Origin of the sequence: Microbacterium nanhaiense (assembly GCF_014646015.1) — a bacterium.
GTDB classification, from domain to species: domain Bacteria; phylum Actinomycetota; class Actinomycetes; order Actinomycetales; family Microbacteriaceae; genus Microbacterium; species Microbacterium nanhaiense.
The window spans coordinates 444,453-559,795 of the sequence record NZ_BMMQ01000001.1; the positions used below are offsets into that span (position 1 = coordinate 444,453).

General features: G+C 68.8%; 99 protein-coding genes, 5 tRNA genes and 1 pseudogene (2 of these 105 cut by a window edge). 66 read left to right on the forward strand and 39 right to left on the reverse strand.

The features are described 5' to 3' along the window. A protein-coding gene (locus tag IEX05_RS02240) for an aconitate hydratase (RefSeq protein WP_188699754.1) crosses the window boundary here: on the forward strand, positions 1-1,870 show its 3' portion. The gene continues 947 nt to the left of window position 1, outside the view; the window shows 1,870 of its 2,817 coding nt (coding positions 948-2,817); the start codon falls outside the window, past its left edge; the stop codon is at positions 1,868-1,870. A 97-nt stretch (positions 1,871-1,967) separates the two neighbouring features. After that, positions 1,968-3,923 carry a 1-deoxy-D-xylulose-5-phosphate synthase gene (gene dxs / locus IEX05_RS02245; protein ID WP_188699755.1) on the forward strand — a complete coding sequence of 652 codons (1,956 nt, stop codon included), beginning with the start codon at positions 1,968-1,970 and terminating at the stop codon, positions 3,921-3,923. Positions 3,924-3,933: 10 nt separating this feature from the next. On the opposite strand, the gene IEX05_RS02250 is transcribed toward dxs, so the two are convergent. The 9 genes from IEX05_RS02250 to IEX05_RS02290 all read right to left on the reverse strand — a co-directional run bounded on the left by IEX05_RS02250 (position 3,934) and on the right by IEX05_RS02290 (position 15,772). Then, positions 3,934-5,184, reverse strand: a complete 1,251-nt coding sequence (locus IEX05_RS02250) for an acyl-CoA dehydrogenase family protein (RefSeq protein ID WP_229661072.1) — start codon at positions 5,182-5,184, stop codon at positions 3,934-3,936. Positions 5,185-5,193: 9 nt separating this feature from the next. Then, positions 5,194-6,849: a dipeptide ABC transporter ATP-binding protein gene (locus IEX05_RS02255; RefSeq protein ID WP_188699756.1), complete on the reverse strand. Its 1,656-nt coding sequence runs from the start codon at positions 6,847-6,849 to the stop codon at positions 5,194-5,196. After that, entirely contained in the window at positions 6,846-7,733 is an 888-nt protein-coding gene (locus IEX05_RS02260) for an ABC transporter permease (RefSeq protein ID WP_188699757.1), read from the reverse strand. Before IEX05_RS02260 ends, IEX05_RS02255 begins: the two co-directional genes overlap by 4 nt. Further along, positions 7,730-8,662: an ABC transporter permease gene (locus IEX05_RS02265; protein ID WP_188699758.1), complete on the reverse strand. Its 933-nt coding sequence runs from the start codon at positions 8,660-8,662 to the stop codon at positions 7,730-7,732. Before IEX05_RS02265 ends, IEX05_RS02260 begins: the two co-directional genes overlap by 4 nt. A 1-nt stretch (position 8,663) precedes the next feature. Then, complete coding sequence (locus IEX05_RS02270; RefSeq protein ID WP_188699759.1) at positions 8,664-10,310, reverse strand: ABC transporter substrate-binding protein; 1,647 nt, start codon at positions 10,308-10,310, stop codon at positions 8,664-8,666. Positions 10,311-10,533: 223 nt separating this feature from the next. After that, a complete protein-coding gene (locus IEX05_RS02275; RefSeq protein ID WP_188699760.1) occupies positions 10,534-12,669 on the reverse strand; it encodes a 3-hydroxyacyl-CoA dehydrogenase NAD-binding domain-containing protein in 2,136 nt (711 codons plus the stop codon). A gap of 5 nt (positions 12,670-12,674) precedes the next feature. Further along, positions 12,675-13,877, reverse strand: a complete 1,203-nt coding sequence (locus IEX05_RS02280) for a thiolase family protein (protein WP_188699761.1) — start codon at positions 13,875-13,877, stop codon at positions 12,675-12,677. A 79-nt stretch (positions 13,878-13,956) separates the two neighbouring features. Next, positions 13,957-15,189, reverse strand: a complete 1,233-nt coding sequence (locus IEX05_RS02285; RefSeq protein WP_188699762.1) for an HRDC domain-containing protein — start codon at positions 15,187-15,189, stop codon at positions 13,957-13,959. A 4-nt stretch (positions 15,190-15,193) separates the two neighbouring features. Continuing rightward, positions 15,194-15,772 carry a DUF3000 domain-containing protein gene (locus IEX05_RS02290; RefSeq protein ID WP_188699763.1) on the reverse strand — a complete coding sequence of 193 codons (579 nt, stop codon included), beginning with the start codon at positions 15,770-15,772 and terminating at the stop codon, positions 15,194-15,196. A gap of 46 nt (positions 15,773-15,818) precedes the next feature. On the opposite strand from IEX05_RS02290, the gene IEX05_RS02295 reads away from it, so the two are divergent. From IEX05_RS02295 to IEX05_RS02310, 4 genes are all read left to right on the forward strand, one after another. Then, positions 15,819-17,003 carry an alpha/beta hydrolase family protein gene (locus tag IEX05_RS02295; protein WP_229661073.1) on the forward strand — a complete coding sequence of 395 codons (1,185 nt, stop codon included), beginning with the start codon at positions 15,819-15,821 and terminating at the stop codon, positions 17,001-17,003. 6 nt (positions 17,004-17,009) lie between these two features. Beyond that, complete coding sequence (gene zapE / locus IEX05_RS02300) at positions 17,010-18,047, forward strand: cell division protein ZapE (RefSeq protein ID WP_188699765.1); 1,038 nt, start codon at positions 17,010-17,012, stop codon at positions 18,045-18,047. A gap of 121 nt (positions 18,048-18,168) precedes the next feature. Further along, a complete protein-coding gene (locus IEX05_RS02305) occupies positions 18,169-19,425 on the forward strand; it encodes an ammonium transporter (protein WP_188699766.1) in 1,257 nt (418 codons plus the stop codon). Between the two features lie 114 nt (positions 19,426-19,539). Next, positions 19,540-20,517, forward strand: coding sequence for an aldo/keto reductase (locus IEX05_RS02310; protein WP_188699767.1), 978 nt, complete (start codon positions 19,540-19,542; stop codon positions 20,515-20,517). Positions 20,518-20,534: 17 nt separating this feature from the next. On the opposite strand, the gene IEX05_RS02315 is transcribed toward IEX05_RS02310, so the two are convergent. Beyond that, complete coding sequence (locus IEX05_RS02315) at positions 20,535-21,545, reverse strand: YdcF family protein (RefSeq protein WP_188699768.1); 1,011 nt, start codon at positions 21,543-21,545, stop codon at positions 20,535-20,537. A gap of 118 nt (positions 21,546-21,663) precedes the next feature. Here IEX05_RS02315 and IEX05_RS02320 point away from each other — a divergent pair. The 8 genes from IEX05_RS02320 to IEX05_RS02355 all read left to right on the forward strand — a co-directional run bounded on the left by IEX05_RS02320 (position 21,664) and on the right by IEX05_RS02355 (position 25,653). Next, a tRNA-Val gene (locus IEX05_RS02320) sits at positions 21,664-21,737 on the forward strand. A gap of 150 nt (positions 21,738-21,887) precedes the next feature. Then, positions 21,888-21,960 (forward strand) — tRNA-Gly (locus IEX05_RS02325). A gap of 53 nt (positions 21,961-22,013) precedes the next feature. Next, a tRNA-Cys gene (locus IEX05_RS02330) sits at positions 22,014-22,087 on the forward strand. Positions 22,088-22,108: 21 nt separating this feature from the next. After that, a tRNA-Val gene (locus IEX05_RS02335) sits at positions 22,109-22,180 on the forward strand. 23 nt (positions 22,181-22,203) lie between these two features. Continuing rightward, a tRNA-Gly gene (locus IEX05_RS02340) sits at positions 22,204-22,276 on the forward strand. A gap of 116 nt (positions 22,277-22,392) precedes the next feature. Then, positions 22,393-23,058 (forward strand): DedA family protein, encoded by a 666-nt coding sequence (locus IEX05_RS02345; protein ID WP_373286275.1) that lies wholly within the window; start codon positions 22,393-22,395, stop codon positions 23,056-23,058. 97 nt (positions 23,059-23,155) lie between these two features. After that, positions 23,156-25,099 (forward strand): threonine--tRNA ligase, encoded by a 1,944-nt coding sequence (gene thrS, locus IEX05_RS02350; protein WP_229661092.1) that lies wholly within the window; start codon positions 23,156-23,158, stop codon positions 25,097-25,099. Next, positions 25,096-25,653, forward strand: coding sequence for an HIT family protein (locus tag IEX05_RS02355; RefSeq protein WP_229661074.1), 558 nt, complete (start codon positions 25,096-25,098; stop codon positions 25,651-25,653). Before thrS ends, IEX05_RS02355 begins: the two co-directional genes overlap by 4 nt. A gap of 21 nt (positions 25,654-25,674) precedes the next feature. Here the strand turns inward: IEX05_RS02355 and IEX05_RS02360 are convergent, their stop codons facing one another. Genes IEX05_RS02360 through IEX05_RS02370 form a run of 3 tightly spaced genes read right to left on the reverse strand, consistent with a single transcriptional unit; the run spans position 25,675 to position 29,505 of the window. Further along, positions 25,675-26,850, reverse strand: coding sequence for an acyl-CoA dehydrogenase family protein (locus IEX05_RS02360; RefSeq protein ID WP_188699770.1), 1,176 nt, complete (start codon positions 26,848-26,850; stop codon positions 25,675-25,677). A 13-nt stretch (positions 26,851-26,863) separates the two neighbouring features. Beyond that, entirely contained in the window at positions 26,864-28,045 is a 1,182-nt protein-coding gene (locus IEX05_RS02365; RefSeq protein ID WP_188699771.1) for an acyl-CoA dehydrogenase family protein, read from the reverse strand. Next, positions 28,042-29,505 carry an LLM class flavin-dependent oxidoreductase gene (locus IEX05_RS02370; RefSeq protein ID WP_188699772.1) on the reverse strand — a complete coding sequence of 488 codons (1,464 nt, stop codon included), beginning with the start codon at positions 29,503-29,505 and terminating at the stop codon, positions 28,042-28,044. Before IEX05_RS02370 ends, IEX05_RS02365 begins: the two co-directional genes overlap by 4 nt. Positions 29,506-29,715: 210 nt before the next feature. Here IEX05_RS02370 and IEX05_RS02375 point away from each other — a divergent pair, with 210 nt between their 5' ends. From IEX05_RS02375 to IEX05_RS02385, 3 genes are read left to right on the forward strand one after another with little or no spacing between them, the layout of a single operon-like run. After that, positions 29,716-31,038 (forward strand): ABC transporter substrate-binding protein, encoded by a 1,323-nt coding sequence (locus tag IEX05_RS02375; protein ID WP_188699773.1) that lies wholly within the window; start codon positions 29,716-29,718, stop codon positions 31,036-31,038. After that, positions 31,031-31,927, forward strand: a complete 897-nt coding sequence (locus IEX05_RS02380) for a carbohydrate ABC transporter permease (protein ID WP_188699774.1) — start codon at positions 31,031-31,033, stop codon at positions 31,925-31,927. Before IEX05_RS02375 ends, IEX05_RS02380 begins: the two co-directional genes overlap by 8 nt. Continuing rightward, complete coding sequence (locus tag IEX05_RS02385) at positions 31,920-32,750, forward strand: carbohydrate ABC transporter permease (protein WP_188699775.1); 831 nt, start codon at positions 31,920-31,922, stop codon at positions 32,748-32,750. The genes IEX05_RS02380 and IEX05_RS02385 overlap by 8 nt, the downstream gene beginning before the upstream one ends. Before the next feature lie 137 nt (positions 32,751-32,887). Here the strand turns inward: IEX05_RS02385 and IEX05_RS02390 are convergent, their stop codons facing one another. Next, positions 32,888-34,222: an aminotransferase class I/II-fold pyridoxal phosphate-dependent enzyme gene (locus IEX05_RS02390; RefSeq protein ID WP_188699876.1), complete on the reverse strand. Its 1,335-nt coding sequence runs from the start codon at positions 34,220-34,222 to the stop codon at positions 32,888-32,890. A gap of 76 nt (positions 34,223-34,298) precedes the next feature. Here IEX05_RS02390 and pdxS point away from each other — a divergent pair, with 76 nt between their 5' ends. Both pdxS and pdxT read left to right on the forward strand, forming a co-directional pair. After that, entirely contained in the window at positions 34,299-35,189 is an 891-nt protein-coding gene (gene pdxS, locus IEX05_RS02395) for a pyridoxal 5'-phosphate synthase lyase subunit PdxS (RefSeq protein WP_188699776.1), read from the forward strand. Beyond that, positions 35,189-35,767, forward strand: a complete 579-nt coding sequence (gene pdxT, locus IEX05_RS02400) for a pyridoxal 5'-phosphate synthase glutaminase subunit PdxT (protein ID WP_188699777.1) — start codon at positions 35,189-35,191, stop codon at positions 35,765-35,767. Before pdxS ends, pdxT begins: the two co-directional genes overlap by 1 nt. Before the next feature lie 67 nt (positions 35,768-35,834). Here pdxT and pdxY read toward each other — a convergent pair whose 3' ends face one another. Further along, entirely contained in the window at positions 35,835-36,686 is an 852-nt protein-coding gene (gene pdxY / locus IEX05_RS02405) for a pyridoxal kinase PdxY (RefSeq protein ID WP_188699778.1), read from the reverse strand. A gap of 26 nt (positions 36,687-36,712) precedes the next feature. Here pdxY and IEX05_RS02410 point away from each other — a divergent pair, with 26 nt between their 5' ends. From IEX05_RS02410 to IEX05_RS02450, 9 genes are all read left to right on the forward strand, one after another. Further along, a complete protein-coding gene (locus tag IEX05_RS02410; RefSeq protein WP_188699779.1) occupies positions 36,713-37,615 on the forward strand; it encodes a L,D-transpeptidase in 903 nt (300 codons plus the stop codon). A gap of 44 nt (positions 37,616-37,659) precedes the next feature. Continuing rightward, on the forward strand, positions 37,660-38,418 hold the full coding sequence (locus IEX05_RS02415; RefSeq protein ID WP_188699780.1) for a YebC/PmpR family DNA-binding transcriptional regulator: 759 nt from the start codon (positions 37,660-37,662) through the stop codon (positions 38,416-38,418). A gap of 66 nt (positions 38,419-38,484) precedes the next feature. Then, positions 38,485-39,072, forward strand: coding sequence for a crossover junction endodeoxyribonuclease RuvC (ruvC, locus tag IEX05_RS02420; protein ID WP_188699781.1), 588 nt, complete (start codon positions 38,485-38,487; stop codon positions 39,070-39,072). A gap of 9 nt (positions 39,073-39,081) precedes the next feature. Beyond that, positions 39,082-39,696: a Holliday junction branch migration protein RuvA gene (ruvA, locus tag IEX05_RS02425; protein WP_188699782.1), complete on the forward strand. Its 615-nt coding sequence runs from the start codon at positions 39,082-39,084 to the stop codon at positions 39,694-39,696. Then, complete coding sequence (ruvB, locus tag IEX05_RS02430; protein WP_188699783.1) at positions 39,689-40,687, forward strand: Holliday junction branch migration DNA helicase RuvB; 999 nt, start codon at positions 39,689-39,691, stop codon at positions 40,685-40,687. Before ruvA ends, ruvB begins: the two co-directional genes overlap by 8 nt. Positions 40,688-40,807: 120 nt before the next feature. Next, positions 40,808-41,284: a preprotein translocase subunit YajC gene (locus IEX05_RS02435; RefSeq protein WP_188699784.1), complete on the forward strand. Its 477-nt coding sequence runs from the start codon at positions 40,808-40,810 to the stop codon at positions 41,282-41,284. A 63-nt stretch (positions 41,285-41,347) separates the two neighbouring features. Continuing rightward, positions 41,348-43,084: a protein translocase subunit SecD gene (gene secD / locus IEX05_RS02440; RefSeq protein ID WP_188699785.1), complete on the forward strand. Its 1,737-nt coding sequence runs from the start codon at positions 41,348-41,350 to the stop codon at positions 43,082-43,084. After that, positions 43,084-44,058: a protein translocase subunit SecF gene (secF, locus tag IEX05_RS02445; RefSeq protein ID WP_188699786.1), complete on the forward strand. Its 975-nt coding sequence runs from the start codon at positions 43,084-43,086 to the stop codon at positions 44,056-44,058. The genes secD and secF overlap by 1 nt, the downstream gene beginning before the upstream one ends. Positions 44,059-44,113: 55 nt before the next feature. Then, positions 44,114-46,360, forward strand: a complete 2,247-nt coding sequence (locus IEX05_RS02450; protein WP_188699787.1) for a RelA/SpoT family protein — start codon at positions 44,114-44,116, stop codon at positions 46,358-46,360. Here IEX05_RS02450 and IEX05_RS02455 read toward each other — a convergent pair. Together IEX05_RS02455 and IEX05_RS02460 are read right to left on the reverse strand one after the other, a co-directional pair. Continuing rightward, positions 46,330-46,887 (reverse strand): hypothetical protein, encoded by a 558-nt coding sequence (locus IEX05_RS02455; protein WP_188699788.1) that lies wholly within the window; start codon positions 46,885-46,887, stop codon positions 46,330-46,332. The genes IEX05_RS02450 and IEX05_RS02455 overlap by 31 nt on opposite strands. A 51-nt stretch (positions 46,888-46,938) precedes the next feature. Next, positions 46,939-48,330, reverse strand: a complete 1,392-nt coding sequence (locus IEX05_RS02460; protein ID WP_373286276.1) for a DUF349 domain-containing protein — start codon at positions 48,328-48,330, stop codon at positions 46,939-46,941. 104 nt (positions 48,331-48,434) lie between these two features. Between IEX05_RS02460 and IEX05_RS02465 the strand changes: the two genes are divergently transcribed. Next, positions 48,435-49,763 (forward strand): replication-associated recombination protein A, encoded by a 1,329-nt coding sequence (locus IEX05_RS02465; RefSeq protein ID WP_188699789.1) that lies wholly within the window; start codon positions 48,435-48,437, stop codon positions 49,761-49,763. A gap of 155 nt (positions 49,764-49,918) precedes the next feature. Further along, the gene (gene rpsD / locus IEX05_RS02470; RefSeq protein ID WP_188699790.1) at positions 49,919-50,548 is read left to right on the forward strand and encodes a 30S ribosomal protein S4; all 630 of its coding nucleotides are present in this window, start codon (positions 49,919-49,921) and stop codon (positions 50,546-50,548) included. Between the two features lie 388 nt (positions 50,549-50,936). On the opposite strand, the gene IEX05_RS02475 is transcribed toward rpsD, so the two are convergent. Next, the gene (locus IEX05_RS02475; protein WP_188699791.1) at positions 50,937-51,533 is read right to left on the reverse strand and encodes a type II toxin-antitoxin system PemK/MazF family toxin; all 597 of its coding nucleotides are present in this window, start codon (positions 51,531-51,533) and stop codon (positions 50,937-50,939) included. Between the two features lie 43 nt (positions 51,534-51,576). Continuing rightward, positions 51,577-52,194, reverse strand: coding sequence for a GNAT family N-acetyltransferase (locus IEX05_RS02480; RefSeq protein ID WP_188699792.1), 618 nt, complete (start codon positions 52,192-52,194; stop codon positions 51,577-51,579). Between the two features lie 113 nt (positions 52,195-52,307). On the opposite strand from IEX05_RS02480, the gene IEX05_RS02485 reads away from it, so the two are divergent. The 6 genes from IEX05_RS02485 to IEX05_RS02510 are packed head-to-tail and all read left to right on the forward strand — an operon-like array spanning position 52,308 to position 58,524. After that, positions 52,308-52,841 (forward strand): hypothetical protein, encoded by a 534-nt coding sequence (locus IEX05_RS02485; protein ID WP_188699793.1) that lies wholly within the window; start codon positions 52,308-52,310, stop codon positions 52,839-52,841. A gap of 37 nt (positions 52,842-52,878) precedes the next feature. Next, a complete protein-coding gene (locus IEX05_RS02490; protein ID WP_188699794.1) occupies positions 52,879-53,058 on the forward strand; it encodes a hypothetical protein in 180 nt (59 codons plus the stop codon). Between the two features lie 31 nt (positions 53,059-53,089). After that, positions 53,090-55,750 (forward strand): alanine--tRNA ligase, encoded by a 2,661-nt coding sequence (gene alaS, locus IEX05_RS02495; RefSeq protein ID WP_188699795.1) that lies wholly within the window; start codon positions 53,090-53,092, stop codon positions 55,748-55,750. After that, a complete protein-coding gene (gene ruvX / locus IEX05_RS02500; RefSeq protein WP_188699796.1) occupies positions 55,747-56,211 on the forward strand; it encodes a Holliday junction resolvase RuvX in 465 nt (154 codons plus the stop codon). The genes alaS and ruvX overlap by 4 nt, the downstream gene beginning before the upstream one ends. A gap of 10 nt (positions 56,212-56,221) precedes the next feature. Further along, a complete protein-coding gene (mltG, locus tag IEX05_RS02505) occupies positions 56,222-57,724 on the forward strand; it encodes an endolytic transglycosylase MltG (protein WP_188699797.1) in 1,503 nt (500 codons plus the stop codon). Continuing rightward, positions 57,721-58,524 (forward strand): shikimate dehydrogenase family protein, encoded by an 804-nt coding sequence (locus IEX05_RS02510; protein WP_188699798.1) that lies wholly within the window; start codon positions 57,721-57,723, stop codon positions 58,522-58,524. Before mltG ends, IEX05_RS02510 begins: the two co-directional genes overlap by 4 nt. Here IEX05_RS02510 and IEX05_RS02515 read toward each other — a convergent pair whose 3' ends face one another. After that, positions 58,525-59,571: an FUSC family protein gene (locus IEX05_RS02515; RefSeq protein WP_188699799.1), complete on the reverse strand. Its 1,047-nt coding sequence runs from the start codon at positions 59,569-59,571 to the stop codon at positions 58,525-58,527. It lies immediately after the preceding gene. 140 nt (positions 59,572-59,711) lie between these two features. On the opposite strand from IEX05_RS02515, the gene IEX05_RS15175 reads away from it, so the two are divergent. Genes IEX05_RS15175 through IEX05_RS02530 form a run of 4 tightly spaced genes read left to right on the forward strand, consistent with a single transcriptional unit; the run spans position 59,712 to position 63,844 of the window. Next, positions 59,712-60,620 carry a hypothetical protein gene (locus IEX05_RS15175; protein WP_229661075.1) on the forward strand — a complete coding sequence of 303 codons (909 nt, stop codon included), beginning with the start codon at positions 59,712-59,714 and terminating at the stop codon, positions 60,618-60,620. Then, positions 60,617-61,795, forward strand: coding sequence for an acylneuraminate cytidylyltransferase (locus IEX05_RS02520; protein WP_229661076.1), 1,179 nt, complete (start codon positions 60,617-60,619; stop codon positions 61,793-61,795). The genes IEX05_RS15175 and IEX05_RS02520 overlap by 4 nt, the downstream gene beginning before the upstream one ends. Beyond that, positions 61,792-62,664 carry an N-acetylneuraminate synthase family protein gene (locus IEX05_RS02525; protein ID WP_188699801.1) on the forward strand — a complete coding sequence of 291 codons (873 nt, stop codon included), beginning with the start codon at positions 61,792-61,794 and terminating at the stop codon, positions 62,662-62,664. The genes IEX05_RS02520 and IEX05_RS02525 overlap by 4 nt, the downstream gene beginning before the upstream one ends. Before the next feature lie 10 nt (positions 62,665-62,674). Beyond that, positions 62,675-63,844: a DUF6716 putative glycosyltransferase gene (locus IEX05_RS02530; RefSeq protein WP_188699802.1), complete on the forward strand. Its 1,170-nt coding sequence runs from the start codon at positions 62,675-62,677 to the stop codon at positions 63,842-63,844. On the opposite strand, the gene IEX05_RS02535 is transcribed toward IEX05_RS02530, so the two are convergent. From IEX05_RS02535 to imuA', 8 genes are read right to left on the reverse strand one after another with little or no spacing between them, the layout of a single operon-like run. Further along, positions 63,841-64,488 carry an NUDIX hydrolase gene (locus IEX05_RS02535; RefSeq protein WP_188699878.1) on the reverse strand — a complete coding sequence of 216 codons (648 nt, stop codon included), beginning with the start codon at positions 64,486-64,488 and terminating at the stop codon, positions 63,841-63,843. The two genes, IEX05_RS02530 and IEX05_RS02535, sit on opposite strands and share 4 nt — an antisense overlap. Positions 64,489-64,536: 48 nt before the next feature. Next, positions 64,537-66,459 carry an N-acetylglucosamine-specific PTS transporter subunit IIBC gene (gene nagE / locus IEX05_RS02540; protein WP_188699803.1) on the reverse strand — a complete coding sequence of 641 codons (1,923 nt, stop codon included), beginning with the start codon at positions 66,457-66,459 and terminating at the stop codon, positions 64,537-64,539. A gap of 42 nt (positions 66,460-66,501) precedes the next feature. Then, the gene (locus tag IEX05_RS02545; protein ID WP_188699879.1) at positions 66,502-67,392 is read right to left on the reverse strand and encodes a 3-methyladenine DNA glycosylase; all 891 of its coding nucleotides are present in this window, start codon (positions 67,390-67,392) and stop codon (positions 66,502-66,504) included. Then, a complete protein-coding gene (locus tag IEX05_RS02550) occupies positions 67,392-68,669 on the reverse strand; it encodes a M18 family aminopeptidase (RefSeq protein ID WP_188699880.1) in 1,278 nt (425 codons plus the stop codon). Before IEX05_RS02550 ends, IEX05_RS02545 begins: the two co-directional genes overlap by 1 nt. A gap of 18 nt (positions 68,670-68,687) precedes the next feature. Next, positions 68,688-69,377 carry an SOS response-associated peptidase gene (locus IEX05_RS02555; RefSeq protein ID WP_188699804.1) on the reverse strand — a complete coding sequence of 230 codons (690 nt, stop codon included), beginning with the start codon at positions 69,375-69,377 and terminating at the stop codon, positions 68,688-68,690. A 49-nt stretch (positions 69,378-69,426) separates the two neighbouring features. Next, positions 69,427-72,840 carry an error-prone DNA polymerase gene (locus tag IEX05_RS02560; protein WP_188699805.1) on the reverse strand — a complete coding sequence of 1,138 codons (3,414 nt, stop codon included), beginning with the start codon at positions 72,838-72,840 and terminating at the stop codon, positions 69,427-69,429. Next, the gene (locus IEX05_RS02565) at positions 72,840-74,387 is read right to left on the reverse strand and encodes a DNA polymerase Y family protein (RefSeq protein ID WP_188699806.1); all 1,548 of its coding nucleotides are present in this window, start codon (positions 74,385-74,387) and stop codon (positions 72,840-72,842) included. Before IEX05_RS02565 ends, IEX05_RS02560 begins: the two co-directional genes overlap by 1 nt. Continuing rightward, positions 74,384-75,076 carry a DnaE2-dependent mutagenesis accessory factor ImuA' gene (imuA', locus tag IEX05_RS02570; RefSeq protein WP_188699807.1) on the reverse strand — a complete coding sequence of 231 codons (693 nt, stop codon included), beginning with the start codon at positions 75,074-75,076 and terminating at the stop codon, positions 74,384-74,386. Before imuA' ends, IEX05_RS02565 begins: the two co-directional genes overlap by 4 nt. Positions 75,077-75,226: 150 nt before the next feature. Between imuA' and IEX05_RS02575 the strand changes: the two genes are divergently transcribed. Further along, entirely contained in the window at positions 75,227-76,684 is a 1,458-nt protein-coding gene (locus tag IEX05_RS02575) for a DHA2 family efflux MFS transporter permease subunit (protein ID WP_188699808.1), read from the forward strand. On the opposite strand, the gene IEX05_RS02580 is transcribed toward IEX05_RS02575, so the two are convergent. Both IEX05_RS02580 and IEX05_RS02585 read right to left on the reverse strand, forming a co-directional pair. Continuing rightward, the gene (locus tag IEX05_RS02580; RefSeq protein ID WP_188699809.1) at positions 76,681-77,715 is read right to left on the reverse strand and encodes an App1 family protein phosphatidate phosphatase; all 1,035 of its coding nucleotides are present in this window, start codon (positions 77,713-77,715) and stop codon (positions 76,681-76,683) included. The genes IEX05_RS02575 and IEX05_RS02580 overlap by 4 nt on opposite strands. A gap of 5 nt (positions 77,716-77,720) precedes the next feature. Beyond that, positions 77,721-78,362, reverse strand: a complete 642-nt coding sequence (locus tag IEX05_RS02585) for a DedA family protein (protein WP_229661078.1) — start codon at positions 78,360-78,362, stop codon at positions 77,721-77,723. 109 nt (positions 78,363-78,471) lie between these two features. Here IEX05_RS02585 and IEX05_RS02590 point away from each other — a divergent pair, with 109 nt between their 5' ends. The 6 genes from IEX05_RS02590 to IEX05_RS15585 are packed head-to-tail and all read left to right on the forward strand — an operon-like array spanning position 78,472 to position 84,247. Then, the gene (locus tag IEX05_RS02590; protein ID WP_188699810.1) at positions 78,472-79,815 is read left to right on the forward strand and encodes an APC family permease; all 1,344 of its coding nucleotides are present in this window, start codon (positions 78,472-78,474) and stop codon (positions 79,813-79,815) included. Next, positions 79,815-80,294 (forward strand): type 2 periplasmic-binding domain-containing protein, encoded by a 480-nt coding sequence (locus IEX05_RS02595; protein WP_188699811.1) that lies wholly within the window; start codon positions 79,815-79,817, stop codon positions 80,292-80,294. Before IEX05_RS02590 ends, IEX05_RS02595 begins: the two co-directional genes overlap by 1 nt. Beyond that, positions 80,291-81,283, forward strand: a complete 993-nt coding sequence (locus IEX05_RS02600; RefSeq protein WP_188699812.1) for a cation diffusion facilitator family transporter — start codon at positions 80,291-80,293, stop codon at positions 81,281-81,283. Before IEX05_RS02595 ends, IEX05_RS02600 begins: the two co-directional genes overlap by 4 nt. Continuing rightward, positions 81,280-82,266 (forward strand): acyl-CoA dehydrogenase family protein, encoded by a 987-nt coding sequence (locus tag IEX05_RS02605; protein WP_188699813.1) that lies wholly within the window; start codon positions 81,280-81,282, stop codon positions 82,264-82,266. Before IEX05_RS02600 ends, IEX05_RS02605 begins: the two co-directional genes overlap by 4 nt. Then, positions 82,260-83,552, forward strand: coding sequence for a bifunctional PIG-L family deacetylase/class I SAM-dependent methyltransferase (locus IEX05_RS02610; protein ID WP_188699814.1), 1,293 nt, complete (start codon positions 82,260-82,262; stop codon positions 83,550-83,552). The genes IEX05_RS02605 and IEX05_RS02610 overlap by 7 nt, the downstream gene beginning before the upstream one ends. Next, positions 83,549-84,247, forward strand: coding sequence for a glycosyltransferase family 2 protein (locus IEX05_RS15585; protein WP_229661079.1), 699 nt, complete (start codon positions 83,549-83,551; stop codon positions 84,245-84,247). Before IEX05_RS02610 ends, IEX05_RS15585 begins: the two co-directional genes overlap by 4 nt. Positions 84,248-84,431: 184 nt before the next feature. Here IEX05_RS15585 and IEX05_RS15180 read toward each other — a convergent pair. The 3 genes and pseudogenes from IEX05_RS15180 to leuS form a co-directional block, all read right to left on the reverse strand. After that, positions 84,432-86,567: pseudogene (locus tag IEX05_RS15180) on the reverse strand (ComEC/Rec2 family competence protein); the annotation flags it as partial. Beyond that, complete coding sequence (locus tag IEX05_RS02625) at positions 86,462-87,061, reverse strand: ComEA family DNA-binding protein (protein ID WP_188699815.1); 600 nt, start codon at positions 87,059-87,061, stop codon at positions 86,462-86,464. The pseudogene IEX05_RS15180 and the gene IEX05_RS02625, both read right to left, overlap by 106 nt. Before the next feature lie 144 nt (positions 87,062-87,205). Further along, the gene (leuS, locus tag IEX05_RS02630) at positions 87,206-89,716 is read right to left on the reverse strand and encodes a leucine--tRNA ligase (protein WP_229661080.1); all 2,511 of its coding nucleotides are present in this window, start codon (positions 89,714-89,716) and stop codon (positions 87,206-87,208) included. 111 nt (positions 89,717-89,827) lie between these two features. Between leuS and holA the strand changes: the two genes are divergently transcribed. Continuing rightward, on the forward strand, positions 89,828-90,862 hold the full coding sequence (holA, locus tag IEX05_RS02635) for a DNA polymerase III subunit delta (protein ID WP_188699816.1): 1,035 nt from the start codon (positions 89,828-89,830) through the stop codon (positions 90,860-90,862). A 174-nt stretch (positions 90,863-91,036) separates the two neighbouring features. Here holA and rpsT read toward each other — a convergent pair whose 3' ends face one another. The 5 genes from rpsT to IEX05_RS02660 form a co-directional block, all read right to left on the reverse strand. Continuing rightward, positions 91,037-91,297 (reverse strand): 30S ribosomal protein S20, encoded by a 261-nt coding sequence (gene rpsT, locus IEX05_RS02640; RefSeq protein WP_188699817.1) that lies wholly within the window; start codon positions 91,295-91,297, stop codon positions 91,037-91,039. Between the two features lie 203 nt (positions 91,298-91,500). After that, a complete protein-coding gene (locus tag IEX05_RS02645) occupies positions 91,501-93,231 on the reverse strand; it encodes an ABC transporter family substrate-binding protein (protein ID WP_188699818.1) in 1,731 nt (576 codons plus the stop codon). Positions 93,232-93,281: 50 nt separating this feature from the next. Then, positions 93,282-95,336 (reverse strand): ABC transporter ATP-binding protein, encoded by a 2,055-nt coding sequence (locus tag IEX05_RS02650; protein WP_188699819.1) that lies wholly within the window; start codon positions 95,334-95,336, stop codon positions 93,282-93,284. Next, the gene (locus IEX05_RS02655) at positions 95,333-96,226 is read right to left on the reverse strand and encodes an ABC transporter permease (protein ID WP_188699820.1); all 894 of its coding nucleotides are present in this window, start codon (positions 96,224-96,226) and stop codon (positions 95,333-95,335) included. The genes IEX05_RS02650 and IEX05_RS02655 overlap by 4 nt, the downstream gene beginning before the upstream one ends. A 1-nt stretch (position 96,227) precedes the next feature. Then, positions 96,228-97,211 carry an ABC transporter permease gene (locus tag IEX05_RS02660; RefSeq protein ID WP_188699821.1) on the reverse strand — a complete coding sequence of 328 codons (984 nt, stop codon included), beginning with the start codon at positions 97,209-97,211 and terminating at the stop codon, positions 96,228-96,230. A gap of 314 nt (positions 97,212-97,525) precedes the next feature. On the opposite strand from IEX05_RS02660, the gene lepA reads away from it, so the two are divergent. The 9 genes from lepA to IEX05_RS02705 all read left to right on the forward strand — a co-directional run bounded on the left by lepA (position 97,526) and on the right by IEX05_RS02705 (position 107,284). Next, positions 97,526-99,376 (forward strand): translation elongation factor 4, encoded by a 1,851-nt coding sequence (gene lepA, locus IEX05_RS02665; RefSeq protein WP_188699822.1) that lies wholly within the window; start codon positions 97,526-97,528, stop codon positions 99,374-99,376. A gap of 24 nt (positions 99,377-99,400) precedes the next feature. Next, positions 99,401-100,042, forward strand: a complete 642-nt coding sequence (locus tag IEX05_RS02670; RefSeq protein ID WP_188699823.1) for a DUF1990 domain-containing protein — start codon at positions 99,401-99,403, stop codon at positions 100,040-100,042. Continuing rightward, on the forward strand, positions 100,042-101,256 hold the full coding sequence (gene hemW / locus IEX05_RS02675) for a radical SAM family heme chaperone HemW (protein ID WP_188699824.1): 1,215 nt from the start codon (positions 100,042-100,044) through the stop codon (positions 101,254-101,256). The genes IEX05_RS02670 and hemW overlap by 1 nt, the downstream gene beginning before the upstream one ends. A 71-nt stretch (positions 101,257-101,327) precedes the next feature. Then, entirely contained in the window at positions 101,328-102,353 is a 1,026-nt protein-coding gene (gene hrcA / locus IEX05_RS02680) for a heat-inducible transcriptional repressor HrcA (RefSeq protein ID WP_188699825.1), read from the forward strand. Positions 102,354-102,400: 47 nt separating this feature from the next. Further along, positions 102,401-103,516: a molecular chaperone DnaJ gene (gene dnaJ, locus IEX05_RS02685; protein WP_188699826.1), complete on the forward strand. Its 1,116-nt coding sequence runs from the start codon at positions 102,401-102,403 to the stop codon at positions 103,514-103,516. A gap of 2 nt (positions 103,517-103,518) precedes the next feature. Then, complete coding sequence (locus IEX05_RS02690; protein WP_188699827.1) at positions 103,519-104,238, forward strand: 16S rRNA (uracil(1498)-N(3))-methyltransferase; 720 nt, start codon at positions 103,519-103,521, stop codon at positions 104,236-104,238. 66 nt (positions 104,239-104,304) lie between these two features. Then, the gene (locus IEX05_RS02695; RefSeq protein ID WP_188699828.1) at positions 104,305-105,258 is read left to right on the forward strand and encodes a LysR family transcriptional regulator; all 954 of its coding nucleotides are present in this window, start codon (positions 104,305-104,307) and stop codon (positions 105,256-105,258) included. Positions 105,259-105,329: 71 nt separating this feature from the next. Next, a complete protein-coding gene (locus IEX05_RS02700; protein ID WP_188699829.1) occupies positions 105,330-106,259 on the forward strand; it encodes a putative oxygenase MesX in 930 nt (309 codons plus the stop codon). Next, entirely contained in the window at positions 106,256-107,284 is a 1,029-nt protein-coding gene (locus IEX05_RS02705; protein WP_188699830.1) for a methionine synthase, read from the forward strand. Before IEX05_RS02700 ends, IEX05_RS02705 begins: the two co-directional genes overlap by 4 nt. Positions 107,285-107,371: 87 nt before the next feature. Here IEX05_RS02705 and IEX05_RS02710 read toward each other — a convergent pair whose 3' ends face one another. Continuing rightward, positions 107,372-108,037, reverse strand: coding sequence for a nucleoside/nucleotide kinase family protein (locus tag IEX05_RS02710; RefSeq protein WP_188699831.1), 666 nt, complete (start codon positions 108,035-108,037; stop codon positions 107,372-107,374). Between IEX05_RS02710 and IEX05_RS15405 the strand changes: the two genes are divergently transcribed. The 9 genes from IEX05_RS15405 to recO form a co-directional block, all read left to right on the forward strand. Further along, on the forward strand, positions 108,028-108,234 hold the full coding sequence (locus tag IEX05_RS15405; protein ID WP_268237854.1) for a DNA/RNA helicase domain-containing protein: 207 nt from the start codon (positions 108,028-108,030) through the stop codon (positions 108,232-108,234). The genes IEX05_RS02710 and IEX05_RS15405 overlap by 10 nt on opposite strands. Before the next feature lie 50 nt (positions 108,235-108,284). Continuing rightward, positions 108,285-108,632: an HIT domain-containing protein gene (locus IEX05_RS02715; protein WP_188699832.1), complete on the forward strand. Its 348-nt coding sequence runs from the start codon at positions 108,285-108,287 to the stop codon at positions 108,630-108,632. A gap of 46 nt (positions 108,633-108,678) precedes the next feature. Further along, entirely contained in the window at positions 108,679-109,680 is a 1,002-nt protein-coding gene (locus IEX05_RS02720) for a PhoH family protein (RefSeq protein ID WP_188699884.1), read from the forward strand. After that, positions 109,677-110,144: an rRNA maturation RNase YbeY gene (gene ybeY, locus IEX05_RS02725; RefSeq protein WP_188699833.1), complete on the forward strand. Its 468-nt coding sequence runs from the start codon at positions 109,677-109,679 to the stop codon at positions 110,142-110,144. Before IEX05_RS02720 ends, ybeY begins: the two co-directional genes overlap by 4 nt. Further along, entirely contained in the window at positions 110,141-111,511 is a 1,371-nt protein-coding gene (locus IEX05_RS02730) for a hemolysin family protein (RefSeq protein ID WP_188699834.1), read from the forward strand. The genes ybeY and IEX05_RS02730 overlap by 4 nt, the downstream gene beginning before the upstream one ends. Beyond that, positions 111,504-112,403: a GTPase Era gene (gene era / locus IEX05_RS02735; RefSeq protein WP_188699835.1), complete on the forward strand. Its 900-nt coding sequence runs from the start codon at positions 111,504-111,506 to the stop codon at positions 112,401-112,403. Before IEX05_RS02730 ends, era begins: the two co-directional genes overlap by 8 nt. Positions 112,404-112,587: 184 nt before the next feature. Continuing rightward, positions 112,588-114,327 carry a 2-isopropylmalate synthase gene (gene leuA, locus IEX05_RS02740; protein WP_188699836.1) on the forward strand — a complete coding sequence of 580 codons (1,740 nt, stop codon included), beginning with the start codon at positions 112,588-112,590 and terminating at the stop codon, positions 114,325-114,327. A gap of 62 nt (positions 114,328-114,389) precedes the next feature. Next, complete coding sequence (locus IEX05_RS02745) at positions 114,390-114,782, forward strand: DoxX family protein (RefSeq protein ID WP_188699837.1); 393 nt, start codon at positions 114,390-114,392, stop codon at positions 114,780-114,782. Positions 114,783-114,966: 184 nt separating this feature from the next. Continuing rightward, a protein-coding gene (gene recO / locus IEX05_RS02750; RefSeq protein WP_188699838.1) for a DNA repair protein RecO crosses the window boundary here: on the forward strand, positions 114,967-115,343 show its 5' portion. 361 nt of this gene lie beyond the right edge of the window; only the first 377 of its 738 coding nucleotides appear in the window; its start codon is at positions 114,967-114,969; its stop codon lies off the right edge, out of view.

Below are 115,343 nucleotides of genomic sequence, written 5' to 3' on the forward strand. Positions count from 1 at the left end.
CGACGTCACGCTCGACTACCTGCGCCTGACGGGCCGCGACGAGCAGGCCGTTGCCCTCGTCGAGGCGTACGCCAAGGAGCAGCACCTGTGGCACGACCCGTCGGTCGAGCCCGTGTTCAGCGAGTACCTCGAGCTCGACCTGTCGACGGTCGTTCCGTCGATCGCCGGTCCGAAGCGTCCCCAGGACCGCATCCTCCTCTCGGAGGCGAAGTCGCAGTTCGAGAAGGACATCGAGTACTACGTCGCGCCGCGCACGAGCGACGAGATCGTCGACCTCGAGAGCGACGAGTCGTTCCCGGCCTCCGACCCGGGCTCCGTCCCCGGTGAGGAGCACGAGCACACCGTCTCGCACCTGCTCTCGAGTGGTGGCCCCGCCAATGCCTCGACGCCGACGCTCGTGACCACCCCCGAGGGCGAGAGCTACGAGCTCGACAACGGCGCCGTGACGCTCGCCGCCATCACCTCCTGCACGAACACGTCGAACCCGTCGGTCATGATTGCCGCCGGACTCGTCGCGCGCAAGGCGGCGGAGAAGGGCCTCACGCGCAAGCCGTGGGTCAAGACGACGCTCGGCCCGGGCTCGAAGGTCGTCACCGACTACTACGAGAAGTCCGGTCTGGACAAGGATCTCGAGCAGATCGGCTTCTACACGGTCGGTTACGGCTGCACCATCTGCATCGGAAACTCCGGCCCGATGATCGAAGAGGTCTCCGAGGCGATCAACGCCAACGACCTCGCGGTCACGGCGGTGCTCTCCGGTAACCGCAACTTCGAGGGCCGCATCAGCCCCGACGTGAAGATGAACTACCTCGCCTCGCCGCCGCTCGTCGTCGCGTACGCGCTGGCCGGATCGATGCACTTCGACTTCGAGACCGACGCGCTCGGAACCGACGCTGACGGCAACGAGATCTTCCTCAAGGACATCTGGCCCACGCCGGACGAGGTGCAGGAGATCATCGACTCGTCGATCTCGCGCGAGCAGTTCATCCAGCAGTACAAGACCGTCTTCGACGGCGACGACCGCTGGCGCAACCTGCCGACCCCCGAGGGATCGGTGTTCGAGTGGAACGAGGACTCGACCTACGTGCGCAAGGCGCCGTACTTCGACGGCATGACGGCCGAGCCCACGCCCGTGACGGACATCACCGGCGCGCGGGTTCTCGCGAAGCTCGGCGACTCGGTGACGACCGACCACATCTCGCCGGCCGGCGCGATCAAGGCGGACACCCCCGCCGGTCAGTACCTCACCGCGCACGGGATCGACCGCAAGGACTTCAACTCCTACGGCTCGCGCCGAGGCAACCACGAGGTCATGATCCGCGGCACCTTCGCCAACATCCGCCTGAAGAACCAGCTCCTCGACGGCGTCGAGGGCGGGTACACGCGCGACTTCACGCAGGAGGGCGGCCCGCAGTCGTTCATCTACGACGCGTCGCAGAACTACCAGGCCGAGAACACGCCGCTCGTCATCCTCGGCGGCAAGGAGTACGGCTCCGGCTCGTCGCGTGACTGGGCCGCGAAGGGCACGCGCCTCCTGGGCGTCGGCGCCGTCATCACGGAGAGCTTCGAGCGCATCCACCGCTCGAACCTCATCGGCATGGGCGTCGTCCCGCTGCAGTTCCCCGCCGGCGAGTCGGCCGACTCGCTGGGGCTCGACGGCACCGAGGTCTTCTCGATCGAGGGTCTGACCGAGCTGAACAACGGCGTGACGCCCAAGACGGTGCACGTGACGGCGCAGCCGAGCGAGCACTCGCCCGCCGGCAAGCAGACCGTCGAGTTCGACGCGATCGTCCGCATCGACACGCCTGGTGAGGCCGACTACTACCGCAACGGCGGCATCCTGCAGTACGTGCTGCGCTCGCTGGTGTAATAGCTCCTCCCCGCCACGAGGCCCCTCCCGTCGCCGCGCGGGAGGGGCCTCGTCGCGTCCCGCCTGATTTCCAGCACGGGGGCGTACGCTCGAAACTATGAGTCTGCTTGAGTCGATCTCGGGTCCGCGGGACCTCGACCGCCTGTCGAAGCGTGAGCTCACGCAGCTCGCGGGCGAGGTGCGTGAGTTCCTCGTCGAGAACGTCTCCCAGACGGGCGGCCACCTGGGCCCGAACCTCGGAGTCGTCGAGCTCACGATCGCCCTGCACCGCGTCTTCGACTCGCCGAACGACCCGATCGTGTGGGACACGGGGCACCAGTCGTACGTGCACAAGCTGCTCACGGGGCGCCAGGATTTCTCCAAGCTCCGTTCACGGGGTGGCCTCGCGGGCTACCCGCAGCGTTCCGAGAGTGAGCACGACGTCGTGGAGTCCTCGCATGCCTCGAGCTCGCTCAGCTGGGCCGACGGCATCTCGCGCGCCTTCGCCCGCACGAGCCGGGATGACCGGCACGTCGTCGCCGTGCTCGGCGACGGTGCCCTGACGGGCGGCATGACCTGGGAAGCCCTCAACAACATCACCGACGACAACGACCGCAACCTGGTGATCGTCGTCAATGACAACGGTCGCAGCTACGCGCCGACGATCGGCGGCATGGCGCGGTACCTCAATCGCGTGCGCACCGCGACCACCTATCGCGACCTCGACGAGAAGTCGGGTCGCGCCGCGCACCGCCTCGGCCGCGTCGGGCGCGCCCTGTATCGCGGAGTGCGGGGAGGAACGCACGGCTTCCTGTCGAAGCTCACGAACAACTCTGCGCTCTACGCGCAGCTCGATATCAAGTACCTCGGCCCCGTGGACGGCCACGATCTGCCGGCCTTGATCGAGACGCTCGAGCAGGCCAAGCGATACAGCGCGCCCGTCATCGTGCACGCCATCACCGAGAAGGGGCGCGGCTATGCGCCGGCCCGCAACGACGAGGCCGACCAGTTCCACGCGGTCAACAAGATCGATCCCAAGACGGGCAAGCCCGTCGGCGGGCGCAAGGGCAAGGATTGGACGGGCGTCTTCGCCGACGCGCTGGTCGAGGTGGGGGAGCGGCGGACCGACGTGATCGCCATGACGGCGGCCATGCTCCGGCCTACGGGTCTCGGCCCCTTCGCCGAACGCTTTCCGGAGCGCGTGTACGACGTGGGCATCGCCGAGCAGCACGCCGTCGCGAGCGCGGCCGGGCTCGCCTACGGCGGCCTGCACCCGGTCGTGGCGCTCTACGCGACCTTCGTGAACCGGGCCTTTGACCAGGTGCTCATGGACGTGGCGCTTCACAAGGCCGGAGTGACGTTCGTCTTCGACCGTTCGGGCGTCACGGGCCCCGACGGCCCCAGCCACCACGGCATGTGGGATCTGGCGCTCCTGCACATCGTGCCCCATATCCGCATCGCCGCCCCGCGAGACGCCGAGCGGCTGCGCGAGGAGCTCGACGAGGCGGTCGCCATCGACGACGGCCCCACGGTGATCCGCTATCCGAAGGGCGAGGTCGGCGAGACCATCGAGGCGATCGAGCGCACGGCCGACGGTGTCGACGTGCTCGCGCGCTCCGGCGACGAGGACGTCCTCCTGATCGGCATCGGCCCGTTCGCCCGCATGGCGCTCGACGTCGCCGAGCGCCTCGGGGCGCAGGGCATCGGCGCAACCGTCATCGATCCCCGGTGGGTCGTCCCGGTCGCCGACTCGATCGTCGACCTCGCCCGACGCCACCGCCTCGTCATCACGATCGAGGACGGGATCCGCGTCGGTGGCATCGGCACGCGAGTGCGCCAGGTGCTGCGCGAGGCCGGCGTCGACACGGCGGTGGACGAGCTGGGCCTCCCGGACGAGTTCATCGACCACGCATCGCGTGAGCAGGTGCTTGAGGATGCGGGTCTGACGGCGTCGAAGATCGCCCAGGACGTCGTCTCCCAGGTTCTGGGAACCCGTGTCCCCGTCGCGCGGCAGAACGCGCTGACCGCCCGCACGGGAGTCGCGGCGAAGGATCACTCGCGAGGAGCGCGCTAGGCTCCGAGCCTCATCCGGCCGCCTCTCCGGTCAGCCACGAGTTGCTCAGCGGCGTGCCGTTGACGAGCAGATCGCCGATCGCCTTCGCCTTGTTCCGGTGCGGGTTGTGCGTCGCGATCGTACGGGCGTTGCGCCAGTGCCGGTCGAGCCCGCGCGAGCGATCCGTCGCGGATGCCCCGCCGATGTCGAAGAGCTTCGTCGCCGCGTCGAGCACCGCCGTCACGACGACGATCTGCGCGTGCGCGGTGGCGACGTCTCCGCGGGCGACCGCCTCGTCGATGGCGCGGGGATCGGCATCCGCGGCCTGCAGATCGTGCGAGTCCTGGAGCGCCGCGACGGCCGACTGCAGCGCCGCGTCGGCCTGGTAGGACAGCGCGCTCAGCTCGCCGATGGTCTCGAGGACGATCGGGTCACTCGCGGCGGTCGCCCCGGATCCGTTGCTGTAGACGCGGGTGCGGCGGGTGACGAACTCGATCGCGTCGCTGACGATCGCGCGGCCGATGCCGTTCAGCGCGGCGAGCAGCACCAGCTGCACGTAGGCACCGCCATGGCCGGGCGCGGATCCCGTCCGGTGCGTGACATCGTGAGCGGGCACGCGCACCTCGTCGAAGACGGTCGTTCCGCTGCCGGTCAGGCGCTGCCCGAATCCGTTCCAGTCGTCCGCGCGGGTCACGCCGGGGCTGCGCGTGTCGACGGCGACACCGACGAACTCCCCCTCCTCATCGACGGCCGAGACGGAGACCCAATCGGCGTAGAGCGTGCCCGTCGAGTAGTACTTCGTACCGCTGAGCACGTAGCCGTCGCCGTGCGCGCGCACCCGCGTCTCGAGCGAGCCGACCTGCGCGGAGCTGCGCTCGTGCGAGGCGTTGCCGTAGACCGCGCCCGACGCGATGCGCGCGAGCACCCGGTCGCGGGCCGACGACGGCGGGGCGAGGATCTGACGCTCGATGAGAGCGAAGTGCGAGCGCAGCACCTGGGCGAGGTTTGGTTCGTGCTGGGCGAGGTGACTGAGGAGTTCGAGGCCCTCGCTGAGGCTCGCGCCGCCGCCGCCGAGCTCCTCCGGCAGGGTCGCGCGCGTGAAGCCCGCATCCTTCAGCTGTTCCAGTTCCGCGAACGGAAGCCGCCGCTCCTCCTCTCTCGCGATCGCACCGCGCGCGATGTCGGTCAGCACAGCGGCGAAGCGCTGCTTGAATCGCGACGCGCGGGCCGCGGCCCACGCCGGTTGATGGAGGACATGACTGATCTCGGTCTGCGTCGACAATGCGTTTCCTTAGGCGTTCGCCGGCGCGATGCGGGGCACGGCGGCGAGGAGCGATTTCGTGTAGGGGTGTTGCGGCGAACGGAAGATCGACTCGGTCTCGCCCCGCTCGACGACGCGTCCATCCTTCATGACGAGAACCTCGTCGCTGATGTGATGCACGACGCCGAGATCGTGCGAGATGAACACATAGGTGAGGCCGAGCTCTTCCTGCAGGGCCGCCAGGAGATCGAGCACCTGGGCCTGAACCGACACGTCGAGCGCCGACACCGGTTCGTCGCACACGATGACCTCGGGGCCCGCGGCGAGGGCGCGAGCGATGGCCACGCGCTGTCGCTGACCGCCGGACAGCTCGATGGGGCGACGCGAGAGCGCCGCCGCCGGCAGCCGCACGAGGCCGAGGAGCGCCTCTGCGCGGTCGACGCGCTCGGATCCGCGGGCCACCCCGGCGGCGGCGAGCGCCTCATCGAGCACCCGCCCGACGGTGTATCGCGGATCGAAGGAGGCGAGCGGATCCTGATAGACCACCTGCAGGGAGCGTCGTGCGCGTGCCCTGGCCGCCGGTCCGAGCTCCGCCCACGGCGTGCCCTTCCACCGCACCTCGCCGGAGTCGGCGGTTTCGACGCCCAGCAGGATCCGTGCCGTCGTCGTCTTCCCGGAGCCCGACTCCCCGACGATGCCGAGCGTCGTCCCCGGTTGCACGGTGAGGTCGACGCCGTCGACCGCGGTGCGGTGGGCACGATCGGGGCCGAGGAAGCTCTTCGTGATCGCCCGCGCCTCGAGAACGGGACCGGCGCCGACCTCGCGCGCGGGCGCAGCGATGCGGCGAAGCTGCGCCGGGTCTATCGCCGGGCCGCGCGACAGCGTGGATCCTCGCGGGTGCATCGACGGAACCGCCGTGAGCAGATCCTGCGTGTACGGGTGCAGGGCCGCCGTCAGAACCTGGTGCGCCGGTCCCTCCTCGACAATGACGCCGTTGTGCATCACGGCGATGCGATCCGCGAGGGCGGCGACGACCGCGAGATCGTGGCTGACGAGCAGCAGGCCCCTGCCGTCCGCTTTCACCTCGCCGAGAAGCCGGATGATCTGCGCTGCGACGGTTGCATCGAGGGCCGTGGTCGGCTCGTCGGCGATGATCAGACGAGGGGAGGCGGCGATCGCCGACGCGATCAGGGCGCGCTGGCGCTGCCCGCCGGAGAGCTCGTGCGGGCGTTGCCGGGCACGGATGGCGGGCTCGGGGACCCCCGCGGCGTCGAGCAGCCGCAGGACCTCCGCGTCGCGTTCGCGCCGTGTGAGGCGGGCGTGGATCCGAAGGGGCTCCGCCACCTCGGCGCCGACCGTGCGGAGCGCGTCGAGCGACGCCAGCGCGTCCTGCAGGACGAACCCGATCTCTGCCCCGCGGATCCGCCGCCAGGCGCGCTCGGGAAGGCCCCGTAGCTCGCGGCCGGCGAACTCGATGCGCTCGGCATCGACGTGCGCGTCGTGTCCCGTGAGCCCGACGAGCGTGCGCGCCGTGACCGATTTTCCCGAGCCGGATTCGCCGACGAGTGCGACGCATTCTCCCGGCGCGATCTGGAGGGAGAGATCCTTCACGACGGTCGTGCGTCGGGATCCGGCCCCGAACGATACCGAGAGATTGCGGATATCGACGAGAAGCTCCTCGCTCATGCGCGGCCCTCCGTTCTGCGTGTGATGTCGCGACCGATGGTCGTGATCGCGAGGACCGTGAGGACGAGCAGTCCCGCCGGGATGAGGATGAGCCATGGGGCGTTCGAGATGAAGTTCCGGCCGACCGAGAGCATCGCTCCCCATTCCGGCGAGGGCGGCGGGGTGCCGAGGCCGAGGAAGGCCAGCGAGGCGCCCGCGCCGATCGCTCCGCCGACTCCGATCGTCGCGAGCACAAGGATCGGCTTGATCGCGTTCGGAAGCACATGGCGCACGATCACGGCGGTGCGCCCCTGACCGAGAACGCGCGCCGCTTCGACGTAGAGGGATGACTTGACGCGGTGGGTCTGCGCCCGCACGATCCGGGCGTAGTAGGCGACTCCGCCCACGCCGATGGCGATGACGGCGTTGAGCGTGCCGCCGCCGATGATGCCGATGATGACGAGCGCGAGCAGGAGTTCGGGGACGGCCAGAACGACGTCGAGCACGCGCATGATGCCCGACTCGACGTAGCGGTGCGACAGCCCGGCGGCGATGCCGACGAGCGTGCCCAGCGTCACGGCGATCGCGGTCGCGGCGAGGCCAATGAGGATCGACGTGCGCGCGCCATGCACGACGCGGGTGTAGATGTCACCCCCGGATTCGTCGGTGCCGAACCAGTGCTCCGCGCCCGGGGGGATGAACGTCGCCGTCGGATCCACGGCGAGCGGATCGCCAGGTGCGAGGGCCTGGGGTGCAAGGATCGCCACACCGAGGAGCGCGATGAACGCCCAGGCCACCGCCACCGCGGGCCGCGTGCGGCGCAGCCATCCGGGGATCGCGACGGCGGTCCGGGCGCGGGCGGCGCCGGGGATCGCAACGTCGGTGAGCGTGCGCGAAAGGGTCATGACGTCACCACTCTCGGATCGATCGCCGTGTAGACGAGGTCGACGATGAGGTTCACCACGACGAACACCGCCGCGGAGAGGAGGACCACGCCGAGGATGACCGGGAGATCCTTGTTGTAGACGGATTGGAGCATCAGGCCCCCGACGCCGGAACGGGAGAAGAGCGTCTCGGCGATCACGGAGCCGCCCAGGAGGCCCCCGACGATGAAGCCCGACATGGTCACCGCGGGGATCGCCGCGTGGCGGAGCGCGTGCTTCACGCGCACGGCCAGGTCGCCGAGCCCGCGGGCGCGAGCGGTGAGCACGAAGGGCTGTTCGAGAACCTCCTCGAGCTCGCCACGGAGCACCTGAGAGAGTGGCCCGAACAGCACGAGCGCGAGCGTGACCGCCGGCAGGATGAGTGCGGCGAAGCCGTTCGTGCCTCCGGACGGGAGGATACGGAGCGTGAAGGCGAAGACGAACAGCAGGCCGAATCCGATGACGAAGCTCGGAGCGGCGGCGAGGAAGACCTCGACGCTGGACACGATCCGGCGCACCCACGGGGCGCGCTGGGCGCTGAGCACGGCGACGACCACCGTCAGCACGATCGCCAGCACGGCCGCCGCGGCCGCGAGGGTCGCGGTGGAGCCGAGCTGCTGGCCGATCGCCTCCGTGACGGGGATGCGAAGGCGATAGGACTGGCCGAGGTCGCCGCGGGCGACGCTGCTCAGGTAATGCAGGTACTGGACGAGGAACGGCTCGTCGAGCAGGTACTCCGCGCGCACGGCCTCGAGGGCCTCCTCGGTCGGGCGGGCATCGGGCCCGCCGAGGATGAGCAGCGCCGTGTCTCCCGGGATGATGGTGATCGCGAGGAAGGTGAGCGTCGCGGCGCCCCACATCACGAGCACGCCGAGCAGGAGTCTCGGAACGATTCTTCTGACGATCCTCATCTCACCCCTCGAGCCATGCGTAGGTGAACACGGGCACGGGGTGGGAGGTGTCGATGTCGACGCCCTTCACCCGGTTCGCGTAGGCGAACTGGCTGTGGTTCTCGTACAGCGGCAGGCCGGGCACGAGTTCGACCACGCGCTTCTGGGCGGCGGCGTACGCGGCTTCGGCCTCCGGACCGTCGGGAGCCTCGCGCGTCGCCTCGAGGAGCCGGTCGAGGGTCTCGTCCTCGAGATATGAGGCGTTCTGGCCGATGCGCTCGCCCGTGATCTCGTCGGAGTGGTAGCGGATGTAAAGGATGTCGGGCGTATTCGTGTGCCAGACACCGCTCAGCGCGTCGTAGTCGCCGGCGTAGCGGCGCTCCGTGACCTGCGCGGCGGGCAATTGGTCGATCACGAGGTCGATTCCGACCTTCTTCACCTCGCCCTGCAATTGCACGAGCAGGGGGCTCGGCGTCGCGGACTCGGTCGTCGGGACGACGACCGCCAGGCGTTCGCCGTCCTTCGTGCGGAACCCGTCGGAGTCCCGGCCCGTCCACCCGGCCTCGTCGAGCAGCGCGTTCGCCTCGTCGACGTCGTAGGAGAAAGCCCCCTCCGTGGTCGGGTCGTAGTACACGGTGTCGGAGGAGAGGAAGGTGTCCTTGACGTCGAAGGTGCCGAAGCCCTGCGCCTGTGCGATGGCCTCGCGATTGACGGCGGCGACGAAGGCCCTGCGCACCAGGATGTCGTCGAACGGCGCGTGCGAGGTGTTGAAATGGAGAACGTTCGGGCTGCCGGAGCGCACGAGGTTTTCATAGGTGAAGTCGGCGTTCGCCTGGATCGCCTCCGCGTTCTGGGGAGGGAGGTTCTCGGTCGCGTCGTACTGTCCGCTCACGAGCGACTCGTACCGGATCACGGCCTCCGGCACGACCGTGACGTTCACGCCGTCCAGGTGCGCCTCCCCGTCGCCGTTGATCCACTCGGGCGCCCAGTCGTAGCCGTCGCGCTTGACGTAGGTGATGCTCTGGCCCGGCACGTACTCCTCGACGACGAAGGGGCCGGATCCGACCGGCTGCTGGCACAGCGTCTCCGGCGACTCCGTGATCGCCTTGCCCGATTCCATCGTCACCCACGACTGGGCGAGGCCGTAGAGGAACGGCGTGAAGGGGTGCGCCAGATGCGCCTCGAAGGTGTACTCGTCGATAACCGTTCCGTCGACGTACGGCGCGATGTACGCGGCCGCGAGCGGGGACTTCGTGGCCGGATCCCGCATGTGTTCCAAGTTCTGGCCGAGGACCTCCGCGTTCCACGGCGAGCCGTCGCTGAAGGTGACGCCCTCCTTGAGATGGAAGGTGTAGGTCTTGCCGTCGTCGGAGATGTCCCAGGAATCGGCGAGATCCGGGGCGAGGTTGCCGTCGCGGTCGAGCGTGACGAGATTGTCGTAGATCAACCGGCCGAGCAGCGCCTGCTGCGTCGCCGAGATCGCGTGCGAGTCGAGGCACCCGGGCTCGGCCGACACCGACAGCTCGAGCACCCCACCGTCGACCGGTTGACCGCCCGGCGAGGTCGAGCTCGGCGTGTCGGAGGCGCACGCCGCCAGCAGCGTTCCCGCCGCCGCGAGTGCGGAGGCGGCCACAATGATTCGGCGCCACGGAGCATGGGGAGAGGGCATCGGTGGGATCCTTCGAGACGGGGTGGATGGCCGCACGAGAGGCGGCTATCGATGTGTCTATCGGGATGCACCGAGCGGCGACAACGTCTGTTGCGCCGTGTGTGCTCGTATTCCGTTCTGTGTCGTATTGCGTCGTCACACTGTGTCGTGATGAGTCGCCGTGCGTGACGAATGCCCGCACCCCCTGCTAGGGAGTGCGGGCATTCGATTGGGACGGAGACGCCTACGAGACGCCGCGGATCTGCGGTGTGTGGAAGTCGCCCCCGGCGGCCTCCGCCGACGCGCCCACGCGGTCGAGGTAGGGCGTGGCACCGCCGTCGATCATGGGCCACCCGGCTCCCAGGATCAGGGCGAGGTCGATGTCCTCGACCTCGGGCACCACGCCCTCATCCAGCATGAGCCGGATCTCGCGAGCCAGTTCGTGCTGCACGCGTCGGAGGATCTCGTCGGCGCGAGCGGGGGACCTCCCGACGTCGATGGCCTTCTTCGCCTCCTTCGACCATCCGGTGATTCGCCCCTTCTTGTCGCGCTCGAGCGGCGCGTCGAGCTCGGCGAGAGCGTGCAGGTTCGGCGAGGAGTAGAACCGGTCGGGGAAGTGCGTCGCCATCGTGTCCTGCACGTGCGCGGCGACCTTCCATCCGACGAGATCGATCAGCTCGAACGGCCCCATCGGCAGCCCGAGGGGGCCGAAGGCGTGCTCGACATCGGTCAGCGCGGCGCCCTCGTCCACGGCGCGCGCGGCCTCGCCCATGACCTTCGCAAGCAGGCGGTTCACGATGAATCCCGGTGCGTCGGCGGATCCGATCGCGTTCTTCTTCAGCGCCTTGGCGACGACGAACGCCGTCGAGACGGCCGCATCGCTGGCCTGCGGCGTGCGCACGACCTCCACGAGCGGCATCACGGCCACGGGGTTGAAGAAGTGGAAGCCGATGAGGCGCTCGGGGTGCGCGAGCACGGATCCGATCTCCTCGACCGAGAGCGACGAGGTGTTGGTCGCGAGGATCGCGTCCTCCGCGACGAACTGCTCGATCTCGCGGAACACCTGTTGCTTCACCGCGGTCTCCTCGAACACGGCCTCGATGACGAAGTCGCAGTCGGAGAACTCGGCCTTCTCGGTCGTTCCGGTGACGAGCGCCCGGAGACGATTCGCGGCATCGCCGTCGAGCCGACCCTTCTGCTCGAGCTTCGCGATCTCGTCGCGGATGGAGGAGAGACCCTTGTCCACCCGCTCCGCCGAGACATCGGTGATGACGACGGGCACCTGAAGGCGCCGCGCGAAGAGCAGGGCGAACTGGCTCGCCATGAGGCCGGCGCCGATGACGCCCACCTTGGTCACCGGGCGCGCGAGATCCTTGTCGGGCGCCGCCACGGGGCGCTTCGCCCGCTTCTGCACGAGATCGAACGCGTACATCGAGGCCGCGAACTCGTCGCTCGCGACGAGGTCGGCGAGCGCTTCGTCCTCGCGCTCGAAGCCCTCCTCGATGGATCCCTTCGCCGCCTGCTCGATGAGATCGAGCGCGCGATAGGGGGAGAGCGGCACGGTTCCGATCTTCTGCTCGAGCATTCCGCGCGCGATCCTGATCGCCGCCGGCCACTTGATCGAGCGCTCGATCTTGCCCGGCACGTGGGGTCGGTCGACCGCGGTCTCTCCCGATAGCACGCGGTCGGCCCAGGCGAGGGAATCTTCGAGGAAGTTCGCCGGTCCGAAGATCTCGTCGAAGATGCCGAGCTCGTGCGCCTGCTGAGGCTTCATCATCCGGTTCTGCTTCAGAGGGTTCGAGACGATCACCTCGAGCGCGTTCTCGATGCCGATAAGGTTCGGCAGCAGCGTCGCGCCGCCCCAGCCGGGGATGATGCCGATGAACACCTCGGGCAGCCCGAGGGCCGCCGCGGACGAATCGACGGTCCGGTAGGTGGAGTTCAGCGCGATCTCAAGCCCGCCGCCGAGGGCGAGGCCGTTCACGAAGGCGAAGCTCGGCACGCCGAGCGAGCCCAGCTTCCCGAGCACGTGGTGCCCGCGCTGCGCGATCTTGAGCGCCAGCTCGCGCGTCGACAGCGACGTGATCTGCGACAGGTCCGCGCCCGCGGCGAAAACGTAGGGCTTTCCGGTGATGGCGACGGCATCGATCTCGCCGTTCGATGCGCGCAGGCGCAGGCCGTCGAGAGTGTCGGCGAGTTCGCGCAGCGTCAGCGGGCCCAGCGTGTTCGGGCGACGGTGATCCCGGCCGTTGTGCATCGTGATGAGCGCGAGCGTGCGTCCCGAGGCGAGCGTCACGTCGCGCACGAGCGCGTGCGTGACGACCTCGTCGACCGACGCGCTTTCGAGCTCGGAGAAGTCCAGGCTGTCGTAATCGGTCATCTTCGTCACTTCCTCTTGCCCGTGTAGAACGGGTTCTCCCAGATCACGGATCCGCCCTGTCCGAGGCCGACGCACATCGCGGTGAGGCCGTAGCGTACGTCGGGACGCATCTCGAACTGGGCGGCGAGCTGAATCATGAGGCGCACGCCGCTCGCGGCGAGCGGGTGGCCTACGGCGATGGCCCCGCCCCAGGGGTTTACGCGCGGGTCGGCATCGTCGATGCCGAAGTGGTCGAGGAAGCTCAGGACCTGCACCGCGAAGGCCTCGTTCAGTTCGAAGAGACCGATGTCGTCGATCGAGAGGCCGGCCTTCTCGAGCGCCTTCTCCGTCGAGGGCACCGGGCCGAGACCCATCACCTCGGGCTGCACACCCGCGAAGCCGAAGGACACGAGCTTCATCTTGGGCGTGAGCCCGTGCTTCTTGATCGCGCGCTTGCTGGCGAGCAGGCTCACGGTCGCGCCGTCGGTGAGCGGGGAGGACGTACCCGCGGTCACGCGGCCGTGAGGGCGGAAGGGCGTCTTCAGGGCCGCGAGCGCCTCCATCGTCGTCTCCGGGCGTCGGCCCTCGTCCTCGGTCGCGAGCGAGAAGGCGCCGTCGGCATCCGTCACGGCGACCGGGACCAGGTCGGGCTGAATATGTCCGAGATCGTATGCCGCCTGGGCCTTCTGCTGACTGAGCATGCCGAAGCGGTCGGCGCGCTCCTTCGTGAGCTGCGGGAACCGGTCATGCAACCGCTCGGCCGTGACTCCCATGTTGAGCGCCTGCGGATCCACGAGGCGCTCCGCGACGAAGCGCGGGTTCGGATCCGCGTTCGACCCGATCGGGTGGCGACCCATGTGCTCCACGCCGCCCGCGATCGCCAGGTCGTACATGCCGAAGCCGATGGACGCGCCCATGGTCGTCACGGCGGTCATCGCACCGGCGCACATGCGCTCGATCGCGAGGCCCGGGACATGCTGCGGAAGCCCCGCGAGCATCGCCACCGTGCGGCCCAGGGTGAGGCCCTGATCGCCCGTCTGGCTCGTGGCCGCGATCGCAACGTCGTCGATCAGGTCCTTCGGAACGTTCGGGTTGCGGTCGAGAAGTCCGATGAGCGCCTTCACGGCGAGGTCATCGGCGCGCGTGTGTGCGTAGATTCCGTTTGCGCTCGCGCGCCCGAACGGGGTGCGCACGCCGTCGACGAAATAGACATCCGTCTGGTGGGCCACTTTGCCTCCTGAGATTGGTGGACACCGCCAGCCTATGGCGTCCTCAGGCGGCCGGGGCGAGCCGGTTGGTTCGAAGCTACTAAGCGCTTTCGAGCCCTTCGCCCGCCGATTGCGTCGCCTGCACAAACGCCCGCTCGATGAGTGGCGCCGTCTGTGCGACCTGCCAGCTGCGAGCGCCGAGCGCCGTCAACGCACGGCCAACCGCGTCGGCCGTCGCCGGTTCCGGGGGCGACCAGCACACGCGGCGGAGGTGCTCCGGGGTGAGGAGGTTCTCCGTCGGCATCGAGAGGAATTCCGCGTGGGCCTCGATCGCGGGCCTGGCCGCCTTCAGCCGCGCATCGGCTTCGGGACGACGGCCCGCCCAGGCGCGCACGGGCGGGAGCGCGTCGCTGGGCACGCGCTCGAGGGGAATGTCCGTATCCGCGCGGCCGTCGACGAACGCCTGCCACCACCGGTTGAGCTCCGAGCGGCTGGCGCGCCCCGTGAACTCACGAAGGGCGCCGAGTTCGGCCTTCGTCTTCGGGTTGGCGGCGACGGCGGCGACGAGGGCTCGGTCGGGCACGAGTCGCCCCGGGGCGGTGTCGGTCGAACGGGCGAGCTCGTCGCGCGATGTCCAGAAGGCGCGCGCGATCGCCATGCCCCGCCGGCCGCGGATCTTGTGCAGGCCGTTCAGCTTGCGCCACGGCTCGGCTGGTGCGGGCTTGGGCGCGCGGTGCAGTTCGTCGGCGAATTCCTCCGTCGCCCACTCGGCCTTGCCGGTCTGTTCGAGTTCCTCGCTGATCACGTCCCGCACGTCGAGCAGGTGCTCGACGTCGAGCGCGGCATACTCCAGCCACGCCTGCGGGAGCGGCCGCGTCGACCAATCCGCGGCCGAGTGCTCCTTTTTCAGCACGATGCCGAGCGTGCGCTCGACGACCGCGCCGAGGCCGACGCCCGGCCATCCCAGGAGACGCGCCGAGAGCTCGGTGTCGAAAATGCGCTGCGGCACGAGATCGATTTCGCGAAGAGACGGCAGATCCTGCGTCGCGGCATGGAAGACCCACTCGGCATCGCCGATCGCGTCCATGAGAGGCGAGAAGTCCTCGATGGCCGGGGCATCGAAGAGGAAGACGCCGGCGCCGCGCCGAAAGACCTGGATGAGGTACGCGCGTGAGGAGTACCGGAAACCGGATGCTCGCTCGACGTCGACCGCGACGGGGCCGTCTGCCGCGGCGAGGGCGCGACAGGCGACGAGGAAGTCTTCTGCGGTGTCGATGACGCGGTACGTGATGGCGATGCTCCTCGGCTCGGACGGAGAGTGTGCGTCGACCATTGTTTCAGGTCGAGCGGGGAGGACGCAGACCGGGCCTCAGGATCGCGATGTTCTCCGATCCGGGCGGGAGCCCGGCGAGCATGCACACGAGCTCGGCCCACGCCTCGATGTGCCGCACCGACGGCGGATCCGGCGTCCAGGAGGCGCGCAACTCGACCTGCGAGCCGTCGCCCTGCTCGGCAAGCGATCCGAATCCGCGGGAGACGGTTTTGGTGGCCGTTCCCGCCGCCGAATGGTACGCCGCGTGATGGGAGGCGAGTGCGTCGGTCAGCCAGGACCAGGCGACGTCCGCGAGGAGCGGATCCGTGCCGATGTCGAGCTCGAGCGGCGCCTGCGCGAAGGCGACGATGCGCCACGGCCCGCCCCACGACTCCGGCTCATCGGGGTCGTGCAGGAGGAGGAATCGTCCCGTGCCGTATGGGGAGTCTCCGTGGGAGTCCGGGCGGACGTCGCCCGCGAAGGCGATGCTGTGGGGTGCGACTCCGCTCGGCGAAGGGATCTCCCGCACGGCCAGATCGGGCCGGAAGCTCGCGCGGCGGAGCGCGGCGGCCGCGGCCTCGAAGGCGGGAGAGACGTCACTCACGCGGTCAGACTAGGCTGATCTTGTGCTCAGGAGATCCAGGCGCGCCGTGGCCCATCGCCCACGCGTACTCAGTGCTCTTGCCGCCACAGCGGCGCTTGGTGCCGGGGTGATCGTCGGCGGCACGGCCGTCGCTTTCGCGATCGCCCGCAAGGTCGTCACCCCGGTCACCCGGCGGCTCGCCGACACCGAGGTGCTGGGGGTCGACACGAAGGCCCAGACGATCACGCTGCGGCGCACGCCCGACACGGTGCTTCCCGGTCGCTACGGGCTCTTCGTGAACGGATCGCACGACTACCTCAAGATCGGGGCGCTGCTCTCCGAAACCGATCAGACCGCCACCCGGAAGCTGCTCACGGAGGTTGGGGAGGGGGAGAGGATCGGACGCGCCGCGACGTTCAGCGGATGGTACTTCGTGCATCCGGGCGAACTGCACATCCCGTATCGCGAGGTGTCGGTCGTCTCGCCCGTGGGGGAGTGCCCCGCGTGGCTTTTCCCCGCACCGGCCGGCGGCGACCCCGCCACCTGGGTCATCAGCGTCCATGGCCGCGGTACGACGAGATCCGAGACGCTGCGTGCGGCGCCCGTGTTCCGCTCCGCCGGCGTCACGAGCCTGGCCGTGTCGTATCGGAACGACGGCGAGGCGCCGCGCAGCGACTCCGGCCGCTACGGGCTGGGTGCGACCGAGTGGCGAGACGTGGACGCGGCGATCGAGTACGCCCTCGCCAACGGCGCGGAGCGCGTGGTGCTCATGGGCTGGTCGATGGGCGGCGCGATCGTCCTGCAGACATCGCTCCGCACGGCGTACGCCGACCGCATCGACAGCATCATCCTCGATTCGCCCGTCGTCGACTGGCGAACGGTGTTGGGCTACCAGGCGCGCGAGCTGCGGGTCCCCGGGCCGGTCGCGCACATCGCGCTGCGGCAGCTCACGATGCCGTCGTGGTCGCGCGTGGTGCGCGCCGGCAACGCGATCTCGTTGAACGACCTCGACATCGTCACGCGCGCGACAGAGCTGACCCACCCGATCCTCCTTCTGCACAGCGATGACGACGGATTCGTACCGTCCGCCGCCTCGCGCGGCCTGGCCGACGCGCGTCCCGATCTCGTCACGCTCGCGTCGTACACCGAGGCGCGCCACACCAAGCTCTGGAACTACGACGAGAAGCGGTGGAGCGAGCTGCTCCGCTCCTGGCTGCGCGAGCGGAAGCTCGGTGTCGAGCGCGTATCCTAAAAGGTGATGACTTCCGCCCAGGCCACGACCGTTCAGCTCACCTCGCGCGACCCGCGCCTCACGGGCGAAGAGATGCTCGCGAGTCTCGTTCCGCCGCCGCAGTTCGACGATGCGACATTCGAGACCTATCGCGCCGACGACGCGTACCCCTCGCAGCAGGAGTCGAAGGCGTTGCTGCAGCGTTTCGCGACGGGCGGATCGCAGCCCGTCGCCCGCGGCGGACTGTTCTCCTTCGGACGCAAGAAGAAGCCGGCCGAGCCGGAGATGAAGCCGGGCGTGTATCTCGACGGCGGCTTCGGAGTCGGCAAGACCCACCTCCTCGCGTCGATCTATCACGCGATGCCCGCGCGACGGAAGTACTTCGGTTCCTTCATCGAATACACGGCGCTCGTCGGTGCGCTCGGCTACAAGAACACGGTCGACCTGCTGACGGGATCCGCGCTGCTGTGCATCGACGAATTCGAGCTCGACGACCCGGGCGACACGATGGTGATGACGCGCCTGCTCGGTGAGCTCGTCAAGACGGGGACGAGGTTGGCCGCCACGAGCAACACTCCGCCCAACGCCCTCGGCGAGGGGCGCTTCGCCGCGCAGGACTTCCTGCGTGAGATCCAGTCGATGTCCGACAGTTTCCAGACGATCCGCATCGACGGCGTCGACTACCGTCAGCGCTCCCTCGACGAGGGCGCCGCGGTGGTCCCGGCGGAGGAGTACTCCGCAACGCTCGGCGCGAGCGGCTCGGAAGTCTCCGACGATCGCTTCGACGACCTCCTCGCGCACCTCGCGCACGTGCACCCCTCGCGTTACATCCGCCTCATCGAAGGCGTCGAGGCGATCGGTCTGCGCGAGGTCCGGCAGATCACCGACCAGTCGGAGGCACTGCGTTTCGTGGCGTTCATCGACCGCGTCTACGACGCCGAACTGCCCATTCGCGCGACGGGCCTTCCGCTCGACAAGGTGTTCTCGGACGACATGCTCGCCGGCGGGTACCGGAAGAAGTACCTGCGCGCCGTCTCGCGACTGGTCGCATCTACGCACGCCTGACACGCGCCCGTAACACGGGCGGTCATGTGTAACACGACGGAAACCATCAGCACACGCTGCGGGAAACGCGCGCTCGGGAATATGAGGTCATTCCTCTTTTTCCGACTCGTAAGGACTTCCCATGGACAGCGGACAACTCGCGTGGTTGATGATCGCAACCGCGCTCGTTTTGCTCATGACGCCGGGCGTCGCCTTCTTCTACGGCGGTCTCGTCAAGGCCAAGAGCGTCGTCAGCATGATGATGCTGAGCTTCGGTGCGCTCGGCCTCGTCGCCGTGCTCTGGGTGCTCTTCGGCTTCAGCATGAGCTCGGTCGAGTCGAGCTGGAGCTTCGCGGGTAACCCGTTCGCGGACTTCGCGCTCAGCACGACGACCGCGAACGACCCGACGGGCGAGGCCACGATCGGGGTCGCCTTCGGCGCCACCTTCGCGATCATCACGGTCGCGCTCATCTCGGGTGCCATCGCCGACCGCGCGAAGTTCGGCGCCTGGATGGTGTTCGTGGCCCTCTGGGCGACGATCGTGTACTTCCCCGTCGCGGCATGGGTGTGGGGCGGCGGCTGGATCTACAACCTCGGATCCATGATGTTCCCCGACTCGGGCGTCGAGGTCATCGACTGGGCGGGCGGCACCGCCGTGCACATCAACGCGGGCGCCGCGGCCCTCGCCCTCGCAATCGTTCTGGGCAAGCGCGTCGGTTTCGCGAAGACCATCAACAAGCCGCACAACGTCCCCCTGGTGATGCTCGGCGGCGCGCTGCTGTGGTTCGGCTGGTTCGGATTCAACGCCGGCCTCACTTTCGCCCCGCTCGGTGAAGAGGGCAACCTGCAGACCGGCCTCATCATCGTCAACACGATGGTGTGCCCCGCGGCCGCGATCCTCGGCTGGATCATCGCCGAGAAGCTGAAGAACGGCAAGGCGACCTCCGTCGGCGCCGTCTCGGGCGCCGTCGCCGGCCTCGTGGCGATCACCCCCGCCTGTGCCCACCTCGAGCCGCTCTGGGCCATCCTCCTCGGTCTCATCGTCGGCGTCGCCTGCGCCCTCGCGGTCGAGCTCAAGTGGAAGCTCGGTTACGACGACTCGCTCGACGTTGTCGGCGTCCACCTCGTCGGCGGCTTCATCGGCACCGTCTACCTGGGCTTCTTCGCGATCGACACGGGCCTGTTCATGGGCGGCGGCGTGCAGCAGCTCGTCGTTCAGGTCATCGGAGCCGTGGCGACCTTCGTCTACTCGTTCGTCGTCGCCCTCATCCTGGGCTTCGCGATCCAGAAGACCATCGGCTTCCGCGTCAAGAACGAAGACGAGATCGCCGGAATCGACGTCTCGGTGCACGGCGAGGAGGGCTACTCCTTCGAGCCCAACGGCCAGCTCACGCGCTGAGAACCTCCGTCGCATCATCACCCGAATCGGGATCCGTGTGCACCACGGGTCCCGATTCGGCGTTCCGGGACAGATCCATCGGCGCGGGGGTCGGGGCCACGATAGCGTGAGGGTATGGAATACGCTCCTCTCGGACACAGCGGGCTCGTCGTCTCGGCGCTCGGCATCGGGTGCAACGCCTTCGGGCGGCGCATCGACCAGGATCAGACCACGGCGGTCGTCGCTGCGGCGCTCGACAACGGCGTGAACTTCTTCGACACCGCCGACGCCTACGGCGCAGGCGCCTCGGAGACTCTGCTGGGGAAGGCTCTGGGTTCCCACCGCGACGAGGTGGTGATCGCGACGAAGTTCGGAATGGACATGGGGGACACGTACCCCGGCGCGCTGTCCAACCGCGCCAGTCGCGGCTACATCGCGCGGGCCGTCGACGGTTCGCTGTCGCGACTCGGCACCGACCACATCGATCTCTATCAGCTTCACACGCCCGATCGGATCACCCCTATCGAGGAGACCCTGCAGGCGCTCACCGACCTCGTGCAGGCCGGCAAGGTCCGTTACATCGGATGCTCGAACTTCACGGCGTGGGAGGTCGCGGACGCCGCGCGGATCGCCGAGGCGATCGGATCCGAGCACTTCATCACGGCGCAGAACGAGTACTCCCTCTACAACCGCAGCGCCGAGGCCGAGCTCGTCCCGGCCCTCGAGCACTACGGCATGAGCCTCCTGCCGTACTTCCCGCTCGCCTACGGCCTGCTGACGGGAAAGTACGCGAAGGCCGACAGGGCGCCCGAGGGCACGCGCCTCGCGACCGAGACCTCGCGATTCGACACCGCGCGCTGGGATGTGATCGAGGGATTCCGGAGCTTCGCGGAGGAGCGCGGCATCTCGATGCTCGAGGTGGCGCTGGGCGGTCTCCGCGCACAGCCTGCCGTCGACACGATCATCGCGGGCGCCACGAGGCCCGAGCAGGTCGTCGCAAACGCGAAGTCGGTGCAGTGGACGCCGTCCACGGCCGAGCTCGAGGCCATCGACGAGATCGTGGGACAGGGGACCGGGACGGGCTACGTCACCTTCGCCCCGCGTCGCCGCTAGTGCACGGGTGCAACGCCTCAGCCGAGCGACAGCGTCGTGATCGCGAGGCTCACGAATAGCACGACGAACGGCAGGAGCGCCACGATGCTCACGATGCGGTTCTCGACGATGAGGGCGATGAACTCCCGGATGAAGGCGCTCGGCACGTAGTAGCGCGCCGTGCGCGAGCCGACGACCTGGGCCTCAACGCCCATCCGACGGGCGAGCGATGCCGTGCGGAGCACGTGGTAGTCGCTCGTCACGAGCAGCATCGGCCCGGGACGGCCGAGATCGGCGAGCAGATCGGCGGACATGCGGATGTTCTCCGCGGTCGTCGTCGAACGCGTCTCCGGAACGATCAGGTCCTCCGGGACTCCCTGCTCGCGCAGGTACTCGGCCATCGCCTCGCCCTCGGGGCGCGTCTCGTCCGAACCCTGCCCTCCTGACGGCACGATCAGGGGGCGCCGGCCGCGGACATACTCCGCGTAGTGCGCCCGGATCCCGCGGTCGAGACGGCCCCGCAGGAGCGGCGGCACCGCCCCGCCGGCAAGCCCGGATCCGTGGACGACAATCGCGACCGGGTCGATGTCGTGGCGCATGCGCCCGTAGACGATCGAGTAGATCGCGAAGGAGACGAAGGCCAGGCTCGCGTAGGCGGAGACGAACGCGATGAGCGACGCGAGGAAGAAGCCCGGGACCTTCAGCGCGATCACCAGAACGACGGAGATGACCGGCAGTACCAGCACGGCGATGCCGAGCAGAAGCGACAGGCGGTTGCCGAGGCTCCGGCCCTCCTTCTTCATCATCGTGAACCCGTTGCGGATGAGGCCGATTCCGAAGATAACGATGCTGACCGGCACGGCGAGGCCGAGGAGCCCGAGGAGGAGAGCCGCGACCAGGCTGTGCGGCGCCGCGATCAGCAGGACACCGAGCACCCCGAACACCACCGCGGCCGTCAGGAAGACGCCGTTGCGCAGTAGCCGCGGATCCTTCCTCCGGTAGACCGCGTAGAGAACCGCGAAGACGACGCCGAGCGCGAGGGTGAGCATGTCTCCAGCGTAGTGATCGAGCGCGGCCGGACACTCCCGGGCGTGCGCTCGGTTATGCGCATGTCCCGCGCCTATGTACTATTGTTTCTTGTGCCCAAGGGTGCGAAAAATTTCACATGGGCGTTTGGCGCAGTTGGTTAGCGCGCTTCGTTCACACCGAAGAGGTCGTGGGTTCGAGTCCCGCATCGCCCACCGATAAAGACCGGATCAGGAGCCGTATCCTGATCCGGTCTTTTGCATCCTCTTCACCGGTTGACACGCCCGACTCGGCGCCCTGTTTGGTGCCACGGTTGCCGAGGGGGTAGTGTTTAACGAGTCGCCGGCCGAAAGGTTGGAGATGACGCGGATGTAGCGCAGTTGGTAGCGCATAACCTTGCCAAGGTTAGGGTCGCGAGTTCGAGTCTCGTCATCCGCTCGAGTGCAGGATCCCTTCGGGGATCAGGCGCGCGGGTTCGATTCCTGCACCACGGTGGCGTGGCCGAGAGGCTAGGCACCGGCCTGCAAAGCCGTTTACACGGGTTCGAGTCCCGTCGCCACCTCCATATAATTGAACAGCCTGATAGGCGCGATTGGCGCAGCGGTAGCGCACTTCCCTGACACGGAAGGGGTCACTGGTTCGATCCCAGTATCGCGCACGAGCTTCTGAGAAGAAGTTCACGCGGATGTAGCGCAGTTGGTAGCGCATAACCTTGCCAAGGTTAGGGTCGCGAGTTCGAGTCTCGTCATCCGCTCAGATACGGGGCCCTTCGGGGCCCCGTTTTCGCGTTGCGGGGCTTTACAGGCCCGTTCCCGAATACTGGGGGCGGCGCGCGGTGGCGCGTCGCGGATCGACACCGATGGGAAAAGCGTGAATCACTGGGATCTCCTGGCGCATGCCGCCACCTTTCCGACACTGAGCATCGTTCCGGACGCCGAGCGGATCCTCGAGTCGTTCGGCCCGTGGGTGCTGATCGGGATGTTCCTCGTCATCTTCATCGAGTCCGGCGTGCTCTTCCCATTCCTCCCGGGCGACTCCCTCATCGTGACGGCCGCGATCCTCGCGGGCCCGCTGGGAATCACCTGGTGGCAGATCCTGCTCGTCGGGATCCCTGCGGCGTTCCTGGGGGACCAGGTCGGGTACGTCCTCGGGCGCCGCTTCGGTCGCCGGCTCTTCACGGATGATGCGCGGATCCTGAAGACCGCTCACCTCGCCGAGGCGGAAGCGTTCTTCCGGCGGTACGGCGGGGTGTCGCTCGTGCTCGGACGCTTCGTCCCGATCGTGCGGACCTATGTTCCGCTCGCCGCAGGCACCGCGGCGATGCCGTACCGACGCTTCCTGTTCTGGAACCTCGGCGGCGGCGTGCTCTGGGTGGGCAGCATGACGCTCGCGGGTGCACTCCTCGGCGGGATTCCGCTCGTGCGCGACAACATCGATGTCCTCGCGATCGTGATCGTGCTCGTGTCGGTGCTGCCGATCGTCATCGGTGCGGTGCTCAAGGCGCGCAAGGCCAAGAGCGCGGGCGGCGAGGTCTGAGGGTGGGATCCGCGTGACGCGGCGCGGGCACGGTCGCGATTAGACTGTTCGGGTGACCACTGGATTTGATCTGTTCCCCGAAAAGAACGTCGTCGCGATGCGCGTCGACGGAACGCTGAAGGACCTCGCGGCAGAGGTGACGGACACGCAGACGGTCGATGCGGTCACGATCGACAGCGAGGATGGCCTGAACATCCTGCGCCACTCGACGGCTCACGTGCTCGCCCAGGCGGTTCAGCGGCTTAAGCCCTCCGCGAAGCTCGGCATCGGCCCGTTCATCACGGACGGCTTCTACTACGACTTCCAGGTCGACGAGCCGTTCTCGCCGGACGACCTGAAGGCCATCAAGAAGGAGATGCAGAGGATCGTCAAGGAGGGGCAGCGCTTCGTGCGCCGCGCCATCACGGACGAAGAAGGCCTCGCCGAGCTGGCCCACGAGCCCTTCAAGGTCGAACTCATCGGCCTGAAGGGTGGCAAGAAGGAAGCCGCCGAGGGCGCGAGCGTCGAGGTCGGAGCGGGCGAGCTGACGATCTACGACAACGTTGACCCGAAGACCGGCGAGACGGCATGGAGTGACCTGTGCCGCGGACCGCACGTTCCGACGACCCGCGTCATCGGCAACGGTTGGGACCTGATGCGCGTCGCGGGCGCTTACTGGCGCGGCAGCGAGAAGAACCCGCAGCTGCAGCGCATCTACGGCACCGCCTGGCCGACGAAAGACGAGCTCGTCGCGTACAAGGACCGCCTCGCCGAGGCGGCGAAGCGCGATCACCGCAAGCTCGGGCGCGAACTCGACCTCTTCTCCTTCCCCGAGGAGATCGGCTCCGGCCTGTCCGTGTGGCACCCGCGCGGCGGCATCATCCGCGGTGAGATGGAGCAGCACGCCCGCCGGGAGCATATCCGGAACGGCTACACCTACGTCTACACGCCGCACATCGCCAAGGGAGACCTGTTCAACATCTCCGGGCACCTCGAGACCTATGCCGACGGCATCTGGCCCTCGATCCGGATGGACGAGGAGCGCGACGACGAGGGGCACGTCACCAAGCAGGGCGCGGATTACTATCTCAAGCCGATGAACTGCCCGATGCACATCCTCATCTACAAGGAGCGCGCGCGCAGTTACCGCGACCTGCCGCTGCGCTTCGCGGAGAACGGTACGGTGTACCGCAACGAGCTGTCCGGTGCGCTGCACGGCCTCACGCGCGTGCGCGGTTTTACGCAGGACGACTCCCACCTCTTCGTCACCCACGAGCAGCTCGAGGGCGAGGTGACGAAGGTTCTCGAATTCATCATCTCGATGCTGCGCGACTTCGGTCTGAACGACTTCGAGCTCGAGCTGTCGATGCGCGACGACGAGAAGTCGAAGTGGATCGGGTCCGACGAGTTCTGGGAAGACTCGACCAACGCCCTGCGCAACGTGGCGCTGGCCAGCGGTCTGAAGCTCACCGAGGTTCCCGGTGAGGCGGCGTTCTACGGCCCGAAGATCGACCTGAAGACGCGCGACGCGCTCGGACGCGTCTGGCAGCTCTCGACCGTGCAGGTCGACCCGAACCTGCCGGAGCGCTTCGGTCTCGAATATACGGCGGCCGACGGGTCCAAGCAGCGGCCGATTATGATCCACCGCGCGCTGTTCGGCTCCATCGAGCGCTTCTTCGCGATCCTGCTGGAGCACTACGCGGGCGACTTCCCGCTGTGGCTCGCGCCCGTCCAGATCATGGGCGTGCCCGTCGCCGAGGAATACGGCGACTACCTGAACGATGCGGCAGCGAAGTTCCGGGAGGCCGGCGTGCGCGTCGAGGTCGACCACTCCGACGACCGCATGCCGAAGAAGATCCGCACGCACACGACGCACAAGGTGCCCGTCATCATGATCGCGGGCGAGCAGGATCGCGCCGCAGGAACGGTCTCGTTCCGCTTCCGCGATGGATCCCAGCGAAACGGCGTGCCGATCGACGAGGCAGTCGCGCTCATTAGCGAGCTAATTTCACGCAAGACGCTCGTGCTGAAGGACGAGGACGCCGTACTGGAGACGGCGTGAACGATCCGCGGGCGGAGTTCGCCGGTCTCGAACCGTCGAGCGAATTCGGTGGGGTCCCGGACGCATTCCAGCGGCTGTGGACCCCGCACCGGATGGCATATATTAAAGCCGGTGCGGACGCGAACCGCGGGAGCGGATGTCCGTTCTGTGCCGCACCGGGGAAGTCGGACGACGAGGGACTGATCGTCCATCGGGGCACGCACGCCTTCGTGCTGCTCAACCTCTTCCCCTACAACGCCGGACATCTGCTGGTGTGCCCCTACCGTCACGTCGGGCTCTACGACGAGGCAACCCCGGAGGAGACGGCCGAGATCGCGGACCTCACGCAGACGGCCATGCGCGTGCTGCGCCTGACCTCGGGATGCCACGGCTTCAACCTGGGCATGAACCAGGGGGAGGCGGCGGGCGCCGGCGTCGAGGAGCACCTGCACCAGCACATCGTGCCCCGCTGGCGGTCGGACGCGAATTTCTTCCCGATCGTCGCCCGCACGAAGGCGCTGCCCCAGCTGCTCGGCGACGTGCGCGAATCGCTGCACGCCGCCTGGCCCGCGTAGGCGCGCGGGCCAGGCGAGCCGTTACGGCGTCGCGACGCCGATCGCCCAGAGCGGATCCGAGACGTTCCCGTTGACCGACCAATCGCCCACGATGCGGGCCTTGTAGACCCACGGGTTGTGGCTGGCCACGGTGCGCGCGTTGCGCCAGTGGCGGTCGAGCGCCGTCGCCGCGCTGGTTCCCGAGGCACCGAGCGCGTCGAAGAGGCGCGTCGCGGCGCGCGGCACCGAGTCGGTGAGCGCAATCTGCCCCTGCGCGGTGCGGATCTCGGCGAGAGCGATCGCGTCGACGTCGCCGACGGCGGATCCGCCGAAGAGCGTCTCCGCGACAGCCGCGGCCGCGTCGCGCACCACGGCACGCGCGGCGAAGGCGGTGGCGGAGACCTCGCCGACCACCTGAAGAAGCTGCGGATCCGCGCTCGCGCGGTCGGCGGTTCCGTGGCTGTAGACCCGGCTCCGCGAGCGAAGCGCCGCGGCCGTGTCGCGCTCCGCTGCGGCGGCGATACCCGCCAGCACCGTGAGGAGCACCAGCTGGTAGAGCGCCGTCTGCGTTCCGAAGCGGTCCGCGACAGGAGCGACGGATCCGGCATCGACCGTCGCGGCATCGAACGTGGCCGTGCCGGTGCCGGTGCCGCGCTGACCGAAGCCGTCCCAGTCGTCGGAGACCGTCACGCCATCCTGAGCGGTCGGCACCAGCACGCCCACCTGCTCGTCGCCGCGCTGGGCGACCACGTCGATCCAGTCGGCGTAGATGCTCCCTGTCGAGTAGTACTTCTTTCCCGTGAGCGTGTCGCCGAGGACCGTCTGCTGTGTCCCGAGCGCGCCCGATCCCGACTCGCTCCACGCATTGCCGATGATCTCGCCGGCGACGAGGCGCCCGATCCACTCGTCCCGCCACGGCGACGCGGGACGTAGCAGGACCTCCTCGACCCACGCGATGTGTCCGCGGAAGACCTGGGGGAGGTTGGCATCGACCGTCGCGATCTCCACGAGAACGTCCGCGAACTCGGGGATCGTGAGGCCGTAGCCGCCGTCGGCCGCGGGCACGCGCGCGCGTCCGAGGCCCGCCGACGCGAGCGCCGCGACCGCCTCGCGCGGAAGCGCGCGCGTGTGATCGCGCTCGATCACGCCCTCCGCGGCCTCGGCGAGAATCGGCGCGATGCGGTCCCGCAGCGCCCGGTATCCGTCTGTCTGAGTCATGACCCGCCTGTCCTTAGGTGTAGAGCGAAATGGGCCGGTTCTCGCCGTTGAGCACGTAGGCGCCCACCTCGAGGCGCTTGAAGTCGACGGGGTCGTGCAGCGAGTGGGTGCGGATGTTGCGCCAGTGCAGGTCGAGTCCCGTGGATGCCTTCGCGGAGCTGGACCCGGTGACCTCGAAGATCCGGTGCGCGGTGTCGAGGGCGGTCTCGTTCGTCACGATCTTGAGCCGCGCGATCTCGACGGCGATGCGCCCGCGGTCCTCCGCCGTGGCGGCGCGTCCCAGGGCGACGACCTCGTCGAACGCCTCGCCGGTGCGGTCGGCGAGGGCCTCCGCCGCGGCGATCTTCGCGTCAAGGTCGCCGACGATGCGCTGCGTGAACGGGTCATCCCGGTAGCGGTCGGCGGTCGAGAGGAACCAGGAGCCTCGGCGCTCGCGGACGAGCTCGACGCCCTGGGCGAGGGCGCCCTGGGCGATGCCGAGATAGAGGTTGCCGAAGGCCAACTGGATGGCGGGCGTGAACAGCGAGGCGAACGGCTCGTCGCTGCCCCAGGCGATGACATCGTCCTCGCCGACAGCGACGCTGTCGAAGCGCACGGATCCGCTCGCGGACTGCCGCTGGCCGAGCGCGTCCCAATCGCCGAGCGGCGTGACGCCCTCACGGCTGCGCTCGAGCACCGCCGTGAGGATACGCCCATCGTCGTCCCCGCCGCGGACGGTGCCGCTCACGAGCACGACGTCACCCGCGGAGGCACCGGTCGAGAATCGCTTGGTGCCGCTCAGGATCCAGCCTCCCGCGGCGGGCTCGAAGGCGAGGTCCGGGTCGGTGGGGTTGACCGAGTCGCCCCACACCCATCGGTTCGCCGCCGACGCGCGATACCAGCGCTCGCCCACCTCGGGCGTCGCCGCGAAGCCCGCGTTCGACTCATTCACGTAGTGGTAGGCCAGCAGCTGCGCGACGGAGGCGTCGGCGCGGGCGAGGGTGCGGACGACGGCGACGGCCGTGCTCCACGTCGCGCCCTGCCCGCCGAACTCGGCGGGCACGAGCAGGGTCGTCAGGCCCGATCCGCGGAGCAGATCGAGCTGGGGCAGCGGATCGGCACCGGAGCGGTCGCGTTCGAGCACGTCCTCGCGGAGCGTGCGCGCGAGATCCTCGGCGACGGCGAGCCAGCGCTGTCGATCGGCGTGTGCGGTCATCGGGTGGTCTCCTCTGGTGTCTCTGATGGGTCGTTCGTCTCGGATGGGTCGTTCCAGGCGGGGCCCGACGCGTCGGCGACGCTCGTGCGGCCCACCAGCGATCCGCGATGGGCCGCGGCCGGGTGCCATCCCGGCACGCTCGGCGAGCCGTCGCCAGACAGCCGGCCGCGCAGCGTGCCCGAGGGGTACTCGCTCCAGACCCGGCCCCGTCGGCGCAGCTCAGGGATCAGGTGCTCGACGATCTGCTCGAAGCTCCCGGGGGTGACGACGTAGGCGAGGTTGAAACCGTCGATCCCGCCGACGTCGACCCACCGTTCGAGCTCGTCGGCGACGGTCGCCGGGCCGCCGACGATCACGGGGCCGATGCCTCCGATGCCGACGTAGTCGGCGATGTCGCGCGGGGTCCACGCGCGGTCGGGGTCGTAGGTCGTGAAGGCGGCGAGCGCGGAGCGCGCCGCATCGGTGTCGACGTATTCGAGGGGAGTGTCGGGGTCGTAGGTCGACAGGTCGAGGCCCGACCAGCCGGCGTAGAGCGCGAGCGCGCCCTCCTGAGACACGTAGCCGCGGTACTCCCGCTCCAGGGCGATCGCCTCCTCATCCGTCGCCGCGACGATCACGGTCGCGAGGACCAGGATCTTGACGGTCTCGGCCGGGCGGCCCAGGGCCTCGGCGCGGGAGCGGATGTCATCGGTGATCGGGCGGGTCTGCTCCGGGGTCAGCCCGTTGATGAAGATTGCCTCACCGTGCTTCGCGGCGAACTCGCGCCCGCGCGGCGAGGCACCGGCCTGGAAGATGACGGGCGTGCGCTGCGGGCTCGGCTCCGAGAGGTGGAATCCGGGGACGCGGAAGTGCTCGCCCGCGTGCTCGATCGGGTGCACCTTCGTCGCATCCGTGAAGACGCCCCGTTCGCGGTCGCGCACGACCGCGCCGTCCTCCCACGAGGCCTCCCACAGCTTGTAGGCGACATCGAGGAACTCCTCGGCGACCGCGTATCGGTCGTCGTGCGCGATCTGCGTCTCGCGGCCGAGGTTGCGGGCCGCCGAGTCGAGGTAGCTCGTGACCACGTTCCACCCGACTCGGCCGTCCGTCAGGTGATCGAGGGTGGAGAAGCGGCGGGCGAGGGCATAGGGATGGTCGTAGGTCGACGCGACGGTGATGCCGAAGCCGAGGTGCTCGGTGGCGTACGCCAGCGCCGAGATCGGAATGATCGGGTCGCCGAGCGGCACCTGGTCGGCGTCCGTGAGCGCGGCCTCGCCGGATCCGCGCCAGACGTCGTACACGCCGAGGACGTCGGCGAGGAAGAGTGCGTCGAAGCCGCCGCGTTCGAGCAGGCGCGCGAGCTCGACCCACTCCTGCAGCGAGGTGTAGCGGTCCGCCCGGTTCGCGGGGTGGCGCCACAGCCCGGGGGCCTGGTGAGTGACGCACGACATGTCGAATGCGTTGAGAATGATGCGCTTCATCGCTGGGATCCGTTCCGTTCGGTGGCTCCACGGTAGGGCTCGCGCGTCCCGCGAACGCTGTCGTGCTACGGCCGATGACGGAACATGTCGTTCTGCTACGGACCGTGTCGAAAAACGTCGCGGCGGTTTGCGCGCGGAGCGCAGATCACCGAAAACTCGACCTCACCGCGTGCGCACCGCACCGGCCCCACAGCGACAACGGAGCACACCATGACCCGATCCCGCAGAGCACGCGTCGTATCCCTCTCGTCGGCGATCATCATGATGACCGGCGCCGGCGCACTCGTCGCCTGCTCGCCGGAGTCCGGCGACGCCGGCGGCGAGCAGGAGCTGACCGTGCTGTTCAACCAATCGCACGAGGGCGCGTCCGAATGGCTCGCGGCCGAGTACGAGAAGAAGACGGGCGTGAAGATCAACCCGGTGCTGTCGCCCTACGACGAGATCGCATCGAACCTGACGCTGGACCAGCAGTCGGGCGCCAACACGATCGACGTCGCCGCACCGTGGTACGTCTCGCTAGGCGACCTCGCCGCGGACGGCACGATCCAGGACCTCACCGACTGGGTCGACGAGACCCCCGAGCTCGACGTCGACGACTTCATCCCGTCGATCTGGGAACCGTACTCGACGCTCGACGGCAAGGTCTACGGCATCCCGTTCGACGGCGACACGCACGTGCTCTTCTACAACAAGGAGATCCTCGAGCGAAACGGGTTCACGACGCCGCCCGCGACGTGGGACGAGTACCGCGAACAGGCGACGACGATCACCGCGAACGAGAGCGCCGACAGTATCTACGGCGCGTCCGTGTTCGGGCAACAGTCCCCGCTGATCCTCGGCGCGAGCTTCGCCAACCGCCTCGCCGGCTTCGGCGGATCCTTCCTCGACGACAACGGCGCGCCGGCGCTCGACAGCCCGGAGGCCATCCAGGCCGCGCAGGCGCTCGTCGACATCAACGACGTCGCGTTGCCCACTCCCGCCGAGACCGACTTCGGGGCGGGCAACAGCGCCTGGTTTGCGGGGAAGGTCGCCTTCATCGAGAACTGGACCGACCTCGGCGTGCAGACCGAGTCCGAATCGACCGCCAGCCCGGTCGCCGGAAAGTGGGGCGTGACCCTGCTCCCCGTCGGGGAGGAGGGCCAGGAGCCGCGGGCGTCCCTCGTGGCGGGGTTCAGCTGGGTGATCGCGGCGAACACCGACAAGCGCGAGCTCGCGGAGGACTTCATCCAGTTCGCAGCATCGAGCGAGGCGAACGGTGCGCTGCTCACGGCCGAGCCGCCGACCGGAATCGACCCCAGCCGGCTGTCGACCCTGGAGGATGCGACGTACGGCGAGAAGTTCCCGGAGATCCAGGAGGTCAACCGTGCGACGCTGAGCGACGCGCTCGCGTGGCCGACCGGCAAGAACTCGACGCAGGCCGCTCAGGTTCTGACCGACGAGCTCGCCGCGCTGATCGCGGGCACGGGCGGCACCGTCGAGGAGACCATGCAGCGCGTCCAGGAGCAGTGGGAGACGCTGCTCGGCGATGACTGAGCTCGCGCGCACTCGAGGCCGGGGGGCCGCACGGTGGGTCCGACGGGGGTTCGTCGCACCCACCGTGCTTGTGACCGTGATCCTCGGCCTGTACCCGCTCGTCTTCATCGTCGGGGCGTCGGTCACGCGGTCGAGCCTCGGCAAGCCGTTTCAGGAGTTCGTCGGCCTCGAGCAGATCGTCGCGGCGGCGACGGATACGAGCGTTCTCGGCGCCCTCCTCCGCGGCGTGGTGTACGCCCTCATCGTCGCGGCCGCCTCCACATTCCTCGGCACCGTGACGGCATTGGCCCTGTGGCGCTCGGCGCTCTCCGGGTCCGCCTCGCGCGTCGTGCTCCTGCTTCCGCTCGCGCTGCCGCCCGTCGTCGTGGGCGTGCTCTGGCGCCTGATCTTCACCCCCAACGGCGGATTGATCGACGCCGTTCGTCGCGTGGTGGCCCCGGGGTCCGACCCCATCGCGTTCCTCTCGGATCCCGTGCTCGCGATCGTCGGGATCGCCGTCGCCGACATCTGGGAGTGGGCGCCCCTCGTCACGATCCTCGTCTTCGCGGCCCTCCTCGGCATCGATCGCGAAATCATGGAGGCGGCCGCGCTCGACGGCGCGCACGGGCTTCGCCTGCTGCGCGGCATCGCCGTCCCCGCCGTCGCCGGCACGATCGCGGCGGCGTTCGTGATCCGCCTCGTGCTCGCGCTCAAGATCTTCGACCTCGTCGACGTCATGACAAAGGGTGGGCCGGGCGACGCGAGCTCCGTTCCCGCGTGGCTCGTCTGGAAGGCCGCGATCGAACAGTTCGACGTCGGCCGCGGCGCGGCGATCACCCTGCTACTGGCGCTCGTCGTGACGATCATCACCCTTCCGCCCATCCTCATCGCAAGGAGGAGCCATGGCTGAACGGATCGCGGCCGATGGCCGCCGCTCGTCCCGTATCGCCACCGGATGGCTCGTCGCGGCACTGGTCGCCTCGATCGTGCCGATCCTGTACCTGGTATCCGTGTCGTTCATGTCCCAGGGCGAGGTCGCCGCGGGGCGCGTGCTGCCGACACAGCCGAGCCTCGGGGCGTGGACCGAGGCATTCTCCGGGCCGGTACCGGGTGCCATCGTCAACTCGCTCCTCGTGTCGATCGTGAGCTCTGTCGTCAGCCTTGCGCTCGCGCTGCCCGCGGCGTGGGCGATCGTCCGGTTCCGCACGGGCGGGCGCCTGCTGGCGGGCACCTTCCTGGCGCCGTGGCTGCTCCCGCCGATCGTGGCGATCGTGCCGCTGTTCATGCTCCTGCGCGTGCTCGGGCTGAACAACACGCTCGTGGGCCTCATCCTGCTCTACGCGATCATGAACGTGGGCCTCGCGGTGTGGCTGCTGGAGGGCTTCGTCCGGCGCCTGCCGGTCGAGCTCGAGGAGGCGGCACGCCTCGACGGCGCGGGGGAGTTCGGGGTGCTGGTGCGCATCATCGTTCCGCTCACGGGTCCCGCACTCGTCGCGGTCGGGGTGATCGTCGTCATCCTCAGCTACAACGAGTACCTCTTCGCCGCCTTCGTGACGCAGAGCGAGCAGTCCCGCACCGTGCCCGTGGTCATCGGTCTCCTGCTCAGCGAGCGGATCCAGGACTTCGGCAAAGTCGCGGCCGCGTCGCTCATGGGCGCCATCCCGCCGCTCGCCGTCGCGGGTCTCCTGCAGAAGCGTCTCGTCGAGGGCCTCACCTCCGGCGCGCTGAAGTAGGGGGCGCGCCCCACCCGCGCGCCCCTCCCGCGAGGTCTCACCCTTTTCGCGAGATCGCCTCGATTTCGGTGCGATCTCGGCAGATCGATGCGATCTCGCGGGGGAGGCGGCGGCAGCGTCGTCGGGCGCGGGCTTCCCTAGCCGTGGGAGGAGTCGGCGATCGCGCCGGCGAGGGCGTCCTGCTCGTCGTCGTCGAGTTCGTGAGCCGTCACCCGAAGGCCGTGGGAGGGCGGCGCGTCGGGGGAGACGCGGAACTCGTCGCCCGATCGCACGATCCACCCGCGTTCGGCGAGCCGCCCGGCGACCTCGTCCGCAGGATCCGCGACGGGAACCCACACGCTCAGGCCGTCGCCGGGCGCGCAGGCGATGCCGTGTCGTTCGAGCGCGGCGCAGAACGCCGCGTTGCGCTCGGCGTAGTGTTCGGCGGCCGCCGCGATCCCGGCGCGCGTCTCATCGTCGGTCAGCATCGCGAGCGCGAGGCGCTGCAGAAGGTGGCTGACCCACGCGATGCCGGGCCGGAGGCGCATACCGAGCCGCTCCGCGGTTCGCGGGTCGGTCGCCACGAGCGCCACCGACATGTCCGGTCCCAGGAACTTCGAGACGCTGCGGACGAGCGCCCAGCGCTCGTGGTCGGCGCCGATGAGCGACGCGTAGGGCCGGGTCGAGAGCAGGGAGAAGTGGTCGTCCTCTATGACCAGGACATAGGGATGGTCGGCGAGCACCTCGCGCAACTGCGCGGCGCGGCGCGGCGTGATCGACACGCCGGTGGGGTTGTGCGCTCGCGGCGTGCAGACGACCGCTCGCACGCCCTGCTCGAGGGCGGCGCGCAATCCCTCCACGGTGATGCCCTCCTCATCGAGCGGCACGGGGACGGCGGGGTACCCGCCGATGCGGAGCGTGTGGATGCCCGTCAGGAAGCCCGGATCCTCGATCGCGACGCGATCGCCCGGGGTGAGCATCGCGGTGAACAGCCGGTCGAGGGCGTCGGAGGCCCCGCCGGTCACGGTGATCCGCACGTCCCGGGGGGCGAGGTCCGCGCCCAGGACATCGAGCGCCCACTCCTCGAGCCCCGGATCCACGACGGGCGAGCCGTAGAGCACGGGGCGCCCCGCGGCGCGGGCGAGCGCGCGGGACGGATCCGGGATGAGGGCGGGATCCGGGTTGCCGGTGCCGACGTCGCGCGCGTGCGCCGGTCGATCCGGCGAGCGCTGCGCGAAGCCCTCTTGCGCCACTGGATCGGGGGAGGCCACCCGCGTTCCCGCGCGACCATGGCCCGCGGCCATCCCGGAGCTCGCGAGCTGCCGGTACGCGGCCACGACCGTATTGCGATTGATGCCGAGGGATTCGGCGAGCGCGCGCACGGGAGGCAGCGCGTCGCCGGGCGCGAGCGATCCGCGCTCGATGAGGGCGCGCACGCTGGCGGCGATCTCGGCGGCGGTGCTCCCGGAGATCGCGTCGTAAGACTCGGACATCGTGGTCGATTGTCTCACGCCGAGGAGGCTACACTTTGGCCTAGATCAATCATTGACCTAGGCCATAAGGAGCGCCATGACCACTCACGCCACGGGAACCAGCCGCGTCAAGCGCGGGCTCGCAGACATGCTGAAGGGCGGCGTCATCATGGACGTCGTCACGGCCGAGCAGGCGAAGATCGCCGAGGACGCCGGCGCCGTCGCCGTGATGGCCCTCGAGCGCGTGCCCGCCGACATCCGCGCGCAGGGCGGCGTGGCCCGCATGAGCGATCCCGACCTCATCGACGGGATCATCGAGGCGGTGTCCATCCCCGTGATGGCCAAGGCACGCATCGGGCACTTCGTCGAGGCGCAGGTCCTCCAGCAGCTGGGCGTCGACTATATCGACGAGTCGGAGGTGCTCTCGCCCGCCGACTACGTCAATCACATCGACAAGTGGCCCTTCGACGTGCCGTTCGTCTGCGGCGCGACCAATCTCGGCGAGGCGCTGCGCCGCATCACCGAGGGTGCGGCGATGATCCGCTCCAAGGGCGAGGCGGGCACGGGAGACGTGTCGGAGGCCACGCGCCACATCCGTCAGATCCGCGGTGAGATCCGCGCTCTCGCGGGCAAGAGCGACGACGAACTGTACGTCGCGGCGAAGGAGCTTCAGGCGCCGTTCGAGCTCGTGGCCGAGGTGGCCCGCACGGGCGAGCTGCCGGTCGTGCTCTTCACGGCGGGCGGCGTCGCGACGCCCGCCGATGCCGCAATGATGATGCAGCTCGGCGCCGACGGGGTCTTCGTGGGCTCCGGGATCTTCAAGTCGGGCGACCCCGCGGCGCGCGCGAAGGCCATCGTCAAGGCGACGACGTTCTTCGACGACCCCGCCGTGATCGCCGAAACGTCCCGGGGCCTCGGCGAGGCGATGGTCGGCATCAACGTGTCCGATCTGGCCGCGCCCCACCGCCTCGCGGAGCGCGGCTGGTGATGACGACCGTCGGCGTCCTTTCCCTGCAGGGCAATGTGCGCGAGCACGAGGCCATGCTGGGCTCGCTCGGCGCGCGCGTGGTGCGCGTGCGCCGGCCGGAGGAACTCGATGAGATCGACGGCCTCGTGATCCCGGGCGGCGAGTCGTCGACCATCGACAAGCTCTCGCGTTCCTTCGGGGTGCGAGAGCCGCTCGTCGAGAAGATCCGCGACGGCCTTCCCGTCTTCGGCACGTGCGCGGGCCTGATCCTCCTCGCCGACCGCATCGTCGACGGGATCGAGGGTCAGCGGAGCTTCGGTGGGCTCGACGTGACGGTGCGCCGGAACGCCTTCGGGCGCCAGAGCGAATCCTTCGAAACGGATCTCGCGGTGCCAGAGCTCGGGGATCCGCCGGTTCGGGCCGCCTTCATTCGCGCGCCCGTGATCGAGGAACTCGGATCCGCGGCCCGCGCGCTCGCGACGCTCCCGGGCGGGCAGGTGGTGGCGGCCGAGCAGGGGAGGCTTCTCGGCGTGAGCTTCCGCCCGGAGCAGACGGGGGAGACCCGCTTCCACGAGAGGTTCCTCGCTCTCACGGCGTAGCCGCCGCGCACGGGAACGTCGCCTTCGGAAGCAGGTTCCTCCTTCCGAAGGCGACGTCCTTTTCGGCTTAGCGCAGCCGGCGCGCCTCGAACTCCATGCGGGGGTTCGCGTAGTGCTCCTGCGCCTCGATGAGCAGCAGCTCCTTCGTCCCCGCGGCATGGGTCTGCTCGAGCAGGCCGTACACGCTCGAGGCGGTGCGGGCGAGAGCATCGGCGGCGTCGCGCGTCGCGGTGTAGTGGCTCGTGAAGAGTGCGGCCGTCACGTCGCCGGATCCGTTTGCCTTCATCGGCAGGTACGGGGTCGTCACGATCCAGGCGCCATCGTCATCGACGACCATCATCTCGATCGTGCCCTCCTCGCGGTCGGGCCTTTCGACGCTCGTCACGAGGATCGTCGAGGGTCCCATCGCGCGGGCCGCGTCGGCGGAGGCGAGCGTCTCCTCGATCGTGTGCGGTTCGGTGCCCGTGAGGAAGCCGAGCTCGAACTGATTCGGCGTGATGATGTCGGCGACCGGCACGACCTTGTCGCGCAGCAGCGCGGGGATCGCCGGGGCGACGAAGCAGCCCGAGCGCGCGTTGCCCATCACGGGGTCGCAGGCGTACAGCGCCCGGGGGTTCGCGGCCTTCACGCGCGCGACCGCATCGATGACGACGTCGGCGATGCCCTCGGACCCCTGGTAGCCGCTCAGCACGGCGTCGAGCGTGGGGAACGCGCCGCGGTCCTCCACGCCCTCGATGACCGCGGCGACGTCCGCCGGATCCATCACGGGGCCGCGCCACGCCCCGTAACCGGTGTGATTCGAGAAGTTCACCGTATAGACAGGAAGCACCTCGACCCCGATTCTCTGCATCGGAAACACGGCGGCGGAGTTGCCCGCGTGGCCGAACGCCACCGCGGACTGAATCGAGAGGATCTGCATCCTTCGATCATGCCACCATGGAAGTCATGACGAAGCGGGGGATCTGGATCGGTGCCGCGATCGCGGTGTGCGCGGCCGCGGCCATCGTCGCGACGGCGATGCTCTGGCCGAGCGGGGGCGAGGAGCCGGAGGCCGAGGCGCCCTCGCCCTCGCAGACGGCGAGCGCGACGCCGACGCCCACCCCCTCCCCGACACCGACGGGACCGCCCGCGAACACCACCTCGTACGAGGCGGGTGGCCTCCCGCGGGCGGACGTGTTCGGGATCCATCCCGAGCTGCCCGTCGACGACGACCCGGATGCGCCCACCCTCGGCCTCACGGCGCGGGCGGCGGATGTCGCGGGCGCGCCGGTGTTCGCGGATCCGACGGGCGAGCCGGTCGCCTGGCTCGGGCAGGACCAGCAGTTCAGCGGCGCGAACGTGCCCGTCGTCGAGATGGACGAGAACTGGGCGCGCGTCCTCCTCGTCGGGCGCCATGCGGCCGCGGGCGACGGCGACCCGAGCCAGCTCTCCGGGTGGATGCGCGTCGCCGACCTCGAGCTCACGCCCGCCGAGCAGAGCGTGCACGTCGATCTCGAGGAGCGCACGATCGAGATCGCGACGACGACGGACGACGCCGAGTCGAACGAGGTCGTCGCGACGGACTTCGCGCTCGGCACGGAGGCGACGCCGACGCCGGTCGGGCGCACCTTCATCATGTTCGAGGACGTCGTCGAGTCGCTGGCGTACACGCGCGGCCACCCGATCGTGTATCTCGGCGTGCAGTCGCCGACCCTGGCGGGTTACGACGGTCAGAGCGTCGCCGTGACGGCGTTCCACTATCACGACGTTCGATCCGGCGCGATCTCGAACGGTTGTATCCGGGTGGCCCCCGAGGCGATCGAGGCCCTCGCGGCGCTCCCCGAGGGGACGCCCGTCTACATCTCGTAACGGCCGCGGGGCGGCATGCGTAAAATGGAAGGTCGAGGAGGCACATGTCTGGACATTCCAAGTGGGCGACCACGAAGCACAAGAAGGCCGTCATCGACGCCAAGCGTGCAAAGTCGTTCGCGAAGCTGATCAAGAACATCGAAGTTGCGGCCCGTATGGGCGGCCCCGATGTGCAGGGCAACCCGACGCTGTATGACGCCGTTCAGAAGGCGAAGAAGACGTCGGTTCCGAACGACAACATCGACCGCGCCATCAAGCGCGGCGCGGGCATCGGCGGCGAGGCCGTCGAGTACACGACCATCATGTACGAGGCCTACGGCCAGGGCGGCACGGCGATGCTCATCGAGTGTCTGACCGACAACAAGAACCGCGCGGCCGCGGAGGTGCGCACGGCGGTCACCCGCAACGGCGGCAACATGGCCGACCCGGGCAGCGTCGCGTTCAACTTCGAGCGCAAGGGCGTCATCGTCGCATCCGCCGAGGGCACGAGCGAGGACGACGTCATGATGGTCGCGCTCGAGGCGGGCGCGCAGGAGATCGAGCCGCACCCCGAGGGCTTCGAGATCATCACGGAGGCGAGCGACATGGTGTCGGTTCGTCAGGCGCTGCAGGCCGCCGGCATCGACTACGAGTCGGCCGACGCCGAGTTCGTCCCGAACGTCAAGGTCCCGCTCGACGCCGAGACGGCGGGCAAGCTGTTCAAGCTGATCGACGCGCTCGAAGACCTCGACGACGTGCAGAACGTCTTCACCAACATGGACATCTCCGAAGAGGTGCAGGCCCAACTCGAGGCCGCCGAGTAATCGGATCCCGTGCGAATCGCCCCGCGACTGCCGACAGGCGGCCGCGGGGCGATTACGTTTGAACCCATGACGACGCGCGTTCTCGGAATCGACCCTGGCCTGACCCGCTGCGGCATCGGCATCGTCGACGTCGCGCCGAACCGCACCGCAACGCTCGTCCACGTCGGCGTCGTTCGTTCGCCCGCCGACATGGATCCGGGAAACCGCCTCGCCATGATCGCGAACGGGATCCGCGAGGTGCTTGACGCCTTCGCCCCCGAGGTCGCCGCCGTCGAGCGGGTGTTCGCGCAGCACAACGTCGCGAGCGTGATGGGCACGGCGCAGGCCTCCGGCATCGCCCTCATGCTCGCCGCCGAGCGGGGGATCCCCACGGCGACCCATACGCCGAGCGAGGTGAAGGCCGCGATCACCGGGTACGGATCCGCCGACAAACTGCAGGTGCAGAAGATGGTCGCTCGCGTGCTCAGGCTCGACGAGCTGCCGCAGCCCGCCGACGCCGCGGACGCGCTCGCGATCGCGCTCTGCCACGCGTGGCGCGGGGGAGCGGCCGCGGGAGTCGCTGGCGCCGGCGCGCAGACACCCGCTCAGAGGGCCTGGGCCGAAGCGGAGAAGCGGGCGCGTGTCAGTCGAACAAAGGTGCGAAGCGCGCGCTAGGCTGGTCAAATGATCTCTTCGCTCCGCGGCACCGTGCTTCATGCCGGCCTCGACACCGTCGTCCTCGAGGTCTCGGGGGTCGGTTTCTCCGTCGCGGTGCCGCCCGACGTCGCGCGCACGGCGCGCGTGGGTCATGAGCTGTTCCTGCACACGCACCTCATCGTCCGCGAGGACGCCATGAACCTCGTGGGATTCGCGACGGCCGACGAGCTCGACGTGTTCGGCACCCTTCTCGGCGTGAACGGCGTCGGCCCGAAGTCGGCCCTCGGGATCCTCGCGACGCTGACGATCGATCAGATCTCGGAGGCCGTCGACGCCGAAGACGACCGGCCGTTCCGGAAGGTGTCTGGAATCGGACCGAAGACCGCCAAGCTCATCGTCGTCCAACTGCAGGGTCGTCTCGCCGCGCCGACGCGCGAGGCCGCGGCGCCTGCGGCGCCCGACGTTTCGGACCAGGTCGTCCAGGCGCTCATGGGGCTCGGCTGGGCGGAGCGGGTGGCGATCGAGGCGGTCGACCGTGTCAGCGAAACCGCGAGCGACGCCGACCGCGCGAGCGTCGGATCCCTGCTGCGGCTGACCCTCGCGGCCCTCGGCCCGGCGAAGTCGGGGGGCGCGCGTGGTTGACGACATCGTCTCGCCCGAGCCGCAGGACGACATCGAGCTCGCGGTCGAGGGTGCGCTGCGCCCCCAGAGCCTCGACGAGTTCGTCGGCCAGCACAAGGTGCGCGGCCAGCTGCAGCTGCTGCTGCAGGCCGCCAAGCTGCAGGACCGCACGCCCGACCACATTCTCCTGGCGGGCCCCCCTGGCCTCGGCAAGACGACGCTCGCGATGATCGTGGCGCACGAGTCGGGGCGTCCGCTGCGCATGTCGAGCGGTCCCGCGATCCAGCACGCCGGCGACCTGGCGGCGTTGCTGTCGAGCCTCACGCCGGGAGAGGTGCTGTTCATCGACGAGATCCACCGCATGGCGCGCTCGGCGGAGGAGATGCTCTACCTCGCGATGGAAGACTTCCGCATCGACATCATGGTCGGCAAGGGGGCCGGGGCGACGAGCATCCCGCTGGAGCTCGCTCCCTTTACGCTCGTCGGTGCCACGACCCGCTCGGGCCTGTTGCCGAACCCGTTGCGCGACCGATTTGGCTTCACCGCCCACCTGGAGTACTACGACGCCGGCGAACTGGAACACGTCGTGGACCGCTCGGCGAGCGTGCTCGGCGTCGATCTCGACGCGAAGCAGCGCGGCGAGATCGCCCGGCGCTCGCGCGGCACGCCGCGCATCGCGAACCGGCTCCTTCGTCGCGTGCGCGACTGGACCCTGGTGAACGGATCCGACGGATCCGTTTCGATCGAGGGCGTGCGCGCCGCGCTCGAGCTCTACGACGTCGACGCGATCGGTCTCGACCGCCTCGACCGGGCCGTTCTGAAAGCGCTCGTGCACCGGTTCCAGGGCGGCCCCGTGGGGCTGTCGACGCTGGCCGTGACGGTTGGTGAAGAGGCGGACACCGTCGAGAGCGTCGTGGAGCCCTACCTAGTGCGCATCGGGTTCATGGGCCGCACGCCCCGCGGCCGGATCGCGACCCCCGATGCCTATGCGCACCTCGGGATCGCGCCATAGGGGCATGCCCTATAATTCTCGGGACGCGCCGGGGCTTTCTGGCGCCGCTGTTCCCGCAAGGCCGCACGACGTGCGGCGCGGGTGACGAATCTCTTTGAACCCCCGAAAGGCCCCTGCCGTATGGATATCGTGCTCCTCGTTGTCGCCGCCGGACTTCTCATCTTCATGTTCGTATCGTCGAACCGCCGCCGCAAGAAGATGCAGGCAGACGAGCAGGAGCGCCAGCGTCAGATGGTGCCGGGCACCCGCGTGATGACGCGCAGCGGCCTGTACGGCACGCTCGTCGAGTTCGACGCCGACGACCTCACGCGCCCCGCCGTCATCGAGATCGCGCCGGGCGTCGACATCGAGGTGCACGCGCAGACGATCACGCTCGACCAGAACTCGTACCACGTCGCCGAGGAGGCCGAGGACGAGCAGGTCGACGAGTACGAGGACGAGGTCAACGAGGTTCACGAGACGGCGCTCGACGAGAAGAAGGACGAGGATGTCGAGGTGACGATCACGGACGAGGACGTGTACGGCGGCCTGCTCGACACCGACGACTCGCGCGACAAGAAGCGCGACGACACCCCCGGCGACTCGAAGAACAACTAACGGTGGGCGCCGGAGGCGCCGCCGCATAACCTTCCACAGCGACTGACGTAAGGCAAACCCGTCGTGGCGACAAGTACTCCCACGCGCCGTGCATGGCGCACACTCATCGGCCTCCTGGGCATCACGCTCGTCCTCTTCGGGGCGAACGCGCTCGGTGTGCATGTTTTCAAGGAGGGCACCTGGGTGCCCGAGCTGGCTCTCGACCTGCAGGGAGGCACGCAGATCACCATGCGCGCCGAGACCGAGGGCGACGTCGAGCCGAGCGCTGATCAGCTGCAGCAGGCGGTGGAGATCATCCGTCAGCGCGTCGACGCCTCCGGCGTCTCCGAGGCGCAGATTACGACGCAGGGATCCGACAACATCGTCGTCGCCCTGCCCGGCAACCCAGATCAGGCCCAGCGCGACCGCATCGAGTCGAGCGCTCAGATGCAGCTGCGTCCCGTGCTGTACACCACGGTGCCCGCGACGAGCTTCGTCGGGGAGGACGGCGAGTCCACGCCATACCCGACGCCGGACGCCTCCATGAACGCGACGCCGACGGCCTCGCCGACGAACGCCAGCGACGTGAACTGGCTGACGGAAAAGCTCATGGCCGAGGTCTCCACGTACAACTGCAGCGACGAGTCGAACGACGCGGCACACGCTCCCAGCGACCAGCCGCTCGTCACCTGCGACACCGAGGGGCGCTCCTACGTCCTCGGGCCCGTCGAGATCAACGGCTCGGAGATCTCCGACGCCTCGTCCGGAGTGAATCCGCAGAACGGCCAGTGGGTCGTCAACATCGAGTTCTCCTCGCGGGCCATCGACGGCGAAGAGCAGAGCGGCGCCGAGAAGTTCACCGCGATCAGCGAGCGCCTCGTCAACCTGACGGGCTTCCAGAACCAGTTCGCCTTCGTGCTCGACGGTCAGGTCATCTCTGCCCCCGGCATGAACGACGTGATCACGGGCGGCAGCGCCCAGATCTCGGGCAACTTCACGGACGCGACGGCCAAGACGCTCGCCGATCAGCTGCGCTTCGGCGCGCTGCCGATGAGCTTCGAGGTGGTCTCGAGCGACACCATCTCGGCGACGCTCGGTTCGCAGCAGCTCATGGTCGGCCTCGTGTCGGGTCTCATCGGTCTCGCCCTCGTCGCCGCCTGGGTGCTGCTCGTCAGCTACCGCGCGCTCGGCTTCGTGATCATCGCGTCGCTGGCCGTGATGGCGATTCTGACCTATATCGCGCTCTGCCTCCTTTCCTGGCGCATCGACTACCGTCTCTCGCTCGCCGGCGTCGCCGGTCTGATCGTGACGATCGGCTTCACCGCCGACTCGTTCATCGTGTACTTCGAGCGCATTCGAGACGAGCTGCGCGACGGAAAGACGCCGTTCGCGGCCGTGGAGGACGGCTGGGCGCGAGCCAAGCGCACGATCTTCAGCGCGAAGTCCATCAACGTGCTGGCCGCCGTGGTGCTCTACATCATGGCCGACGCGACGGTGAAGGGCTTCGCCTTCACGCTGGGGCTTACGACCCTGATCGACATCCTGATCTTCGTCGTGTTCACGCATCCCGTCATGCAGCTGCTCGTGCGCACGCCGTTCTTCGGCGGTGGGCACAAGCTCTCGGGTCTCGACCCGAACGCGCTGGGCGCCGTCTACGCCGCGCGCGCGAGCTTCCGGACGCCGTCCGCGGCGAAGGGGCGCGAGCGCCGTTCGCGGGGCGAGGCGGCGAAGCGGCAGACGATCGCCGAACGCAAGCTCGCCCAGGAGAACCAGCTCGCCTCGCGCGATACCAACACCACGAACGGGGAGGGTGACGCCTGATGCGCTCGATGAACGATCTCGGCAACGATCTCTACACCGGCAAGACCTCCATCCCCTTCGTCGCGAAGCGGAAGCTGTGGTTCATCATCGCGATCGCGCTCGTCGTGATCTCGATCGTCGCGCCCTTCCTCCGCGGCGTGCCGCTGTCGATCGAGTTCACCGGCGGATCCAAATTCACCGTCTCGGCGCCGGAGTCGCTCGACCAGAGCATCGCCACCGAGGCCGTGCACGGCGTCGCGGGTGACGCGGAGGCGACCGTCACGGTCATCGGCGAGAAGGACATTCAGGTCCAGACCTCGACGCTGACGAACGACCAGACGCGCGACATCACGGCTGCCCTCGCGGACGCCTATGGCGTATCCGACGACGAGGTCACGGAGTCGTTCATCGGCCCGACCTGGGGCGCGGACGTCACGAAGAAGGCGCTCTGGAGCCTCGGGATCTTCCTCGCGCTCACCTTCCTCGTGCTCGCCATCTACTTCCGCACGTGGAAGATGTCCGTCGCGGCCATCATCGGCCTCGTCGACGTGCTGATCGTGACGATCGGCATCTACTCGCTCGCGGGCTTCCAGATCTCGCCGTCCGCCGTGATCGGATTCTTGACGATCCTCGCGTACTCCCTCTACGACACGACCGTCGTGTTCGACAAGGTGCGCGAGAACACGGATGAGGAAGTCGGCGACCGCACCTTTGGCGAGTCGGTCAACCTCGGTGTGAACCAGACGCTCATCCGATCGATCAACACGTCGGTCGTCGCCGCGCTCCCCGTAGCAGCGATCCTGTTCATCGGTGTGTTCGGAATGGGCGCCGAAACCCTCAGCGACATCTCGCTGTCGATCTTCATCGGCATCATCGTCGCGACCTACTCGACGCTGTTCGTCTCGGCGCCGCTGTACTCGTGGATGCGCGAGCGGGAACCGAAGATCGCCCAGGCCGATGCCCGCGTGCGCGCCGCGCGGTCGGAGGCGGTCTGATCCTCGTCCTAAGATGAGGGGATGAACGCGCGCTCGGGCCCGACGGGAGACATTGATGGCTGATCCACTGTCGACCTCGTCGGGCCCGAGTCTGCGTTGGCTCGTGCCTCGGATCTTCACGAGGGCGAAGCCGAACGCGTCGGTGCGCAAGCTCATCGACACGGTGCGTTACAACCACCCGCGCGGCGACCTGGCCATCATCGAGAAGGCCTACCGCATCGCCGAGGAGAAGCACCGCGACCAGAAGCGGCAGAGCGGTGAGCCGTACATCACGCATCCGCTCGCGGTCGCCCAGATCGTCGCCGAGCTCGGCCTCGCGCCGCGCGCCGTCGCTGCGGCGCTGTTGCACGACACGGTCGAAGACACGGGGTATCCGCTCGACGAACTCACGGCGGAGTTCGGCGACGAGGTGGCTCTCCTCGTCGACGGCGTGACCAAGCTCGACAAGGTGAAGTACGGCGAGAGCGCGCAGGCCGAGACCGTGCGCAAGATGATCGTCGCGATGTCGAAGGACGTCCGAGTTCTCGTCATCAAGCTCGCCGACCGCCTGCACAACGCGCGGACCTGGGGCTTCGTCCCGCCCGAGAAGGCGAAGAAGAAGGCCACCGAGACCCTCGAAATCTACGCCCCGCTTGCGCACCGCCTCGGCATCCAGGCGATCAAGAGCGAGCTCGAGGATCTGTCGTTCGCCGCGATGTATCCGAAGATTTACAACGAGATCGACAGCCTGGTCAAGCAGCGCACCCCGCAGCGCGAGAAGTACGTGCAGAAGGTCATCGACGAGGTCGGCAAGGACCTCACCGACCTCAAGATCCGCGGCACGGTCTCGGGCCGCCCGAAGCAACTGTACTCGGTTTACCAAAAGATGGTCGTTCGCGGACGCGAGTTCGACGACATCTACGACCTCATCGGCATTCGCGTCATCGTGCCGAGCGTGCGCGATTGCTACGCCGTGCTCGGGGCGATCCACGCGCGGTGGACGCCGCTTCCCGGTCGCTTCAAGGACTACATCGCGACGCCGAAGTTCAACCTCTACCGCTCCCTCCACACGACCGTGATCGGACCCGGCGGCCGCACCGTCGAGATCCAGATCCGCACGGTGGAGATGCACCACCAGGCCGAGTACGGCGTCGCGGCGCACTGGATGTACAAGGAACGGATGGCGCAGACGGGCGGCAAGCCCGACCCGCGCGCCGCCGATGCCGACATGGCGTGGATCGCGCGCATCTCGGACTGGCAGGCGGAGACGAAGGATCCGGGGGAGTTCCTCGACTCCCTCCGGTATGAGATCGGTGCGAAGGAGGTCTACGTCTTCACGCCGAAGGGCCGCGTCGTGGGCCTGCCGAAGGGCGCGACCCCGGTCGATTTCGCCTTCGCGGTGCACACCGAGATCGGCTACCGCACCATGGGCGCGAAGGTCAACGGACGCCTCGTGCCGCTCGAGACCGAGCTCGCCTCGGGCGACGTGGTCGAGGTGTTCACCTCGAAGAACCCCGACGCCGGGCCCAGCCAGGACTGGCTGAGCTTCGTCAAGAGCACTCGAGCCCGCAACAAGATCCGCGCCTGGTTCACGAAGGAGCGCCGCGAAGAGGCGATCGAACAGGGCAAGGAATCGATCGCGCGCGCCATGCGACGGCACAACATGTCGTTCGCACGCCTCAAGGAGGCGCTCCCGGAGGTCGCCGCGCAGCTTCGCTACGACGACATCTCCGCGCTCTACGCCGCCGTCGGCGAGGGGCACGTCTCGTCGCAGTCGGTGCTGGAGAAGGTGCAGTCGGCGCTCAACGAGGTCGATGACAACACCGGCTCGGTCGCGCTCACCGGCGGTCCCCGACACCGACCGCGCACCGGCGAATCCGGCATTCTCGTGCGCGGCGCCGACGACATCCTCGTGAAGCTCGCGAAGTGCTGCACCCCCGTGCCCGGCGACGAGATCGTCGGCTTCGTCACCCGCGGCAGCGGTGTGAGCGTGCACCGGGCAGACTGCACCAACGTGAAGTCGCTCCGCGAAGACCCGGATCGCCTCATCGACGTCGCGTGGGCGCCCACGACCAAGGCCGTGTTCCTCGTGCACATCCAGGTGGAGGCGCTCGACCGCGGCGGCCTGCTGAGCGACATCACGCGCGTGCTCAGTGAGCACCACGTCAACATCCTCTCGGCCTCGGTCCAGACGACGCGCAAGCAGCTCGCGATCAGCCGCTACGTGTTCGAGATGGGAGACACGGTGCACCTCGACCGCGTGCTCAACGCCGTGCGCCGCATCGAGGGCGTTTACGACGTGTACCGCGTGACCTCCTCGTGAACCATCGCGGCGACCATCCGCGTGTAGCGTAGCCGCCGGCCGGCGGCGAGCCACACGAGGATCCGCTCGCGAAGCTCCGCGCGCGCCAGGAACCACGCGAGGGCGCGGGCGATCTCGTCGCGCGGATCAGCGAGATGCACGCGCGCGAGATCGTAGAAGGTGCGCTCGAGGCTCGTGACGTTCGTGCCTCCGAGCACGACCAGGTCGGTGCGCGGAATGGGCCAGCTCCGGATCGTCACGCCCGCGCGCCAGACGCGCCGCTTCGGCGCGCCCTCGACGAGCTGCGCATGGTAGGTGAGCGGCTCGCGGGGCAGCGCGCCGTGGATCCAGGCCGCCGTCGTGAAGACCGCCGCGTGACCCGGGGGCAGCCAGCCGGCCGCGGACTCGGCGCGCACGATCTCGTTTGTCGGCATCGCGATCGATGCGCACGCGTCGCGGGTCGCTGGGCGCAGCTCGCCGTCGAGCAGCGCCGCGGAGATCTCGGCGGCCGAGAGGGCCGTGGATCCGGGGAACGCATGAGGGGCCATGGCGCGATCATCTCGCGCCACGGCCCCTCATGTCACCGGGTGTGGATAACTTCAGGCGCCGATCGCCCGCAGCCAGGCGGTGCGGGCGTCGATGGCCTCCTGGGCCTCCTTCGCCGCCTTCTCATCTCCCGCGGCACGCGCCTCGGCGAGATCCTTCTCGAATCCGGCGATCGACTCGCGCAGCTGCGACTCCATGTCGTTGGCGCGCGCCTTCGTCTCGGGGTTGTTGCGCTTCCAGTCGACGTCCTCGCGGTCCTTCAGGGCGAGCTCGATCTTGCGCATGCGGCCGTCGAGGTCGCGCTCGACCTCGCGCGGGAACACGCGACCCGTCTCGTCCCAGCGGCGCTGGATGTCGGTGAGCGTCTGGCGAGCAGCCTTGAGATCGGCGATATCGGCAACCTTCGCGGCCTCGGCGAGGAGCGCCTCTCGCGCCTCGATGCGCGGCTTCGACTCCTCCTGCTCGGCAAGGTCGCGCTCATGGCGCGCACCGTAGAGCACGTCACCCGCGGCCTTGAACCGAGCCCACAGGGCGTCATCGGCCTTGCGGCCCGCGCGACCGGAGCGCTTCCACTCGTCGAGCAGGTTGCGGTAGGCGGGGATCCCGTCCTCGCCCTGCGAGGAGAGGGCCTCGGCGCGCTCGATGAGGCGGGTCTTCGTCTGCTTGGCGGCCTTGTGTACGTCGTCCAGCTCGGCGAAGAAGGCGCGGCGCGCGCGCTCGACCGTCGAGCGGGCGTCGCGGAAGCGCTTCCAGAGCGCCTGCGCGGTGTTCTTCGGGAGGCGCGGACCGTTCTTCTGGTGCTCCTGCCACTGGTCGAAGAGGCCGCTGAGCTCGGCGGTCGTCTGCTTCCACTGCACCTGCTGCGGGTCGCGGGCCGCGAGAGCCTCGACCTTCTCGACGATGGCCTCGCGCTCGGCGATTGCCGCGTCCACGGCCGCGCGCTGGGCGGCGGCCTCCTGCGACGCGGCCTCCGCGAGTGCATCGACCATGCTGACGAGGCGCTCTTCCAGGCCCTTCAGGTCGCCCACCGCGGCGGCGCCGACGACCTCGCTCTTCAGCTGGGCGGCCTGGCTGCGCAGGGCGGAGGCCGATGCGCCGCCCGCCTGGTGACGCTGTTCGATGGCAACGACCTTGAACGCCAGCTCATCGAACTTGCGCACGTAGTACTGCAGGGCCTCTTCGTGCGTGCCGTCGGGGTACTCGCCGACGACGCGCCAGTCGTCGCCCTCGCGGACGGACACGACGCCGTTCTCGTCGACGCGGCCCCATTCGCTGGCGCCCGGCGTCGCAGGGACGGCGGGAGTAGCCGGAACGGCGGTGTCGGCCGCGGGGGCCGTCGGCGCGGCAGGCTTCGCGCGCTTTGCGAAGGCCGCGGGGGAGGGCACAGAACCGGGCTTCGGTGCGTCGGTGCTGGTGTTGTCGGTGGTGTTGTCGGGAGTCGACACGGGAGGCTCCTCATCGCGGTGGTCCGCGGGAAGGGGAAAGGGACCTCCTCAGCCTATGACATCTGCGGGATTCCCGCGCGTTCGCGCGCGATAGTCTCGAGGGGATGACATCCTCCGGAGCTCTCTTCAGCGGGCAGACCCCGCTCGCGGTTCGCATGCGGCCGACGTCGCTCGGCGAGGTCGCCGGTCAGCGGCACCTGCTGGGTCCCGGCTCGCCGCTCGTCGCGCTCGCGGATCCGGAGGCCCGCAAGCCCGGGACGGTGTCGGTGATCCTCTGGGGTCCGCCCGGCACGGGCAAGACGACGCTCGCCCAGGCGATCGCCCGTAGCTCGGGCCGCCGCTTCGTGGAGCTCTCGGCCATCACCGCCGGCGTAAAGGATGTCCGCGAGGTCATGCAGCAGGCGCTCGATCAGCGCGACCTGTATGGGCAGTCGACGATTCTCTTCCTCGATGAGATCCACCGCTTCACGAAGGCGCAGCAGGACGCGCTGCTGCCCGGCGTCGAGAACGGCTGGGTGATCCTCATTGCGGCGACAACCGAGAACCCGTCGTTCTCGGTGATCTCGCCGCTGCTGTCGCGCTCGCTGCTCCTCACGCTCAAGCCGCTCACCGACGAAGATCTCGCGACGCTCGTCGAGCGCGCCGTCTCGGATCCTCGCGGGCTGAACGGATCCGTCGAACTCGAAGACGAGGCCCGCGACGCGATCGTCGCGCTGTCCTCGGGGGACGCCCGGCGCGCCCTGACGGCGCTCGAGGCCGCCGCCGGCGTCGCGGTGAGCGAGGCCGAGGAGGGGGAGACGCCGAGCGTCACCGCCGAGCAGGTCTCGCAGGCCGTCGATCGCGCGCTTCTGCGCTACGACCGCCAGGGCGACGAGCACTACGACGTGATCAGCGCATTCATCAAGTCGATCCGGGGATCCGACCCCGACGCGGCGATTCACTACCTCGCACGCATGATCGAGGCGGGGGAGGATCCCCGCTTCATCGCGCGCCGGCTGATGGTGCACGCCGCCGAGGACATCGGCATGGCGGATCCGCGCGCGCTCCAGATCGCGGTGGCGGCCGCGGACACGGTCCAGCTCATCGGGATGCCGGAGGCGAGGATCCCGCTCGCCGAGGCGACGATCTACCTCGCGACGGCCCCGAAGTCGGGGGCCGTCATCAACGCGATCGACTCGGCACTCGCCGATGTGAGGGCCGGGCGGATCGGCGTCGTGCCGCTGCACCTCCGCGACGCGCACTACGCGGGGGCGAAGCGCCTCGGGCACGGGAAGGGCTACCTGTTCCCGCACAACGATCCGCGCGGCGTGGTCACCCAGCAGTACCTTCCGGATGCGCTCCGCGGGACGCGATACTACGAGCCGACGTCGCACGGGGCGGAGCGCGAGGTGTCCGAGCGGCTCGAGAAGATCCGCCGCATCGTCGGAGACTGATCTCAGGGTCCGCTCTGTTAGACTTGTGAGGCTCGAAATCCGAGCACATCCCCTTCGCGAATTCCTGCGGGTACTCCGGCGTACGCCCGCGCGTGGAAGAAGGCGGAATGTACGCCCGTGAAGCCGTCGATGGACGGCACGTGAAAGGAACCTCAATGGTTACCAAGTCCCAGGACCGCCGCAAGGTCCGTCTGTCGCGCGCGCTCGGCGTTGCGCTGACGCCCAAGGCGGCTCGCTACATGGAGAAGCGCCCGTACGGCCCCGGCCAGCACGGACGCACGAAGCGCAAGGCCGACAGCGACTACGCTGTGCGTCTGCGCGAGAAGCAGCGTCTGCGCGAGCAGTACGGCATCCGCGAGAAGCAGCTGCGTATCGCTTTCAACGAGGCGAACCGCGCCGAGGGCCTGACGGGTGAGAACCTCGTCGAGCTGCTCGAGATGCGTCTCGACGCGCTGGTGCTCCGTTCGGGCTTCGCCCGCACGACGGCGCAGGCTCGTCAGTTCGTGGTTCACCGCCACATCCTCGTCGACGGCAAGATCGTCGACCGCCCCTCCTTCCGCGTGAAGCCGGGCCAGACGATCGAGGTCAAGGCAAAGAGCGAGGGCCTCGAGCCCTTCCAGGTTGCAGCCGCCGGCGGTCACGCCGATGTCCTGCCGCCCGTCCCCTCGTACCTCGAGGTGTCGCTCGACAAGCTCCAGGCCAAGCTCGTCGCTCGCCCGAAGCGCGCTGAGGTCCCCGTGACCTGTGAAGTGCAGCTCGTCGTCGAGTACTACGCGGCTCGATAAGAGACGCGGAGTGCTCGGGCCGCGAGGCGGCCAATGAGTACTGGTATGGAAGGGGTCCCGGCGTCAGCCGGGGCCCCTTCTCTACGCGGCTCGATAAGAGGCGCGGAGTGCTCGGGCCGCGAAGCGGCCAATGAGTACTGGTATGGAAGGGGTCCCGGCGCAAGCCGGGGCCCCTTCTCTACGCGGCTCGATAAGAGGCGCGGAGTGCTCGGGCCGCGAAGCGGCCAATGAGTACTGGTATGGAAGGGGTCCCGGCGTCAGCCGGGGCCCCTTTCCGCTGTCCGGCACGTCATGGATGTCGGAGAAATCACGAAACTCGGAAGAATGGCCGGCGTGGCTCCGATTCTCGTGATTTCTCCGATTCTCGTGGCGTGTGGAGGGCGTGCGGCTACCGCGCGGTCCAGCCGAAGCGTGCCTGGAGTGCGGCCGCAACGCGGGAGAAGCGGTCGAGCTCGAGCGCGGCAGCCTCGCGGCGGAGACCGTCGTGGTGCACGCTGTAGAGCTGATCGATGTCGACCCACGATGCGCGCCCGCTCGAGTCCCAGGGCCCGGATCCAATGCCGAGCCGGTCGTCGCGGCCCGGCTTCTCCTTGCTCGTGAGTTTGACGGCGTAGACGCGATCGGCGGTGTGGCGGCCGATGATGAGCACGGGGCGGTCCTTGCCTCGGCCGTCGTTCTCGACGTATGGCACCCAGGTCCACACGATCTCACCGGCGTCGGGATGGCCGTCCTTGTGCGGCGAATACTCGAGCCGCACGTCGCGGGCGGTCGCCGGATCCACCTCGACCGTCGCGGTCCCACGGGACAGGACGTCCGTTGCGGGGGCCGCCGGACGTCGCGCCGGGGCAGTCGTTCCGGATCCGCCGCGCGGACGGGCCGAGGGACGCGTGGGGGCCGCGCCCCGCTGTCCCCGCTTCGTGCTGCCGGAGCGCAGCAGCGCGTCGAGGCCGAACTCGACGGCCTTCCAGAAGAGATTCTTCGCCATCCCCTCAGCCTATTCGGGCACCCCGCCGACGCCCCGCCACGACTCAGGTCGCAGAATCTGCTCCGCGCCCGCGAGGGAAGGGCGGATTCTGCGACCTGAGCATGACGGATCCTGGAGAATCGGACGTGCCGTCGATTGCGAAGGCGAGGTGCGGCATGTCGATGCCGCGATACGAGGTGACGAAACGTCCGCGGACCGTCATCCCGAGGCGGATCGCGACGTTCATCGAGGCGATATTGGTGTCGCGCACCTGCGCCCATACCCGAGGAGCGGCCAGTTGGGAGAATGCGTGCGCGACGCACGCCGAAGCTGACTCGGTCGCGTAGCCCCGATGCCAGAATGCGCGATTGAACAAGTATCCGACCTCGAGCACGCGGTCGCCGAGGATGTTCTGCCAGGTGAGCCCGGCCTGCCCGATCACTTCGCCGCTATCGCGCAGCTCGACCGCCCACAGTCCGAAGCCGTCGTCGCGATATCGATCGAGCTGGCGTGCAAGCCACCCATCGACCGCGGCGTCATCGAATGCGCCTTCGTAGGCCGCCATCGTCACATCGTCCTGCAGGATCCGCTTCAGTGCCGGCAGATCGCCGGCGTGCAGCTCGCGGAGCCAGAGCCGTCGGGTCTCGAGGATCGATCGCCTCGGGGCACGCGGAGAAGTCATGATGGTGACGCAGCGGCGGAGGGCAGTTCCCGGAATGCGATCGGGGTGGGCATTGCGCCATCCTATGATGCAGTGTGGCAATTGAATCGTCCCGGGAGCGAGCTCGGCGGCACATGTTGTGGGCGCTCGTTGTCGCGTGCCTCATCGGCACCGCTCTGATCTGGATCCTGTGGGTCGTTCCGGTCGCGCGCTCCGTCGACGAGGCCGAACCCGTGCCGCTCGGGCGGACGATCGCCGTGTCGGACGGCGCGCACGGCGTGTGGGTGTCGGGGCGGGCCGGAATGCTCGGCCTCGTTCAGTGCATCTCGGACGGCGAGGTCACCTCGGGGCCCTCGCTCGATTGGGAGGACACGCTCTGGTGGATGACTCCGCGGGAGGGTTTCGAGCAGACGAGGAGGGTGAGCGGCGCGACGAGTATCACCTGCGAGTCGACGCTGGAGAGCTACGAGGGCGAATACCTCGTCGCGCGGGACGTCTTCGGGTCTCGGAAGGTATGGATCGGCCGCATGGGGGAGCCCTCGGGCACCGTGCTGGCGCTCGGCGCCGTCGGCCTGCCGCTCTTCGCCGTGTTCCTGACGCCCATCCTCGTCGTGAGGGAGTTGCGCCGCGTGCGATCTCGGCGCGAATCCTCGGCCCACACGGCATAGGATGGTACGACGTCTGCTCGCGACCCATGGAGATGACATGAAGAACGTGGCCTTGTTCCTGCTCGGCATCATCGGCGGCTTCGTCGCCGCGCACTTCATGAACAAGGATCCGCGTGGTCACGAGCTGCTCGCGTCGATCGACGCCCGGATCAGCGGCTTCACGGGCGCGCTGACCGATGCCTACCACGCCGAGGTCGAGCGCGAGAGCGCGCAGTAACTTCCCCTTCGAAAAAGGACACACCCCTCATATGAAGACCGCGGAGATCGCCAACCGCTACCTCGACTTCTTCCGTTCGAAGGATCACGAAATCGTGCCGTCGGCGTCGCTCGTGAGCGACGACCCGTCGATCATGTTCACGATCGCCGGCATGGTGCCGTTCATCCCGTACCTCACGGGCGTTGTTCCCGCGCCGTTCAAGAGCGCCGCCGACCTGCAGAAGTGCATCCGCACGAACGACATCGAAGAGGTGGGGAAGACGGCCCGTCACGGCACGTTCTTCCAGATGATGGGCAACTGGTCGTTCGGCGACTACTTCAAGGAGGGGGCGATCGCATACGCGTGGGAGCTCCTGACGAAGAGCGAGACCGATGGCGGCCTCGGCTTCGACGAGAAGGATCTCTGGGTCACGGTCTACGAAGACGACGACGAGGCCGAGCAGCTGTGGCGCAAGGTGGCGGGCCTGCCGGCGAACCGGATCCAGCGGCTGGGCCGCGAAGACAACTATTGGACGACGGGCCAGCCCGGCCCCGCGGGTCCGTGCTCGGAGATCTACTTCGACCGCGGACCGAAGTACGGCCAGGACGGCGGCCCCGCGGTCGACGACAACCGGTTCCTCGAGATCTGGAACCTCGTCTTCATGCAGTACGCCATCGACAACGTGCAGAGCAAGACGCAGTTCGACATCGTCGGCGAACTGCCGCAGAAGAACATCGACACCGGCATGGGTCTCGAGCGCGTCGCCTTCCTCAAGCAGGGCGTCGAGAACATGTACGAGATCGACCAGGTCCGCCCCGTGCTCGACCGCGCGGTCGAGCTGTCCGGCCGTCGCTACGGCGCCGACCACACCGACGACGTGCGCTTCCGCGTGATCGCCGACCACGTGCGTTCGTCGCTCATGCTGCTCAGCGATGGCGTCACGCCCTCGAACGAGGGTCGCGGCTACATCCTGCGCCGCCTCATGCGACGCACGGTGCGTTCGATGCGCCTGCTGGGCGTCGAGGAGGCGACCTTCCCGGAGCTGTTCACCGCCTCGCGCGACGCGATGAAGGCGGGGTACCCCGAGCTCGAGACCGACTGGCAGCGCATCTCCAACTACGCCTTCGCGGAGGAGGAGACCTTCCTGCGCACGCTGACGGCGGGATCGACGATTCTCGACACGGCCGTCGCCAAGACGAAGTCGGAAGGATCCGACAAGCTCGCCGGCGACCAGGCGTTCCTGCTGCACGACACCTACGGTTTCCCGATCGATCTGACCCTCGAGATCGCGGAGGAGGCGGGCCTCGGCGTCGACCGCGACAGCTTCGACTCGCTCATGAAGGCGCAGCGCGAGCGCGCCAAGGAAGACTCGAAGTCGCGCAAGCGCCAGATCGCCGACCTCAGCGTGTACCGCGAGTTCCGCGCCGCGGGCGAGACGACCTTCCTCGGCTACGACGAGCTCCGTACCGAGACCCGCGTCCTCGGCCTCATTGTCGATGGCGTCCCCGCCGATCGGGCGACGACCGGTCAGGTCGTCGAGGTGATCCTTCCCGAGACGACGCTCTATGCGGAATCGGGCGGCCAGGTCGCCGACAAGGGCACCATCGTCGGCAACGGCTTCGAACTGGATGTCCTCGACGTGCAGCGCCCCGTGCCCGGCCTCGTCAGCCACACGGTGACGGTGCACTCCGGGGAGGTCGCCGTCGGCGACGCCGCGACGACCGTCGTGGACTCCGCTAACCGCCGACGCGCGCAGGCCGCGCACTCCGCGACGCACCTCGTTCACGCCGCGCTCCGCGACACCCTGGGATCGGGCGCGACCCAGGCCGGTTCGCTGAACCGCGCGGGCTACATGCGCTTCGACTTCACCTGGGGTCAGGCGCTGTCGACCGCGACGAAGACCGAGATCGAGGAGATCGCGAACAACGCCATCTCCGACAACCTCGAGGTGACGACGCGCGTCATGAGCCTCGACGAGGCGAAGGCCGCCGGCGCGATGGCGCTGTTCGGCGAGAAGTACGGCGAGACCGTCCGCATGGTCGACATCGGCGGTCCCTGGTCGCGCGAACTCTGCGGCGGCACGCACGTGGGACGCTCGAGCGAGATCGGGCTGATCTCCCTCACGGGCGAGTCGTCCGTCGGTGCGTCCAACCGTCGCGTGGAGGCGCTCGTCGGAATCGACGCCTTCCGCGAGCTGACGACCGAGCGCCGCCTGGTGAACGAGCTGACGAGCGCGCTGAAGACCCCGAAGGACAAGCTCGCCGACCGCATCGCCGAGCTTACCGCGAACCTCAAGCGCGCCGAGAAGCAGATCGCTCAGTTCGAGGCGAAGCAGCTGCAGCAGCGCGTTCCGGAGCTCGCCGCATCGGCGAAGGTCGCCGGCCGTGTCCAGCTGGTCGCCGAGTCGCTCGGCGAGGTCGGATCCGCCGATGACGTGCGCACGCTCGTCACGCAGGTGCGCGAGCGCGTCGCCTCCAAAGCCGCCGTCGTCGCGCTCGTCGGCGTGGCCGGCGGTCGCCCGATCGTCGCGGTCGCGACGACGGAGCGCGCTCGCGAGGCCGGCGCGCAGGCCGGGGCGTTCGTCAAGGTCGCCACGGGCGTGCTGGGCGGCGGTGGTGGCGGCAAGCCGGACCTCGCGCAGGGCGGCGGCCAGGATGCGTCGAAGATCGACGCGGCCCTCGACGCAATCCGGAACGCCGTCGAGGCGCTGTGAGCGGCTTCCGGCGCGGTGTGCGCCTGGGGATCGACGTGGGCAAGGCCCGTGTGGGCGTCGCCCGCGTCGATCCCGACGGCATGCTCGCGGTGCCGGTCGAGACCGTGCCCCGCGATGAATCGTCGATCGCACGCATCACGGCGATCGCCGCGGAGTACAGCCCGATCGAGGTCGTCGTCGGCCTGCCGCTGAACATGCAGGGCGGCGACACCCCCTCCACGGCCGATGCGCGCGCCTTCGCGGCGGAGCTGCACCGCGCGCTCCCCGGCACGGTGATACGCATGGTCGACGAACGCCTGAGCACCGTCACGGCGCACACGGCGCTCCGACAGTCCGGACGCTCGCAGAAGAAATCCCGCGGAATCGTCGACCAGATCGCCGCCGTGGTCTTCCTGCAACACGCGGTCGACACCGAGAAACGCACGGGCAGCGCCCCCGGTTTCGTGGTCGACGAGGAGTAATGTAGCCGAAATGACCCAGCCTGATTCCCCCGAAGGCACGGGCCTGACCCGGCGCGAGCTCCGTGAGTTGCGCGCCCGCGAGTGGGCCGAAGCAGTAGCCGCAGCGAGCGAGGAGCACCCGTTCGTCACGGGCGGCGCGGCGCCGGCCCCGGAAGCCGCGCCAGAGACGAGAACCGACCCCTTCGTGTCGGATCGCGCCACCCGATCCGATGAACCGTTCATCGGCGTTCGCCAGCAGCGCCCGGCAGAGTCCAATCGCGGCGGCCGAACCTCAGAGCCCGCACGCAGCGGCCGGACCGCCGAGCCCGATCGCGGCCAGCGGACCGCCGAGCCCGCCCAGACCGTCACGACGAGCATCGGATCCTTCGCGCCCGCCGACGAGCATTCGTCGGGCGAGCTGCGCACGCTGCTGACGACGGGAAGCCACGCCATCGGGCCGAAGAAGCGCCGCGGCGGCGCCATCGTGATCATCCTCATCATCCTCGCCCTGATCGCGGGACTCGCGTTCGGCGGCTACGCCCTCGTGCGAAGCATCGGCGGACCGGTGGCGGACTTCTTCGGCTGGAACGCCGAGCCGACCGACTACGAATCGGGGCTCGCGACGGGCGAGGCGACGATCATGATCGAGAAGGGCGACACCGGCTGGGAGGTGTCGCAGAAGCTCCACGAGGCGGGCGTCACGCTCACCGAGGGCGTGTTCTACAACATGCTCGTCGACATGCAGCAGAACCCCAACTTCGTGCCGGGTGCGTACAGCCTGCAGCAGAAGATGACGGCGGCCGCCGCGCTCGCGGCGCTGCAGGATCCGGAATCGAAGCTCCCCGGCATCGTCTACCCGGAGGGGTACACCGTCGAGCAGGTCGTGCCGATCATCGCGACGGCGCTCGAGATCTCTGAAGACGACGTGCGCGCGGCCCTGGAGAATCCCGGCGACTACGGTGTCGACGCCGACACCCTTGAGGGCTGGCTCTTCCCCACGAGCTACGACTTCACGCCGGGTACCGAGATCACCGAGGTCGTGCAGGGAATGGTCGATCGCACGCGAGAGTCGCTCGAACGAGCGGGAGTGCCCGCGGGCGACGAGGAGCGCGTGTTGACCATCGCCTCGATCATCCAGCGCGAGGCTCCCGCCGGAGAATTCGGCAAGGTGTCGGCGGTGATCGAGAACCGTCTCGACATCGACATGAAGCTGCAGATGGACTCGACGGCGCAGTACGGCTACGGCGAGATGCACTCGGGCAGCGTGTTCACCTCGGCCGAGGCGCTCGCCGACGACAACGCGTGGAACACCTACGTGCACACCGGGCTGCCCGCCGGGCCGATCTCCAACCCGGGCGACGAGGCGATCCAGGCCGCGATGCATCCCGAGGAGGGCGCTTGGCTCTACTTCGTCGCGGTCAACCTCGAGACCGGTGAGACGAAGTTCTCGGAGACCTACGAGGAGCAGCAGCAGAACGAGGCGGAACTGCACGCGTGGTGCGACGAGCATCCCGAGAACGCGGGGTGCTCGTGACGCACCTCGAGGTCTGGGGCTCGCCCATCGCGCACAGCAGGTCGCCGCAGCTCCATCTCGCGGCGTATCGCGCGCTGGGTCTGGACTGGAGCTTCGACCGCCGCGAGGTGAGCGGTGACGGCTTCGCCGCCGAGATCGCGAAGGGCGGAGTGCGGGGCCTCGCCCTGACCTACCCGCTGAAGTCGCACGCCTTCGACGCGGCCGCCCGCCGCGACCGGTGGGCCGAACTCACGGGCGTCGCGAACACCCTCTTCTTCGGCGGATCCGCCGTCTCGGGGTTCAACACCGACGTCGGCGGCCTCGCGCGGGCGCTGCGGGAGGTCGGCGCGGCGGAGGCCCGCCGCGTGCGGATCGTCGGGGCGGGTGCGACGACAACCTCGGCGATCGTGGCCCTATCGGAGCTTGCAGCAGAACACGTCGAGGTCGTGGCGCGCCGCCCCGAGGCCGCCGCGCCGCTCGTGGGGCTCGGCGAGCGCGCCGGGATCGCCGTGTCGATCGCGCCGCTCGACGCGCCCTCGGGCACCGCGGATCTCACGATCGCGACGCTGCCTGGCGGGACCGAGCTGGATCCGGCGGCCGCGGCGCGCCTCGGTGAGCTCGGCGGCACCCTGTTCGACGTCGCGTACAGCCCGTGGCCGACGTCGCTCGCGGCGGCGTGGCCGGCCGCGACGCACGACGGGCTCGCGATGCTGCTGCACCAGGCCGTGATCCAGGTGCGGATCTTCGTGAGCGGCGATCCGCGCGTCGAGCTTCCGAACGAAGAGGCCGTCGTCGCGGCCATGCGGGCGGCGCTGGCCTGATCAGCCCTTCGCGATGTCCTCGGTGATCTCCTCGTGGATCCGCCGAAGGTCCTCGAGCAGGGCGCCGATGAGGATCCAGTGGTCGCCCGTCGGCGCCGTGATCGTGTAGGGCCGCGTGAGCGCGGGGAGCGTGGTCGTCTCGGCGGGCACGGCGGCCGTGCCGGTCTGGCGCAGCGCGAGCCGCACATCGTGCGCCGCGCGGCGCAGTTGCTCGGCGATGCCGATCACGGCGGTCTCGCGCGAGACGTCATCGTCGTATCGGTCGTAGAAGGCGCGCGTCATACCGAGAACCTGCGTGACGACGGGTGAGAGGCGTTCGAGCAGCGCCCGCACCTCATCGAGCTCGCCGCGGTGCCGGCGGCTGCGCGGGTTGAGCGCGAGGGTATCGGTCGCATCGTCGAGCGCCGACTCCGCCTGCTCGCGCATCGGACGCAGCAGCCGCGCCGTCAGAAGGAGTTCCTCGCGCTGCGCCCGGGTCTGGGGCTCCTCGAGCGCCGACGCCAGGCGTTCCATGGTCGCGGCGATCTCCGCCCCGAGCACGTCGAGCTTCGCATGCGCGGGCGCGACGGCGATCGGCGGAACGAGGATGAGGTTCACGGCGAAGCCGATCAGCGCCCCGAGCGCCGTCTCGACGACGCGCATGAGCGCATAGTCGGGCGTGGCCGCGCCGAGCGCGATGACGAGCATCGCGCTGATGCCGACCTGGTTCGTCGTCGCGGGCGTCATCTTCAGGGCCCAGGAGCCGATCAGCGCGACGACGATGGCCAGCAGCACGACCCAGGGCGCGGATCCGAGAAGCAGCGCGAGAAGCGACGCGATGATGACGCCGACGAGCACCCCGATCGAACGCTCGACGCCCTTGAGTAACGACTGGTTGAGGCTCGGCTGCACGACGAGCAGGGCGGCGATCGCCGCGAAGACGGGCGGCGGTCCGGAGGGGATGAGGATCAGCGCGACGAGCCACGCGGCGAGCGTGGCGACGGCCGACTTCACGATGTGAAGCAGCGGCGAGCGCCGTTGCGCACGGATCGCGGCCATGACCTTCATGGTGTCCACGGTACGCGCCGATGCGACGGTTCACATTCGGTTCAGCTGGAGGTCACCCGCGAGGGTGGCTGTGTTCACGCGGCGCGCGCAAAGTGACGTCATGCCGGGAACCCGGCGGTGTCAGATCGACGGGAGAAACGATGTCGTCGCCTCTTGCGTGGGTGGAGTCGCCGCTGCAGGTGCTGGGCGCCGCGGAGTGGGCGCACGCGCGCGGAACGCGGGTCGATGTGGCCGGACGCCTGACGGCGCAGGTCGAGAACACCGTCAACGACGTCGCCTCGCGCGGAGCACTGTTCGGCGAGCAGGTGGGTTTCTACGGCATCCCGTGGCGCATGCTGTCGAGGCATGAGCACTGGCTGGTGGGCGATGGGTTCTCCGGGCAGTTCCGTCTCGCGGCCGCCGTGCTGCGACCGAGGCGCATCACCTTCCTCGACGACGGCCTGAACGCCGTTGCCTTCGCCGACTCGCTGACCGGCACGCGCCGATACGCGCGGCCGCGAGCCGGTCGCGAGGGCGCCGTGCTCCGCAAAGTGACTCCGCTCGCGCTCGACCTCATCCAGCTGCGCGCGGGTCGAGGGACAGTGGAGCTGTTCACGGCCTTCCCGCTCGGCGACGCGCGACTCGCGCGGGTGCACAGCCTCGGCGCGACGGTCTCGCGGCACGGCTTCGAGTGGATCCGCGGCACCCGCATCGCGCGGCCGCTCGATGCGGATCGCGTCATCCTGGGCACCGCTCGGGTCGCGGACGGCCTCCTGGATCGTTCGGACTACGTCGCATGGGTGCGCAGGCAGGCGCAGGGGAGCCCGGCCGCCTACCTGCCGCACCGGCGCGAATGCCCGCAGGCCCTCGCGGAGATCGCGCGCCTCGCAGGGGTGACGGTGGTGCACACGGGACTGCCCGTGGAACTCGTGCTCGCCGCGCAGGATCGGCCCCGCGAGATCGTCACGCTGCCGTCGAGCGCCGCCGTGACGCTGCGGCGGGTGCTCGCGGGATCCGAGTCGGTCGTGCGCGAGTACGAGCTCGACGAGCGACCGAAGCTGGCCCTGTGAGGGGGGAGACGGTCGCGGTCATTCCCGCGCGGGGCGGATCCCGGGGCGTTCCGCGCAAGAACGTCGCCCGGGTCGGCGGGATCCCGCTGGTCGCGCGCGCCGTGCGCGCCGCCCTCGATTCGGGCAGGATCGATCGCATCGTCGTGTCGACGGACGACCCGGAGATCGCGGACGCGGCGACGCACGCGGGCGCCGAGATCGTCTGGCGGCCGGCGGAGCTCTCCGGCGACCACGCGAGTTCGGAGACCGCCCTGGTGCACGCGCTCGACGCGCTCGCGGAGCGCGGTGTGCGCGTCGAGGTGCTCGCCTTCCTGCAGGCGACGAGCCCGTTCATCCCGGCCGCGGAGCTCGGGCGCGCCTGCGAGCTCGTCGCGTCGGGCGAGGCAGACAGCTGCTTCTCCGCACGGGAATCGTACGAGTTCTTCTGGACCGAACGCGACGGTCTCGCCGAGGCCCTCGGGCACGATGCGTCGCACCGGCCCCGCCGTCAGGATCGCGATCCGGCATACGTCGAGACCGGCGCCTTCTACGTCATGTCCGCCGACGGTTTCCGCCGTGCGGGGCACCGCTTCTTCGGTCGGGTGCGCGTCGTGGAGGTGCCGGAGGCGACGGCGATCGAGATCGATACGCCGGACGAGCTCGCCGCCGCGCGGGCGCTCGCGCCGCTGGTCGCCCCGCCCGAGCCGATCGACGTGCTCGCGGTCGTCACCGATTTCGACGGCGTGCACACGGACGACGGCGCGGGCGTCGACGAGTACGGCGAGGAGCACGTGCGGATCAGTCGCTCCGACGGCATGGGGGTGAGCATGCTCCGCGACGCGGGGATCCCGGTGCTGATCCTGTCGACGGAGCGCAATCCGGTCGTCTCGGCGCGCGCCCGCAAGCTCGGCGTCGCCGTCATCCAGAACTCCCGCGACAAGCGCGCCGCGCTCGAGGAGTGGGCGGCCAGCGCCGGCATCCCGCTCGAACGCATCGCGTACGTCGGCAACGACGTCAACGACATCGGGGCCCTCGAGGCGGTCGGCTGGCCGATCGTCGTGCCCGGATCCCACCCGCTCGCCGCAGCCGCGGCGCGCACCGTACTCACCCGCCCCGGCGGGCACGGCGCCGTGCGAGAACTCGCCGAGCGCGTGCTGGCTGCGCGGACCGCACCACGAGAAGGGAGACGTTCATGAGCGTCACCATTGGATCGCACCAGATCGGCGGCACCGCGCCCGCCTTCGTCATCGCCGAGATCGGGCTCAACCACAACGGCTCCGTCGAGATCGCGAAGCAACTGATCGACGTCGCGGCAGACGCCGGCGCGAATGCGGTGAAGTTCCAGAAGCGCACGCCGGAGATCTCGACGCCGGCGCACATGCGCGACGTGCAGCGCGAGACGCCGTGGGGCACGATGAGCTACCTCGAGTACCGGTACCGCGTGGAGTTCGACCGCGACCAGTACATCGAGATCGGCGACTACGCGACCTTGCGCGGGCTCGAGTGGTTCGCGTCGCCGTGGGACGTGCCGAGCGTCGACTTCCTCGAAGACCTCGGGGTGCGCGCGCACAAGGTCGCCTCGGCGAGCCTCACCGACATCGAACTCCTGGAGGCGCTGCGCGCCACTGGCAAGCCCGTCATCCTCTCCACGGGCATGTCGACGATGGAGGAGATCGACCGCGCCGTTGCCGTGCTCGGCACCGACAAGCTGGTGCTCCTACACGCCACGTCCACCTACCCGATGGAGCCGAACGAGGCGAACCTGCGCATGATCCCCGTCCTGCGCGACCGGTTCCCCGGCGTGCCCGTCGGGTACTCCGGTCACGAGCGCGGGCTCCAGATCTCGCTCGCCGCGGTCGCGATGGGCGCCGTAGCGGTGGAGCGCCACATCACCCTCGACCGGACGATGTGGGGATCCGACCACGCGGCGTCGCTCGAGCCGGGCGGCCTGTCGACGCTCGTGCGCGATATCCGCATCATCGAGGAGGCCCGCGGTGACGGCGTGAAGCGGGTCTTCCCGGGCGAGGAGGCCCCCAAGGCCAAGCTCCGCCGCGTCGGCGCGTGAGGCGTCGTCGGTGAGGATCGTCGCGGTTGCCGACACCGACTCGTACGTGAAGTGGGGCGGCGCGCTCGTCGCGGATCCGCGCGTCGACGGCGCGCTCGTCGTGCTCGACACGGAGCTCGTCGTGAGCGATGCGCAGCTGCGAGCGGCGACGGCCGGGATCGACATACCCGTCCGGCGGGCGGGCCTCGATGAACTCGCCGGGATCCTTCGGGGGTGCGACGCGGTGCTCGTCGCGGCACGGGGGCCCGTCGCGCGAGTCGTGGCCCGCACGGCGGCGCGGATCGATCCGCGGCCCGTTATCGTGACGGGCCTGCCCGGCATCTCCGTTCCTGCGACGTGGCGCGCGCTGCACTTCCGCCGCCAATGTGATCTCTTCGTGCTGCACTCGCACCGCGAGGTTCGCGAGTTCGGAGCGCTGGCGCGCGAACGCGGCATCGCGCAGTCCTTCGCGCTCGCGACGCTGCCGTTCGCGCGGCCCGTGGGCGAACGCGCGACGGCCGGCACGGATCTCGTCTTCGCCGCGCAGGCGATCGTGCCGCGCGAACGCGAGGATCGGATCCGCGTCGCGCGGCTGCTCGTCGCCGCCGCGGAGGCGGATCCGTCGCGTCGCGTCGTCGTGAAGCTGCGGGGCAGGCCGGGGGAGCACGAGACCCACAGGGAGACGGACAGCTACCCGGAACTCCTGGGCGAGAGGCCGTCGAACCTCGTGCTGTCGTACGCGCCGATGTCGGAGGCGCTCGCGACGGCCGAGGGTCTGATGACGGTCAGTTCGACCGCCGCGATCGAGGCCGCCGCGCGCGGCGTACCGGTCATCGCGCTCGATGCCTTCGGGGTCTCCGCCGAGCTCATCAACGTCGTGTTCGAGGGAAGCGGCCTGCTCGGATCCGAGGACGACGTGATCGCGCGGCGGTTCCGGCTTCCCGACCCGGGGTGGCTCGAGGACAACTACTTCCACGATCCGGACGCCGACACGTGGATCCGAATGCTCGAAGAACTCGTCGCGCGTCCCCGTCCCCGCGAGGTTCCGAGGATCTCTCGGGCGCGCGAGGCGTGGGAGCGGCACCTCGCGGTGGGCGACCGCGACCGATCGTTGCGGGCACGCTCGGTCGCGGCGGTGGGGCGTCCCGCGCGCTCGGTGGTGCGCCTCGGGCGACGGGTCAAGCACCTGCTCCGAGGCTAGAGTCGCACCTCGCGGGAGCGATCCCACGGTTCCGCCCAGCCGAGCTTCGTGAGCAGGGCGTCGACGATCCCCGCGGTGAAACCCCAGAGGAACTGGGGGCGTCCGTCGACCTCGAGGTTCCAGGCCGGCCCGCGGTTCGCACCCGCGACCCAGGTCACCCGTTTGCCCGGATCGACGAGGTCGGCGACGGGCGCGCGGAACACCGCCTGGCTCTCGGCCTCGTCGACGACCCGGAACGGTGACGGCGAGCGCCACCATCCGACCACGGGCGTGACGCGGTGCCGCGAGTGCGGAAGGGACAGTTCGGCGAGGGATCCGAGCACCTCGACGCCGTCGGTGTCGATGCCCGTCTCCTCGCGCGCCTCGCGGAGGGCGGCCGCGACGGCGTCACGGTCACCAGGGTCAACGCGGCCGCCGGGGAACGCGACCTGGCCGGGGTGGGAGCGCAGGGTCGAGGCGCGGGTCAGGAGCAGCAGGTCGAGGTCGCGAGGCACGGCGGCCGCGTGATGCTCCGCGGGGACGTCGTCGAGCACGCCGAACAGCACCAGAACGGCCGCCGGTCGGGCACCGCCCGCGGCGGTCGCGGATCCGGACAGCACGGGCCCGGGCGGGTTCCACAGGGGAGCGGAACCGGCCCGGGCCATGAGTTCGCGCAGCTGCGCGTATGCCGACGACGTCACGTGTCGATGCTATTACCGGAACTCGACCTTCGCGTCGGCCGCGTTCAGGACGACGACGGGGGTGATGGTCGGGTGCCCGGCGGCGCGGATCTTGTCGAGGTCGATCCGCAGCAGCGGGGTGCCCTCGTCGACGATGTCGCCCGTCTGCACGAGGGTCGTGAAACCGTCGCCGGCCATGCCGACGGTATCGAGGCCGACGTGCACGAGCACCTCGATGCCGTCGTCGGTGACGATCGCGACGGCGTGGCCGGTGTCGAACACGTGGCCGACGCGGCCAGGGGCGGGCGCGATGACGGTGTCGCCGATGGGTTCGATCGCGAGCCCCGGGCCCATGATCTCTTCCGCGAACGTCGGGTCGGGCACGGCGCTGAGCGGCTTCACCTGGCCGGCGATGGGCTGAAGCAGGCGCACCACGCGCGTCTGGGTGTCGGTGACGGTCCGCACCGTCTCGGTCGCCGAGATCGCGGCGGGCACGTCATCGCCGGGCGGGGTGATCGCGCCCGACATGATGCCCTCCATGGCGTCCTTCACGAACTGCACGTTGAGCCCGTACACGACCTGCACGGACTTTCCACCGGGCTTCATCGTGCCCGCGGCTCCTGCACGCTTCAGCGCGTTGTCGTCGACCTTCGCCACGTCGGCCACCTCCATCCGCAGGCGGGTCGCGCAGTTGTCGAGGCTCGTGATGTTCTCCTTGCCGCCCAGGGCGGTGAGGAAACGCGCGGCCGTGGCGGCATACTTCGTGTCGACGCCGCCATCTCCGGATTCGGCGGGAACGTCTTCGTCGTCTTCGCGGCCAATGGTCTTCAACTGCCAGCGCTTGATCACGAAGGTGAAGACGAGGAAGTAGATGACGAACCAGGCCACGCCGAGCAGCAGCAGGATCCACGGGTTCTGCGCCAGGGGGTTCGTCCAGCCCAGCCCGAGGTCGATCGCGCCGGCCGAGAAGCCGAAGCCCATGCGGGTGGGCAGGATCGCGGCAACCGCGAGGGAGATGCCCATGAACACGGCGTGAAGGGCGTAGAGGGCGGGGGCGAGGAACATGAACGAGAACTCGAGCGGCTCGGTGATGCCGGTGAAGAACGAGGCGAACGCGGCGGAGAACAGGATGCCGCCCGCAACCTTCTTGCGGCCCGGCTTCGCGGTGACGTACATCGCGAGCGCTGCACCGGGCAGGCCGAACATCATGATGGGGAAGAAGCCCGAGGTGTACATGCCGGTGACGCCGAACTCGCCCGTGCCGTTGAGGAAGTTCGGGATGTCGTTGATGCCCGCCACGTCGAACCAGAACACGGAGTTGAGGGCGTGGTGCAGGCCCGTCGGAATCAGGAGACGGTTGAACATGCCGTAGAGCCCCGCACCGAACGGCCCGAGCCCGACGATCCACTCGCCGAAGGCGACGAGGGCGCCGTACACGACCGGCCAGACGAAGAACAGGATCGCCGCGAGCACCAGGGAGAGCCCGGCCGATACGATCGCCACGGATCGTTTGCCCGAGAAGAACGCCAGCCAGTCCGGCAGCTTCGTCTCGGCGAACCTCGTGTAGGAGAACGCGCCGATGAGGCCGCAGAGGATGCCGACGAAGACGTTCTCCACGGCACCGAAGGCGGGATCCACGTCGGCGACGTCGGCGATGCCGAGGAACTTGCCGACGGTCTCCGGCGCCAGCAGAGTGGTGACGACGAACCAGGAGACGAGACCGGCGAGGGCGGCCACGCCGTCGGACTTCTTCGCCATGCCGAAGGAGATGCCGATGGCGAACAGCAGCGGGAGGTTGCCGATGACGGCCTCTCCCGCGCTGAGGAGGAACACGGAGAAGACGTTTTCGCCCGCGGTATTCGCGATCCAGTTGCCGATTCCCATGAGGATGGCGGCCACGGGCATCACGGCGATCGGCAACATCAGCGATTTGCCGAGGTTCTGTAAGAACTTCATTCGGGGTCTCCGAGCAGAGAAGTAATAGGGACTTCCCAGAACCTATCCGGCAATGCCCGTCTCCGACAGACCCCCGCCGGTATCCGTCCCGCGCCAGGCGTCGAGGATCCGGTGGCGGAGGGCGTTGCCGCGCTCGGCGAAGGCGCGCTGGCGGGCGACGTACTCGGCCTTGCCCTCGGTGGTCTCGATGCGGACCGGTTCGACACCGAAGGCGGCGAGGTCGTAGGGCGCGGCCTCCATGTCGAGCAGCCTGATGTCGCGGGCGAGCTCGAACGCGTCGAGCATGAGCTCGCCGGGGACGAGCGGCCCGAGCTTGATCGCCCACTTGTACACGTCCATGCCCGCGTGCAGGCAGCCGGGCTGCTCACGATCCGGCTGCTCCTCGCGCGTGAGGCGCGTGCGGTTCAGGGGCAGGGCTTGGGGTGTGTAGAAGCGGTACGCGTCGAAGTGCGTGCAGCGCAGATCGTGGGCGTCGACGACCGCATCGGTGCCGCTTTGGCCGAGCCGCAGCGGCTGGGGGTGGCGGTGCTCGTCCTGCCGGTAGACCATGGCCCATTCGTGCAGGCCGAAGCAGTCGAATTGGCCGGCGCGCTCGGCGGTGCGGCGCAGCATGATCTCGATGAGCCGGGACAGCGCCGGCATCTCCCGGTCGAAGGCGGCGTCGTCGACGATCAGCGAGCCGGGCTCCTCCCCGGGCGCGTACCAGCGGTAACCGGCCCGCGCCTCGTTGCCGGCGTCCGCGAGGGCGACGCCGGTGCCGGGATGCCAGCGCGCCATCTGCGCGGGCTTCACGCTGTAGTAGGTGAAGAGGAAATCCCACACGGGGTGCTTCTCGCCGCGCTGGCGCCGGGCGCGGTGCTCGGCCGTGAGCGCGTTCGCGCGAGCGGCGTGCGCGGCCTCGCGCTCACGCCACTCGTCGCGAGGAAGCCGGATCACTTGGCGAGGATCTCGCCCATGGCGCGCGACAGGTACCACGGGTCGACCACGGCGGTCAGCTCGCGGGCCGAGTGCATCGACAGGATCGGCGCGCCGACATCGACGGTGCGGATGCCGAGCCGCGTCGCCGAGATCGGACCGATCGTCGAGCCGCACGGCACGGTGTTGTTCGACACGAACTCCTGCGACGGCACGCCCGCGCGCTCGCACGCGGCGTTCCATGCGGCGGCACCGTGCGCGTCGGTGGCGTAGCGCTGGTTGGCGTTGATTTTGAGGATCGGGCCCTGCCCCGCGACCGGCTGGTTGACGGTGTCGTGACGCTCCGAGTAGTTCGGGTGCACGGAGTGACCCACGTCGCTCGAGACATGCAGCGACGCGGCGAAGGAGCGAGCGCGCTCTTCCGGGCCCGCGCCGAAGGCGGCGAGGATCCGCGTGAGCACCTCCTCGTGGAACGGGCCCGCGGCGCCCGATCGAGACGAGGAGCCGATCTCCTCGTGATCGAAGGCGGCGAACATCGCGATCGCCTCGGTGGGCCGCGCGTTCCGGATCGCGACAAGGGCCGCGTGCGTGGAGAGCAGGTTGTCCAGGCGGCCGCTGGCGAAGAGCTCGTCGTGGGCGCCGAAGACACGGGGGGCCTGGCTGTCGGCCGCGACGATGTCGAAGCCGCCGATGCGCTCGGCGTCGATCCCCGCCTCCGCCGCGAGGACCGCGAGGATGTCGGCCGACTCGGCGTCGCCGAGGCCCCAGATCGGGGCCGTCTGGCGCTGCTTGTCGAGCGAGAGCCCGTCGTTGACGCCGCGGTCTAGGTGGATGGCGAGCTGAGGAATGCGGGCGATCGGCGCCGTGCGAACGAGGTGTTCCTCGCCGCCCAGCGTGACGATGCGTCCGGCGAGGATGAGTTCGCGGTCGAGCCACGAGTTCAGCAGCGGGCCGCCGTAGACCTCCCAGCCGAGCTGCCACCATCCGCCGACGCCCGTCGTGGTCGGCTTCGGCTTGAGCTTGAAGCTGGGCGAGTCGGTGTGCGCGCCGACGATCTGGAAGGGCGTCGTGGCGGTGACGGTGTCGGGCAGCGCGAACGCGATGACGCTGCCCTCGCGCACGATGACGTAGCGCCCGCCCGGGACGAGCTCCCACGCGTCGGTCTCGGCGAGCGCCGTGAAGCCGGCGTCGACGAGGCGTCGGCGCGCCTCGTCAGCGGCGTGGTACGAGGAGGGTGATGCCTGGACGAACGACGCCAGGTCGTCGATGTGGGCATGGGCTTCTGCGGGAATCATCGTCACCCGCCCATTGTCTCAAATCGGCCGGATGAGTTCCGGGGAGTCGTTTCGCACATTCCCCACGGCGGAGTCGACGGGGTGCCAGGCGAATGACTCGGCGACGCGCGGCGCGTCGGCCATGGCGGCATCGAGCATGTCGCGCGGCTCCTCGAGATCGGTATCGAGCCAGGCGTCGGCATGGTCGGCGTCGAGGAAGACGGGCATCCTGTGGTGGACGGATCCCAGACCGCCCACGGCCTCCTGTGTGAGGATCGTGAAGCTCAGGATCCACTGGTTCTCCGGGCTGCGCCACCACTCGTAGAGTCCCGCGAAGAGGATGGGCTCGCCGCCCTCGGGATGGATGAACAGCGGCACCTTGCCGTCGTCGGTGACCTTCCACTCGTAGTAGCCCGTCGCGGGAATCACCGCGCGGCGCTTCGCGAGCGCCGGGGCGAACATCTTCTTCTCCTCGAGCTCTTCGGCGCGGGCGTTGAAGGCTCGCGACCCGATCGAGAGATCCTTCGCCCACCCGGGCACGAGACCCCAGCGTGCCGGCTCCAGGCGGCGGGTCGGCGGATCCGTCTTCGCGGAGTCGAGCACGATCGCGGCGAGCGCGGTCGGGGCGATGTTGAAGCTCGGCTGGGGCAGCTCGTCGCTCATGAGGTCTATGCCGAGCTCGCTCACGAGTTCGGACCCGACATTGGCCACCACGAAGCGTCCGCACATGCTCCGAACCTACCGCGGATACCGGTCGTGCAGGGCGTGTCGGGGCGGGTCAGCGGAAATCACGGGAGCGGTGGTCGATGCCGACGCGGAGGTCGGCGAAGGCGTCGGCCACGAGGTTGATGACGCCCTCCGGGGAGCGTTCGAGGATGCCTCGCGCGATGAGCGCCGGGCAATCGCGGACGACATGGCGATAGCGGTTCCACACACCCACGGAGCAGACGACGTTCACGAGGCCGTGTTCGTCCTCGAGATTGATGAAGGTGATCCCCGAGGCCGTCGCCGGGCGCTGCCGGTGCGTGACGAGCCCCGCGACCTCAATGCGGCGGCCCGTCTCGTGATCGCGGAGGCCGTCCGAACTCACGACGCCGCGCTCGTCGAGCGCCGCCCGGAAATGGGTGAGCGGGTGATCATCGACCGACACTCCCGTTGCCCACAGGTCGCTCGAGAGGCGTTCGTAGCTGGTGGGATCCGCGAACAGCGGGGGCTGCACGGCGGCGACCGTGCCGTCGAGGAACTCGGGCCTGTCGAGCGCCGCGGCCCCCGCGAGCCACAGCGCCTCGCGGGTATCGAGCCCGAGGGAGGCGAAGGCGCCTGCGGTCGCGAGCGCCTCGAGCTGCGCCTCGGCGAGACCCGTGCGGCGCACCAGGTCGTTCAGCGACGCATAGGGGCCGCCCGATTCGCGTTCGGTGACGATGAGTCGCGCCGTCTTCTCGCCGATGCCGTTCACGCCGGCAAGGCCCAGGCGCACGGCGAAGTCTCCGTCGCGGCGGTGCGCGGCGGATTCGTCGGGCGCGCGCCGATCGAACGCGGGCGCGGCGCCCTCGTGATCGCGCAGGCACTCGGCCCGACCCGTGGGTGCCCCGCGCCGCCCCGGCACGAGGGGCTCGAGCACCTCGGTCACCCCGGAATGCGAGATGTCGGGCCGGCGCACCTCGACGCCGTGCCGCCGGGCATCGGCGGTGAGCGTCGCGGGGGAGTAGAACCCCATGGGCTGCGAGCGCAGAAGCCCCGCGAGGAACGCCGCCGGATAGTGCAGCTTGATCCACGAACTGGCGTACACCAGCAGCGCGAACGACAGCGAATGGGACTCGGCGAAACCGAAGTTCGCGAACGCCTGAATCTGTGCGTAGAGGCTGTCGGCCGTGTCCTTGTCGATGCCGTTGCGCGCCATGCCCTCGAACAGCTTCTCCTTGAGCGACTCGATGCGCTCGACACCGCGCTTGGATCCCATGGCGCGCCGCAGCAGGTCGGCGTCCTCGCCCGTGCAATCGCCGACCGCCATGGCCATCTGCATCAGCTGTTCCTGAAACACCGGAACCCCGAGGGTGCGCTCGAGCACAGGTTCGAGCTTCGGGTGCGGATACGTGATGGGATCCTGCCCCATCTTGCGGCGCACGAACGGGTGCACCGCCCCGCCCTGGATGGGGCCTGGCCGGATCAGCGCAATCTGCACGACCAGGTCGTAGAACCTGCGCGGCTGCAGGCGGGGGAGCAGGCCCATCTGCGCGCGCGATTCGACCTGGAAGACCCCGATCGAGTCGGCGCGGCACAGCATGTCGTACACGGCGGGTTCCTCGCGCGGAAGCTCCCTGAGGTCGAAGGCCTCACCCGTCGCCTCCCGGATGAGATCGAAACAGTGCTGCAGCGCGGCGAGCATGCCGAGCCCGAGCAGGTCGAACTTGACGAGCCCCATCCACGCCGCGTCGTCCTTGTCCCACTGGATGACGGTGCGGCCCGGCATGCGGGCGTGCTCGATCGGCACGACCTCGCCGACGGGCCGGTCGGTGAGCACCATGCCGCCCGAATGGATCCCCAGGTGACGAGGAGCGCCCAAGAGCTGCTGGGCGTATTCCAGCACCCGGTCCGGGATGGTATGGTCCCCGCCCGACTCGATGCTCGCACCCCACCGCTCCACCTGCCGCGCCCATGCATCCTGCTGCCCGGTCGAGAACCCCAGCGCCCGCGCCACATCGCGGATGGCGTTCTTCGGCCGGTACTGGATCACGTTCGCCACCTGAGCGGCGCGCTCACGCCCGTACCTCTCGAAAACCCACTGGATGATCTCCTCGCGGCGGTCGCTGTCGAAATCCACGTCGATGTCGGGTTCCTCATCGCGCATCGCCGAGAGAAAGCGTTCGAACGGCAGGCCGTAGAAGATCGGATCCACCGCCGTGATGCCCAGCAGGTAGCACACGGCGCTGTTCGCGGCGGAACCCCGCCCCTGGCACAGGATCCCGCGCCGGCGCGCCTCGGCCACGATGTCGCGCACGATGAGGAAATACCCGGGGAAGTCCTTCTTCTCGATCACATCCAGCTCGTGCGCGATGCGCTCCCTGTCCGCCGAGCCCAGCCGCGGATACCGCGCGGACACCGCGCCCCACACCAGCTCCCGCAGATACGACATCGGCGTGTGCCCCTCCGGAACCTCCTGCTTCGGCAGGGCGGGCTTCGCCGTGCGCAGCGGAAACGCCAACTCGCCCGCGAGGCGGGCGGAGGCCTCGACGGCGCCCGGATAGCGGTCGAAGATGCGCGCCATCTCGTCGCCCGAACGCAGGTGCGCCCCGCCCGTCGCCGGAAGCCAGCCGTCCAGCGCGTCCATGCTGCGCGTCGCCCGGATCGCCGCCACCGCCTGCGCGAGCGGAACCTCCTTCGGCGTCGCATAGTGCACGTTCCCCGTCGCGACGACGGGCAGCCCCCACCTGCCCGCGATCGTCGTCAGCACATCGCACCGGCGATCGTCGAGCGGGTCGCCTTGACGGGTCAGCTCCACGTAAACGCTCTCGCGCCCGAACAGGTCCACGAGCGAACCCAGGGCGCGCTCCAAGCCGCTCACGTCCGCGCCCCCGCGCACCACCGCCTCCGCCGCGCGCCCCACGGCGCCCTTCCGGCACCCGGTCAGCACGGCCCATTCGCCCGCCGCCTCGCGGGAGAGGTCGTCCACGTCGTACACCGGGCGACCCTTCTCCGCGCCCCGTAGCTGCGCCCTCGTGATAGCCCGCGACAGGCGGTGATAGCCGCCCTCGCCGCGGGCCAGGACCAGCAGGTGCTCGCCGGCGGGATCGGTGACGCCCTTCTGCGGGGACGGCAGATCCAGCGACAGCTCGGATCCGAACACCGTCGCGACCGAGGTGTGCTCGGCCGCCTCCGCGAAGCGGACGATCCCGTAGAAGCCGTCGTGATCCGTGAGCGCGAGCGCCTCCAAGCCCAGCCTCTCGGCCTCCTCCACGAGGGCCTCGGGCGAACTCGCCCCGTCGAGGAACGAGTACGACGAGTGCGCGTGCAGCTCGGCGTACGGCGTCGCGCTGCGCGCACGAGAGATCTTCGGCGGCTCGTACGCGCCGCGCTTCCGGCTCCACGCCGGGCTGTCCCCGCCGTCTGCCGCCGCCGGGCGCGAGGACGGGCGCCTGCCGCTCAGCGCCCGCTCCAGCTCGTTCCACTTCACCGGCGGATTGCGAAAGCCCATCAGGCGTACCTCCCCTCCAGGTGCCATGCGCCGCCCTCGAGCACCGCCAGCCACGCGGCCCCGCGATCATCGACGAGCTGGAACCGGTGCGCTCGCCGCGCCCGTGTGGGATCCCACGTGCGCTCCACAACCGGCCACGGGCCCGCCCACGAGATCACACCGCGCCCCTCGAGCACCGCGGGCTGCGCCGTCACGAAACCGCGATCGGTCACGGACACCGCCTCGCCGCCTGCACCCGCGACCGTGACCGGCCGCGGCTCGCGGAAGACTTCCGACGGCAGAGGATCCGGCATCGACCCCGGCCACGGCAGCTCTCGCGGCGATGACGCGGACACCTTCTCGCCCCAGGGGGCGAACTCTTCGCGCTCTGCAAGCCACCTGCCCCCCGAGGCCACCGGCGTCACCACGCCGCGATGCCCCAACGCCGCCTGCACCCGGGTCATCGCGTGATGAGCGCGCTCGTCCGGCCCCTGTCCCAGGAGGACCGGCTGATGCGATCCGCCGTCGTCGACCGCCTCCGGTTCGAGCTCGACCCGGCTCACCCCGCCCGTGAAGGGTTCCGCTCCCGGCGACGGCTGCAACTGCCACCGCACCCGATCGACCACGCTCGGCGCGTCGAAGCACGAGGGATGCTGCCAGACCCGCTCGCTGCGCTCGCCGCGGTCGGTCTCGATGACGATGCGGAGCGCGGTGCAGACGAGAGCCGCCTCGCCCAGGCCTGCCAGGAAGGAATCGGCTGTCCGGCGCACCGCGAAGGCCACCTGCTCGGCGAGTTCGAGCGGCGGTTCGAGATCGAGGGCGCGCTGGAGCTCGGGCGGCGGCACCCGAGGCACGACGGGGCGAGAGTCGGCCCCCGCCGCGAGGGCGCGCAGGCGCACACCGTGCGCACCCAGCCGGTCGCGCACGAGCTCTTCCGGCAACGCGGCGAACTCGGCGAGTCGGCGCACGCCGAGCCGGGAGAGGAAGACCGCGAGTTCGGGATCTCCGAGCGATGCCACGGGAAGCGGGGCAAGGAACTCGGACGACCTCCCCGCGGGGATCACGAGCGGTTCCGTCGTGGCCGCTCGCGCCGCCCGCTCGGCCGTGAACAGGCCGTCGGCGACGCCGGTGCGGGCACCCGTGAGGCCGATCCCGGTGAGGGCGCCGAGCACGGCGCGCGCCGCCGACTCCTCCCCGCCGAAGAAGCGTGCCGGCCCGCGGGCCCGCACGGCGGCGAGCCCGGGACGCAGGGGCTCGACACCCGGCACGATCTGCTCGACGCTGCTCAGCACGGCGTGGAAGGCGCGCGTATCGCGCCCTGGATCCGCCGGGAGCAGCACCAGACCGGGACAGGCCGACTGCGCGTCTCGGCGGCGCTGTCCCCGGGCGACCCCCGCCGCCCTGGCGGACGCCGAGCACACCACGATGCGGCCGTCGTGGACGATCGCGAGCGGCTGCTCGGGATCCACGCGCTCGTGCTCGGGAACCTCGCGCGCCTGCGTGCGCAGGTAGGCCTCGATGGGCCAATCGGGCACCCAGAGCACGATGGCGCGTTCGGGGGTGTTCATGCGGCCACCGCCCGCAGGTGCGCGCGGCGCGCGGTCGCGATCTCCTCGACGGCACCGGAGGGGCCGGGCAGGAGCACCCGCACCCGCCGGGAGGAGGGGAGTGGGCGCCCCGCCGCCGCGATCGTGACGGCGCGCGCGGCGATGAGTCCGTGTCCGGCCCCGATCCCGCGCCATTCCGGCTCGCCGAGCGAGAGCGACAGCTCGGCGCCCGGCCACGCACCCATGACGAGCAGCGTGCTGCCGCGATCGCGCAGGCGCGCATCGAGCCGGGCCGTCTCGGCAGGGCCCGCCCCGCGCGGAGGGCGCACCGCCACGAGCGGGAACACCTCGGCCGCGGAGGACACCGCCGAAAGCCAGCGGCTACCCGGCGACGGGATGAGCGCGACGCGATCGGCGGCGACGCCGTGCGATGCCGCCGCCTGCATCGACAGGTCCGGCATGCCGACGAAGGCGCACCAGGATCCCGAACGCGAGATCTCTCCCGCGAGCGCCAGCAAGAGGCTGGGGGAGTCGGGCAGGGCATAGGCGACACCGGGGCGCAGTCCTCCCGAGGGGAAGAGCCCCGAGAGCGGAGCCGGAACCGGGAGTCGATCGGGCGAGGCCGTGCGCCGCTGCATCTGCCCGATCTGGGCGCGCAGACGCGTGATCTGCGCCACCTGTTCCGCGCTCTCGACCTGTGCCAGTGTCATGCCCACGCCTCCATGATAGAAACAATGTTCGATATAAAACAGCTCGCATCGAACACTATTTCGAACCACTGACACGCGAAGCGTTCGGCCCAGAAAACGGGCGTACGCTCCACGAGGCGCAGCATCGGTTGCGCCCAGAAAGGCACCTCCATGAGCGAACACGAGAACGAGAGCCGGCCCTGGCCGGCGCTCTGGGCCCTGATCATCGGATTCTTCATGATCCTCGTCGACACGACGATCGTGTCGGTGGCGAACCCGGTGATCAAGGCGGCGCTCGACCCCGACACGAACAACCTCGACAACGTCGTCTGGGTCACGAGCGCCTACCTGCTCGCCTACGCCGTGCCCCTGCTCGTCACCGGGCGGCTCGGCGATCGTTTCGGGCCGAAGAACATCTACCTGATCGGGCTCGCCGTCTTCACGCTCTCGTCGCTGTGGTGCGGCCTCTCGACGAGCCTCGGCGGGCTGATCGCCGCCCGCGCCGTGCAGGGGCTCGGCGCCGCGTTCATGACGCCGCAGACGATGGCCGTGATCACCCGCACCTTCCCGCCCACGAACCGCGGCGCGGCCATGGGCCTGTGGGGTGCGACCGCCGGCGTCGCGACGCTCGTCGGGCCGCTCGCGGGCGGTCTTCTCGTCGACGGTCTCGGCTGGGAGTGGATCTTCTTCGTCAACATCCCCGTCGGCATCATCGGCTTCGTCGCGGCATGGATCCTCGTGCCGCGGCTCGAGACGCACCCGCACCGTTTCGACGTGCTGGGCATCGTGCTGAGCGGCGTCGCCATGTTCCTCGTCGTCTTCGGGCTGCAGGAGGGCGAGAAGTACGACTGGTCGCTGCCGATCTGGGGCACGATCGCGGCCGGGGTAGTCGTCTTGGCCGCGTTCGTTCTCCAACAGGCGAAGACGCGCAGCGAGCCCCTGGTGCCGCTCGGCCTGTTCCGGGACCGCAACTTCTCGGGCGCGAACATCGCGATCGCCGCCGTCGGCTTCACGGTGACGGCACAGGCGCTGCCCCTCATGTTCTTTCTGCAGTCGGCGCGCGGGCTCACGCCGACGTCGTCCGCGTTGCTGATGATCCCGATGGCCGTGATCTCGGGTGTGCTCGCGCCCGTCGCCGGCAGGATCCTCGATCGCGTCGACCCGCGCGTGATCCTCGTGCCGGGCCTGCTGTGCGTCGCCGGCGGCCTGTTCTGGTACGTCGCGATCATCGACATGGACACGTCCGTCTGGGTCTTCCTGCTGCCCTCGGCGCTTCTGGGCGTGGGCAACGCAGGAATGTGGGGTCCGCTGTCGACGACCGCGACCCGCAAGCTCCCGCCGCGCATGGCCGGCGCCGGGGCGGGCATCTACAACACGACTCGCACGATCGGTTCCGTCATCGGATCCGCCGCCGTGGCGGCCTTCATGCAGTCGCGGATCGAAGCGAACATGCCGGGCGCCGGTGAGGCTCCCACGGGGCAGACGGGCGGATCCATGCCGGGGCCGGTCGCGGAGGCGTTCTCCGCCGCGATGGCGCAGACCATGATCCTCCCGGCCTGCGCAATCGTCGTCGCCCTCGCGGCCGCACTGTTCCTGCGCCGTGCACGGGCGGAGGAGGTTCGCCCCTAGGAGAGGATCCCGACCTCTCGCAGGCGCGCGGCGAGGCCGGCGCCGTCGTCCGCGGACACCCAGGGCACGCCCGCGGCGGAGTGGTCATCGACCGAGGTGCGACCACCGGCGAGCACCGCCTCGGTCGTCGTCAGGCGCCGGATCGCGACGCCGGCGACGGATCCGGGGTGCTCGGCCGTGAACTGCGTGTAGATCTCGTCGTCGTGCTGCCCGTCATCGCCGATGAGCAGCCAGGTGATGTCCGGGAACTCCTCGGCGATGCGCCGCAGGTTCGTCTCCTTGTGCAGGCGCCCGCTGCGGAACCAGCGATCGTGCGTCGGCCCCCAATCGGTGAGGAGCATCGCGCCGCGGGGGAACAGGTGACGATGCAGGAAGCGGTTGAGCGTCGGCGCCACGTTCCAGGCCCCGGTCGACAGGTAGATCATGGGGGCGCCGGGGTGTTCGTTGACGAGCCGTTCGAGCAGCACCGCCATGCCCGGCACGGGTTGCCGCGCGTGCTCGTTCACGACGAACGAGTTCCACGCCGCGAGGAGCGGGCGGGGAAGCGCCGTGACCATGACGGTGTCGTCGACGTCGCTGATCACGCCGAAGCGCGTGGCGGGATCCACGACGTACACGTGGGCGGTCGACGGCTCGCCGTTCTCCACCGACATCGTCAGCGTCTGCCAACCGGGCGGCAGGGAGGCCGGAACGCGGATGTCGATCACGCCGCCGCGGTCGGCGGCGACCTCGTGGGTCTCGTCGCCGATCGTGATCCTCACGCTGGCATAGCCGACCGCGATACCGGCGAACGAGCGCCATCCGCGAGCGCCGTCACCGCGGCGTCGCTTGCCCCCGCGCGGGAGGATCATCACGCGTCCGAGAACGCGGATCCAGCCGTCGCCCCCGTAGCCGGGGAACGGCACCACCTCGGGGCTGTGACCGCGCTTTCGCGCGCGACGTTCCCGCCACGCGTGGAAGCGACGCTCTATGCGAGCGACCCACAGGATCTTGGGCGAGTGTCGGGCGGGCTGTGCCGGTCGTGAAGCCATCGGCCTCAGTCTTTCATGTGACGGTGCTCGATCCAGCCCAAGAGCTTCTTTCCGCCGAAGATCACCAGCAGACCCGCCAGGATGATGCCGATGAAAACGTATCCGGCCCAGTGCGCGCTGCCCGACAGATCACGGTACGTCTCGGCGGCGCCTGCGGCGATCGAGATGTAGATCGTCGCCCACAGGGCGCATGCCGGAAGCGTCCAGGCGACGAACTTGCGGTACGGGTAGCCCGACATTCCGACCGTCAGCGGCACGATCGAATGGAGGACGGGCAAGAACCTCGACAGGAAGATCGCGATTCCGCCGCGTCGTTGCAGATAGTTCTCGGCGCGCACCCAGTTGCGTTCGCCCAGCCACCTGCCGACCCGCGACCGGCGGAGCCACGGCCCGGCCCACCGGCCCACCATGTAGCCGATCGTCTCTCCGGCCCAGGCCCCGGCGACGACGAAGAGCCCCAGAACGATGCCCTCGAGGACGGTCGTGACGCCCGTCGCGGCCACGATCACGATCGTGTCGCCGGGCACGATGAGCCCGACCAGGACGCTGGTCTCCAACATGATCGCCACCGATGCGATCAGCGTGCGCAGCCAGGGAGACACACCCTCGACCACATCGAGAATCGCGGTGAGGACATCGTTAAGCACGTGCCGAGCTTAATGCACCCCGGTTATGCGGGACCCTGTTCAAATACCGTGCGGGGAAGGGCCCGTCAACCCTTGTTCAGCATTCTCGTGGCATCGGTATTCTCGCGACATGAGCAGCGCACAGCCACGCACCGAAGCCGAGTCGAGCGATGGGGCGCCGCGTCTGCGTCGAGCGATCAACGGCCCCCTGCTTTACGCGTTCATCCTCGGCGATGTCCTCGGCGCCGGGATCTACGCACTCATGGGCGTGCTCTCCAAGGATGTCGGCGGGGCCCTGTGGGCGCCGCTCATCGTGGCGCTCGCGCTCGCGCTGCTCACGGCGGGATCCTATGCGGAGCTCGTGACGAAGTATCCGCGCGCCGGCGGCGCGGCAGTCTTCGCCGAGCGGGCGTTCCGCAGCCCGCTCATCTCCTTCCTCGTCGGTTTCAGCATGCTCGCCGCCGGCGTCGTCAGCGCCGCGGGACTGGCCCTGGCATTCGCGGGAGACTACCTCGGGACGTTCATCGACGTGCCCGTCATCCCGGCCGCGCTCGTCTTCCTCGCGCTCGTCGCCGCGCTGAACTCCCGGGGAATCCGCGAATCGCTCGGAAGCAACCTCGTGATGACCGCGATCGAGCTGTCGGGCCTGGTCATCGTCATCGTCGCCGTGGCGGTCTTCATGGGCGGCGGACAGGGAGACATCTCGCGCGTCACCGAGCTTCCCGAGGGAACGGGCGCGGCGACCGCCATCCTCGGCGGCGCCATCGTCGCCTACTACTCGTTCGTCGGATTCGAGACCTCCGCGAACGTCATCGAGGAGGTCAAGGATCCACGCCGGGTGTACCCGCGCGCGCTCTTCCTCTCGCTGATCACTGCAGGCGTAATGTACGTGCTCGTCGGCCTCGCCAGTTCGATCATGCTGTCGCCGGAAGAACTTCAGGAATCCAGCGGCCCGCTGCTGGCCGTCGTCGACGCGACCGGCGTGAGCGTGCCGTCGTGGCTGTTCAGCCTCATCGCGCTCGTCGCGGTCGCCAACGGCGCCCTGCTGACCATGATCATGGCGAGCCGACTCGCCTTCGGCATGGCCGAGCAGCACCTGCTGCCGGGCGCCCTCGCCCGGGTCCTGAAGAATCGGCGCACGCCCTGGGTGTCGATCCTCGTCACCACCGTCGTCGCCATGGGGCTCACCCTCGTCGGCGACCTCGAAACGCTCGCCGAGACCGTCGTTCTACTGCTGCTCTTCGTCTTCCTCAGCGCCAACGTCTCGGTGCTCGTGCTGCGCCGCGATCGGGTGGATCGGCCGCACTTCCGCGTCTGGACCCCGATCCCCGTTCTCGGGATCGCCTCCTGCATCCTCCTCCTCACCCAGCAGAGCGGCTCGGTGTGGCTTTTCGGTGCGATTCTCCTCGCCGTCGGCGCCGTCATCTATGGGGTGACCCGCCTCACCGCTCGCCGGACGAAGGCGACCCAGTGATGCGTGCCGCGCGCCGAAGCGCCATCGCGACCCTCGCGCTGACGGTCGCCCTGGGCACCTCCGCGTGCGGCATCACGATCCCCTCGGATCCAGAGGGCAGCCTGGAATCCGTCGAGGGCGGCACTCTGCGCGTCGGCTACTCGCCCGATCCCGGCCGCATCGCGGAGGGACCAGGCGGCCCCACCGGGCCGATCGCCGATGTGGTCACGGGCTACGCGCACACCATCGACGCCGACGTTCTCTGGACCCTCGGCAGCGAGGAGACCCTGTCCGACGCCATCGATCAGGGCGAGCTCGACCTCGCCGTCGGCGGATTCACGGAAAAGAGTCCATGGACCGATCTGGCCGCGCTCAGCCGCGGGTTCCTGCCACCCGGTGCGCCGGAGAACACGCCGATGTCGGTCGCGCTCCTGCCGATGGGGGAGAACGCGCTCCTGTCCTCATTCGAGGCGTACCTCGATGAGGAGGGCCTCACATGAACGCCACCGCGCGTCATCAGTTCGGCCGCACCGACCTGCCCGAGGAACAGCAGCGCGCGCTCAGGTCCGCCGTGAGGTGGGAGATCTTCACGCTCTGCTACAGCGCCGTCACGATCTTCCTCGTCGCGATCGTGGTCGGCAACTCGCAATCGATGCGCACCGCCTGGGTCGAGGACATGCTCTCCACCCTCCCGCAGATCGTTTTCCTCATCGCGCTGCCGATGGTGCGCAAGCGACCGACCACCCAGCACCCGTACGGGCGCCACCGCGCCATGAGCATCGGCCACTTCGTCGCGGGGGTCGCGCTCCTCACGATCGGCGGTGCGCTCGCCATCGAGTCGGCCCTCGGTCTCATCCGACTCGAACACCCGAGCATCGGCACGGTGAATCTCTTCGGCCACACGATCTGGCTCGGCTGGCTCATGATCGCCGTCATGTCGGTGATCGTCGTCGGTCCGTTCTTCTACGGGCCGGCCAAGGTGCGCGCGGCACGGACCCTGCACAACAAGGTCCTGTACGCCGACGGCGACATGGCGACCGCCGACTGGCAGACGAATGCCGCGTCGGTGATCGGCGTGCTCGGCGTGGGCATGGGGTTGTGGTGGCTCGACGGCGCCGCCGCCATCTTCATCTCCATCGGCATCATCAGCGACGGCCTCCGAAATACGCGCGTCGCCCTCTCCGACCTGATGGACCAGCGGGCCCTCCGCTTCGACAGCACCGCTCCGCACTCCGACATCGCGACCATCCTCGGCACGCTCCACGCGCTGCCGTGGGTCGCCGACGCCGGCGTGCGTGCGCGCGACATGGGGCAGGTCCTGCACATCGAGGCATTCATCGTGCCGAAGGAGGCCGGCGCCGGAACCGAACGCATCGCGGAGGCGTCCGAGCGCATCGCCGAGACCAGTTGGCAGGTGCAGGACGTCGTCGTCACCCTGTGTGACGAGATCCCGGCGGAAGTCACTGAAAGGATCACCCGAGCATCATGAGCGTCTCACCCCGACTCGGAAACACCACGCACCGTCTCTTGCCCGACCCCCTCCCCGAGACCATCGGCGACGCACTCGAGCTCGCCGTGCGTCTCGGACAGGAATGGCATGGTCCCGGCGGCGGCCACACGCTCACGGAATGGAAGACCCTCGCGGAGATCGCTGCGCACGATCTGCAGCTCGCTCGCGCCATCGAGCCTCACCTCGACGCGGTATCGATCCTGCGGCAAGCGGGTGAAGCGCCTCCTGTCGACCGCTATGGCGTGTACGCGGCAGAAGGGCCCGCATCGACCCTGGTCGCTCGAAGGTCGTCTGACGGATGGGTGCTCACCGGAAGCAAGCCCTGGTGCTCCCTCGCCCAGACCCTCGATCGCGCGCTCGTGACCGCCGCCGACACGGGCGGAAACCGGCTCTTCGACGTCGACCTCCGCCATCCCGGCGTCACCGTCACCCCCAATACGTGGCACGCGGTCGGACTCACCGACATCCCGAGCGGACCGGTCGACTTCGATGCCGTGCCCGCGCGCGCGCTCGGCGCACCCGGGTGGTACACCGAACGGCCGCAATTCGCGTGGGGTGGCGCGGGCGTGGCCGCGTGCTGGTACGGCGGTGCGGTCGCGCTCGCCGAGGACCTTCGAAGTCTGCTCCACGAGAACTCACCCGAGACGGCGCTCGCTCACCTCGGTGCGGTGGACGAGATCCTCGGTGCAGCGCGACTGTCATTGGCGGAATGCGCGATGCTTGCGGACGCGGGAGCACCAGGACGGCTCCCGGCGAAACGCGCTCGAGGTATCGTCGCGCGTGCGGCAGACGAGGTCATTTGGCGCAGCGCACGCGCCCTCGGACCGGCACCGCTCGCGCTCGACGAGGCCCACGCTCGGCGAGTCGCGGACCTCGACATCTACGTGCGCCAGCACGCCGTCGATCGCGAGCGCGCCTCGCTCGGCGCGGCCGCTATCGGGGCCGAAAGCGCGCCATGGTGAGTTTCGATGCGGCCACCCCCGGAACGCCAGAAAGGGTATGGGCCGCCACACCCCACCTGCGCGATCGCCCTCGCGTGCTTCTCGACCGTTACGACGCACTCGTCGTCATCGCCGCGCATCCCGACGACGAGGTTCTCGGAGCCGGCTTGCTGATGACGGAAGCCGCCGCGCGAGGCATGCCGGTGAGTGTGATCGTCGTCACCGATGGAGCCGCATCCTCGCCCGAACAGGACCTCGCACACACGCGACGTCTCGAAACGACCGAAGCGGTCGCAATGCTCGCACCCCGTGCCAATGTCGAGTTCCTGGGGTTTCCGGACGGTGCGACGCGTGAGCATCGGGCCGAGATCGCCGGAGAGCTGCGACATGTCCTGCGCGATGCGGGCCCGCGGACGATTCTGGCGGCGCCCTGGCGCGGGGACGGGCACCGCGATCATCGCGTCATCGGCGAGATCATGGCCGAGGTCGCGGGGGAGAACACCCTTCTCGAGTATCCGATTTGGATGTGGCACTGGGCCCATCCAGATCGGACTCGACTGCCCTGGGACAGGCTCGAGGAACTCCCGGGCGATGGATCCGTCAAGCGTCGCGCTCTCGGCGTCTTCCGATCGCAGACGAGCGGCCCGGAGCCCCTCCTTCGCCCGGAGATGCTCCAACACTTCGATCGCGACGTCGAGGTGTTCTTCTCCTCAGATCGCTGGCTCGGCGCCGAATACTTCGGAGCCCTCTACGATCGCCGGAGCGACCCATGGCGTTATGAGACGCGCTGGTACGAGCAACGCAAACGGGCGCTCACGGTCGCGTCACTGCCACGGCCGCGATATCGTCGCGCGCTCGAGATCGGATGCTCCACGGGCGCACTGACCCAGGAACTCGCGGCCCGCTGCGACGAGATCGTCGCGGTGGATCTCGACCCCCGCGCCGTCGAGCGGGTGCGTGCGCGCCGACTGGAGGGCGTCAGCGCCGTCTGCGCGGATGCGCTCGAGGGCTTACCGGAGGGACCGTTCGACCTGATCGTCCTCTCGGAGGTCGGCTATTACTGGGGCGGCTCGGGCACGGCCCGGATCGCCCGCGAGGCCCGAGCGATCGCCAGCGACGACGCCCACCTGCTCGCCTGTCACTGGCGCAGGCCCGTCGAGCAACGCGAGGGCGCCGCAGAAGCCGTACACGACGTCCTCCGGCGTTCCGGCTGGCGCACCATCGTCGAGCACCGAGAGCCCGACGTCGTGCTCGACGTATTCGGCATATCGGGCGCATCCGTCGCCCAGGAAGAGGGGATCGCGTGATCGAGTGCATCGGCATCGTCATACCCGCCCGCGACGAGGAGGAACGCATCGAGGCGTGTCTCGCATCGATCCGGGCGGCCATCCAGGCCGTTCCCGTTCCGTGCCATGTCATCGTCGTTGCGGACTCCTGCACCGATACGACAGTGGAGCGCGCCGAGGCCTTCGGGGGCGTGCACGTGATGACCGTGAATGTCGGCATCGTCGGGGCGGCTCGCGCCCTCGGGGTGCGCCGTCTGCTCGAGGGCACCCGCACGCCCGCGGAGCGGCTCTGGATCGCGAACACCGACGCCGACTCGATCGTGCCGGAGAACTGGCTCTCGTCGCAGCTTGCGCTCGCCGATGCGGGGTGTGACGTGATCATCGGCACCGTTCGTCCGCACGACGCCGAGTACCCCGCCGAGCTATGGCCACACTGGCGGCAGCGGCACCCCGTGGGGCGCGCGAACGGCCACGTGCACGGAGCTAACCTCGGTGTGCGCGCGTCGGCGTACTGCGCAGGCGGAGGCTTTCCGTCGGCGGAGGAACACGAGGACGTCGCGCTCGTCGAAGCGCTCTCCGACTTCCGTGTCGTCGCTTCGGACGAGGCGGAGGTCGTGACCTCTGCGCGCCTCGAGGGTCGCACGCCCGGCGGTTATGCGGCGTTCTTGCGCCGCGAGCGGATGCAGCTGATGGGGGATGCTCCCGCCACAGCGTGAGGTCGCCCGAGCCGATGCTGACGAGAGCGAGGCCGTCGGTGTCGCTTCGCGCGACGGCGGCCCCGGATCGCGCGAGCGTGGCGAGCAGATCGGGATGCGGGTGCCCGTAGTCGTTCTCGCCGACCCCGATGAGCGCGATGCGGGGCGAGATCGCGGCATAGAGCGCCGGGGATTGGTCGCGGCTTCCGTGATGCGAGACCTTGACGACGTCGACGGGGCCGAGCTCGCTGGCGGAGGCGAGAAGCTGCTGCGCGTCCTCGCCGAGGTCTCCGAGCAGGAGCGTGCTCGGCAGGTCGGGTCCGGAGATGTGGATGACAAGGCTGGTGTCGTTTCCCGGTTCGAAGGCGCGGGAGCCGGCGCGCGGCCACAGGATCCGCCAGCGCGCGTCGCCGAGGACGCCCGAATGGCCCGCGAAGCCCTCCCGCACGTCGCTCGTCACGGCGCGCGCCTCGTCGAGGTCGCCCTGCTCCGAGACCGGGCCGTGGATGATGGTGCGCGCACGGCCCTCGAGCGCCGGAACCCCCGTGACGTGATCGGCGTCGAAGTGCGTGAGGAAGGCCAGGTCGATCTCGTCGACGCCGAGGCGGGCGAGACAGCGCTCAAAGGCCGCGGCGTCGGGGCCGGTGTCGACGACCGCCGTACGGCCCGCCGAGCGCAACAGGACCGCGTCGCCCTGGCCGACATCGCAGAGTGCGATCGACCACCCTCGCGGGGCGGTGAGCGGGCCCGCGACACCGGCGAGCGCGACGGATCCGGCGCCGGCCCCCACGATCAGCGCGAGCGCACCCCCGCATGCTTTTCGGAACCACACCGGTCGCACGCGGCAGATCACGACCACGCAGGAGGCGCCGACGAGGGCGAGCAGGAGGAAGCCGAGCCATCCCTCGCCCCAGCCGAGGCGCGCGGCGGGGAGCGCGGCGAAGGTAGCGGCCGTCTGCGCCACCCAGGCGGCGGGGAGCCAGGCGATGGCGGCCGCACCGAGGGCGAGCGGTGGAATCGGCTGCGCGAGGCAGGCGAGCAGCCCCAGGACCGTCGCGATGGGGGCGGCCGGGCCCGCGATCATATTGGCCACGACACCGTAGAGGGCGACCTCGGGTGCGAAGAGCACGATGATCGGCCCGCAGACGAGTTGAGCGGCGAGCGGGACGGCGATGCCCAGGGCGAGGGCGCGGGGGATCCACCGCCCGAGGCCGCGCGCGAGTGGCTCGGCGAGCAGCAGGAGTGCGCCCGTCGCGGCGGCGGAGAGCAGGAAGCCGAACGAGGTCGCGAGCCAGGGATCCGCGGCGATGAGCGCCGTCACCGCGAGGGCGAGCACCGCCGTGCCCGCGCCGCGCCGACCGAGCAGGAGCGCGAACATGGCGATCGCGCTCATCGCGGCGGCACGGATCACGCTCGCCTCCGGCGTGACGAGCACGACGAAGCCGGCGAGGACGATCCCCGCGACGGCGATGCGCGTGCGACGCCCCAGCCGGCACAGCGCGCACCCGGCGTAGGCGAGGCCGACGACGAGGGAACAGTTGCTGCCAGATACCGCCGTCAGGTGCGACAGCGACGAGGCCTTCATCTGCGCATCGAGCTCGTCGGATACCGCGCTTGTCTCGCCGACGGACAGTCCCGGCAGGAGCCCGCCACCCGGATCCGGTAGACCGCGCACGACGTCATCGACGAATCCGCGCCGAAGCGCGCTCGCCACGCCGAAGACGTGCGGCGGCCGCTCGACGACGTCGGCGGAGCGCGCGAAGATCGTCGCGACCGCCGGCTCTCCCGCATCGGCTGGCTTCCCGCCCCCGGTGATCGTGACGCGTGCGCCCAGATCGAGCCCGTCGGGCGCATCACCCGTGAGGCGTACCGCGATCGTGGCCGTCGCGCCGTCGATCGTCGCGGATCCGCTGAACCGGACCCCGCCGATGGTCGGTTCGACCTTCGTGGTCACGTGCACGACGAGGTCGCGCACGGGCCCGTCGAGGGCCTCCGCGACGGTCGCGCGTGCCGGGAGCGCGAGCCACACGCCACTCGCGGCCACGGCCGCCGCGGCGCAGGCGACAGCGGCGAGTGCGAGCACGCCGCGGCGGGTGAGGAAGGCGGCGACGAGGAGCGCCCCCGCCGCGCACCACACCACGACCGCCGCCGTGCCCGCGATGGGTGGCCACAGCACGACGGCGAGCGCCGTCGCCCAGGTCGCGAGTGCGACGGGTACGAGGCGCAGATCCCGGATCACACCGTCACCAGTTCGCGTAACGATTCGAGCACGCGCGGCCCGATGCCCGACACCGCGAGGAGATCGTCCACGGCCGTGAACGGCCCCTCGGCCTCGCGCCACTCGATGATCCGCGTCGCCAAGGCGGGGCCGATGCCCGGAAGGGTCTCGAGCGTTGCCTCGTCGGCCGCGTTGAGGTTGACGAGCGCGCCCGCGGATCCATCGCCGGCCGCCGCCGGCGGGTCCTCGCCCTCGCGGGGAACGACGAGCTGCTCTCCGTCCGCCAGCGGGCGAGCGAGGTTGATGGCGGCCGTTCCGGCGTCGGCCGCCAGCCCACCCGCCGCCGTGACCGCATCGATCACGCGCGCCCCGGAATCCAGGACGTACAGGCCCGGCGCGGCGACGGCGCCCGCGACGTGGACATAGATCTCGTCCGCACCCTGAGCCTCGAACGGCACCTCGGTGGGGGAGCCGACGACCTCGGGAGGGGTGGAGTGACCGCGCCAGATACCGATCCCCACGGTCACCGCCAGCGCGAGGAGGACGAGGACGATCGCGGCGCCCACCCCGAGGCGCGCGCGGGGGGACGCGCGCCGGTACGCCTCGAGGTCTGACATGAGCCCGACGTTAGGCCGCGGTGCCGCCGGCGGCGGGCGAAGGGGATAAGCCGGGCGCTCACGAGGGCTGTGGACGCGCTGACCCTTCCGACGACACGCCGAAGGGCGCCCCGCGAACGGGACGCCCTTCGGAACGGAACGGGATTACTTGACGACGAGGCTCACGAGCTTCGGCGCGCGCACGATCGCCTTGACGATCTGCTTGTCGCCGATGAAGCGCAGCACCTTCTCGTCCGCACGGGCGAGAGCCTCGAGCGCCTCCGGCGTGATGTCGGTGGGCACCTGTAGCTGCGAGCGTACCTTGCCACCCACCTGGACGACCGCGGTCACCTCGTCCTCGACGAGGAGCGCGGGCTCGGCGGCGGGCCAATCGACGGCGCTCACGCTCGGCGCGTGCCCCAGGATCTCCCACATCTCTTCCGCGGTGTGCGGGGCGACGAGGTCGAGCACGACGGCGACGGTCTCGACCGCCTCGCGGACCGCCGGATCCGCGGCGCCGGCGCCCGAATCGATCGTCTTGCGGATCGCGTTCACGAGCTCCATGAGGCGGGCGACGACCACGTTGTACTTCGTCTGCTCGACGAGGGCCGGCGCATCGTTCAGGAGGTGGTGCGTGACGCGCCGGAGGGCCTTGTCACCGGCGTCGAAGGAGACGCCGGGCTCCGAGGCGACGTCCTGCGCCGCGCGCAGGGCGCGGGCCAGGAACTTCTTCGCGCCCGCCGTGTGCACGTCGTTCCAGTCCTTGTCGTCCTCCACGGGGCCGGCGAAGGCGAGCGCGACGCGCACGGCGTCGGATCCGTTCTCGTCGAGCTGCTCCGACACCTGTACGAGGTTGCCCTTCGACTTCGACATCTTCGAGCCGTCGAGCAGCACCATTCCCTGGTTGATCAGCGCATCGAACGGCTCGGTGAAGCTCACGTGGCCGAGGTCGTGCAGCACCTTGGTGATGAATCGCGCGTAGAGCAGGTGCAGGATCGCGTGCTCGACACCGCCGATGTAGGTGTCGACCGGGGCCCACTTGTCGGCCTCGGCGGGGTCGAAGGCGAACTGCTCGCTGTTCGGGGAGAGGAAGCGCAGGAAGTACCACGAGCTGTCGACGAAGGTGTCCATCGTGTCGGGGTCGCGCAGGGCCTTCTCGCCCGTCACCGGGTCGACGGTCGTGACCCACTCGGTCGCGCCACCCAGGGGCGAGGTTCCCTTGGGCTTGAGATCGATGTCCTTCGCGACGGGCAGGGTCACGGGCAGCTGCTCGGCCGGCACCTTCTCGATGCGTCCGTCTGCCGTGTGGATCATCGGGATCGGCGTGCCCCAGAAGCGCTGGCGCGAGATCAGCCAATCGCGCAGGCGGTACTGCTTCGACGCCCGACCGGATCCGCTCTCCGACAGGATCTCGATCATGCGCGCGATCGCATCGGCCTTCGGGAGTCCGTTGAGTTCGCCGGAGTTGATGAGCACGCCCTCGCCCGTGAGCGCCTCGCCGGTCTCGGCGGGGTTCGGCAGCTCTTCTCCCTCGGCCGACGTGTCGAGCACGACGCGCACGGGCAGGTCGAACTTCAGGGCGAAGTCGAGGTCGCGCTGGTCGTGCGCGGGCACGGCCATGACGGCGCCGTGACCGTAGTCGGCGAGGACGTAGTCGGCGGCCCAGATCGGCAGCCGTTCGCCGTTAACCGGGTTGATGGCGAAGCGCTCCAGCGGAACGCCGGTCTTCTCGCGATCCGACGACTGGCGTTCGATGTCGGTCTGCTTCTGCGTCTTGTCGAGGTAGTCCTGGAAGCGCATGCGCGTCTCCGGGCTGGCCGTCGCCACGAGTTCGGCCGCCAGGTCGCTGTCGGGGGCGACGACCATGAAGGTCGCCCCGTGAAGCGTGTCGGCACGGGTAGAGAAGACCGTGACCTTCTCGGCGCGCCCCTCGATCTCGAAGTCGATGTCGGCGCCCGTCGAACGGCCGATCCAGTTGCGCTGCATCTGCAGGACCTTGTGCGGCCAGCGCCCCTCGAGCTGGTCGAGGTCGTCCAGCAGGCGGTCGGCGTAGTCGGTGATCTTGAAGTACCACTGCGTGAGCTTCTTCTTGATCACGGTGGCGCCGCAGCGATCGCAGGCGCCGTCGACGACCTGCTCGTTCGCGAGCACCGTTTGGTCGTTGGGGCACCAGTTGACCGGGCTCTCCGTGCGGTAGGCGAGCCCGCGGTCGTACATCTGCTGGAACAGCCACTGGTTCCAGCGGTAGTACTCGGGGTCGGACGTGTGCAGCACGCGCGACCAATCGAAGGACACCCCGTAGCGGCCGAGGCTCTCGCGCTGCTGCGCGATGTTGCCGTAGGTCCACTCGCGCGGGTCGGCGCCGCGCTGAATGGCGGCGTTCTCGGCGGGCAGACCGAACGAGTCCCAGCCGATCGGCTGCAGGACGTTGTGGCCGCGGTGGCGCCAGTATCGGGCGACGATGTCGCTGTAGAGGTAGTTCGACGCGTGGCCCATGTGCATGTCGCCCGAGGGGTACGGGAACATCGCGAGCACGTACTTGCGCGGGCGCGGATCCTCGTCGCCGCCCGCAAGGAAGGTGCCGTTCTCATCCCAGTACGCCTGCCACTTGTTCTGGATGGCGTGGATGTCGGGAGCCTGCTCGGCGGTTTCTTCCGGTGCGATGGATTCTGACACGGTGGATGGGGCCTATCGATCGAAGCTATTCCCTCGGCGCGGGCGCCGAAGACAGGGGATAGTACAGGTTACCGCGAGAGGCATGTCGCACGTCCCGACTAACCTGGAGGGATGGCTGCCCCGCGACGCTCCGGATCCTCTGCAAAGCCCTCGGTGATCCCCCAGCTCGAGTGGCGCGATCCGCGCCCGGCACCGATCGTGCTCGTCGCGGGCCCCGAGGAGGTGTGTGCGGAGCGGGCCATCGCCTCGGTGCGCGCCCAGCTCAAGAACGAGGATCCGTCGCTCGAAGTCACGGACGTCCGTGCGGACGACTACGCAGCCGGGACGCTGTTGGCCGTGACCTCTCCGTCGCTCTTCGGCGAGCCGAGGCTGGTGCGCGTCGCGGGTATCGAGAAGTGCAACGACGCGTTCCTCACCGAGGCGCTGGCCTACATCGAGTCGCCCCAGGACGGTGCGACGGTCCTGCTGCGGCACACGGGCGCGAGCGTGCGAGGCAAGAAGCTGCTCGACGCGATCCGATCCGGCGTGGGCGGGGGAGTCGAGGTGCCGTGCCCGGCGATCAAGAAGGACGCCGAGCGGGTGACGTTCGCGGCGGGGGAGTTCCGCCACGCGCGTCGGAAGATCGACCGGCAGGCGCTCGAGGCCCTCACGCGCGCCTTCACGGGCGACCTCGCCGAGCTCGCGGCAGCGTGCCAGCAGCTGATTCAGGACACGAACGGAACGATCGATCTCGCGACGGTCGAGCGCTACTACGGCGGTCGCGTCGAGATGACCGGCTTCGCGGTCGCGGACATGGCGATCGCCGGTGATCACGGCGGTGCCCTGCTCGCCCTGCGTCACGCGCTCGACTCGGGTGCGGATCCGGTGCCGCTCGTCGCCGCCTTTGCGATGAAGCTGCGCACGATGGCGCGTGTCGCGGGCATGCGCGGCCCGGCTCGTCAGGTCGCGAGGGATCTGGGCATGGCCGACTGGCAGGTCGAGCGCGCCCAGCGCGACCTCGTGGGATGGACCGGCTCGACCCTGGGGATGGCGATCCAGGCCACGGCGCGCGCCGACGCGGAGGTGAAGGGCGCATCGCGCGACCCTGTCTTCGCCGTCGAACGCATGGTCACGGTCGTCGCCACCCGCGCCCCCTTCGGCTCGTAACCCCGCCCGCCCCACGCCCCAAGTCCAAGCCCCCACCGTTCATATGACACNCGTTCATATGACACCTTTCGCTCGTGAGAACGCGCGCACGTGCGCAAAGGTGTCATATGAACGGTGAGGGATGCAGAAAGGGCCCGTCTCCTCGAGAGGAGACGGGCCCTGATGTGCTCAGAGTCAGAGCGCGTGGATCTGCTTCGCCAGGGCGCCCTTGCGGTTCGCGGCCTGGTTCTTGTGGATCACGCCCTTCGACACGGCCTTGTCGAGCTTCTTCGAAGCCTTCGCGAAGGCGGTCTCGGCGGCACCCTTGTCGGCTGCGGCGATCGCACGGCGCGTCGCGCGAACGAGCGTCTTCAGCTCGCTCTTGACGATGCGGTTGCGCTCGCGCGCCTTCTCGTTGGTCTTGTTGCGCTTGATCTGCGACTTGATGTTTGCCACGTTATACAGGCTTTCGTTGAATGCGAATCGGATGTTGTCTCTTGGCGGTAGAGGGGCCGCCGCAAGACGTGTGCGGGTGTGGGAGCCCGCACGCAAGCCAAGAACCAAGCTTAGCAGGTGGGATCCGGATCGGCTGAACACGCCCACCACGCGAAGGCGGGGCCGGCGCCGAAGCGCCGACCCCGCCTAAGAGGGGAAGTGGATTACTTCACCCAGCCGACGTTCTCGACCGGCTGCACGCCGAACATGTCGAGGCCCTGGTAGGGCTCGGGGCTGAGGTTGGCAATGCCCTCCTTGGCGGTGATGATGACCGGGCCGTTGTAGAGCGGCATGATGCCCCACGACTCGCTCATGAGCTCGGCCTCGAGCTTCATCGCGGCGGGGATCTGCTCCTCAGCCGTGGGAAGCGCCTCGACCTGCTCGTGGATCCGCTGGTCGAACGTCTCGTCGGACGTGCCCGAGAGGTTCAGGCCGCTGTCCTGGCAGTAGACCTGGCACATCCACATGACGCCGAACGCGTCCGAGGAGCTGAAGCCCAGGATGATCGTGTCCCAGCTGCCCTCGGTGAGCACCGTCGAGAACTCGCTCGACGGGTGGTTGTCGATGACGAGGTCGATTCCCACCTGCTTCATCATCTGCTGGATCGCGCGGTTGCGGGCCTCACCGGTCGGGTCGTCACCGAAGGTGGTGAAGCTGAAGGTCAGCTTCTCGCCGTCCTTCTCGCGAATTCCGTCGTCGCCGAGCGTCCAGCCGGCCTCCTCGAGGAGCTCGCCAGCGGTCTCGGCGTTGTACTCGTAGCCGGCCTCAGCGAACGAGTCGGAGTAGCCTTCCTGGAACGAGTAGAGGTTGAACGAACCGGCGGGCGGCTCTTCCCAGTCGAGACCCTGGTAGACGATCGCCTTGAGCTGCTCACGATCGATCGACATCATGGCGGCCTTGCGGACATTGATGTCCTGGAGAGGACCGTTGTTCGAGTTGAACTGCAGCAGACCGTTCGAGACGTCCGGCGCCTTGTAGGTCACGACGCCCTCCATGTCGGCGACCTGAGCGAGACGGTCGGCCGTCGTGGTGCCGGTCGAGTCGATCTCGCCCGCCTTGAAGGCGTTGATCGTCGCGGTCGACTCCATGACGCGGAAGGTGCGCTCGTCGAGCATCGGCTCGTCGCCCCACCACTTCTCGTTCGGAACGAAGGTGATGGTGCCCTTGTCGGCATCCCAGGTGCCGATCTTGTAGGGACCAGCGCCCCACTCGGGGTGCGGCGTGTTGAGGAAGGCCTCGTTGAAGGTCTTTGCATCCTTCGCGGCATCCGGGTGGATCACCTGGAAGAACAGCGCGTCGGTCCACGCGAACGTGCCATCGAACGTGACGACGGCGGTCTTGTCGGTGTCACCGGCCTCAACCGACTTGATGTTGCGGTAACCGTCCGTCGTGTTCGGCTGGAAGTCGCCCTCGCCGCTCTGAACCCGCCAGGTCGCTTCGATGGTCTTCCAGTCCATCGGCGTGCCGTCGTTGAACTGCGCCTCGTCCGTGAACGTGATGGTCATGACCGTGTTGCCGTCGACCTCTTCGACAGTGCGGTCCGAAACGTACGCCGGGTGCGGGGTGACGGTGCCGTCGGGTGCCGACAGCAGGATCTGGGGGTTGTACCAGGTCCACAGCGTGGCCCCGTCGACCGTGCTGTCCTGGTGGAGAGCGTTCGACTGCGGCGGGATCTCACCGATGGCGGTGACGTAGGTGCCGCCCTGCTGCAGGTCGGCGCGGTCGACCGGGTTGTTGTCCGGCTCGGCGGCCGCGGGAGCGGCGGGAGCCGCGCTCTCGTTGTTGCCGGCGTTGCCGTTGTTGGCGGCATCGTCGTCGGCGGAGCAGGCCGCCAGGGCGAGGGACGTCGTGGCCAGGATGGCGGCCGCTCCGATCCACTTGGTGTGCTTGTTCATTGGTGTTCCTTTCGCGCTTTTGCGCTTGGGGTGGGATTCGAGGGGGAGACCTACCGGAAGTGGCACGCGTTGGTGTGCACGCCCTCACGCCCGGTGAGCTGTGGTGCTTCGCCCTCGCAGCGGGCCCTGCTCGCCGGATCCAGAGTCTGGTACAGCGGGCAGCGGCTCACGAAGGGACAGCCCGCGATCCTGTCGGTCGGGCTGGGCAGATCCCCGGTGAGCACGATGCGCTCGCGCGTGCGCTCGATGTGGGGATCGGGAACGGGGATCGCCGAGAGCAGCGCCTGCGTGTACGGGTGCTGCGGGTCGTCGAAGACCGCGTCGACGTCACCCAGCTCGACGAACTGACCGAGGTACATCACCGCGACGCGGTCGGCGAGGTGACGCACGACCGAGAGGTCGTGGGCGACGAAGAGGTACGAGATGCCGAGCTTGGCCTTGAGCTCGTCGAGCAGGTTGATAACACCCGCCTGAATCGACACATCGAGCGCAGACACGGGCTCGTCGAGCACGATGAGCTTCGGCTCGGTAGCCAGGGCACGAGCGATGCCGATGCGCTGCCGCTGGCCGCCGGAGAACGCCTGCGGGAATCGGTCGGCGTGCGCGGGGTTGAGGCCGACGAGATTCATCAGCTCGTCCACGCGCTCGTGGGTCTTCGTCTTGTCGACGCCGATGGTGCGCAGCGGCTCCGCGAGGATGTCGAACACCGTCATGCGCGGGTCGAGCGCGCCCATCGGGTCCTGGAACACGATCTGGATGTCGCGGCGAAGCGCGCGCTCCTGGCGACGGTTCCTGATGTCCTTGACGCTCGTGCCGTTGATGACGATGTCGCCGCCTTCGACCTTCGCGAGTTCCATGATCTCGAGGAGCGTCGTCGTCTTGCCCGAGCCCGACTCGCCGACGATGGCGAGCGTCTCGCCCTCACGGATGTCGAAGGAGACGTTCTTGACGGCGTGGACCTCGCCGACCTTGCGCTTCGCGAGCGCACCCTTCAGGAGGGGGAAGGTCTTCGTCAGGTTCTCCACCCGCAGCGTCTCGACGCGCTCCTCGCGCGGCTTCTGGAGCAGCTCACTCTCGGGGATGACCGGCGCGGGGAAGACCGGCGCACCCGCGATCGATCCGTTTCGGATCTCATCGGCGCGGATACACGCGGCGAAGTGCTGATCGCCGCCCTCGGCGACGGGCTCGAGCGGAGGCTCGCCGGCGAGGCACGCCTCGGTGGCGATGGGGCAGCGCGCCGCGAAGGGGCAGGCATCCGGCAGGTTGATCAGCAGGGGCGGGTTGCCCTTGATCGGGACGAGCGGCTCCTTGTCCTTCTTGTCGACGCGGGGGATGGCCCCCAGCAGGCCGACGGAGTACGGCATGCGGGTGTCGTAGAAGAGGTTGTCGACGGGGGCATGCTCGACCGGGCGCCCCGCATACATGACCAGCACGTCGTCGGCGACGTTGGCGACAACGCCCATGTCGTGAGTGATCATGATCACGGCGGCGCCCGTCTCGCGCTGCCCCTTCTTGATGACATCGAGCACCTGGGCCTGAATCGTTACGTCGAGCGCCGTGGTGGGCTCGTCGGCGATGATCAGCTTCGGGTCGTTCGCGAGCGCGATCGCGATGACGACGCGCTGCCGCATTCCACCCGAGAACTCGTGCGGGAATGCCTTCATGCGCACCTCGGCATTCGGAATGCCGACGGTCTTGAGCAGTTCGATGCCGCGTTCCCAAGCCTGCGCCTTCGAGACGCCGCGGTGAGCGGTGATCGCCTCAACGAGCTGGTCGCCGATCGTGAACACGGGCGTCAGCGAGGTCAGCGGATCCTGGAAGATCATCGACAGGCCATTGCCGCGGATCTCGGACATCTGCTTGTCGGTCTTGCCGATCAGTTCGACGCCGTCGAAGACCACCGATCCGCCCACGCGGGCGTTGTCGGCGAGGAGGCCCATGATGGCGAGCGACGTGACCGACTTACCCGAGCCGGACTCACCGACGATGCCGATGGTCTTACCGGGGTGCAGGTCGAAGCTGACGCCGCGCACGGCGTCGACGCGGCCGGCCTCGCTCGCGAAGCTGACGGTGAGGTTCTTGACGGAGAGAATCGGGTCGGTCATGCGCGGCCTCCTGCCGCCGAGTTCGGGTCGAGGGCGTCGCGCAAGCCATCCGCGACAAAGGCCATCGACACCGTGAGAAGCGTGAGGATCGCGCCGGGGAAGAGGAAGATCCACGGAGCGGATGAGATGACATTCGCACCCGTCGCGATCAGGTTTCCGAGAGAGATGTCCGGAATCTGAACACCGAATCCTAGGAACGAAAGGCTCGTCTCGGAGTTGACCGCTCCGACGATCCCGAGGGTGAAGTTGATGATCAGCAGCGAAGCCATGTTCGGAATCATGTGACGCATGACGATCTTGAAGTTGCCGACACCCATGTAGCGTGCGGCCTGCACGTATTCGCTTTCGCGAATGGAGAGCGAGAGGGTCCACACGGTGCGCGCGAGCATCATCCAGCCGATCGCGACGAGCATCACGGCGAGGATGAACCAGTTACCGCCGGATCCGTTCGTCACGAGCGCGACGATGAGGAAGCCGGGGACGGCGAGCATGAAGTGGATGACCCACAGGATGACTCGCTCCCACCAGCCGCCGAGGTAGGCCGCCATCGCGCCGAGCACGGCCGAGATGACCGTCGTTCCGACCGACACGATGAGCGCGATCATGAGTGAGCGGCGCAGCCCCTGCACCGTCATCGCATACACGTCGTTGCCAGCGCCCGTGGTGCCGAACCAGTGCTCCGCGCTCGGCCCCTGGGCGAGCGCGAGGAAGTCGAGCTCGACGTAGTCGTACTTCGCAAAGAGGTTGCCGAACACTGCGAAGAGAACGAGCACCACGAAGATGCCGAGGCCGGCCGCGGCCGGGACGTTGCGGAAGAAGCGGCGCGTGTAGAGGGCACCCTTCGACAGTGGCTTGGACCGCTGGATGTCGGGAATTTCCGTGATCGTCATGTCAGCTCACCCGCACTCGAGGATCAAGGGCCACGACGGCGACATCGGCAAGCAGCGCGCCGATGGCCGTCGTGAGCGCACCGAAAGCAGCAATGGCGACAGTGCCGTGAATGTCGTTCTTGCTGAGGGCAGACACCGTGTACTCGCCGAGGCCGTGCCAGGCGAAGATGACCTCCGAAAGAAACGCGCCGAGGAACACCGTCGGGATCGTGAACGCAACCTGCGTGGCGATCGGGATCAGTGAGGTACGGAGTGCGTGCTTACGGATAGCGCGCTGCTTGGTGAGGCCCTTGGCGCGAGCCGTGCGGACGTAATCGGCACCGATGTTGTCGAGCAGGAGCGCGCGCTGCAGGAAGTGTGTGGACGCATAGCCAACGAGCGACATCGCGAGCGTCGGCAGCACCAGACGGTGCAGCGTATCGAGGACGCCCATAAACCAATTGTCGATCCCGATACCGGATGGGCCCGTCACGTAAAAGATCGTGACGCCCGTCGCCTTGTTCAGCATCACAGCCAGCAGAACGAGGCCGAGTGCCGCGACGATCGGCGGGATGTTCATCGTGATCGTCGACGTGAAGTGACCGATGCGGTCGGCGAGCTTGTACTGACGGTTCGCGGTGTAGACACCGAGCGCGACGCCGGCCACGATGCCGATGACTGTTGCGCCCGTCACAAACTGTGCCGACGTCCACATGCGGAACGACACCTCGTGGTTGACCGAATCGCCGTCAGGCGTCATACCCCAGTTCCAGTGCAACACGATGTTCGTCAGCCACGTCCACCACCGTTCGAGCAGAGGGACCTCTGCGCTCAGATTGCGGGGGCGGAGCAGTGCGTCCACTTCCTCCGGGGACAAGGGCGGGCGCCGACCTACGTAGTTGCTGCGCGGATCCAGGAAGTTCCACGCCAGGAAGTACGTGATGTTGGTCGACACGACGATGATGACCAGCCAGTTGATCAGGCGGCGCGTCAGGTATGAGAACAAGGTGTCAGGTGACTTTCGTGGGGAAGCAACGGTGCTGAGGGGAGACTCTAGCCCGCTTGCTCACGCCTCCGTCGATTGGCTGAGCCATCGACGTAAAAGCGTTATGAATCTTTATCTGCTCGAACGTTTCTGTCGAATATGGCGCCCGTCACTGAGCAATTTGCTCAGCTAAGCGGGACGCATGTCACTCTAGTTTGCACACATTTCGGGGAGATGTCACACAGGTGATGACGATCTGCGGGCGTGTCGTGCGTGCGCACGATGGGCGTGGCCACCAGGAACTTCGCGCCCGCACAGCATAGAATCGCCTGGATATGTCGCCACGTGCCTCCCAGACGCTCGCGCCCGCCGCAACGCCGCCCGAGCGAATTCGTAACTTCTGCATCATTGCTCACATCGATCACGGCAAGTCGACCCTTGCCGACCGCATGCTGCAGTTGACCGGTGTCGTGCCCGATCGCGAGATGCGGGCCCAGTACCTCGACCGTATGGACATCGAGCGCGAGCGCGGTATCACGGTGAAGAGCCAGGCGGTGCGCATCCCCTGGCAGGTCGGAGACGACACCTTTGCGCTGAACATGATCGACACCCCCGGGCACGTCGACTTCAGCTATGAGGTCTCCCGTTCCCTCGCCGCGTGCGAGGGCGCGATCCTCCTCGTCGATGCGGCACAGGGCATCGAGGCGCAGACTCTCGCGAACCTCTATCTGGCGCTCGAGAATGACCTGACGATCATTCCCGTGCTCAACAAGATCGATCTGCCCGCAGCGGACCCGGAGCGCTTCGCGAAGGAACTCGCCGACCTGATCGGCGGCGATCCCGCAGACGTCCTGCGGGTCTCGGGCAAGACGGGCATGGGCGTCGAAGAATTGCTCGACCGCATCGTCGAGCGGATCCCCGCGCCGAAGGGCGACGCAGACGCGCCGGCGCGCGCGATGATCTTCGACTCGGTCTACGACGCCTACCGCGGCGTCGTGACCTACGTGCGCATGATCGACGGCAAGCTCTCGCCGCGTCAGAAGATTCAGATGATGTCGACGAAGGCGACTCACGACCTCCTTGAGATCGGTGTGTCGAGCCCGGAGCCCGAACCGACCAAGGGTCTTGGCGTGGGTGAGGTGGGGTATCTCATCACGGGCGTGAAGGACGTGCGCCAGTCGAAGGTCGGCGACACGGTCACGGATGCGGCGAAGCCCGCGACCGTGGCCCTCGAGGGCTACGTCGAGCCGAAGCCCATGGTGTTCTCTGGTCTGTATCCGATCGACGCCAGCGACTACCCGCTCCTGCGTGACGCGCTCGACAAGCTCAAGCTGTCCGACGCGGCGCTCGTGTACGAGCCGGAGACCTCTGTCGCGCTCGGCTTCGGCTTCCGATGCGGTTTCCTCGGTCTGCTGCACCTCGAGATCATCACCGAGCGCCTCCAGCGCGAGTTCAACCTCGATCTCATCACGACCGCGCCCAGCGTGATCTACGAAGTGACGAGCGAGAACGGCGACACGATCGTCGTGACGAATCCCAGCGAGTACCCCGAGGGAAAGATCGCTTCGGTCTCCGAGCCGGTCGTGCAGACCTCGATCCTGGTGCCGAAGGATTACGTGGGCACGGTCATGGAGCTGTGCCAGTCGCGCCGCGGGGCACTGCTCGGCATGGACTACCTGTCGGAGGAACGCGTCGAGCTGAAGTACACGATGCCGCTCGGCGAGATCGTGTTCGACTTCTTCGACCACCTCAAGAGCCGGACGCAAGGGTATGCGAGCCTCGACTACGAGCCCGCCGGTAGCCAGGAGGCCGACCTCGTCAAGGTCGACATCCTGCTCCAGGGCGAGCGCGTCGACGCATTCAGCGCGATCGTGCATCGCGATGCCGCGTACTCCTACGGGACGATGATGGCCGAACGCCTGCGCAAGCTGATCCCTCGTCAGCAGTTCGAGGTGCCGATCCAGGCGGCCATCGGCGCGCGCGTGATCGCCCGTGAGACGATCCGCGCGATCCGGAAGGACGTCCTCGCCAAGTGCTACGGCGGTGACATCAGCCGAAAGCGCAAGCTGCTCGAGAAGCAGAAGGAAGGCAAGAAGCGCATGAAGATGGTGGGGCGCGTCGAAGTGCCGCAGAATGCCTTCATCGCCGCGCTCTCCGGCGACGTCGAGTCTTCAGGCAAGAAGTAACCGACCCGAGTTAGGGTGATCATCATGCGCAGGGCGACCTTCCGTGATCAGACGGTCGACTATGCGGCAGTGGGGGCCTCGCAGACCCCCGACCTGCTGCAGTACCCGCCGGAGGGCTCGCTCCCGGCGGTCGATACGTGGCGAATCGGGAGCGGCGAAGAACGCTTCCGAAAGGCGAGTGACGACCTGCTGTCGTGGCGCGTCGTCACGGGCGCGGGCTTTGAGATCACCGACGTCCGACCCCCGCGCGACGCGGCCTACACGGGCGTGAGCTTCGCGGCCGATGGTACGCCGAAAGCGCCGGCCAGCCACGACGAAGAGCCGCGAGTGTCCGACGAGGGCCTGCCCTTCGTCACGCCGGGCGCCACCGCCCATCTCGCGAACGCCAAGCGCGGACACCGCGCGAACGCCGACTACCGTGTGATCTTCGTGACGGAGGATCCGCGTCGCACCGCCTTCGCGATCGGAACCGTCGATGCGACGATCGTGAGCGGTGAGATTCTGCTGGCGGTCGAGTGGCGCGACAACGACGAGGTGTGGTTCGAGGTCCGGGCGTTCGACGTGCCGGTGGCCTGGCCGTACCGCCTGTTCAAGGGCCTCGTGAAGCGCCGGCGCAAGCGCATCAACACCGCCTATCTGCGCGCGATCTCCCCCTTGTTCGCCTGATGGCCGGCGCGCTGCCGCTCGGCGATCCCGCACCCACCGACGGACGCCTCGGCGTGTCCGCCGACCCGGGCACCGACTTCGGGGTCTACCTGCACGTGCCGTTCTGCCGCGTGCGCTGCGGGTACTGCGACTTCAATACCTATACGGCGACGGAGCTGCGCGGGGCGCGACAGGATCAGTACGCCGACACGCTCCTGCACGAGATCGGCCTCTCGCGCCGGGTGCTCGAAGAGGCCGGCCCGCTGCGGCCCGCCCGCACGGTCTTCTTCGGCGGCGGCACGCCCACGCTCCTGCCCGCCGGCGACCTGGCGCGCATGCTCGACGGAGTGAGAGACGCGTTCAGCCTCGCGCTCGATGCGGAGATCACCGTCGAAGCGAATCCCGACACCGTCACCGATGCCGTCGTCGAACGGCTCGCATCGGCGGGGGTGAACCGGCTCTCGATCGGGATGCAGTCGTCCGTGCCGCACGTGCTCGCCGCCCTCGATCGCAGCCACAGCCCCGAGAACGTCTCGCTCGCGGTCGCGGCCGCGAAGCGGGCGGGCCTCGACGTGAGCGTCGACCTGATCTACGGCGCGCCGGGGGAGAGCCTCGACGACTGGCGGCACTCGCTCGAGACCGCGCTGTCGCTGGAGCCGGATCACATCTCGGCATACGCCCTCATCATCGAGGAGGGCACGAAGCTCGCCCGGCAGATCTCGCGGGGCGAGGTAGCGGCGCCCGATGACGATCTGCAGGCAGACATGTACGAGCTCGCCGACGCGCTTCTCGCCGGTGGCGGGTACGAGTGGTACGAGGTGTCCAACTGGTCTCGCGGAGAGGCCCACCGCTCGCGCCACAACCTGTCGTATTGGCGCGGCTTCGACTGGTGGGGCTATGGACCGGGCGCGCACAGCCATGTCGCCGGTCTGCGCTGGTGGAATGTGAAGCACCCCGCTGCGTACGCGCAGCGGCTGGCGCTGGGCGAATCACCGGCGGCAGGCCGAGAGACGCCCGATGCGGACGCCCGCGCGCTGGAGCGCGTGCTGCTCGAAACGCGGATCCGTGAGGGCATGGCGATCTCGGAGCTGCCGAGCGCTGCCGCGCGTACCGCGATCGCGGGCCTCGTCGCCGACGGGCTCGTCGACGGATCCGCGGCGATCCGCGGGCGGATCGTGCTGACGCTTCGCGGCCGCCTGCTCGCCGACGCGGTCGTCCGCTCCCTCACAGTCTGAGCGTCCTTCCGGCTCCGAACGGGTAACATTGGCACTCGACATGTGAGAGTGCCAGGATGGAGGGAGACGGCATGGTCAGCGATAGGCGCCTGCAGGTGCTCCGAGCCATCGTCACCGACTTCGTCGACACCCACGAGCCGGTCGGCTCGAAGGCCATCGTCGAGCGCCATGCCTTCGGGGTCTCGGCGGCGACGATTCGCAACGACATGGCGATCCTCGAAGAAGAGGATCTGATTGCGCAGACCCACACCTCGTCCGGACGCGTGCCGACGGACAAGGGCTACCGGGCATTCGTCAACCACCTGGCGGATGTCCGCCCCCTCTCCGCCGCGCAGCGCTCCGCGATCGAAACCTTCCTGCGCGACCCCGCGGATCTCGACGACCTGCTCAGCCGCACGGTGCGCCTGCTCACGCAGTTGACGGGCCAGGTGGCGCTCGTGCAGTATCCGTCGTTCTCGCGCGCGACCGTGACGCACGTGCAGCTCGTGCGGCTCGACGCCCGCCGCGCCCTCGTGATCATGGTCACCGACACGGGCAGGGTGTCGCAGAGCATCGCGTTGCTCCCACCCGAGGCGGCGACGACGGATCTCGACATCGCGCTCGCGCTCCTTCAGCCTCTCGTCGTCAGTCACCCCGTCCGGGTCGCGGCCGAGCGCATTCAGGCCGCGCGGGGTTCCGCGGCGCCCGCGGATCCGGCGTTCTCGGCGATCGCCGCGGCGATCGCGGACGACCTCGAGGAGTTCCGTCAGAACCGGCTCGTGATGGCGGGATCCGCGACGCTCGCGCAGCGGACCAGCGACTTTCGCGGGAGCATCCACCCGCTCCTCGAGGCGATCGAGGAACAGGTCACGCTGCTCAAGCTGATGAGCGAGATGGCCGATGACGACGAAGGGCTGGCGACGAGCATCGGCCGCGAGAACGACGCGTTCGGGCTCGGCGAGGCATCGATCGTGACGAGTACCTACGACGCGACCGTCAGTCGCGCCCGCGTCGGCCTGATGGGGCCGACCCGCATGGACTACCCGCGCAATCTCGCGGCGGCTCGGGCCGTCGCGCGCTACCTGACGCGGGTTCTAGAAGAAGACGAGAGCCGCTGAACGCGGCATCCCCCTCATCGCGGGCATTCCCCGCGGAAAGGTGAGAAGTGGCAGACCACTACGACGTGCTCGGAGTCTCGCGCGAGGCATCGGACGACGAGATCAAGAAGGCGTACCGCAAGCTTGCGCGCAAGCTGCACCCCGACGTGAATCCGTCGCCGGAGGCCGCGGAGGAGTTCAAGAACGTCACCCACGCCTATGACGTGCTGAGCGACCCCGAGCAGCGCCGCCGTTACGACATGGGCGGCGATGACGCCATGGGCGGCTTCGGAGGCGCGGGCTTTGGCGGCTTCGGGGACGTCTTCGAGGCGTTCTTCGGTGCGGCCGGTGGGGCGTCCCGTGCCGGGCGCCCGCGGTCGCGGCGCGAGCGCGGCGACGACGCTCTCGTCCGCCTGACGCTGGGGCTCGGCGACGTCGTGTTCGGGACCCATCGCGACGTCGAGATCGACACCGCGGTGCTCTGCGACACCTGTCAGGGCACCTGCTGTCAGCCGGGGACGGAGCCGACCCGGTGCGACGTGTGCGGCGGATCCGGACACGTGCAGCGACAGGTGCGCAGCCTGCTCGGCAACGTCGTCACGCAGCAGCTCTGCGGATCCTGCCAGGGTTACGGCACCCGTATCGAGCACCCCTGCGCCGCCTGCAGCGGCCAGGGCCGGGTGCGCTCGCGCCGCACGGTGGGTCTCGACATCCCGGCGGGCGTCGAGACGGGCCTGCGGCTGCAGCTCGCCGGATCCGGCGAGGTCGGTCCCGCGGGTGGCCCCAACGGTGACCTTTACGTCGAGATCCACGTCGACACGCACCCGGTCTTCAGCCGGGACGGCGACGACCTGCTCGCGACCCTCGAAGTGTCGATGACGGACGCGATCCTCGGCACCTCCACGTCGATCGACGGGCTCGACGGCGCGGTCGACCTCGAGGTCCGCGCCGGCGTGCAGTCGGGCGACGTCCTCAAGATCGACGGCCGGGGCATCACCGGTCTGCGAACGAAGAAGCGCGGCGACCTGCGCATTTCGGTGCAGGTCGTCACGCCCACGAAGGTCGACCACAAGACCCGCAAGCTCGTCGAGGAGCTCGCCCAGCGCACAAAGGCCCCGGATCCGCGACTCGCCGAGCACCAGCAGGGCTTCTTCTCGAGGTTCCGCGACAAGTTCGGCCGCTGATCGTGGCGCTGCACTTCGTCGTCGATGACGCGTCGGGCGACGCGATCGAGCTGACCGGCTCGGAGGCGCACCACGCGTCGGCTGTTCGCCGCGTGCGCGTGGGCGAGGAGGTGACGGTCACGGACGGCCGAGGCGCGTGGCTGACGGGATCGGTCGCCTCGGCCGACCCCAAGCGGGTTTCGATTTCCGTGGAATCGCGCGCGTTCGTCGAGGCGCCCGCGCGGCGGATCCTGCTCGCGCAGGCGCTGGCGAAGGGTGACCGCGACGAGCTCGCGGTGCAGGCGGCGACGGAGCTCGACATCGATGGGATCATCCCTTGGCAGGCGGCGCGGAGCGTATCGCGCTGGTCGGGCCCGAAGGCGTCGAAGGGGCAGGCCCGCTGGCAGACGATCGTGCGCGAGGCCGCCAAGCAGGCGCACCGCGCCTGGATCCCGATCGTTTCTCCGGTTGCCTCGACCTCCGACCTCGTCGCGCTCGCGCCCGACGCGAGGATCGTCGTGCTCGATCCCTGGACCGACAATCGCGTCGCGGATCTTGACTGGTCGGGGGAGCAGGACGTGATTCTCGTCGTCGGCCCGGAGGGCGGTATCGCCCCGGAAGAGCTCGCGGCGTTCGGCGAGGCCAGCGCCGTGCGTGCCCGCCTCGGTCAGAGTGTGCTGCGCACCTCGACGGCCGGTCCGGCCGCGCTCGCGCTGCTGAACCAGGCCATCGGGCGCTGGTGACCCCGGCCTGAGCTCGCGCCCGCGGAACACGCGAGCCCGCCGGCGTGCACGGGATAGCGTTTCTTTATGGCCCAGGACGGTATGCACATGACGCGCGGCGTGACGCTTCAACAGTTGCGGTACTTCGTCGAGGTCGCGGTCGAGGGTTCCATCAGCGCGGCGGCCGACCTGCTCTACGTGTCGCAACCGACGGTGTCCGCGGCGCTGAAGGAACTTGAGAATCGGACCGGCCGCGCGCTGCTGGTGCGCTCCGCCCGGGGAGCGACGCTCACCGAGGAGGGCGTCGAGTTCCTCGGATACGCGCGTCAGGTGATCGAACAGGCCGAGCTACTCGAGCAGAAGTACCTCGGTCGAGCGCCGTCGCGGCGCCTGCTCGCGGTCTCGACCCAGCACTATTCCTTCGTCGTCGACGCGTTCGTGCGAATGGTGAGGGCGACCGACGCCGACGAGTACGCGTTCAGCCTGCGCGAGACCCGCACGTGGGACATCATCGAGGACGTGCGCACAATGCGCAGCGAGCTCGGCGTGCTGTACCGCAACGACTTCAACAGCAAGGTCATCGACAAGCTGCTCCGCGAATCCGGGCTCGTCTTCACGCCCCTGTTCCGCGCGGATCCGCACATCTTCGTCGCGCGGACGAACCCGCTCGCCGGCCGGGAGCGCGTGACGCTCGAGGACCTCGCGGAGCTGCCGCGCCTGACGTTCGACCAGGGTTCGAACAACTCCTTCTATTTCGCGGAGGAGATCCTCTCGACGCGAACCGTGAAGCAGGACATCCGCGTGAGCGATCGCGCGACGATCTTCAACCTCATGATCGGACTCGGCGGATACACGATCTCGACGGGACTGATCTCCGGAGAGATGGATCCGTCGATCGTCGCGGTGCCGCTCGACGTCGACGAGCGCATCGAGATCGGGTGGATCAGTCACGCGGTCGCGTCGCTGACCGCGCAGGCGCAGCGCTTTGTCGACGAGATGCGCGGAGTTGTCGAGGGATACGGAGTCTCGCTCCTCACATAGTTTCCTTCTATGACGACACATCATGAGCGCATATGAGGCTATAGCTCGGCGTTGTTCATACACTGAGGACGATGCACCCCACGTTCAGGCTCACGACGACGCGTTTCGATGAGGACTACACCCCGTCCGCCGATACGCGCACCACCACCAACTTCGCGAATCTGGCGCGAGGTGAGAGCCGTCAACAGAACCTGCGTAACGCGATCGCGATGATCAACAATCGGTTCAACGACCTCGTGCGCTGGGACAACCCGACGGGCGACCGTTACGCCATCGACCTCGACATCGTCTCGGTCGACCTGCACCTGCGGGAGGCGTTTCCCGTCATCGAGGTGTTGAACGTGTCGATCCGAGACCTGTCGACCGGCTCCGTGACCCCGGGCATCGTCGGCAACAATTTCTCCTCGTACATCCGCGACTACGACTTCAGCGTGACGCTGCCGAACGGCATGCCGGATGACTTCGGCGTGCTGCACGGGCGCATCTTCCAGCGATTCCTCGAGTCCGATGCGTACCGGTCGCGGTTCGCGCAGGATCCGGTGATTTGCATCAGCGTGTCGACATCGCGCACCTACGAGCGCACCCAGAACGAGCACCCCGTGCTCGGGGTCGAGTACGTGCAGCCCGAGGGATCCTTGACGGACCTCTACTTCGGCAAGATGGGGCTGTCGGTGCGGTACTTCATGCCGCCGGGCTCCGTCGCACCGCTGGCGTTCTATCACCGCGGCGACCTTCTCAACGATTACACGCCGCTGCAGCTCGCGGGCACGGTCGCGACGATGGAGACCTTCCAGAAGATCTACCGCCCCGAGATCTACAACGCCAACTCGGTGGCGCCTGCGATCTACCGCCCGAGCCTCGAGCACTCCGACTTCTCCGTTCCGAAGGTCGACTACGACCGAGACGAACGCGCCCGCCTCGGCAAGGAGCAGGGCGCCTACGCAGATGAGTACCTGATGAGGCCGTACGGCACGATTCTCGAGGAATGGACGACACGATGACACTGCCCCTCCTTCCCACATCGACGGTCGGAAGCCTCCCGAAGCCGTCGTGGCTGTCCGAGCCCGAGAAGCTTTGGTCGCCATGGCGCCTGGAGGGTGACGAGCGGCGCGAGGGCAAGCTGGATGCGCTGGCACTCGCGGCCGACGAGCAGCGCCGGGCTGGGCTCGACATCATCAGCGACGGTGAGCAGACCCGCCAGCATTTCGTGACGACCTTCGTCGAGCACCTGGATGGTGTCGACTTCGAGCGTCGCGAGACGGTGCGGATCCGCGACCGCTACGACGCGAGCGTGCCGACGGTCGCGGGCGAGGTGAGCCTCGACGGATCCGTGTTCGCCGCCGACGCCGCCCAGCTGCGCGCCGTTACGGATCGCCCGATCAAGTGGGCGCTTCCCGGGCCGATGACGATGATCGACACGCTGTACGACGCGCACTACGGCAGCCGGGAGAAGCTCGCGTGGGAGTTCGCGGGGATCCTGAATCAAGAGGCGCGGGCGCTCGAGGCGGCCGGCGTCGACATCATTCAGTTCGACGAGCCGGCATTCAACGTATTCTTCGACGATGTGCGCGAGTGGGGCATCGCGGCGCTGGAGCGAGCGACCGCTGGGCTCGCGGCGCAGACCGCCGTGCACATCTGCTACGGCTACGGCATCAAGGCGAACACCGATTGGAAGGCAACGCTCGGGTCGGAGTGGCGTCAGTACGAGCAGACCTTCCCGCTGCTGCAGGCATCGTCGATCGACATTGTTTCGCTCGAGCGTCACAACTCGAACGTGCCCGTCGAACTGCTCGGGCTGTTGCGCGGGAAGAAGGTGATGGTCGGAGCGATCGATGTCGCCACCGATCGGATCGAGACCGCTGACGAGGTGGCAGCCACGTTGCGCGGCGCGTTGTCGTTCGTCGACGCGGACAAGCTGATTCCGAGCACCAACTGCGGGATGGCTCCGCTGTCGCGCCGCATCGCGGGGGAGAAGATGCGGGCGCTGGTGGCGGGCACCGAGCTCGTGCGGGGCGAGCTAGCCTGAGCGTCGGTGGCGAGACCGAACTCATTGCGTCGGAGTTGTGCCGGGATCGCGTCACGCGGCCCGGTCGGCGTGCCCAGAGCTGGCGGGTCAGGGGTTTCGCCTGAGCGACGGCCGCTCCAATACCGTGTTATCCCAGACCCATGTCGCGCGTTCGGCCGGGCGCGCCTCGTCGAAGTAGATCCGCTGGCCGCCGACGTAGCGTCGGTTCGCGGCTGATTCCGGATCCTGATTCACGCGGCCCGGAAAGCGTGCGTTTCCTCGCGGCACAGTCACCTCGAAGGGTGCATCGACCCAGACGACAGCGTCCCACACGTCGGCGAGCTCGGGCCGCTGGAGGAAGATGCCGTCGACGAGCACGATGGCCGCCGCGGGAACGTCTCTCGGCATCGGCGTCACCGGCTCGTCCGCCGCGACGTCGCACACCGCGGGGCGAATGGGCGTCCCATCCTGGACCGGACGGACGACATTCTCACGAAACGCGTCGTAGCGGTACGAGCCGTGATAGAACCCCTCAGGTCCGTTCCCCGCGGCGAGGCGCTCGTGCCTCGGTCGGTGAAAGCCGTCGATGCTGACACTCACGATGGGTCGCCCCTGCTCCGCCTCACTGAGCTCGACGAGCTCACGCGCGAGATGTGATTTGCCCATCCCGTCCACGCCGTCGAGGGCGATCAGGACTCGCTCACCCGGGCGGACGATCTCGAACTCACCGAGGAGGTGCGCTAGGGTGGCGATGCGGCGCGTCGGTGGGTGCATGTGCACACAGTAGCGGCGACGCGCGGAAACGTTGCCCCGTTCGAGGTTGGATAACGTACACAGATCACGGCATCGAGCGATACGTGAAGAACGTGTACGCGGTTCTCCTCGCACGCGGGATCCGCGGCACGTTCGTCTATGTGTGCGATGACGCGCTGCGGAGCCATTTGCGCGAGTTGCTTCCCTCAGCTGAATGAGCGGGGAGCATTCGTCCGGCCTCAACCCGCCCACGACTAGACTTGACTCCATGAGTGAGCCGACCGTCTTCACGCGCATCCTGAACGGCGAGATCCCCGGTGAGATCGTGGCGCAGACCGAGCGGGTCTTCGCGATCACCGACATTGCGCCACAGGCGCCGCTGCACGTGCTCGTGATCCCCAAGACCGAGCAGTATATGAACGTCGCCGAGCTGGCGGCGGGGGATCCGTCGCTGCTGGCCGAGGTCATCGAGGTGGCGAACGGCGTCGCGGCCGAGAAGGCCGACGGCGAATTCCGACTTATTTTCAACACGGGAGCGGGCGCGGGTCAGACCGTGTTCCACGTGCACGCGCACGTTCTCGCAGGCGACCTTGAGGAGAAGAGCCTCGTTGGCTGACGACTCTGCCACTACCACCGTTACCCTCACCGTCGACGGCGTCGCGATGGTGCACCTCCTCGGCCCGCAGGACAAGCTCCTGCGCATGGTCGAGAAGGAGCACCCCGACGTCGACGTTCATGTGCGCGGCAACGAGATTACTCTCACGGGCTCGGAGGAGCACGTCGCCGCGGCGCGCGTCCTCGTCGACGAACTCGTGACGCTCACGCGCGACGGGATTGCGGCCGCGCCCGAGGACGTGGAGGTCTCCAGTCGCGCGCTGCGCAACGGATCCGCCCCCGCTGAGGCCATCCTGACCACGCGGGGCAAGGTGATCCGCCCCAAGACCGACGGTCAGCGCGAATACGTCGATTCGATCGACGAGAACACTATCGTCTTCGGCATCGGTCCGGCCGGAACCGGCAAGACCTACCTCGCGATGGCGAAGGCCGTGCAGGCACTGCAGCGCCGCGAGGTCAGCCGCATCATTCTCACGCGTCCCGCCGTCGAGGCGGGGGAGCGGCTCGGCTTCCTGCCGGGCAGTCTCACCGACAAGATCGACCCGTACCTGCGGCCGCTCTACGACGCGCTCAACGAGATGATGGACCCAGAGGTCGTGCCCAAGCTCATGGCGAGCGGCACCATTGAGGTCGCCCCGCTTGCCTACATGCGCGGCCGCACGCTCAACGACTCCTTCGTCATTCTCGACGAGGCGCAGAACACGACGCCCGAGCAGATGAAGATGTTCCTCACCCGCCTCGGCTTCGGCACGCGCATGATCGTGACGGGCGACATCACTCAGGTCGATCTGCCGGGCGGCACGAGCGGGCTGCGCGTCGTGAACCGGATCCTCAAAGACGTCGACGACATCCACTTCGCCTACCTCACGAGCGACGACGTCGTGCGCCACAGCCTCGTCGGTAAGATCGTCGACGCGTACAGCGCTTTCGACGAGCAGCGCACGGCTCGCCGAGCAGAGCTCGAGGAGGCGCGCGAGTTTGCCAACCGGGCCGAGCGTCGACGAGGAATGACCTCGCGCGAGCCCAACCGAAAGCGGGGACGCGCATGATCGACATCAACAACGAGTCCGGCGTGGAGGTCGACCTCGAGCTCGTGCTGCGCATGGCGGAGCACCACCTCGGGGCGCTGTTTGTGAGCGGCGATGCGGATCTCGCGATCCTCATGGTCGACGAGCCGGCGATGGAACAGCTGCACATCGAGTGGATGGACGAGCCCGGACCGACGGACGTGCTCAGCTTCCCCATGGACGAGCTGCGCCCCGGCACGGCCGACAAGCCCACGCCTCCCGGGTTGCTCGGTGACATCGTCGTGTGCCCGCAGGTTGCCGAGCAGCAGGCGGAGACGGCCGGCCACTCGCTGATGGACGAGATCTGCCTGCTCACGACCCACGGCATGCTGCACGTGCTCGGCTATGACCACGCGCTTCCCGAGGAGGAACGGCGCATGTTCGGCCTTCAGCGCGAACTGCTCGTCGCGTTCGCGGCCGAGGAACGGCGGCGTCGACGGGCATGACCGAGGCACTCCTACTCGGCGGGGTCGTCGTACTCCTCCTTCTCTCGGCCTTCATGACCGCACTCGACGCGGCACTCGCCGTGACCAGCTCCGCGGATCTCGTCGACCTCGCCTCCGAGGGGCACAGCCCGCGGGCCCTCGCGCACATTTCGCGCGATCGGGATCCGCACGAGGCGTCCCTCGTCTTTACCCGCGTGCTCCTGGAAGTGGGGTCCGTGGTTCTCGCGGCCGCCGCGTTCCAGGAACTGGTCGGCGGCCTCTGGTGGGGCGTTCTGATCACCGTCGTCGTGCTGACGATCGCGATCTTCGTGATCGTGCAGACCGTGCCGGCGATCCTCGGCCGGCGATACGCCGAGCGGATCCTCGGATTCGGCGCCCCCATCATCCGGGCCGCGAAGATCGTGTTCGGCGTCGTCGCCCAGCCGATCGGCCTCGCCCTTGGGCGTGTCATCCCCGGCGGACGCCACCGCGGATTCGAGTCCGAAGACCAGTTGCTGTCGATCGTCGACGAGGCGGCCGACAACGACCTCATCGAAGATGACGACCGCGAGCTGATCCACTCGGTGTTCGACTTCACCGACCAAATCGTGCGCACCGTGATGGTGCCGCGCACCGAGATGGTGTCGATCGACTCGCGTGTCGTCGCCTCCGAGGCCGTGGACATCTTCCTCACGAGCGGATTCTCGCGCCTTCCCGTGATTGACGGCGACGTTGACGACGTCGTCGGAGTGTTGTATCTCAAGGATCTCGTGCAGCACGCGTTCCGCGAGACGCCGGGATGGCGCACGGCCCACGTGGGTGCGTACGCGCGGCCGGCCGTCTTCGTGCCGGAGCAGATGCGTGCCGAGAGTCTGCTGCAGCAGATGAAGCGCGACCAGGTGCACGTCTGTCTCGTCGTCGACGAGTACGGCGGAATTGCGGGCATCGTCACCCTCGAGGACCTGCTCGAAGAGCTCGTCGGCGAGATCGATGACGAGTACGACTCGCGCACGAACGAGGTCGTCGAGCTCGCGCCCGGAAGCTACCGCGTGAGCGCCGGCCTCGGCGCCGATGAGGTGGGCGAGTTGTTCGGCATCGATATCGAGGACGAGGACGTCGATTCGATCGGCGGTCTCATGTCGAAGCACCTCGGCCACATGCCGCAACCCGGCGAGATGGTCGAAGCCGAGGGGCTCGTCCTCACCGGCGGGACCTCTCGCGGACGCGGTCGCGGGATCGCGACGGTGTTCGTCGAGCGATCGGCAGCGCTCCGTCAGGTCGACGACGTTCTCGGACGCCATCCGCGTACCGGCGACATCGATGTTCTCTCCCCGAATGAGTCCGACGCGAAGAACACCAAGCGCGGCAAGAATGGAACCCATGACTGACACCCAGCGCAGCGGCTTCGTCACCTTCGTCGGCCGTCCGAACGTCGGAAAGTCGACGCTGATGAACGCGCTCGTCGGCGAGAAGATCGCCATCACGAGCGAGAAGCCGCAAACCACCCGGCGAGCGATCCGAGGGATCATGAACCGCCCGGGCGGGCAGCTCGTCGTCGTCGATACGCCCGGCGTGCACCGCCCCCGCACCCTGCTCGGCCAGCGCCTCAACGACCTCGTGGAGACCGTCCTCGGCGACGTCGACGTGATCGCCTTCTGCGTCCCCGCGAACGAGAAGGTCGGCCCGGGAGACCGCCGCATCGCCGCATCGCTCGACGGCTACGCCCGTGCCAAGAAGATCGCGATCGTCACGAAGACCGACACCGCCGAGCGCGACGAGACCGTCGAACGCCTCATGGAGGTCGATTCGCTGCGCGACGATTGGGCGGCCGTGATCCCGCTGTCCAGCGAAACCGGCGACCAGCTCGAGGTGTTGGCCGACGAGGTGCTCGCGCTCATGCCCGAGGGCCCGGCGCTGTATCCGGATGACATCACGACCGACGAGTCTCTCGAAGACCGCATCGCCGAGATCATCCGGGAGTCGGCCCTGAGCGACGTGCGTGACGAACTCCCGCACTCGATCGCCGTGCAGATCGAAGACATCGCCGCCCGCGAGGGACGGGACGACCTCACCGACGTGTGGGCAAACGTCATCGTCGAGCGCGACAGCCAGAAGGCCATCATCATCGGCCACAGGGGATCCCGCCTGAGGGAGGTCGGTGCCCGCGCCCGCGCCCAGATCGAGCCGCTCGTCGGGACGAAGGTGTTCCTCTCCCTGCACGTGCGCGTCGCGAAGGAATGGCAGCGCGACCCGAAGCACCTCGGCCGCCTCGGCTTCTGAGCATTCTGCTCAATCGATCTGCCCGTCCCGCGCCTGGGGCGGGCAGATCGCGTGTTAGGGTGACAGAGTGCGTCAGGGGCTGTTCCTTCTTCTTCTCTGCCGCGGCGAGACCTCGTAAGTCAGGGCCTTCTCGTCGCGGCGTTTCTCGTGGCCCGAATTCCACGAACACCGAAAGAACACGACGATGAAGAACAATCAGAAGCCCAGCACGATGCCGATCCACAAGTACGTGCCGTTCCACGAGCAGATCACGGTCGACCTGCCCGACCGCACCTGGCCCTCGAAGCGCATCGAGAAGGCACCGCGGTGGTGCGCCGTCGATCTCCGCGACGGCAATCAGGCCCTCATCGACCCGATGACCCCCGAGCGCAAGCGCATCATGTTCGACCTGCTCGTGAAGATGGGCTACAAGGAGATCGAGGTCGGGTTCCCGTCGGCGAGCCAGACCGACTTCGACTTCGTGCGCCACCTGATCGAGGACGACGCGATCCCGGACGACGTCACCATCCAGGTGCTGACCCAGGCCAGGGAACACCTCATCGAGCGGACCTACGAGTCGCTGCGCGGAGCGAAGCAGGCCATCGTTCACCTCTACAACTCGACGAGCGTTCTGCAGCGCGAGGTGGTGTTCCGCACCGACAAGCAGGGCATCATCGACATCGCCCTCGAGGGTGCGCGCCTGTGCAAGAAGTACGAGGCCACGATCCCCGAGACGACCGTGTACTACGAGTACTCCCCGGAGTCGTACACGGGAACCGAGCTCGAATTTGCCGCCGAGATCTGCAACCAGGTCATGACGGTTCTCGTGCCGACGCCCGAGAAGAAGATCATCGTGAACCTGCCTGCAACGGTGGAAATGGCGACGCCGAACGTCTACGCGGACTCGATCGAGTGGATGAGCCGCAACCTCGACAACCGCGAAAACGTCATTCTCTCGCTGCACCCGCACAACGACCGCGGCACGGGCATCGCCGCCGCCGAGCTTGGCTACATGGCCGGCGCCGACCGCATCGAGGGTTGCCTCTTCGGCAACGGCGAGCGCACCGGCAACGTCGACCTCGTCGCGCTCGGCATCAACATGTTCACCCAGGGAATCGATCCGCAGATCGACTTCAGCGACATCGACCAGGTCAAGCGCACCGCCGAGTACTGCAACCAGCTGCCCGTGCCGGAGCGCAGCCCCTGGGCGGGCGACCTCGTCTTCACGGCCTTCAGCGGATCCCACCAGGATGCGATCAAGAAGGGCTTCGAGGCGATGGCGAAGACCGCGGAGGCGAACGGCGTATCGGTCGACGACATCCCCTGGGCCGTGCCGTACCTGCCCGTCGACCCGAAGGACCTGGGGCGTTCCTACGAGGCCGTCATCCGTGTCAACTCGCAGTCGGGCAAGGGCGGGGTCGCCTACCTCCTGAAGGCCGACCACAAGCTCGACCTGCCGCGCAAGCTGCAGATCGAGTTCTCGAACGTCGTCCAGAACCGCACCGATAGCGAGGGCGGCGAGATCACGAGCGATGAGATCTGGAACATCTTCCAGGACGAGTACCTGCCGTCCGGCGCCGCCGACGCCACGTGGGGTCGCTACGAGCTGCTCGGCACGACCGTGACGCACGCCGACGGCAACAGCGTGCTGCAGGCGACGCTCCGGGAAGGATCCGAGGAGAGCATCGTCACCGCCCGGGGCAACGGCCCGGTCGCGGCATTCCTCGACGTGATCCGCGAGCGCGGTCACGACGTGACGCTGTACGACTACAGTGAGCACACGCTGTCGGCCTCCGGCGACGCGGAGGCCGCCGCGTACGTCGAGCTGCAGGTCGACGACCAGCGCCTCTGGGGCGTCGGCATCGACAGCGACATCGCCACCGCCTCGCTCAAGGCGATCGTCTCCGCCGTGAACCGCGCTGTGCGCGCACGCGTCACCGCCTAACGAAAGCAGCCGTGGGCCGCGGATCCGTCGGGATCCGCGGCCCACGGCTGCATAATGGGTGCATGAAGGCACGCAACGGCCGGGGCCGCGGGCTCGCGAAGACTCTGCTCGGTGGAGCGCTCGTCTTCGCCGGCATCGCCCACCTCACCTTCGCGCGACGCGACTTCCAGGCGCAGGTCCCAGACTTCGTCCCGCTCGAGCCGGATACGACCGTCGTGGCGTCGGGCATCGCCGAGATCACCCTCGGAACCGCCCTCGCCGTATCGCAGGGCAAGCGCGCCGGCACGGTCGGACGAATCGCGGCGGTGTTCTTCGCGGCGGTCTTCCCGGGCAACGTGTCGCAGTACACCCAGCGGCGCAGCGCGTTCGGGCTGGACACCGATCGAAAGCGCTTCGCGAGGCTGTTCTTTCAACCCGTGCTCATCGTCGCCGCGCTTTGGTCGACGCGCGCGTAGCGCCCGCGCAACCGCCTGACGAGATCTCGGCCCATGCGCATCCGCACGGGGTTCTCGGCCGTCCGCACACCGGTCGCCGCCGGCGGTGACGTGGCGCTGGCGAGGACGCACACGTCGAAGGTTCGCCCGCGATTGGCGCGGCTAACCCGGCGCCCGTGCCAGCCGCGCGGGAGATAATCGGGGGATGCCCACCTATCGAGACGACGCGGTCGTGCTCCGCACGCAGAAGCTCGGCGAGGCCGACCGGATCCTCACGCTACTGACGCGCCAGCACGGGCAGGTTCGCGCGGTCGCGAAGGGCGTGCGTCGCACGTCGAGCAAGTTCGGGGCGCGGCTCGAGCCGTTCATGGTGGTCGACGCTCAGCTCTACGTCGGCCGCAGCCTCGACATCGTGCAGCAGGTCGATCAGATCGGCACCTACGGTGCGGCCATCGCGGCAGACTACGACAGCTTCCTCGCGGCGAACGCGATGGCGGAGGCCGCGCTCAGATTGGTCGGCGAGGGCGACGCACAGGAGAAGCAGTTCTTCCTCCTCGTCGGCGCGCTGCGTTCCCTCGCGCG

Excerpts from the sequence above, each read along its gene's own strand:
- dxs (WP_188699755.1), top strand. The coding sequence starts at position 1,968 with ATGAGTCTGCTTGAGTCGATCTCGGGTCCGCGGGACCTCGACCGCCTG.
- IEX05_RS02255 (WP_188699756.1), bottom strand. The coding sequence starts at position 6,849 with ATGAGCGAGGAGCTTCTCGTCGATATCCGCAATCTCTCGGTATCGTTC.
- IEX05_RS02260 (WP_188699757.1), bottom strand. The coding sequence starts at position 7,733 with ATGACCCTTTCGCGCACGCTCACCGACGTTGCGATCCCCGGCGCCGCC.
- IEX05_RS02265 (WP_188699758.1), bottom strand. The coding sequence starts at position 8,662 with ATGAGGATCGTCAGAAGAATCGTTCCGAGACTCCTGCTCGGCGTGCTC.
- IEX05_RS02270 (WP_188699759.1), bottom strand. The coding sequence starts at position 10,310 with ATGCCCTCTCCCCATGCTCCGTGGCGCCGAATCATTGTGGCCGCCTCC.
- IEX05_RS02275 (WP_188699760.1), bottom strand. The coding sequence starts at position 12,669 with ATGACCGATTACGACAGCCTGGACTTCTCCGAGCTCGAAAGCGCGTCG.
- IEX05_RS02285 (WP_188699762.1), bottom strand. The coding sequence starts at position 15,189 with ATGGTCGACGCACACTCTCCGTCCGAGCCGAGGAGCATCGCCATCACG.
- zapE (WP_188699765.1), top strand. The coding sequence starts at position 17,010 with ATGACTTCCGCCCAGGCCACGACCGTTCAGCTCACCTCGCGCGACCCG.
- IEX05_RS02305 (WP_188699766.1), top strand. The coding sequence starts at position 18,169 with ATGGACAGCGGACAACTCGCGTGGTTGATGATCGCAACCGCGCTCGTT.
- IEX05_RS02310 (WP_188699767.1), top strand. The coding sequence starts at position 19,540 with ATGGAATACGCTCCTCTCGGACACAGCGGGCTCGTCGTCTCGGCGCTC.
- IEX05_RS02315 (WP_188699768.1), bottom strand. The coding sequence starts at position 21,545 with ATGCTCACCCTCGCGCTCGGCGTCGTCTTCGCGGTTCTCTACGCGGTC.
- thrS (WP_229661092.1), top strand. The coding sequence starts at position 23,156 with ATGCGCGTCGACGGAACGCTGAAGGACCTCGCGGCAGAGGTGACGGAC.
- IEX05_RS02360 (WP_188699770.1), bottom strand. The coding sequence starts at position 26,850 with ATGACTCAGACAGACGGATACCGGGCGCTGCGGGACCGCATCGCGCCG.
- IEX05_RS02365 (WP_188699771.1), bottom strand. The coding sequence starts at position 28,045 with ATGACCGCACACGCCGATCGACAGCGCTGGCTCGCCGTCGCCGAGGAT.
- IEX05_RS02370 (WP_188699772.1), bottom strand. The coding sequence starts at position 29,505 with ATGAAGCGCATCATTCTCAACGCATTCGACATGTCGTGCGTCACTCAC.
- IEX05_RS02375 (WP_188699773.1), top strand. The coding sequence starts at position 29,716 with ATGACCCGATCCCGCAGAGCACGCGTCGTATCCCTCTCGTCGGCGATC.
- IEX05_RS02380 (WP_188699774.1), top strand. The coding sequence starts at position 31,031 with ATGACTGAGCTCGCGCGCACTCGAGGCCGGGGGGCCGCACGGTGGGTC.
- IEX05_RS02385 (WP_188699775.1), top strand. The coding sequence starts at position 31,920 with ATGGCTGAACGGATCGCGGCCGATGGCCGCCGCTCGTCCCGTATCGCC.
- IEX05_RS02390 (WP_188699876.1), bottom strand. The coding sequence starts at position 34,222 with ATGTCCGAGTCTTACGACGCGATCTCCGGGAGCACCGCCGCCGAGATC.
- pdxS (WP_188699776.1), top strand. The coding sequence starts at position 34,299 with ATGACCACTCACGCCACGGGAACCAGCCGCGTCAAGCGCGGGCTCGCA.
- pdxT (WP_188699777.1), top strand. The coding sequence starts at position 35,189 with ATGACGACCGTCGGCGTCCTTTCCCTGCAGGGCAATGTGCGCGAGCAC.
- pdxY (WP_188699778.1), bottom strand. The coding sequence starts at position 36,686 with ATGCAGATCCTCTCGATTCAGTCCGCGGTGGCGTTCGGCCACGCGGGC.
- IEX05_RS02410 (WP_188699779.1), top strand. The coding sequence starts at position 36,713 with ATGACGAAGCGGGGGATCTGGATCGGTGCCGCGATCGCGGTGTGCGCG.
- IEX05_RS02415 (WP_188699780.1), top strand. The coding sequence starts at position 37,660 with ATGTCTGGACATTCCAAGTGGGCGACCACGAAGCACAAGAAGGCCGTC.
- ruvC (WP_188699781.1), top strand. The coding sequence starts at position 38,485 with ATGACGACGCGCGTTCTCGGAATCGACCCTGGCCTGACCCGCTGCGGC.
- ruvA (WP_188699782.1), top strand. The coding sequence starts at position 39,082 with ATGATCTCTTCGCTCCGCGGCACCGTGCTTCATGCCGGCCTCGACACC.
- IEX05_RS02435 (WP_188699784.1), top strand. The coding sequence starts at position 40,808 with ATGGATATCGTGCTCCTCGTTGTCGCCGCCGGACTTCTCATCTTCATG.
- secF (WP_188699786.1), top strand. The coding sequence starts at position 43,084 with ATGCGCTCGATGAACGATCTCGGCAACGATCTCTACACCGGCAAGACC.
- IEX05_RS02450 (WP_188699787.1), top strand. The coding sequence starts at position 44,114 with ATGGCTGATCCACTGTCGACCTCGTCGGGCCCGAGTCTGCGTTGGCTC.
- IEX05_RS02455 (WP_188699788.1), bottom strand. The coding sequence starts at position 46,887 with ATGGCCCCTCATGCGTTCCCCGGATCCACGGCCCTCTCGGCCGCCGAG.
- IEX05_RS02465 (WP_188699789.1), top strand. The coding sequence starts at position 48,435 with ATGACATCCTCCGGAGCTCTCTTCAGCGGGCAGACCCCGCTCGCGGTT.
- rpsD (WP_188699790.1), top strand. The coding sequence starts at position 49,919 with ATGGTTACCAAGTCCCAGGACCGCCGCAAGGTCCGTCTGTCGCGCGCG.
- IEX05_RS02475 (WP_188699791.1), bottom strand. The coding sequence starts at position 51,533 with ATGGCGAAGAATCTCTTCTGGAAGGCCGTCGAGTTCGGCCTCGACGCG.
- IEX05_RS02480 (WP_188699792.1), bottom strand. The coding sequence starts at position 52,194 with ATGACTTCTCCGCGTGCCCCGAGGCGATCGATCCTCGAGACCCGACGG.
- IEX05_RS02485 (WP_188699793.1), top strand. The coding sequence starts at position 52,308 with ATGTTGTGGGCGCTCGTTGTCGCGTGCCTCATCGGCACCGCTCTGATC.
- IEX05_RS02490 (WP_188699794.1), top strand. The coding sequence starts at position 52,879 with ATGAAGAACGTGGCCTTGTTCCTGCTCGGCATCATCGGCGGCTTCGTC.
- alaS (WP_188699795.1), top strand. The coding sequence starts at position 53,090 with ATGAAGACCGCGGAGATCGCCAACCGCTACCTCGACTTCTTCCGTTCG.
- mltG (WP_188699797.1), top strand. The coding sequence starts at position 56,222 with ATGACCCAGCCTGATTCCCCCGAAGGCACGGGCCTGACCCGGCGCGAG.
- IEX05_RS02515 (WP_188699799.1), bottom strand. The coding sequence starts at position 59,571 with ATGAAGGTCATGGCCGCGATCCGTGCGCAACGGCGCTCGCCGCTGCTT.
- IEX05_RS15175 (WP_229661075.1), top strand. The coding sequence starts at position 59,712 with ATGTCGTCGCCTCTTGCGTGGGTGGAGTCGCCGCTGCAGGTGCTGGGC.
- IEX05_RS02525 (WP_188699801.1), top strand. The coding sequence starts at position 61,792 with ATGAGCGTCACCATTGGATCGCACCAGATCGGCGGCACCGCGCCCGCC.
- IEX05_RS02535 (WP_188699878.1), bottom strand. The coding sequence starts at position 64,488 with ATGGCCCGGGCCGGTTCCGCTCCCCTGTGGAACCCGCCCGGGCCCGTG.
- nagE (WP_188699803.1), bottom strand. The coding sequence starts at position 66,459 with ATGAAGTTCTTACAGAACCTCGGCAAATCGCTGATGTTGCCGATCGCC.
- IEX05_RS02550 (WP_188699880.1), bottom strand. The coding sequence starts at position 68,669 with ATGATTCCCGCAGAAGCCCATGCCCACATCGACGACCTGGCGTCGTTC.
- IEX05_RS02555 (WP_188699804.1), bottom strand. The coding sequence starts at position 69,377 with ATGTGCGGACGCTTCGTGGTGGCCAATGTCGGGTCCGAACTCGTGAGC.
- IEX05_RS02560 (WP_188699805.1), bottom strand. The coding sequence starts at position 72,840 with ATGGGCTTTCGCAATCCGCCGGTGAAGTGGAACGAGCTGGAGCGGGCG.
- IEX05_RS02565 (WP_188699806.1), bottom strand. The coding sequence starts at position 74,387 with ATGAACACCCCCGAACGCGCCATCGTGCTCTGGGTGCCCGATTGGCCC.
- imuA' (WP_188699807.1), bottom strand. The coding sequence starts at position 75,076 with ATGACACTGGCACAGGTCGAGAGCGCGGAACAGGTGGCGCAGATCACG.
- IEX05_RS02575 (WP_188699808.1), top strand. The coding sequence starts at position 75,227 with ATGAGCGAACACGAGAACGAGAGCCGGCCCTGGCCGGCGCTCTGGGCC.
- IEX05_RS02580 (WP_188699809.1), bottom strand. The coding sequence starts at position 77,715 with ATGGCTTCACGACCGGCACAGCCCGCCCGACACTCGCCCAAGATCCTG.
- IEX05_RS02590 (WP_188699810.1), top strand. The coding sequence starts at position 78,472 with ATGAGCAGCGCACAGCCACGCACCGAAGCCGAGTCGAGCGATGGGGCG.
- IEX05_RS02595 (WP_188699811.1), top strand. The coding sequence starts at position 79,815 with ATGCGTGCCGCGCGCCGAAGCGCCATCGCGACCCTCGCGCTGACGGTC.
- IEX05_RS02600 (WP_188699812.1), top strand. The coding sequence starts at position 80,291 with ATGAACGCCACCGCGCGTCATCAGTTCGGCCGCACCGACCTGCCCGAG.
- IEX05_RS02605 (WP_188699813.1), top strand. The coding sequence starts at position 81,280 with ATGAGCGTCTCACCCCGACTCGGAAACACCACGCACCGTCTCTTGCCC.
- IEX05_RS02610 (WP_188699814.1), top strand. The coding sequence starts at position 82,260 with ATGGTGAGTTTCGATGCGGCCACCCCCGGAACGCCAGAAAGGGTATGG.
- IEX05_RS02625 (WP_188699815.1), bottom strand. The coding sequence starts at position 87,061 with ATGTCAGACCTCGAGGCGTACCGGCGCGCGTCCCCCCGCGCGCGCCTC.
- holA (WP_188699816.1), top strand. The coding sequence starts at position 89,828 with ATGGCTGCCCCGCGACGCTCCGGATCCTCTGCAAAGCCCTCGGTGATC.
- IEX05_RS02645 (WP_188699818.1), bottom strand. The coding sequence starts at position 93,231 with ATGAACAAGCACACCAAGTGGATCGGAGCGGCCGCCATCCTGGCCACG.
- IEX05_RS02650 (WP_188699819.1), bottom strand. The coding sequence starts at position 95,336 with ATGACCGACCCGATTCTCTCCGTCAAGAACCTCACCGTCAGCTTCGCG.
- IEX05_RS02655 (WP_188699820.1), bottom strand. The coding sequence starts at position 96,226 with ATGACGATCACGGAAATTCCCGACATCCAGCGGTCCAAGCCACTGTCG.
- lepA (WP_188699822.1), top strand. The coding sequence starts at position 97,526 with ATGTCGCCACGTGCCTCCCAGACGCTCGCGCCCGCCGCAACGCCGCCC.
- IEX05_RS02670 (WP_188699823.1), top strand. The coding sequence starts at position 99,401 with ATGCGCAGGGCGACCTTCCGTGATCAGACGGTCGACTATGCGGCAGTG.
- hemW (WP_188699824.1), top strand. The coding sequence starts at position 100,042 with ATGGCCGGCGCGCTGCCGCTCGGCGATCCCGCACCCACCGACGGACGC.
- hrcA (WP_188699825.1), top strand. The coding sequence starts at position 101,328 with ATGGTCAGCGATAGGCGCCTGCAGGTGCTCCGAGCCATCGTCACCGAC.
- IEX05_RS02695 (WP_188699828.1), top strand. The coding sequence starts at position 104,305 with ATGGCCCAGGACGGTATGCACATGACGCGCGGCGTGACGCTTCAACAG.
- IEX05_RS02700 (WP_188699829.1), top strand. The coding sequence starts at position 105,330 with ATGCACCCCACGTTCAGGCTCACGACGACGCGTTTCGATGAGGACTAC.
- IEX05_RS02705 (WP_188699830.1), top strand. The coding sequence starts at position 106,256 with ATGACACTGCCCCTCCTTCCCACATCGACGGTCGGAAGCCTCCCGAAG.
- IEX05_RS02710 (WP_188699831.1), bottom strand. The coding sequence starts at position 108,037 with ATGCACCCACCGACGCGCCGCATCGCCACCCTAGCGCACCTCCTCGGT.
- IEX05_RS02715 (WP_188699832.1), top strand. The coding sequence starts at position 108,285 with ATGAGTGAGCCGACCGTCTTCACGCGCATCCTGAACGGCGAGATCCCC.
- IEX05_RS02720 (WP_188699884.1), top strand. The coding sequence starts at position 108,679 with ATGGTGCACCTCCTCGGCCCGCAGGACAAGCTCCTGCGCATGGTCGAG.
- ybeY (WP_188699833.1), top strand. The coding sequence starts at position 109,677 with ATGATCGACATCAACAACGAGTCCGGCGTGGAGGTCGACCTCGAGCTC.
- IEX05_RS02730 (WP_188699834.1), top strand. The coding sequence starts at position 110,141 with ATGACCGAGGCACTCCTACTCGGCGGGGTCGTCGTACTCCTCCTTCTC.
- era (WP_188699835.1), top strand. The coding sequence starts at position 111,504 with ATGACTGACACCCAGCGCAGCGGCTTCGTCACCTTCGTCGGCCGTCCG.
- leuA (WP_188699836.1), top strand. The coding sequence starts at position 112,588 with ATGAAGAACAATCAGAAGCCCAGCACGATGCCGATCCACAAGTACGTG.
- IEX05_RS02745 (WP_188699837.1), top strand. The coding sequence starts at position 114,390 with ATGAAGGCACGCAACGGCCGGGGCCGCGGGCTCGCGAAGACTCTGCTC.